This is a genomic window from Rhizobium phaseoli (genome assembly GCF_001664385.1).
GTDB classification, from domain to species: Bacteria; Pseudomonadota; Alphaproteobacteria; order Rhizobiales; family Rhizobiaceae; genus Rhizobium; species Rhizobium phaseoli.
The window spans coordinates 571998-687340 of the sequence record NZ_CP013536.1 but is presented as its reverse complement, the minus strand read 5'-3'; the positions used below and the strand labels follow the sequence as shown (position 1 = coordinate 687340).

Here is a 115343-nt window from a genome sequence, read left to right as displayed (position 1 = left end):
TATTTCGACGCGATCAAACGCCTGATGGCCAACACGGCTGGCGTCCGCCGCCTTGGCTCGGCGGCTTTGTCGATCGCCTATGTCGCCTGCGGCCGGCTGGACGGCTTCTTCGAGGATGGGCTTTCGATCCATGATTTCGGCGCATCGGCGCTGATGGTCGAAGAGGCGGGCGGCATCGTCACCCGTTTTTCCGGCGCCGAAGTCGACGGGAAGGGCGATATCCTCGCCGCCAGCAAGGCATTGCATCCCTGGCTCAAGCAAGGCTTTCAAGGCAAAGCCTGATCGTTTTGACCCGGCAGCGACATAGATCTCAGCGTGATCTTCAATGGGCGGTATAGCCAGACTGCGCTCATGGCGCCCTTATGGAAATTGGCGGCGGGAGACACTATCTTTGGGCAAACAAGGAGACACCCAATGACCGAAGAACGTGCAGTGCTCGCCGGTGGCTGCTTCTGGGGTATGCAGGACCTCATCCGCCGATTGAACGGCGTGATTTCGACCCGCGTCGGCTATACCGGCGGCGATGTGCCGAACGCCACCTACCGCAACCACGGAACCCATGCCGAGGCGATCGAGATCATTTTCGATCCGGCCAAGACCAGCTACCGCGACATCCTCGAATTCTTCTTCCAGATTCATGACCCGACCACGCGCAATCGCCAGGGCAACGACGTCGGCATGAGCTATCGTTCGGCGATCTTCTATACCAGCCCCGAGCAGGAGCGCGTCGCTAGGGATACGATCGACGATGTCGACGCATCCGGCCTCTGGCCCGGCAAGGTCGTCACCGAAGTCGTGCCTGTCAGCGATTTCTGGGAGGCAGAACCCGAGCATCAGGATTATCTCGAACGTATCCCGAACGGCTACACCTGCCATTTCGTCCGGCCCGGCTGGAAGCTGCCGGCCCGCCAGAAGATCGCCTGAGGCAATTCATGCATGCATGCCGGACGCAACGCCGGCATGCATGGCGCGTTCGGCCGTTTAGCCGCCAGGCCCGGACGCAGTGTGATCGGCAATGACGCGCACCATCTCGTCAATATCGCGATCGTGAATTTCGTGGCCTCCACCGGCAATCCGGTGCAGTCGCGCGTTCGGCACGGCCTGAGTGAAGGCCTCTCCGTGCCCGATCGGGAACAGCGGATCGGCTGTGCCATGGATTGCGAGAACCGGCGCCTCGATGTCGGACGCATGCAGCGTGGCGGCCTTGTCCCCGCTCGACAGCGCGAAATGATTGGTCGCACTGATAAAGGAGGTGGCACGGCCGATGTCACGCGCGATCAGGATGCTCGCCGCCTCGGCATCGTGCGGATGCCTGGTGCCGGCCAGCATGGCTGAATCGCGACGCATCAAATCGGCAATGGCTCCGAGGTCCGACCAGTCGATGCGCTCGGCAGCGGCGGAATGTTCCTTGTAAGCCTTGGTCGAAGAGGGCAGGCCGTCTATCCCGATCGGCGAGGTGCTGATCAGGATGAGGGTCAGTACACGCCGAGGGTGGCGCAATGCGGCCTCTTGCGCGACGAAACCGCCCATCGACATGCCCACAAGATGCGCGGCTCCAATCCCATAGCCATCCAGAACGGCGATGGCGTCTTCCGACAGGTCGCCAAACGAATAGCCGGGCTCACCCGGCGGGTAATGGGTGGAGAGACCGGTGTCACGCTGGTCGTAGCGGATGACGTAGCGGCCCTGGGCGGCAAGTTCCTCACAGAACCGTTCCGGCCACCACAGCATCGACGACATCACTCCCATGATCAGCAGGACAGGTGCGCCGGCCGGGTCGCCAAAAGCCTGGGTCTGCAGTTTCGCACCTGTGAGTTCGACGATCTTATCGGTGACGAGTATTGATCCGGTCGTTTCGATGGCCTCAATCCTCCTGGTTGCAGACTGCCACTACTCTCCACCTTGCATAACTGATCCTAATATGCAATCTGTTTCGCATCACATGCCGCGTGTGATGGCCGCTTGGACTGCCAATCGAGCGAAGCAGGGGAAGCGTGATGGCCTTGGATCGTGCCGACTTTTACGATGCGGAATTGGCGAGACACAATCAGCGCCTCAGGATCGCCGCCCGCGTCGGCCGAGGTGATCGCGTGCTCGATATCGGCTGCGGTGCAGGGCAAACGACGCGCGAGGCCGCCCGCGCCGCACCGCAAGGAGAAGCGGTCGGGGTCGACGTTTCGGCTGAGATGCTCGAGGTCGCAAGACAACGGAGTACCGCGGAAGGTTTGCGAAATGTAGTATTCGAGCAGGCGGACGCGCAGTTCCACGCCTTCCTGCCGGCCAGTTTCGACCTCTGCATCAGCCGGTTCGGCGTGATGTTTTTTGCCAATCCGGCGGCGGCTTTTGCCAATATTGGCCGGGCGATGCGTCCGGGCGGGCGCCTCGTGTGGATGGTGTGGCAGAGCCGGGAGCGCAACGCCTGGTCCGGCGCCATCCGACAGGCCCTTGCGCCTGAAACTGCCATTTCCCCGGGTGCTCCCAATCCGTTTTCTTTGGGCGATCCAACCGTCGCAACGGAACTTCTCGGCGCAGCAGGCTTTGTCTCGATCGACTTTGCCGAGGTCCGGGAGCCGGTCTTCTACGGATCGAACGTCGAAGCGGCGTATGACGCGCTCATCAGCCTTTATCTTGTGAAGGACGCGCTCGCACAAACCGATGAACCGCCGGACCAGCCGCTGCAGCGACTGCGCGATCTACTGGAGGCGCATATGACTCCGGAGGGCGTGTTGTTCGACTCGCAGGCGTGGATCATCACCGCTCGCCGAGCGACGGAATAGGCAGAGCCGGGCAGGGCCTCGCCCTTCAACGATGGTCAGCGCCGTCACTTCTCAATAGCGAGGTATGTAGTCCAGGCCGCCGTCGATCCGGTCCGGACGCCCGTCCAGGAAGAGCTCGCCGATGCGCGGCGCCGTGCGGGCGACGACTTTGCCGCGGCGGATCACCGCCAGCCGGTTCGGCTTGAGCCGCAACGCCTCGAGCGTGTCGCTCGCCTGGAGGATGACGAGGTCCGCATTGCATCCAATTTCCAAGCCGTAGCCGGTGAGCCCCATCGTCTTCGCCGAATTGACGGTCAGTGCGTCGAAGATCCTTTTCTTGTCGTCGATGCCGGCCATCTGGGCGACATGGATCGCCATGTGGCCGACCTCCAGCATGTCGCCGGACCCCATCGAATACCACGGATCCATGACGCAATCGTGCCCGAAGGAGACATTCAGCCCGGCATCCATCAGCTCCCGGACCCGGGTCATGCCGCGGCGTTTCGGATAAGTATCATGCCGGCCCTGCAGCATGATGTTGATCAGCGGATTGGGGATCACATTGATCTCCGCCTCTGCCATCAGCGGGATGAGCTTGGAAACATAATAATTGTCCATCGAATGCATCGAGGTCAGATGCGAGCCGGCGACACGTCCCTGCAGGCCGAAGCGGATGGTTTGCGCGGCCAGCGTCTCGATATGGCGCGAAAGCGGATCGTCGGTTTCATCGCAATGCATATCGACCGGCAGGCCACGATCGGCGGCGATGCGGCAGAGCGCCTCGACCGACGCCGTGCCGTCGCCCATCGTCCGTTCGAAGTGAGGAATGCCACCGACGATGTCAACGCCCATATCGAGCGCCCGGTTGAGCGCGTCGATCGCCCCCCGCGAGCGGTAATAACCGTCTTGGGGAAAGGCGACCAGTTGCAGATCGATATAGGGCGCGACCCTTTCACGGACTTCGATCATCGCCTCGACGGTCACCAGTCTGGGATCACTCGTATCGACATGGCTGCGGATGAAAAGCAGGCCTTGCGTGACCGCGAGATCGCAATAGCGCAGCGCGCGGTCGACCAATTCCTCCTTCGTCACGATCGGTCGCAACTCTCCCCAGAGCGCGATACCCTCGAGCAGCGTACCCGACACGTTCATCCGCGGCAGGCCGAGCGATAGCGTGGCGTCCATATGAAAATGCGGATCGACGAAAGGCGGGCTGACCAGCCTGCCGGTTGCGTCGATTTCCTCTGCCGCCTGCGCCTGCAGATTGCGCTCGACGGCAACGATCCTGCCGCCCTCGATACCGATATCGATGCCGGTTCGGCCATCGGGGAGATTTGCGTTTCTGACGATTAGATCGAACATCGGAACCTCTTTGGAAAAGGCGGCTTCACCGCTCGCCGCGACGATAGGGCTGCATCAGCGCCTGCGGGACGCGGGCGCGGCGGGCCATGATGGCAAGAGCGGCAATGGAAAGGATATAGGGCGTCATCAGGAAAAGCTGATAGGGCACGAGGCCGCTCAGCGCCGTTTGCAGCCGAAGCTGAAAGGCATCGAAGAAGGCGAAGAGCAGCGCCCCGAACAGCGCGCGACCCGGCCGCCAGGAGGCGAACACGACAAGCGCGATGCAGATCCAACCGCGCCCCTGCACCATGGTCGGGAAAAAGCTGTTGAACGCCGACAATGTCAGGAAAGCGCCGCCCATTCCCATCAGCGCGCTGCCGATGACGACCGCGCCGTATCGCACCTTCATCGGATTGACGCCCTGGGCTTCGGCTGCATGCGGATTTTCACCGGTCATGCGGATTGCGAGCCCCACGGGCGTTCGGAAGATGATGTAGGCCATCAGCAGGGCGATAAGGATCGCAAGATAGGTCGGCGCCGTCTCCGTAAAGAAGGCCGGGCCGATGAACGGCAGCGTCGAGAGACCGGGGATGGCGATCGGCTGAAACGGCACGATGGTGGGCGGTGTATTGGCAAGCGGCACGATCAGCCGGAAGACATAATAGCTGAAACTGGAAGCAAAGAGCGTGACGCCAAGGCCGGAGACGTGCTGGGACAGGCCGAGCGTCACCGTCAGCGACGCATGCAGCAGGCCGAAGATACCGCCGGCGACCGCGGCGATCAGCAGGCCGGTCCACAGATCGGCGCCGTGGTAGACGGAAAGCCAGCCGATCATCGCCCCGAAGGTCATGATGCCTTCGATGCCGAGATTGAGCACGCCGGCCCGTTCGCAGAGCAAAGCGCCGAGCGTGCCGAAAATCAGCGGCGTGGCGATCCGCAGGACTGCCGCCCAGAGCCCGGCGGAGGCGATGATATCGAACAACTGCGTCATCGCCTTATCCTGTATTGGGTGAAGAACAATGCGATCAGCATCGTCAGTAGCGACAGCGCCACCGTGACGTCGGCAATATAGGTCGGGATGCCGAGGCCCCGGCTCATGCCGTCGGCGCCGACGAACATCGTGGCCGTGAAAATGGCGGCGAAGACGACGCCGAGCGGATTGAGATTGGCAAGCATCGCCACCACGATGCCGGCGTAGCCGAAACCGGGCGACAGGTCGGTCGTGACGTAACCCTTGACGCCCATCACCTCGATCGCTCCCGCAAGCCCTGCAAGCCCACCGGAGAGACAGGCAACCTTCACCAGTGTTCTTCCGAGCGGCACACCAGCAAAAACCGCACCGGCAGAATTGAGGCCGGCGGCGCGCGACTGCATGCCAAATACGGTGCGGGACTGGACGAAGTGAACGGCGACCGCCAGGGCGATCGCGATCGCAAGGCCGATATGCAGGCGCGAGCGGGCGATCAGCTTCGGCAGCATGGCATGATCGCTGACGGATTGCGACTGCGGCCAGCCGAATGCGAGTGGATCCTTGAGGACGCCATCTATGAGCATCGAGACGAAAAGCACGGCGATGAAATTCAGGAGCAGGCTGGTGACGACCTCATCGACGGAAAAGCGCAGCCTGAGCCACAGCGGGATCAAAATCAGCACCATGCCGGCAATCGCGCCGATCAGCAGCAACAGCGGAATGAGAAGGGGTGCCGGGAGATTGCCGAGCAGTTTCGAGCTTGCCGCCGCTACGGCGATGGCGCCGAGATAGAACTGGCCCTCGGCACCGATATTCCAGAGCCGCGCGCGGAAGGCGACGGCGGCGGCAAGTCCGGTCAGCATCAGCGGCGTCGCCCGCGTCAGTGTCTCGGTCGCCGAAAGCCGCGAGCCGAAGGCGCCGGTCAGGATGCGCCAATAGGCATCGAGAACAGGCGCGCCGGCGATCGAGATCAGGATGCCCGCCAGTGCAAGCGCTGCGATCACGGCGATGACGGGTGTGGCGACCAGCAGGTAAAGCGGGCGGTGCTCGCGGCGCTCAAATCGCATGATCTGCCTCGCGGGTCTCTTGCCATTCGCCGGCCATCATCAGCCCCAGTCTGCGGGCATCGGCGCCGTCGGCTTCGACAGGCGGCGACAGGCGGCCGCCGACGATCGCCTGTATGCGGTCTGCAAGCGCGATCACCTCGTCAAGATCCTCCGAGATCAGCAGTACAGCGGTTCCCTGCCGGCGGGCTTCCAGCAGGCGCGCATGCACGGCGGCCACCGCGCCTTCGTCGAGGCCGCGGGCAGGCTGGGCCGCAATCAGGATACGCGGCCGGCGATAGAGGCTGCGCCCGAGAATGAGCTTCTGCATATTGCCGCCGGACAGCAGCCGTGTGCGGATCGCCGGGCCGCCGCCGCGAACGTCGAAGCCGTCGATAATCTCTCGCGCGAAGGTTATGCCGGCCTTGCGGTTGACGAGGCCGTGGCGCGAGAAGGCCGGCGAGGCGATGCGCTCCAGCACGGCGTTTTCCCAGATCGCCATTTCGCCGATCACGCCCTCATGGTTGCGGTCCTCGGGAATGCGGCCGATGCCGGCTTCGACGACATCGGCGACGCCAAGATTGCCGACCACTTCGCCGAACAACCTGAGGTCGCCGCTGCTGCGCGCCAGCGTGCCGGAAAGAAGATGCGCCAATGCGGCCTGGCCGTTGCCGGAAACGCCGATAATGCCGAGGATCTCTCCCTGATGCAGCCGGAAGCTGATCGATTTCAGCCGATCGATGCCGCCGGCTCGCACGGTCACGCCTGAAGCCTCGAGTGCAACGGCGCCGGGTGTCGACGGTTCGCGAACGGGCCGCGTTACGCGGTGCCCGACCATCAGCTCGGCGAGTTCCGCCTTGCTGGTTTCCGACGCCCCGCGCTCGGCGACCATCCTGCCGGCGCGCAGCACGACGATGCGGTCTGCTGCCGCCATCACCTCGTCGAGCTTGTGCGAAATGAAGATCAGCGACAGGCCCTGGCGGGCCATTTCCTTCAGCGTCGTGAACAGCCGCTCGGCTTCGATGTTGGTCAGCACCGCCGTCGGCTCATCGAGGATCAGGATGCGGGCATCGTTGTAGAGCGCCTTGAGGATTTCCACTCTTTGCTGCTCGCCGACCGAAAGGTCGCCAAGACGGGCATCCGGATCGACTTGCAGGCCGAAGCGCTCCGAAATCGCCAGGAGTTTCTTGCGCGCCGCCGATGTTGCCGATCGCCAGGACCACAGGCGTTCGGTGCCAGTCATGACGTTTTCGAGAACGGTCAGATTGGGCGCGAGCGAGAAATGCTGATGCACCATGCCGACGCCGGCGCGGATCGCCGCGCGCGGCTTGCCCTGCGGCAACTCGGCGCCGTCGATCAGAATTCGCCCGGCATCCGGCACATAGTGGCCGAAAAGGATGCTCATCAGCGTGGTCTTGCCCGCGCCGTTCTCGCCGAGTAGGGCGACGACCTCGCCCCTGGCCAGCGTCATGGAAATATCGTCATTGGCGAGATTGGCGCCGAAGCGTTTGCTGACGCCGACAATCTCGAGAACAGGCTCGGTCATGACGGCAACCCCGCCACTGGAAAACGGTGCGGCCATCGCCCCTCCGCCTCCAGGCGTGCGGCAAGCGACAGAAGCCTCGGCTCGTGACCCATCGGCATCATGAGCTGCACCGGCAGCGGCATGGCGTGCTGATCCTGTCCAAAAGGCAGCGTCAAAGCAGGAAAACCCGAGACATTGGCAAGGCAGGCAAGCGGCGCAAACGCGGTCATTCGCTCCAGATGCAGATCGGTGTCGGCATGATCGGACGGAAAGGAGCCGATCGCAAGAGGCGCGGAGGCGAGCATCGGCATCAGGATGCAATCGACCGTATCGAATAGCCCCCAGACCGCATGGCTCACCAGCACCGCATCGTTCAGTGTTTTCCAGAGCGCGGTGGCCGAAAGCGTTCGTCCGCGTCTAGCGAAAGCCCGGGTGAGGGGCTCAGCCCTGCTTTCCTCGAGGGCTGCCGCCTCGACGAGGGCGGCGAGATTGACCGAAACGATATCGGCAAAGGCGCGGCCGCTGGCGGCGGCGCTCCATTCGAAGTCGGCCCAGGCCAATGGAACGATGGCGTGTCCGTCCTTCTCGAGCACACGCGCGGCGTCCGCGACGGCCGCAAGTCGATCGCCCTCGGTCGGGTGGGCGGGTCCGGTATCCGTCAACAGGCCGATCCGCAAACGGCCGGTGTCGACATCGGCGGGAGAGGGATCGGGAACCGGTCCGCGTGCATTGCCGCTCAGCCGGTCGAAAATCAGCGCAGTATCCCGCACCGAGCGGCAGACCGCCAGTTCGCTCGCAATGCCGGCAAGGTGGTTGCCGAAAGACGGCCCGCCGGGGATGGCGCCGCGGGTCGGCTTCATTCCGACAAGGCCGCAGCAGGCGGCGGGCACGCGGATCGAGCCGCCGGCATCGGTGGCATGGGCAATCGCGACGATCCCGGCAGCAACCGCTGCCGCCGCACCGCCGGACGAGCCGCCGGCGGTGCGCGTGGGATCGAGCGGGTTGCGACAGACAGGTCCGATCGCCGGTTCGCTGGCGAGCGAAAGGCCGAATTCCGGGCTCGTCGTCAGGCCGAACAGACAGAAGCCGGCCTCGCGGAACCGCGAAGCGAGTTCGGAGTCGGCTCCGCCGCCGTTTCGCTCGAAGAGGCGGGAACCGGCCGTTACCGGCAGTCCGCGGAAGGGGCCGCCAAGATCCTTCGCCAAGGTCGGCACGCCGGCAAAGGGCCGCGCCGAGAAATGCTCGGGCGCGCTCTGCCGCTCCCGGTCGCAGGCCTGCGCCGCGGCGAGACCAATGGCGCCGTCGAGATAGGCGATCGCGCCGAGCGGCTCATGCCGCGCGGCGGCCTCAAGCGAGATCTGCATCGCTTCTGCAGCGCTCAGACTGCCATGCCTGATCGCTGCCACCAGTTCCGTCGCATCGCCCTGCATGGGGCGAACTACTTCGGCTCTTCCATCATCTTCGGAACTTCGAAGGTGCCTGCCTTGATCTCCGCCCGCTTGGCTTCCATCGCGGCCTCCGCCTCGGCAGGCGCCACGCCCTTGACGAAGACGATATCGCTGCCGCCTTCCTTCATCAGACCGTAGGACGTGTAGTTCCTGCCGACCGGTTTGCCGGCAGCGACATCGGCGATCGCGGCATTGAGGATCGGGCGGAAATACCACATGGCGTTGGCAAACACCGTATCGGGATAACGCGGCGTGTAATCGACTAGCGAGCCGACCGACTTGATGCCGCGTTCCTTGGCGGCATCGGCCGTGCCGATGCGCTCGCCGAACAGAATGTCGGCGCCGGCGTCGATCTGGGCAAGGCCGGCCTCGCGGGCCTTCGGGGGATCGAAGAAGGTGCCGATGAACGAGACCAGGTGCTTTGCGTCGGGATTGACAGCCTTGACGCCCGCGGCAAAGGCGTTGATCAGCATGTTGACCTCGGGGATCGGAATGGCGCCGACCGAACCGACTACATTCGACTTGGTCATCTTGCCCGCGAGCATGCCGGCCAGATAGGCGCCGTCATGATTCCACGTGCCGAAGACACCGAAATTGTCGCCGGCCTGTTCACCGCTGGAGCCCAGGACGAAGGCGGTGTCGGGATAGTCTGCCGCGACCTGCCGGGCCTCCTTCTCCACCGCATAGGCCTCGCCGACGATCAGCTTGTTGCCCTGTTCGGCATATTCGCGCATGGCGCGCGGATAATCGGTGCCGGAGACGCCTTCGGAAAAGACATATTCGATGACGCCTTCCTTGGCAGCGTCCTGAAGGGCCTTGTGAAGACAGGAATTCCAAGCGTTTTCGACTGGCGACGCATGAATGCCGGCAACTTTCAGCGGGGCGGCGGCCCTTGCGAGCGGGGCGAGGCTGCTCACTCCGAGCGCAATGCCCGATGCGATCACTGCCCGGCGTGAAATCAGGATGTCTTTGGTCATCGATTGCTCCCCTTTTTTTACCTTCTGGTTCAAAAATCATAGTAGCGCCTAAAAACGTGTCAAGGAGAGAAGAGGCTTAAAAATCAGGCTGATCGGCCCTGGCGCTGCTTCATTACACGCCATTTTTTCGGCGTTCTTGATGGCGTCACGACTTGGCGCAACGAACGCGGCGTGGCAGGCTGCATTCCCGTTGCCGCCGCGCTTTCCGGTCGAGATTTCTCGCTTCAAGAAGCAAGAGCTTCCCTTCCGGGGGATCTGGCTCCGGACCGGATCTGCAGGCTTGGCGCGGCGGTATCGGCAGGGTATGCAGAAGGCGATGGGGCTGGGGAAACAATAAATGGGTGAAGAAGAGGACGCCTCGCGGCGGCCGATCGCAAGCCGGTCGTCGTCCTGGGCGATCGGCATGAGTGCGTGGCTGGCACGCACCGGTGTGACGCCGAACAGCATTTCGCTCTTCTCGATCCTGTTTGCCGGCTTCGGCGCGGCGCTCATCCTGCTCACGACCCATCCAATCGCCATGATCGGCGCGGCTTTCTCGGTGCAGCTGCGGCTCGTCTGCAACCTGCTCGACGGGATGGTCGCGATCGAAGGCGGCAAGAAAACCAAAAGCGGGGCGATCTACAATGAATTCCCCGATCGGGTCGCCGACAGCCTGCTGCTCGTGGCGGCCGGTTATGCCTGCGGCTTTCCCTGGCTCGGCTGGCTGGCCGCGCTGCTTGCCGCACTCACCGCCTATATCAGGGTGTTCGGAGGATCGGTCGGCCTTGCCCAGGACTTCAGCGGCATCATGGCCAAGCAGCGCCGCATGGCGGTGCTGACGGCCGGCCTCGTTGCGCAGAGTGTGGAGACGCTGGTCTCCGCCAGCCATTGGTCGCTGATCCTGAGCTCAGCCATCATCGCGACCGGCAGCCTCGTCACCTGCATCACCCGTACGATAACGCTTTCCCATTTGCTGGAGAGACTATGACCGCGCTTGTCCGTCGCCTCCTTGTGTTGTTCGTCCGTATCATGGTTGGCGCCCGAAGCGAGTGGCGGGGCTGCACGCCCGACACGCGCCGCCGCATCTATTTCGCCAATCACAACAGCCATGTCGATACGGTGGCCGTCATGGCTGCCCTGCCGTATCAGGTGCGGCGGCTGACCCATCCGGTTGCAGCGCGCGACTATTGGGGTACGAGCGCCTTTCGCCGCTTCATCGCGGAGACGGGCCTTCGCGCCGTTCTGATCGACCGCAAGCCTCTGCCGGACAGCAACCCGCTGGAGCCGCTCGAGCGCCTGCTCGAGGAAGGGCGCTCGATCCTGATTTTTCCCGAGGGAACGAGAAGCTCTACCGATGAGATCGCCCCGCTCCGCAGCGGCATCTATCGCCTTGCCTGCCGCTTCCCGGATGTCGATCTTGTGCCGATCCATCTCGACAATCTGCAGCGCATCCTGCCCAAGGGAAGCTGGCTCATCGTGCCGATCACCTGCACGGCGCGCTTCGGCAAGCCGCTGCGCGTCGAACCGGGCGAAGGCAAGGACGCCTTCCTGGCCCGCGCCCGCGCCGCGATCATCGAGCTGGCAGACGGAGGGCGCACCGCATGACCAGCCTTTTCTCCATCGTCCTTGCCGCGATCCTCGGCCTGCTCGCCGTTGCCTCCGCCATCGGTTTCATCCTGCAGCGGCGCGCGACCGAACCCGGGTCTGTCGCCACCGTCCAGAACCTCAATGCCCGCATCCGCTCCTGGTGGATCATGGTCGCGGTCTTTGGCGGCGCGATCCTGCTCGGCGATACGGCGGTGGTCATCCTGTTCGCATTCCTGTCCTTCATGGCGCTGCGCGAATTCTGGACGCTGACGCCATCACGGCGCGGCGACCACCAGGCGCTGTTCCTGTCCTTCTTCGTCGTCCTGCCGCTGCACTATGTGCTGCTCGGAACGCTATGGTACGGCCTCTTTTCCATCTTCATCCCGGTCTACGCCTTCCTGATCCTGCCGGCGGTGGCGACGCTGACGGGCGACGTTAACGAGTTCCTGGCGCGGACCGCCAGGGTGCAATGGGGACTGATGCTGACGGTCTATTCGATCAGCCATGCGCCCGCACTGCTGATGCTTGAGACCGGAACGCCGTCCGCACTTCTTCTCGTCTATCTCGTCATCGTCGTGCAGCTCAGCGACGTCTTCCAGTATGTGTGGGGCAAGCTTCTCGGAAAACATCGTTTCTCGCCGAATATCAGCCCCTCGAAGACGCTCGAAGGCCTGATCGGCGGCGGCGCCTCGGCCATCCTTGTGGGAACTCTGCTCTATCGCCTGACGCCGTTCTCACCCCTGCAGGCGGCTGCCGTCAGCACAGTCATCGTCGTCGCCGGCTTCTTCGGCGGCTTCGTGCTCTCGGCCATCAAACGCGATCTCAACGCTAAGGACTGGGGTTATGTGATCGAGGGCCACGGCGGCGTGCTCGATCGTCTCGACTCCATCACCTTCGCCGCGCCGCTGTTCTTCCACATCGTCCGCTACTGGTTCACCGCCTGAGGATATCCGCCGCATGCGGCCGGTTGCTCAAAACCGGTCTATGTCCTCAAGGCTTTCGATGAGCCGTTGCTGAACCTCCCGCTCTTGCCGCTCGATTGCCGTCACCAGCTTGCTCATCGTTCCCCGCAAGGTGTGCAGTTGGTCGAGCAGATCCATGACGACATCGACCCCGGCTTCGTTGACGCCCATATTGCCCATGAGATCGAGGATGAGCCGGCCGCGGGCGACGTCGGCCTCGCGAAACTGCCGCCCTTCGCCTGACATCGCCGGGATAAGCCAGCCCCGTTCGACCCAGAAGTCGAGCTGGACGACATCGATTTTCAAGCAAAGACGGAACTCATGATCATCCATGATCAGGCCTCCATGTTCTTCCTCGGATCGTATGGATTTGCCGCCGCCCATTCCTTCACCAGGGAGGTCAGCCGTTCGTCCGGATTATCGGGCAGCACGATCTTCAAGGAGACATAGACATCGCCGTGTCCGCCGCCGCGTTTTGGAACGCCCTTGCCCCTGAGACGCAGGACCTTGCCCGTATTCGAGTGCGGAGGCAGCGTCACGCTGACAGGTCCCGACGGTGTCGGGATGCGGACCTTGCCGCCGAGCACCGCCTCGCCCAGCGAGATCGGCAGTTCCAGGCGGATGTCGTCGCCGTCACGGGTGAAGAAGCGGTGAGGGGCCACACGGATCTCGATCAGGGCGTCGCCCGGCGGGCCGCCGCCAATGCCCGGTTCGCCTTTGCCACGCAGGCGCAAGGTCTGGCCGTCGCGGGTTCCGGGCGGGATCTGCACGTCGAGCTGCGGCCCATCCGGCAGCTTGATCTCGGTCCTGGTGCCGTTGACGGCCTCGAGAAAATCGACCTCCATGGAGAAACGCCGATCCTGGCCTTGGCTGCGCATCCTGCCGCCGCCGGTGCGGCGGGAAAAGAAATTGGCAAAAGTGTTGTCGATATCGGCGAAATCGGCAAAGCCGGAATTGTTGCGGTAGGGATCATTGGCACCGCTCGCCGAGGCATAGTCGCGGTAATAGCTGCGCTGCGCCCGCTCGGCGCCCGTCATATCGATCTCGCCGCGGTCGAAACGTCCCCGCTTCTGTTCGTCGCTCAAAATCTCGTAAGCGGTCGAAATATCCTTGAATCGGTCCTCGGCCTTTTTGTCGCCGGGGTTAAGGTCGGGGTGAAGCTTCTTGGCGAGCTTGCGGAACGCGCTCTGAATCTCCTTCTGCGTCGCATCCCGCTTCACGCCCAGAAGCTCGTAGGGATCCTGGCTCATACATATCTCCGGTCGGGCAGTCCATGCTGCTGGTTGGCTTGTCACTGATATAGGTTGCCGGTCCGCCGCCGGGGAGGGGCAGCCCACGCGGCGCATCAAGCCGGTGGCCCTGTGATCGACGGAAACTTGCCAGGGGTCAAAGCAGGGCAGCGTCTTCGGCCTGCAGCGCGGAGCCCTCATGTAGCTGGGCTAAACGCCGATCGACGAGAACCGAGCATCCCGCATGTCGCACCACCTGCTCGACGATCGAGGAGAAGACATAGTCGGTGATATCGGGCACGTGGGATGACAGCAGAATGAGATCGGCCGCTCTCTCCCTTGCCGCCGACACCAGCAGGGAGGAGGCGGCGCCGATGCGAACCTCGATCATCACAGGGATTCCCAACTCCTTGCAGAGCGACACAAGCTTCTTTTCGGCGTCGACGATGGCGGCCGTTTCCGATTCCTCGGGAATGCCGGTCAGACGGCGCTGCGGGACATTCTCGATGACATGCATAACGAGGATGGTTCCGCCTTCGTCCACAAGCGCCGCGGCCCGGCGCAGCAGACGGTTTGCCGTCTGCCTCGAACCCATGCCGATGCCGCAGATGATCATGCGATACATTGAATCAATATCCTCGGATGCGAGCCATTTCCGTGATCTTATCTCTATCGAGGCCGCCTGCTTTGACCAAAGTCAAGTCGGAATGCCGCTCGTGCATTCTGACGCCCTGTCGCAGTTGACGGCGGTCCGATCGGCGATAGCTCTCATGCCATGTCGTCGTCACCACAGAGGTTTCACATGCCGAATTTCGCAATCATCGGAGCGGGCGCTATGGGAAGCGCTGTCGCCAAACGGCTGATCGACCATGGCGCCACGGTGCTGACTTGCCTCGAAGGCCGGAGCGAGCAGACGATCGCGCGCGCCAAGACAGCCGGCATGGTGCCGGTTGGACGCCAGGCGCTGGCTGAAGCCGAGCTGATCCTGTCGATCGTTCCGCCGGCGGAAGCGATCGGTGTCGCCGAATTCGTCGCGCAGATATCGTCGGGAATGCCGGCGCCGCCGCCCTTTATCGACCTCAACGCGATCGCGCCGAAGACCATGCAGGCCCTGGCGGCGCGGTTCGATGGCAGCCGGATAGACGTTCTCGACGGCGCCATCATCGGCGGGCCGCCGGTTCCCGGCAAATCAGGGCCGGCCATCTATATCAGCGGCGATAGCGCGCAGCGAAGCAGGCTGCTCGAAGATTACGGCTTGCTGGTCCGCAGGCTCGATGGGCCACTCGGCGCGGCTTCGGCGCTGAAGATGTGTTATGCCGGCATCAACAAGGGCTTTATCGGCCTCGGCGCCGCAATGCTGCTGGCCGCATCCCGCTCGGGCGCTGCCGAAAGCCTGAAGGCCGAACTCGCCGAGAGCCTTCCCGACGTTGACCGCAAGCTGTCGAAATCCATTCCCGACATGTATCCGAAAGCCTATCGCTGGGTTGCCGAAATGCAGGAGATCGCCGACTTCCTTGGAGAGGACGATCCGGCGGCAGGAATTTTTCGCGGCATGGCGGAGGTCTTCTCCAGGCTGGCAGACGACGTCAAGGGCAGCCGCGCGCTGGTGAGGCAGTTGGAAGAGATCCTTTACTCCCCGGAAACCGCCGGTGCGATGGTCATGCCATAACGTGGTCTCGAGGCGGCCAGCGGACGTCCGAGACGGCTATTTGTTCGGATTCGCAATGTTCTGACGATTGCGTGAAGCCGGCCTGACACCTCTGACAAAAGCAGATCGCCTCTGCTATGTCAGGAAAAATGTGGCGTCCCAGCCGGCGCTGCAATCGATCCGATCAATGCCAGGAGTTTGAAAGATGAGCGGTTCTTCCGATTATATACCCCCGAAAGTCTGGACCTGGAACAAGGCGAATGGCGGCCAGTTCGCCAACATCAATCGCCCGATCGCAGGACCGACACATGAGAAGGAGCTGCCGATCGGCCGTCATCCGCTGCAGCTTTATTCGCTCGGCACGCCGAACGGCCAGAAGGTCACGATCATGCTCGAGGAACTGCTGGCGCTTGGCCATAGCGGTGCCGAATATGATGCCTGGTTGATCCGGATCGGCGATGGCGACCAGTTCGGAAGCGATTTCGTCAAGATCAATCCGAACTCGAAAATCCCGGCGCTGATGGACCGCAGCGGCGAAACGCCGATCCGCGTCTTCGAATCCGGCGCCATCCTCACCTATCTCGCCGAAAAGTTCGGCGCTTTCCTGCCGACTGAGCCAAGCGAGCGCGCCGAATGCCTGTCGTGGCTTTTCTGGCAGATGGGAAGCGCGCCCTATCTCGGCGGCGGCTTCGGCCACTTCTACGCCTATGCGCCGACGAAAATCGAATATGCGATCGACCGCTTCGCCATGGAGGTGAAGCGCCAGCTCGACGTTCTCGATCGCCGCCTTGCCGAAAGCGAATATGTTGCGGGCAGCCAGTACACCATTGCCGACATTGCCATTTGGCCATGGTATGGCGGCTTGGTGAAGGGCTGGACCTATGGTGCAGCCGAGTTCCTGCAAGTCGAAGACTATAAGAACGTCCAGCGCTGGGCCGACCTCATCCACAGCCGTCCGGCCGTACAGCGCGGCCGGATGGTGAACCGTCTTTCCGGCGAACCTTCGAGCCAGTTGCACGAGCGTCACGAGGCCAGCGACTTCGACACGAGAACGCAGGACAAGCTCGCGGCCGCCGAGTAACCAAGCTGCCCCAGCCACTTGCCGCAGCAACAAATGAAGCTCCGCCGCCTTTACGGCGACGGAGCATTTGCATGCTGCCGGAACTCAATTCTTGACAGTATCCTCCAGGAAGAAGCGGCCGAGCGGGTTCTGGTAGAAGTTCTCGATATTCTTGCGCGAGACGTTGATATAGGGGCTGTAGTAAAGATCGATCCAGTTGACGTCGTCCTTAGCCATCTTCTGCAGATCAACATACATCGCTTCGCGCTTCTTCGGGTCGAGCTCGAGGCGAGCCTTGGCAACCAGCTCCTTCACCGCCTCGTTCTTGTAGTTCGTCAGGTAGTTGTTGTTGGAATCGTGGCCGAGAACGAAGGTGGTCTTCTGGTCCGGATCGAGAATGTCATTCGTCCAATAGTTGACCGAGATGTCGTAGTCGCCGGCAACCGTCATGTCCCATTCCTGGCTCGGATCGACCTTCTGTAGGTTGGCGGTAATGCCGGCTTTCTGCAGCTGCTGCTGAACCAGGACCGCCGTCTGCTCGTCGACTTCGTCGCCGGCGCGCACCAGATAGTTGAGCGTGAGGTCGGATGCGCCGGCGGCCGCCAGCATCTCCTTGGCCTTGGCGGGATCATAAGGCCGCTGCAGATTGTCGGCGTAATAATAGAGCGCACCCTTCGGAATGTAGGAATTGGCGACGGTGCCCTGGCCGAAGGTGACGGTATCGACGATCGCCTTTTTGTCGATCGCAAGATCCAGCGCCTGGCGGACTTCCTTCTTGCCGAGCGCGCCATGCGCATGGTTGATCAGCAAATGATCCTCACGCGTCGAGGCGTCGATAGCGACTTTGAGGTTAGGATCCTTCTTCAGTTCCTCGACCCGGGAGAAGGGCACGAAGATCGCTGCATCCAGCTCGCCGGCCTGGACGTTCAGCATGCGGGTATTGTCGTCGGGCACCGAGATCCATTCGACGCCGTCGAGCTTGACGCGGTCGGCCTGCCAGAAATTCGGGTTCTTCTTCAGGATGACCCGGTCGCCGCGCCGCCATTCCCCGATCACGAAGGCGCCGGATGCGATCGGCTTTTCACCGTAGGCATCCGCCCCCAGCGATTCCATGCCCTTCTTGGAGATGACGGAGGCGTTCGGCAGCGCCAGCGTCGACAGGAACGGCGCGGACGGGTTCTTGAGCTTGATCGTCAGCGTATGCGCGTCGGTGGCCACCGCCGTATCGATCACCTTGTAGGAATCGCTCCAGAGCGAAGCAGGGTCGTCGCGAATCCGCAGCAGGCTGTAAGCGGCGTCTTCCGCCGTCAGCGGCGAACCGTCCGAGAATTTAGTGTCGCGAATCTTGAACGTGTAGGTCAGGCCGTCATCCGAGCCCGTCCAGCTTTCGGCAAGACCGGGCTCCAGCTTCGTGCCTGTCTTGTCGACGCGGATCAGCACGTCGTAGACGTTTGAGAATACCCAGTTGTCGATGTTCTGGGCTGTTTTGATCGGATCGAACGTCGTCGAATCCTCGCGGCGGCCGATGGTGAGCACACCGGCGGCGTCGGCATAGCTTGCGCTGAGCGCCAGGCCGGCGAGCAAGGCTGCGAGCCCGATTGATTTCCACCTGTTTGTCATGAGTTCGTTCCCTTCGTTGTTATGACATGCGTTTGATGGGCTGGATCGGTATCGATTGCAGATCCTCCTTGCCGCCGGCGCCCTGCAGCAGCGGCTTGTCCGGATCGATGTCGGGAATGGCGGCGATCAGCGCCGCCGTATAGGCATGCCTAGGCCGCGCGAACACCTCTTCGCAGCGGCCTTCCTCGACGATCTCGCCGCGATACAGGACGACCACGCGTTCGCAGAGATTGCGGACGATCGCGAGATCATGGGCAATGAAGATCAGCGTCAGGTTCATTTTCGCGGTGAGTTCGCGGAAGAGCTCGATGATCTGCGCCTGAATGGTCACGTCGAGAGCGGCGACGCATTCATCGGCAATGATCATTTTCGGGTCGACGGCGAGCGCCCGGGCGATGCCGGCGCGCTGGCACTGGCCGCCGCTCATGCTGCGCGGTTTGCGGCCGGCGAATTCGCGTTCGAGGCCGACGAGATCGAGCAAAGCGTCGATCCGCGCCGGGATATCCGCCTTGGCCACCTTGCCCTGCACCTTGAGCACCTCGGCAAGCATCTGACCGATCGTCAATCGCGGATTGAGCGCGTTATAGGGGTCCTGGAAAACCATCGCCGTTTCACGCCTGAGTTTTGCCAGGCCCGCGCCCTTCTGCAGCGCCAGATCGACGCCCTCGAACGTGACATGACCGGAGGAAAGGGGCGTAAGGCCAAGCACGGCGCGGGCAAGCGTGCTCTTACCGCTGCCGGATTCACCGACGATGCCGACCGTCTCCCCGGCCATGATCTGCAGGCTGACGCCGGAAACTGCGCTGACCGACTTGGCGCCGCCCTTCAGCAGGCCGCCGCCGGCTCTGAACCGCACATGGAGATCGTCGATTTCAAGCAATGGTCCTGGCGGCCGGCCGGCGTCCGCCACCGCGGGCGACGACGCGGGAGTCTCGCCCGATATCGAAGGGTGGCTGTCGATCAGGCTGATCGTATAGGGATGCTGCGGCCGCGCCAGGATCGCCCGCTTCGGCCCCGCTTCAAGAAGCTTGCCGCCGCGCATCACGGCAATGCGGTCGCAGGTCTGGGCGACGATGCCGAGGTCATGGGTGATGAGAATGATCGACAGTCCGCGCCGGTCGCGAATGTCGATCAACAGCCGCAGGATCTGTGCCTGGATGGTTACATCGAGCGCCGTCGTCGGCTCGTCGGCGATCAGGATCTTCGGATTGCAGGACAAAGCCACGCCGATCATCGCCCGCTGCCGCATGCCGCCGGAAAATTCGTGCGGATAGCTGTCGTACTGACGCTTCGGATCGGGGAAACCGACCTGCGCCAGGATATCAGTCGCAGCAGCGCGGGCCTCGCGGGCGCCGAGCCCCTCGTGATAGCGTATGCCCTCGGCGATCTGCTCGCCGACCCGCATCACCGGGTCGAGATGGCTGGTCGGGTTCTGGAAGATCATGCCGATCTCACCGCCGCGCACCTTCAGCATCTCGCCGTCGTCGACCCGCATGAGGTCGCGCCCTTCGAGCAGCACGGAGCCACTGTCGATCTTCAAGAGCGAAGAGGGCAGCAGCCGCACCAGCGAACGGCAGAACAGGCTCTTGCCCGAGCCGCTCTCGCCGACGAGACCGAGGACCTCGCCCTTGCCGAGGTCGAGCGAGACGGCGTCGAGCAGCGTGCGCGGGCCGGAATCGAGATGGGCGCTGACTGTGAGATCGCGCACGGAAAGCAGGGAGCCGCTCATTCGTGCACCCCCAGCAATTCGCCGAGCGCATCGCCCAGCATGCTGAAACCGAAGGCGAGGCAGACGATGGAGAGGCCGGGGAACAGGGTGATCCACCAGGCGGTGGTGATGAAGCTCTGTCCTTCCGCGACCATCACCCCCCATTCGGCGATCGGCGGCTGGACGCCGAGACCTAGATAGCTGACGGCGGCGCCGCTGAGCAGCACCAGCGTCGCATCCGACATCGAAAAGACGATCGATCCCGCGATCGCATTCGGCAGCAGGTGGCGGAACATGATGCGCGGGCGGCTGAAGCCGAGGCTGACGGCGGCAACGGCATAGTCGCTGCTTTTCAGCACCAGCATCTGCGCCCGGATCAGCCGCGCATAGGACACCCAGCCGACCAGCGCCATCGATATGTAGAAGCTGCCGAGGCCGGGACCAAGGATCGCGATGATCGACAGCATCAGCACGAGAAAGGGGAAGGCGAGGATCATATCGACTAAGCGCATGAACAGTGCATCGACGATACCGCCGAAGAAGCCGGCGACCGTGCCGACTGTCGTGCCTATCAGAAAGGGGAAGATGACGCCGATCAGCGCCATCTGCAGGTCGATGCGCGCGCCCCAGATGACGCGGGACAGGATATCGCGGCCGAAATTGTCGGTGCCGAACGGGTGAAGCAATGACGGCGCCTGCAGCCGCACTTCGGCATTCTGCATGATCGGGTCATAGGGCGCGATGATGGGCGCGCCGACTGCCAGCAGGACGAAAAACAGCAGCAGGCCGGCACCGACGGCAAGCATCAGCTGCCGGCGGAAAAACCGGCGCCAGCCGGGCGATGCAGGCACGATCGCCTCGACGCTCATAACTTCACCCTCGGATCGACGGCGACGGTGACGATGTCGGCGAGGAAATTGATGAGCACCGTGGCGCAGGCAAAGACCATGGCGACGCCCTGAACCACCATGTAGTCGCGCGAAAAGATCGCCCTGACAAGCAGTTGTCCCATGCCGGGCAGCGCAAAGACGCTCTCGACCACCACCGTGCCGCCGATCAGCCAGCCGATATTGACGGCAAGCAGGTTGATCGTCGGCACCAGCGAATTCGGCAGCACATGCCGCCAAAAGACGATGCCTTCCGGCATGCCGCGGGCGCGCGCCGCCGTCGCGACGTCCGACTTCAGCGCTTCGATCATCGCCGCCCGCAGGCTTCGCGTCAAAACGGTCGAGAGCGACAGCGCCACCGTCAGGCTCGGCAGCACAAGATGGGAAAGCTTGTCGCCGATGGTCGCGCCGTAGCCCGAAACCGGCAGCATGCCGAGCTCGACACTGAAGAGGATGATCAGCATCAGTCCCAGCCAGAAGGGGGGAAAACCGATGCCGAAGGTCGAGACGATGCGCACCGCATGGTCCGACGCGCGGCCGGCATTGCGTGCGGCGATTGCCGCCAGCGGCACTGCGATCAGAACCGACAGCACGACGCTGGAGGCGACGAGCGCAAGCGTCGGCTCGATGCGGGTGACGATCAGCTTCAGCACGTCGACTTTATAGAGGATCGACTTGCCCATCTCGCCATTGGCGAGGTTCTTGAGGAAGTAGAGGTATTGCAGCCACATCGGCTGATCGAGACCATATTGGGCGCGGATGCTGGCAAGGGCTGCCGGCGTCGCGCGCGTGCCGAGGATGTTGCGGGCGGGATCACCGGGGATCAGGCGGACCAGAATGAAAGTGATGACGCTGATGCCGAAAATGACGGGCAGGAACTGCAACGGTCGCGTCAGAACGAATTTATAGCGATGCATGACGGCGATCGCCCCTTTGACTTCGTCGGCTCCGGTCCGCTCCCTCTTGCATCAGGCTGCCTCGTGCCGGGCCAGAAAATCGAGAAGCGCCGGATAATAATCCTGCGGGTTTTCATAGAAGGGCATATGGCTGGCATTGGCAAACACCTTGAGCTCGGCATTCGGCAGCGCCAGCTTCATCCTCAGCGCGCAGGCCGGTGTCAGCTCGTCATGCTCTCCCGCGGTGATCAGCACCGGCAGCGTCAGCCGCGGCAGATCGGCAATGCGGTTCCAGTCCTTGAGGTTGCCGATATAGAGAAACTCGTTCGGCCCCTGCATCGTCTCATAGGGCGCCATATTCCAGTCGTCTAGCGAGCGGCGGACCGGCGCCGGCCATTCCGGCAGACGGCAGACATGGCGGTAGTTGAGGATGGTGACGGCGGCGAGATATTCGGGATGATTATAGGTGCCTTGTGCCTCGTGCTTCTGCATCATCGAGGCGGTTTCGGGACCGAGTGCCGCGCGCAGCCGCTCCAGTTCCGAGATCAGATGCGGCATGTCGGCGACGGTATCCTCGAGAATCAGGGTCTTGAGGTTCTGAGCGTAAGTCAGCGCATATTCGATCGCCAGCCACCCGCCCCAGGAATGGCCGAGCATGTGGACTTTGCCGAGCCCCAGCGCCTTGCGCACCGTTTCCGTCTCTTCGACATAACGGCCGATCGTCCAGAGCGAGGGATCGTCCGGCCGGTCGGAAGCGCCGGTGCCGAGCTGGTCGAAAGCGATAACACGATAACCCTTTTCGACGAGACAGGAATGCGCCTCGCGCAGATAATCGCAGGGCAGACCCGGCCCGCCGTTCAGGCAGAAAATCGTCTCGCTGCCGGTCCCGAAACTGTAGGCAACGAGGCGATAGCCATCGACATCGATCTCGAATCGCTCGTCCGACTGTATTTCACGCCACATTGACCGCTCCGGCAGAAGGTTTCACTTGCTCAATATTTGGGCGTGGTTAATTTTTTACCGGAAATCGCGTTCCGTGCCAGCTATAAGAAGTGATAGGGTAGGGCGCCACGTCGAAACCGGAGCAGCGCATGCTTGACGACATCGGAACGATCAGACGGCAGTTCACAGCGCATGAAACGCTGGACGGCCGGATCGACCAGGCCTTCGAGGCGATGAAGCAGATCGGCTTCGAGGCGCTGATCTACGACTATACGCCGGTTCCCTACGATCTCGACGGCGCGATCATGATACCGTCGCTGCTGAAGCTCAGGAACATTTCGGACGACATGCACGATTACTGGTTCGATCGCGGGTACTTCCGCATCGATCCGGTGCAGCAGGTGGCGCTGCGCACCTCCGCACCCTTCTTCTGGAATTACGATCCCGATGCCGACACGCTGATCAAGGGCTTCATGAGCGAGGACACCGCCCCGGTGACGCGCTATCTGAGCGAACGCGACATGTCGACCGGCGTCACCGTCCCGGTTCACATGCCACGCGGCGACTATGCCACCGTCACCGGCATCCGCTTCGGCCGCAACAACGATTTCGAACGGCATGCGCTGCGCTATATTGCCGACTTCAACCTGCTTGCCCATGTCTTCCATGAGACCGCCTATTCGCTTTTCGACCGGAAGGCGAGGAGCGTCGGCACGGTCCGGCTGACAGAGCGGGAACGCGAATGCCTGCGCCATTCGGCAGAAGGTTATTCGGCCAAGGAAATCTCCCGCATCATCGACCGTTCGGTGCCGACCGTGGTCATGCATCTCAATGCGGCGGCAAAGAAACTCGGCGCCCGCAACCGCACGCAGGCCGTCGTGCGCGCCACCCATTACCGCCTGCTCGAAGAACGGCCGACGCAGACCTGGCCACCCTATAACTTGTGATAGCTGCCGTCGCCGCTACCGCCGCGTTATGGTCTTCAACAGACCAGAGATGGAGACGCCGGTGACCGAAATCGCGACGAATGAAGCTTATCTGCCCTTTCGCGACTATCGCACCTGGTATCGCATCACCGGCTCGCTGGAGAGCGGCAAGCTGCCCCTCGTCGTCGCCCATGGCGGACCCGGCTGCACGCATGATTATGTCGATTCCTTCAAGGATATCGCTGCCCTCGACGGCCGCCCGGTCATCCATTACGACCAGCTCGGCAACGGCAATTCCACCCGGCTTCCTGATAAGGGCCCGGATTTCTGGACGGTCGGCCTGTTTCTTGAAGAGCTGGACGCGCTGCTTACCCATATAGGCATCCGGCATCGTTATGCCTTCCTCGGCCAGTCCTGGGGCGGCATGCTCGGCGCCGAGCATGCGGTGCGCCGGCCACCTGGCCTGAAGGCCCTCGTGATCGCCAACTCGCCGGCCAATATGCACACCTGGGTTTCGGAAGCGAACCGGCTGAGGCAGGAACTGCCGAAAGAGGTGCAGGACAGGCTGCTCAAACACGAGCTGGCGGGAAGCCTCACCGATCCCGACTACATCGCCGCCTCACGGATCTTCTATGACCGCCATGTCTGCCGGGTGGTTCCGTGGCCGCCGGAAGTGGCGCGGACCTTTGCGATCATGGACGAGGACAATACCGTCTACCGCAACATGAACGGCCCGACTGAGTTTCACGTCATCGGCACGATGAAGGACTGGACGATCGAAGACCGGCTCGAGCGCATCGAGGCGCCGACGTTGCTGATTTCGGGGAAATATGACGAGGCGACGCCCTTGGTGGTAAAGCCCTACCTCGAACGCGTTCCCGGCTGCGAATGGGTGCTCTTCGAAAATTCCAGCCACATGCCGCATGTCGAGGAAAAGCAGCTTTGCCTGGCGACCGTTTCCGGCTTTCTGTCACGCTACGACTGAAGCAGATGCCGGCTCGTCACGATCGGTGGACCAGCCATTTCTTCGCGACACGGCAGGCCATCGTATAGGCCGGATCGAAGACGTTGCCGACGTCGTAACGCACCACCTGTCCCAAGAGATGGCTTGCCGCCGTTCTATCGAGGCCGTAATCCGAAGCGAGCCAATTCAGCATTTCGCTGGTGGCATGCTGAAGCGCCTGGTCGAGGGGCCTGGCATTACCGATGGTGAAGATGTCTTCGGCGGTTTCTCCGCGTGGCCAGACCAGTCCGACCGTCTTTTCCACCGTCAGCCGAACCGTGACTTCGAAAGTGGTTTCGACGCCGGTGCCGACGATCTCACCATCGCCCTGCACGGCATGGCAATCGCCGAGAAAGAACAGCGCGCCTGGAGTCGATACCGGAAAACGAACGCTCGTGCCGGGGCCGAACAGGCGATAATCCATGTTGCCGCCATATTCGCCGCTGGTCGCCGTCGAGATCGCCTGACCGAGGCTGGGCGCTACGCCGAAACAGCCGATCATCGGGGCAAGCGGCAGAACGAAATTTTCGAGGCCGGCGACCGGATCGGATAGCCGCACGGTCAGCGCTTCGCGGTCGATGGCCCAGATCGCCATATCCCGCGACGGCAGGTCGCGAACCGTTTCCGGATCGATGACATTGGCCGCGACGATGCTCCGGGTAAAGCCGGTGCCCCTGGTCGGAACCATGCTGATGATCTCGACCTTCAGCGCATCTCCGGGCTCGGCGCCATCCACGAAGATCGGGCCGTTCATCGGGTTCGGACCGGATGTCCGCCGGATGCCGTCCTTATCATAGCCGACGGCGTCGAGCGTGTCAGTGACGACGGTATCGCCGTCGGCAATATGCAGCGCCGGCGCAAGTGAGCCGAGAACATTGTGAAAGCGCGTCGGAATGAAGCGGTGAGTGGTCATGAGAATACAGCTCTCGCTCGTTTCGAATGCCAGGGGGCCGCGGCTGGTCTGCGCGGCGGACGGTCCAGACTAGATCAGAGATTACTTGGGAAGCCAACACGCCAGGCATGCGATCTGACTTGCCTTGCATCCACTCTATACTACATGTAGGTATGTACCTACATGGAGGTGCGTTATGAACGTGACAAGTCTTTCCAGCCGCGAACTCAATCACGACGTGAGCAGGGCAAAGAAGGCGGCGCAAAATGGTCCGGTCATCATCACGGATCGTGGCAAGCCATCGCACGTGTTGATGACCTATGACGAATTCGAGCGTCTCACCGGCAAGCGCCGCAGCCTGGTCGATGCTCTCTTCATGCCGGGTTTGTCAGATATCGACTTCGACCCGCCTCGTGTTGAGATCGCCCCGCGCGGGGTCGATCTCTCTTGAAATATTTGCTGGATACCAACGTTGTTTCCGAATTGCGCAAGGTCGGAGACGGCAAGGCCGATGCCAATGTGGTCGCCTGGGCCGGGGCGCAAGACACCGCGGGCTTATGCATCTCCGCCATCACGATCCTGGAGCTGGAGCGTGGAATACTCGGTGTGCAGCGTCGCGATGCGACGCAGGGCGCTCGCCTGTGGGCATGGCTGGAAAACCAAGTGCGGCCGGCATTCGCCGGCCGTATCCTGTCGATCGATGATGCGATCGCCACACGCTGCGCGCATCTGCATATTCCGGATCGGCGCAATGAAGCCGATGCTCTGATTGCCGCAACCGCCCTCGTTCTCGGCCTGACCGTGGTTACGCGCAATATCCGGGATTTCGAAGGCGCGGGCGTTGTCGTGCTGGATCCGTGGCAGGGTTGATGTCTTAGAACAGGATGATTTTAGGCCCGGTCGGCCTAAAATCTGAATCCTGTTCTGAATTGAAGCGTTAGAGCATGATGTCGTCCGAAAACCGCTCACACTTTTCGGCATCATGCTCTAGGAGCTGTGGACACTTATCTGAGCCATAAGATTGTTGCGGCCAGAGCGATCATGGCTTTGTAGTTTCGAACGGTTTTCTCATATCGCGTGGCGATGCGTCGAAACTGCTTGAGCTTCGAGAAGCAACATTCGACGAGATAGCGCTGAGCGTAGAGTTCCTTGTCGAGTGGATACTTCTTGGCACGCGAGGGGTTGTTCGGGATAACCGCTTGCGCGCCCTTGTCGGCAATGAGTTTGCGTAGCCGGTCGCTGTCATAGGCCGTATCGGCCATGACGACCTCGGCTGGCAGGTCTTCGATCAGGAGATCGGCTTGCGGTGCATCGCCTTTCTGGCCGGCGGTCAGGATGAAACGAACAGGACATCCAAGGCCACGCACGGCCATATGGATTTTGGTGCTCAAGCCGCCGCGCGAGCGGCCAAGGGCCTGATCTTCAGCCCCTTTTTTGCGCCGGAGGCGTGCTGGTGGGCGCGAATAATAGTACTGTCGACGATCAGGTATTCGAAGTCGGTATCCTCCGACATTGCTTCGAAGACACGCCACCAGACACCCTTTTGGCTCCAGCGGCTGAAGCGGCGAAACACGCTGTTCCAATCACCGAACACCTCCGGCAGATCGCGCCAGGGCGAACCCGTCCGCACGATCCACAAGACCGCTTCCACAAACATGCGATTGTCACGTCCAGACGAACCGCGCGTGCGATCGTCGCCAATGATATGACGAGACATCCGCTCCCACTGGTCATCTCGAAGAATGAGACGATCTAAAACACCCATGACTGCCTCCAAAAGACAGTCTTGAATCTGATTTGCTCAGCTTTGGGAATCCCAAGAGTCCACGGCTCCTAGCGCCCGGTCATGGCAGCTGGTGTATGGTGACATCAGGAACGACATGCCGCGCGATCTCGCAGAGATGCCAGTGATGCGTGAGGTAGATGACCTGCCCGACCTTTGCCATTGCGCCGAGCAGGCGGAAAACCTCTTCGGAGCGGGGATTGTCGAAGCTCTCCATGATATCGTCGGCGACAAAGGGGACGGGCGGGCGAAGCGCTGCGAATTCCTCATAGCCGGCCAGGCGAAGCGCGAGATAGAGCTGGAACTGCGTGCCGGTCGACATCGCGTCCGCAAGCTTCGAGCCACCGTCGCGTGAGACGCCGATCAGTATTTCCTTGTCCCGGTCGGGCTGGGTCGTCAGGCCGGAATAGTTGCCGCCGGTGATCAGGCGAAAAGCTTGCGATGCGCGGTTCATCATCGAGCTGCGATGTTTTTCGCGATAGATGTGCAGCGCCTGTTCGGCCGCGAGCGTGCCGGCGCGCAGCGTCAGATGCCGCACGGCCAGTTCCTCGATCTCGAGGAAGATGGTTCGGCGTTTGGCCTCGATCCGGGCCACCGCGTCGTCCCCGCCGACGGCTTCGAGCTTCTGCCGCGCCAGCGACACGTCGGAATAGAGAAGCTTCGCCCGCTCGGTGAGATCCTCGATTCGGGCGCCGAGCTCGATCGCATCACGCTCGGCCGCAGCGGCGTCGATATCTGCAAGGCGACGTTCGGCCTCGGAAAAACTTGCCGCGCGCAAAGCATCGATGATCTGGCTGCGTAAGGTAGCGGCGCGTGCCTCCAGCCGGTCTCGCTCTCGCGACTGATTGAGGAATGCTTCGACTGAGGCAAGCGAGTCCGTGCCGAAATAGCCGGTCAGTTCGTTCTTGCGGGCATTGTGAACGGCCAGTTCTTCCTCCAGCGCCCGGCGTTTCTCCAAATGCTTTTCGATATCCGCCTGCCGGTCTGCTCGAAGCTGTGCGGCATGCCGCGCCGCCTCGTGGCGTTCCACCAGCGCATTGGCCGAGGCGAGCGTATCGGATGCCAATCGGCTGAGGCCGCAGTCTGCGAGAAGAGCTGCTATATCCTCGCGGAATTGCTCCTGGTCGCGCTCCATCGCGGCAACGCGGCTTGCGAGGTCATCCCGTTCCTTCAGGATGGCGGGTAGGGTTCCGAGCGCATCCAGCACGGCGCGAACGGCCGCCAACGAGCCGGTCTTGTCGGCAAACCAGGTTCGCGACAGCGCCTCAGCCCATTCCCGGTCCCAGGCCGCGACCGCGGCTTCCGCCTCCTGCTGGTCGCGCTCGCGTTCCCTGACATCGCGGTCGAGATCGCCGATTGCCTTCTCGTGCGCCTGCCGCGCCGCCTGTTCGGCTTTGCCGGCGGCAAGCATATCGCTCGCCGCCTGGATCAGCGCGGCGACCTGCGGATCGTCGGCGTCACCATGGCCGGCATCCGCAAGGCTCGCCGCAAGCGTGGCGGCATGGCTGTCCAGTTCGCCGCGAAGCGCCTCTACCGCCTCTTCGGTCCGCTGCAGATCGTCCCAGGCGGCCAGCGCCGCGGCTCGCTTGGTGGTCCATGCCTCAAGTGTTGCAATGCGCGCCGCAGCTTCGGCGTCATATTCGATTGCTTCGGGCAACAGGCCACGGATGCGCTCGGCAAGCCCATCATGTTCGGTTCGCGCCTCGGCAAGCAATTCCCTTTGCCGTTCGATCGCTGCCGCCGTTGCCGCTTCGGTCTGGCGAAGCTGGCGCAGTTCGGCCAGCTCCTGCGCACGTGACAGGCGGCCGGCGGACACCATGTCGTCCTGGCGCATCCGCTCCTCGAATGTCCGGGCAGTGGCGGCATCCAGGCTGGCAAGATGCGCCTGCCAGGCGGCATCGCGTTCGCCGCGCAGCCTCGCGGCCTCGGCATCGTCGATCGAACCACCGGCGACGAAGGCCGCGATCCGGGCTTTGGTCAGCGCCTGCTCGGTGCCGAGATCGCGCAGCCGTGCCTCGTGATCGGCAATCCGCTTGTCGATCGAAATCGCCTGGCCACGCCAGACCTCGGCCTGCCGAGGCTCCGCCGTGTTCGTCCGCTGCAGGGCGACGGCATCACCTGTCCAGGGCGCAAGCTGTGCGAACTGCTTCTCCTGTGTTCGCTTCGCCTGCGCGAGCGCGCGTTCCTCCACGGTGAGCCGCATTGCGAGATCAGACCCGGTCAGCCGGCTCAGGGCGGCCTCGATGCGGCCGAGATGCGCGGGATCGAGGATCGCGGCGCCATCGTGCGACCCGCCTTCCTTGTTCAGCCTTTCGCGATTCTCGCGCGCCCGCGCCAGTTCGCGGCCCGCGGCAGCCAGGTTCACCTCGACGCCGGAACGTCGCTCGATGAGATCGCGGATGATGCCGATCAGCGAGGCGGGCAGCAGCAGCGCCTCGGGCGCCGCATGGCCCGGCTGCTCGAGATCGACCAGCAGCCGCACCAGCACGCCTTCCTGTTCAGCCAGCGCCAGCCGGCGTTTCGGCAGGTCGCTCTCAGCGGTGATATAGCGCCCGCGCCCCTGATCCAGCATGTGCATATGCGCGGCGACCGCCAGCGCCTTGTCGTCGATCGCGATCGCCTCGATCTCGTCGGCAAGCTGGCGCAGCGTGCGGTCGGCGGTTTCGACAAGCGCCTGCAGCCGCGTCTCGTCGTGGAAAAGCTTCGGCAGCAGTGTGAACCATTCGGACGGCGGCCGCGGCAGATCGCCCATGCCGGCTGCATCGGCGTCCAGCCGCCGGAGTTCCAGCGCCGCGGGCAGGGCGCCGAGAAGGCGCGTCAGCTCCTGGTGCCGGGCCTTGGCCCCGGCCAGTTCCCGCGTCGTCGCGGCATAGGCGGCGTCGGCCTGCTCGTGGGTCGATTTCAGGCCCGAATAGGTGGAGGCAAGCGTGTCGATGGCATTGCGCTCGGCCTTCAGCGCTTCGAGCGCGCGTTTGAGTTCCGCAAGCTTCGTGCTTGACGACCGCTTCCTGTAGATCCCATTGGCTTCGTCGACCGCCGTCACCAGCGAACGGCTCAGGCCCGCAAGGCCCGAGCTTGCCGAGAACAGCAACTCGCCGAGCTCGCCCTTGCTTTGGATGATGGCGTTGCCGCCTTCCTTGAGGGACTGGTCGTCGAGCGAGAACATGGTGCGATAGGCCTCGCGGCCGACGCCGCCGAGCGCGCCGGCAAGCAGCGCCTCGTTCACAGCCTGTCCCCGATCATCGACGAGGCTGCCCGTCCGCAATTTGAGCCGCGCCAGCTCGTGCTCCGCGCCACCGAATTCCAGCCGCGCACCGACCTTCATCGTATTGTAGGGATGCAGGAAATTGTAGGTGCTGCGCTCGCCTATGCCGTAGAGCAGATCGAGATAGGCGGCGAAGGTGGTCGACTTGCCGGCTTCGTTGAGGCCGTAAACGATGTGCAGATCCGGCGAACCCGTGCGGGCCGCACCGAAATCGATCGAGTGGTCGGTGAACTTGCCATAACGGACAAGGTCGAGACGGCGCAGGCGCATCAGCTGTCTCCCCGCTCCGCGGCCTTCATCCGGGCGGCGATATCCTCGGCGCCGTCGGCGAGAAGGCTGTCGATGAAACGTTCGAAACCTGCCTCGTCATGCCCGGCAAATGCCCGGCTCTCGGGCGGCAGGTCAGCGAGCAGGTCGCGGACCATCTCCCTGACATCGTCGCGAAACCCGCTGCGGGCGATGACATCGTCCCGCATCAGCGCGCCGAGCTCGATGACGGGATCGGCAACTGCTTCGTCGGCGAGGGGCACCGGCGCTTCTAAGGCGAGCTCCAGCTTCTCGATCCAGGTCCGGCCGATGCGGTCACCGCGCTGCTCGGCCTCCGCCTGCATGAGGTCGATATCGCGGCGAAGCTGCCAGGAGAGCGGCGTGCGACCGGAAAGCCTGAGGCGCGCGACGAGATGCGGCGAGGCGGTATGGTCGCGCTGCCCCATCAGTGCCGCTTCGATCGCCATGGCCGCATCACGCCAATCGTCGACACCCGTGAGGTCGACATCGACTCGCTCGAACTGCGCGATGCTGGTGCGCCGCTCCTCGACCGTCACCGTCCTGTTGTCCGCCACGGTCACCAGCGACACCGTCTTGATGCCCGCCTCGTTAATGTCGCGGCCTTGCGGCATGCCGGGCATGATGACCGTCGCCGTGCCGGGATACTGGCTGCGCTGATGAAGATGCCCGAGCGCCCAGTAGTCGAATCCCGAGGCGTGAAGGTCGAGCACGTTGCAGGGCGCATAGACATCATGGCCGGCGGATCCGGCAAGGCTCGTATGCATGATGCCGATATTGATGGCACCTGCGACCGGCGGCTTGAACTTCGGCAGAAGCGGGTCCGGTGCCTGCGGCTTGGCAAAGCTCAGACCGTGGATCGCAACCGACAGGCTGCCTTTCGTCGCCTCCACGGTCTCGGCATGGCCGCCGAAGACCTTCACCGTGTCGGGCATCACCAGCTCTCTGGCGATCTTCGACATCGCATCGTGATTGCCGCGGATCTTGAAGACGCAAATCCCCGCCCGGTGCAGCCGTTCCAGCTGGCTTGCCAGGAAGCGCGCCGTCTTCATCGACGTCTGCTCGCCGTCATAGAGATCGCCGGCGATGACCAGCGCATCGACCTGTTCCTCGAGGCAAAGGTCGACGATCGCGATCAGCACCTGCCGACTGGCGTCGCTCACGAGATCGGCCAGCTCGGCGTTGCGAAGCGCCAGCGACCGTAGCGGAGAGTCGAGATGGAGATCGGCAGTGTGGACGAAACGATAAGCCATGAATGCAGAAATCGCGTTGCGACAGAATGATGAGCCGGTGCCCTCGGACCGATGAACGCGCGATCGCTGTCACCTGGCCGTGAGGAAGGGAATATGGAGCACGCGTCCAGGGCGCGCGAGCGAAATGGGCCGGCAAACCGGCCCATCCACAATCAATGTTGCTCAATCGGGGCCGGCACCGCAGCCGGTGCACCCTGCGGTCCCAGCCGATCGGCGACCAGCATCGACAGCATCATTTCCACAAGACCATTGGTGGCGCCCTTTTCGCCGCCGCCGACCTGGATCTGCGGCACGAGCGGCAGCCTGCCGTTTTCGATTGCTTCGGCGAAGCGCATCAGGACCTGTGAGTTGAGCTGATAGTCCGGTCCGCCGAAGGCCGCGACCTTCTTCTCTGTCGCCTCGGCTTCCGCCAGGCCGATGGCGCGCACCTTCTGGGCATCTGCCAGACCGGTCGCCTTGATGCGTTCGGCATCAGCAAGCGCGACGGCCTTGATCCGGTCGGCCTCGCCGAGGCCGGCAAGGCGCACCTTCTCGGCCTCTGCCTTGGCGGTCACCTGAATGGTTTCCGCCTGCTGGCGGGTGCGGGCGAGCTGCGCCTTGCCCTCGTTTTCGCTGATCTCGATGGTGAGCGCCGATGTCGTGATCTTGGCCTGCTGCTCGGCAAGCGCCTCCTTCTCGCGCAACGTGCGCTCCTGGATCGCCGCCGCCTCCTGCAATTTGTAAGTCTCAACCTTTTCAACGGCGATCTGACGCTCGCGCAGCTGGATGAGGATCTGCTCTATGCTGTTCTGACCATTATTGGCCCGCGGCGTACCGATCAGCACTTCCTGCAGCTCGAGGCTGTAGGAGCCAAACTTCTCGCGCATTTCATCACCGGATTTGCGCTGGATTTCGCTGCGTTCCTGCAACAGTTCGATCAGCGTCTTGGTCTGGGCGATATTCTTGAAATAAGCCGAGACCATCGGATCGAGCGTCTGTTCGACCAGCCGTTTGATATCCCCGAAACGCTGCACGACGAGGGGCGCCTTCATATAATCGATATGGACGACCACCGAGAGCGGCAGCACCGGCTCGAACGCATCCTTGGTGATCAGCGACACTTCGGAAAGATTCTCGTCGAGCCTGTGCTCGCCGAACTGTTCCTTCGTCCATTTGAGCACGAAGTTGGTGGTCGGCACGATGATGATATTGCCGGCATAGGTGTTGAACGCATATTTGCCCGGCAGCAACGGCGTCGACCAGACACCGCGTGCGCCCGTTTCGACCAGTTCACCGTGGCGATAGGACTGGCCCGAAATATCCGCGCTTCGCCGGCCGGTATAGGAAACGACGACACCCACCGTGCCGACGTCGATGATCGTCTTCTCGACGAGTTCGACGGTCGCAAAGATACGGTTGAGGAAGTAACTGCCGTCGGCAAGCACCTGCAATTGCCGGCCGCGATAACCGCCGGCATTGAGAAACTTCTCCGGATCCTGGAAATTATTGTGGAAGTTCGGGTCCTTCGGATTGTTGGCAACCGTCGGGGCGATGATCTCGCCATCGGGCAGCGCCGGGCCGTCATGGATGGTGACGATGCCGATCAGGTCCTCGGCGTCATGAATGACAACGGGCTCGAAGCCATTCCGCTCGGTGATCAATGTCGACATGTCGGCGAACAGTTTTTGTTCCGACGCGTTCAGGTTGACGGCATAGGTCGACTGCGCCGTCAGCACTATGAACTGCGCTAGATTGATGGCATAGGTGCCCTCGCGCAGGATCTTGCGCTGCGGACCCTTCTGGCCGCCCTTTGTCAGAAAGCCGCGCACATCTTGAAAGTCATCGGCGTCGATGTTCGAAGCAAGCGTCTGGGTCGGCGGCAACGGCTCGCCGTCGCGGGCGAAGACATAGCCGATCTGGCCCTGCGGAATGGTCACGAGATTGGCGCGATGCATCGCATATTGGAACGGCATGAAGAAATGCAGGCCGCCGCGCACGACGTCCGGCTGGAAGCCGGCCTCGCCGTAGAGCGCAATGAAGCCATTGTCGACGGAGCCGCGAAAACTCCACAGCTTTTCGAGAATGCCGAGCCTGTCGTTGGGTATATAGCGGATCACGCCGCTCAACCGGAACAGGGTTGCCAGCGCGATGAGCGTAATGGCGATTCCGATCGCCTTCCATCCCATCGGGCTTAGATATTGCACGGTTTCCATCTTTTTTCTCGCATGGGCGCACGGGTTCGTCCACCCGATGGCCGCCCGGTTGGTGTTGGTTGATAAGACGGGGAGATTGCGCGCCTATGCGCTCGACGCAGCACGCCGTCGCCCGTCAGACGGGCAAAGGAGGCTGTCGCACGTGCATTGCTGCCTGACTTTCCTCAATCGATTGCGATTATAGGAACCATGCGGCAAGGACGTCGAACGTCTGGGCTGCTCATTATCTGGAAAGATGACCGCGCGTCCCCAGTCCCCACCGGAGGACGGCGTGTCGTGAGTGGTCTCACATTGGAGTTGCCTTGAAAGACATAACGCTGGTGAACTTAGCGACAAGACCGATCGATTTAAAGACGCGTAAAGCGAGAATCGGATAAGTACTTCCAGTGATTTTACTATTTCGACTATTCAATCTTGCTGAAATAACCTCGCGCATCTGCTGTTTTTGTACGCAATCTGGGCCGCAGGTTGCTCAGAGATCGGTTGACACCGCCCCTCTAGCGACAGCTGCAGCTCCCTTGGAACGCGAAAGAGCTTCTTGACACAAGGGCCGCGGCGGTCTTTGATGGCGACCATTCACCAGGGGTGTCCCGGCAAGGGGCTGAGATTCTGCTGAACAATACGGCTTTGCCTGTTGTGGCGCGGTGACCCGTTGAACCTGATCCAGTTCATACTGGCGTAGGGACGGTGCGGACGCTGCGGCTGTTGGGCGGATTTTCGCTTAGTCGCGCATGGCGTCTTTCCATCATTCCAACACTGGAACTGGGTCTCCAAACGTCAAACCTTGGAGCCTCATCCATGAATATTGTTGCACCCCAGCTTACTCCTGTCGTCACCACCGGCTCGCTTCCGGCCTCGACCAAGGTGGTCAAACCCGGAACGCTCTATCCGGATCTGCGCGTGCCGATGCGCGAAATCAGCCTTCACCCGACCTCCGGCGAGCCGCCGGTCACGGTCTATGATTCCTCCGGCCCCTATACCGATCCGGCCCATGTGGTTTCCATCGACGCCGGGCTGCCGCGTTTGCGCGAGTCCTGGGTCAGGGCGCGTGGCGACGTTGAAACCTATGAAGGCCGGCTGGTGAAGCCTGAAGACAATGGTTTTGCCACGGGCGAACGGCTGACGCCGGAATTTCCCATTCGCAACACGCCGCTAAAGGCAAAGGCCGGCCGCGCCGTCACCCAGCTCGCCTATGCGCGTGCCGGCATTATAACCCCGGAAATGGAATTTGTCGCGATCCGCGAAAACCTCGGCCGGCAGGCCGCGAAGGAGGCGCTCGCCCGCGACGGCGAGAGCTTCGGCGCTCATGTTCCGGATTTCGTGACGCCCGAATTCGTGCGCCGGGAAGTCGCCGAGGGCAGGGCGATCATCCCGGCCAATATCAACCACCCCGAATCCGAACCGATGATCATCGGCCGGAATTTCCTGGTGAAGATCAACGCCAATATCGGCAATTCGGCCGTCACCTCGTCGATGGCGGAAGAGGTGGAAAAGATGGTCTGGGCGATCCGCTGGGGCGCCGACACCGTCATGGACCTTTCCACCGGTCGCAACATTCACAACATCCGCGAATGGATCATTCGCAACTCGCCGGTTCCGATTGGAACCGTGCCGCTTTACCAGGCGCTCGAGAAGGTCAACGGCATTGCCGAAGATCTGACCTGGGAAGTCTATCGGGATACGCTGATCGAGCAGGCCGAGCAGGGCGTCGATTATTTCACCATCCATGCCGGCGTGCGGCTGGCCTATATTCCGCTCACTGTCAATCGCGTCACCGGCATCGTCTCACGCGGCGGCTCGATCATGGCCAAGTGGTGTTTGCATCATCACAAGGAGAGTTTCCTCTACGAGCATTTCGAGGAAATCTGCGACATCTGCCGTGCCTATGACGTCTCCTTCTCGCTCGGCGACGGTTTGCGGCCGGGGTCGATCGCGGATGCCAATGACGCAGCGCAATTTGCCGAGCTCGAAACCCTCGGCGAACTGACGAAGATCGCCTGGGCGAAGGACTGCCAGGTGATGATCGAAGGCCCCGGCCATGTGCCGATGCACAAGATCAAAGAGAATATGGATAAGCAGCTCAAGGTCTGCGGCGAAGCCCCCTTCTATACGCTCGGACCGCTGACGACCGACATCGCGCCGGGCTATGATCACATCACCTCCGGCATCGGCGCCGCCATGATCGGCTGGTTCGGCACGGCGATGCTTTGCTACGTCACGCCGAAGGAGCATCTGGGGCTACCCGACCGCAGCGATGTCAAGACCGGCGTGATTACCTACAAGATCGCCGCCCATGCCGCCGATCTTGCCAAGGGACATCCGGCCGCCCGCATTCGCGACGATGCGCTGTCGCGGGCGCGCTTCGAATTCCGTTGGGAGGATCAGTTCAACCTCTCCCTCGACCCGGATACGGCGCGTTCCTTCCACGACGAGACCCTCCCGAAGGAGGCGCACAAGGTGGCGCATTTCTGTTCGATGTGCGGCCCGAAATTCTGCTCCATGCGAATTTCCCACGACATTCGCGCCGAAGCCCAGAAAGAGGGATTGGAAGCCATGGCGGCCAAGTACCGCGATGGCGGCGATCTCTACATGCCGGTCGCAGAGGTCGCGAAAACGCCCGCCGGAGAATGACCATGCGCGTTCTCGTCAAAGGGGCCGGCGTTGCCGGCCTCACCGTGGCCTGGCAGCTCTATCGCCACGGCTTCCGCGTCACACTTGCGGAGCAGGCCGACAAGGTCGGCGCTGGTGCCTCCGGCTTTGCCGGCGGCATGCTGGCGCCGTGGTGCGAACGGGAGAGCGCGGAGGAGCCGGTGCTGACGCTCGGTCGCCTTGCCGCCGATTGGTGGGAGGCGGCATTGCCCGGTCATGTCAAACGCCGGGGAACGCTTGTCGTGGCGGGCGGCCGTGATGCCGGCGAACTGGAGCGCTTTTCCCGTCGAACAAGTGGATGGGAATGGCTGGACGAGCAGGCGATCGCGGCGCTGGAGCCTGACCTTGCCGGCCGTTTCCGCCGCGCGTTGTTCTTCCGGCAGGAGGCGCATCTGGATCCGCGACAAGCACTCTCGGGACTGGCTGCAGCCCTTGAGGAAGCACGCATGCATCTCCTCTTTGGCTCCCCGGGCAAAGCAGACATTGATCATGACCGGGTGATCGACTGCACCGGTGCGGCCCAGATCGGCCGGCTGCCGGGATTGCGCGGTGTTCGAGGCGAGATGCTCTGCATCGAAACAGGCGAGGTCTGTCTCTCCCGCCCCATCCGCCTGCTGCATCCACGCCACCCGATCTACATCGTGCCGCGCGACAAAAACCGCTTCATGCTCGGGGCGACGATGATCGAAAGCGACGATGCCGGCCCGATTACCGCGCGTTCGCTGATGGAGTTGTTGAACGCCGCCTATGCGATGCATCCCGCCTTCGGCGAGGCCCGAGTTACGGAAACCGGCGCAGGCGTGCGCCCTGCTTATCCCGACAATCTGCCGCGTGTGACACAGGAAGGATCCACCCTCCATGTCAACGGCCTCTACCGCCACGGCTTTCTGCTGGCGCCGGCGATGGCCGGAGAGGTGGCGCGGCGTCTTCTCACAGAACAAGGACCACAGGAAAGGAGGGCGTCATGACCTTCATCATCAATGGCGAGGAACAGGAGGTCACGGCCGCGACGCTCGCAGACCTGCTTCTGGCTCTCGATTACGAGGGCGGGTGGCTCGCAACCGCGGTTAACGGCGAACTGGTGCACCGCGAGGACCGCGCCGATTTCAGGCTCGGCCAAGGCGACCGCATCGAAATTCTCTCACCGATGCAAGGAGGCTGAGATGCTGAAACTTTATGATGTTGAAGTCCACTCCCGGCTGCTGCTCGGCACCGCGCGCTATCCGTCTCCCGCCGTCCTTGCGGAAGCGGTGAGACGCTCGAAGACGGAAATTGTCACCGTCTCGCTGCGGCGCGAGGCCGCCGGCGGCAAGGCGGGCGGCGCCTTCTTCGAGCTGATCCGCGAGCTCGGCGTGCGCGTGCTGCCGAATACGGCCGGCTGCCACAGCGTGCAGGAGGCTGTGCTGACAGCGAAGATGGCGCGCGACGTTTTCCGCACCGACTGGATCAAGCTCGAAGTGATCGGCCATCACGATACGCTGCAGCCCGATGTCTTCGGCCTTGTCGAAGCGGCACGCATCCTGACCGGGGAGGGCTTCCAGGTCTTCCCCTATACGACCGACGATCTTGTCGTCGCCGAAAAGCTGCTGGATGCCGGCTGCCGCGTCCTGATGCCCTGGTGCGCGCCGATCGGCTCCGCCATGGGACCGGTGAACCCGATGGCGTTGCGGGCGTTTCGAGCACATTTTCCTGACGTGCCGCTCATCGTCGATGCCGGCATCGGCCGTCCGTCTCATGCCGCCGCGGTGATGGAATACGGTTATGACGCCGTTCTTCTCAACACCGCCGTTGCCGGCGCGGACGATCCCGCCGCCATGGCCGAAGCCTTCGCGCTTGCCGTCGATGCCGGTCGTCTCGCGCATGGCGCCGTACCGCTGGAGCCGCGCGACATGGCCGTTCCTTCCACTCCCGTCATCGGAAAGGCGGTCTTCTCATGAAGCTCGATCCCTTCTATCTCATCGTCGACAGTGCCGAATGGATTGAGCGTCTCGTGCCGCTCGGCGTCAAGCTCGTCCAGCTACGCATCAAAGACCGGCCGGGGCCGGTGCTTCGTGAGGAGATCCGGCGTTCGAAGGCCGCCTGCGCGGCAGCGGCCTGCCAATTGATCATCAACGATTACTGGAAGCTGGCGATCGATGAGGGATGCGATTTCATCCATCTCGGGCAGGAGGATCTGGCCGCCGCCGATCTGAATGCGATCCGCCGTGCCGGCCTGAAGCTCGGCCTTTCCACCCACGATCCATCAGAACTGGAAACCGCGCTGGCCGCCGCGCCGGACTACGTTGCCCTTGGGCCGGTGTGGCCCACGATCCTCAAAGAAATGAAATGGGCGCCGCAAGGCGTCGAACGCCTTGCGGATTGGCGGCGACGTGTCGGGCCGATGCCGCTTGTTGCCATTGGCGGGATCAGCGCCGAACGCGCGCCGCTGGTATTGGAAAACGGCGCCGATAGCGCTGCCGTTGTCACCGATATCACCCGCAACCCGGATCCCGAGGCCCGCACGCGACAGTGGCTGGCCGCGACCGCGCCTTGGCGATCGGTGAAATGATAACCATCCGTGGTTTGAGTGCTGAAACCTGAAAACGTGTGGCAGAGACAATGTTCTGCCGCTCATGGACGCAAGGTATTGGAATCGCTGTGGAAAGTTCTTGTTCCATAATGTTGATTACGCCAGATTCGCGTGTAGCCGGGCACATTCTATTTCTAAGTGCGAAGCCTCAACTGCCAGCGCCGGCCGTTGATAATTCCGCACGAGATCACCCAATCGATGCCCAAGGACGAACAGATCATCGTGCAGGGCCACTGTGGACGGGCGATCTACTTCCGTCGCAAGGATATGGATGCGGCGGCCGACGCAACTGCTTCGTCAAATCCCCTTCATGACGATCAATACGCCGCCACATCTTGCCGTGGCAGGTCAGCGGAACCGGCTGACTTCCGTGGCCGACTTGCGGCGGCCGATGAATTCGCGCAGCAACGGCAGAAAGAAGGCCTTGCTGAAGCGACCGATCGGCGGCTCGGGCTCGAGATAGAATGAATTGCCGACGATGTCGGTGTTGAACTCGTCGAAGATGATCCAAAGCCTGCGATCGGCATCGAGGCCGGCGCGGCGCTTTTCGATTAATGGCACCTCCACAGCAAAGCACGACACGTCCGGCTGCTTGGTGGTGATAGGAAAGAACAGGACCAGATCACCGTCCGGCCGTGGCATTCTCACGCCCACGGCGACCGGCCGCTCCTTGCGTCCTTCCGTCTCTCCACGCTCAGCCTCCCGCGCCCACAGGTAAGGATACCGTGCTTGCGGTCTGGATCAGGTCGTAGCTCACTACCGACCTGCCTCATCCTCGCCGGCATAGGTCTCGACGGCGTTCTCGAATTCAGCGAAGAGTTCATCCGACATGGTCCCGATGGTGCCGACGGATCGGCGGTCGGATTGTTTCATCAGCCGCTCGTAATCTTCAATGTTGAGGAGGACGAGGCGCGGCTTGTTGCGCTGGGTGATGGTGACCGGATGACGAAGCGCCTCGGCGATGATGTCGCCGGATTTCCGGGAGAGATCACTGGTAGAATAGGAACCGCTTGACCTGGGCATAGGCGTCCTCGTTTGCTGTATTTGTTGATATATACAGCATTTCCAATAATGCTGTATATAGTGGAGGCTGCCTTTATTTCCGGCGATTGAACTCTCTGGACCAACCTGATCGGAAGCTGAGCCTGCCCGGTGTGCAGTGGGTTCCGACCTCCGGATGGACTAGTCCCGCCGCGCCATCATCACCTGGCGCGATTGAAGGTATTTCGCGGCTAGCTCAACCTCACATAAAGAACTAGGCTTGGCGAAAAGGCGCGCAGGCCACCACGCCTATAACTACGTTTTTTCTATCCGCGAGGACTTGTAAAGCGTTGTTGGTGGCGCCCTCCTCTGCACGGTCGTAGCAACTCTTGCAGATCACCCTCCGGCTATGCCGTCAATTTGCACAATTGGCTAACATGGACGTGCCCGAGCGGTCCGTGAGGATCACGTTCCCGGAAACATTGCGGCGATCGGTTCCGGTTAGCCAGCGCTCCGGCGAAAAATAGGTCTTGGTCCTCATCTGCGACGCTGAGGTCGCCTTAAGACCAAGAACAAAATCAAAATTGCTTCCGCCGTCGGCTTCGCGCTTGAAACTGAGATAGGCGCCGAACCGTTCGTATTCTACATTTCGAAGCTTTTGGATCGACGTAAGACTATCCTCTAAATCACGCCAGCACGCCTGCTTCACAATGATCTCGAACATGCGCAGGATGGCCGGGGCGAGACGCCCCTCATCGTCGGTCGTCGGCCCGATGATCCTGGCGCGGACCTCAACAATCTCGCCCATTTCATTTCCACGAACTTTGAGGAAGGTGGAACTCAGGGGACGCGTCTCGTCCCGTTCGTAAACGCGCTGAAAATAACATTCATAATTGCGATTGCGCATCGACGCGGCTTTCCACTCGCTCACCGCGATACCGGCCTCTCGAAGAGCAGAGCAAATATTCGACCCCGAGACGCGCCACATCCGCAGAAACTCACCTGCCAGCTCCGGCTTCGGGACCTCGATCAGCTGTGGCGATATCGACATCAGCAGGAGAGGAGAAGCAGCCTCATCATCACGGCGGGCGGCGGTTTCCGATGACGGGGCAGCCTTATCGAGAGATCGATCTTCAACGCGCCCAGGCGGACTTTCGAAGCGGTCGCTTCCGCCGAAAAACACGACGATGCCCGCTACCAGCAACATGCCTATCAAAAGCACTGGCCAAAGCAGCCAGCGGGGAACGTTCCGCCATGGGAAATTTCGGTGGGGACGTGGACCGCCGCCCGAAGGCTGTACGGCTGATAACACCTTATCCACGGCGCGGCCTCACAAACAAAATATGAGCCGGTGCGTTCGAAGTCGTTCGATCTCGATTCTCTTTGCAACCAACCGGCCCGGATCGATCAGCCCCTGCTCCCAGCTCCCGATGAGGTGAGCAACGCATCTAAAAATCGGCACACTCTGTTCGACTCGCCCTCGACACGGCGAGTGTGAGCTTAGTCGCATATAGCGTCAAGCGGCGGCCGATTTCACGACCATGCGGCCTAAACCACAGACGATGAGGCGCGACATCTGCCTCAAGGCGCACACGGAAGTGGTCGTCGGCCAACCGATCCGTCAGCCTATGGTTCACGTATTGCGTTATCGAGCCCGCGCAGCAACGGATACAGGAAATAGGAGATCACCGTGCGGTTGCCGACCTTGATTTCCGTCGACACGGTCATGCCGGGAAGCAGCCGCACCGGCACATCCGCGACATTCAGCCGGGTATCGGCAAGCAGGATCCGCGCCTTGAAGAAGGGGGCGGCCGGCTGGCCGGGGGTGGCTGTCTGCTCTTGTTGGCCGGTTAGAAAGGTGTCCTGGCTGATGGTTCTCACTTCGCCGGAGGCGGTGCCATATTTCTGGAAGGGATAGGCATCGAGCTTGATGCGCGCTTCCTTGCCGACGGCCACCCGGCCGATATCGCGCGTATTGATCGACACTTCGGCTTCGAGCGGCACGTTGATCGGCACCAGCGTGACAACCGGTTCGGCCTCCCGCACCACCGAGCCGACCGAACGTTGCGCCAGATCGAGCACGACGGCATCGGCCGGTGCCGTCAGCGCTACCATGTTGCGGCGCAGCTCCAGTTTCTTCAGCTCTTCACCCGCCATGTCGCGCTGGCTGCGCAGGTCGGCCAGCTGCTCCATCGCGGCGCGGCGGAAATCCTCGATAAAGGCCTGACGGTCGGCGAGCAGCTTGGCATAGGTGTGAGCTGCCTCGTCGGCCTTGCCGCGCACGGCAGTGATATCGGCCTCGACATCAAGGCGGGCGTCGCGGGAGCCGAGCATGGTCAGCAGCGAGCCGCTTTCCGTGTCATAGAGCTTCTTTCGTGTCGCCTCGATCAGCGAGAGGTTATCGCGCCGGTCGTTCAGCACGGCCTCCTGGTTGCGGTTTGCCGCAAGGACGGAGGACTGGCCGGCGATTTGCTGCTCGAAATTCTTCAGCTGCGCGGTGTAGAAGGCGCGCCGTTGGCCGAACAGCTGCACCTGCAACTGCTCGTCCGGCGTATTGCCGGCGACCTTCGAATAGTCCTCGCCGGTCAGCTCGGTCTCAAGCCGCTTCACCTGCGCGTCGAGAGCGGAGAACTTTGTCTTCAACTGACCGACATCGGCCTGGCTGAAGGTGGCATCGAGCGTCGCCAGCGTCTGGCCGGCATGCACCACTTGGCCGGCCTTGACGTCGATCGTGCGGATGATCGAGGTTTCGAGCGGCTGGACGACGATAGTCGGCTGAGTGGTGACGAGCTTGCCGGGCGCAATCACCACCTCATCGATCGACGAGACCGAAGCCCAGATGATCGCCGAAGCAATCAGCGCTGTCACGCAATAGAGAGTCATGCGGGCGACCCGCGGCGGTGCGCGTTCCTCGAGCTCGACGGCATCGGACTGGAATTCAGCAATGACCGGCGGCAGTGGCGGGCGGGCGATGAGCTCCCTCCCCTTGCCTGAGTGGCTCTCGTTCGAGCCGCCACTGTCCAAGGGGGCCGGCAGGTTCTCGTCGGGTTTTCTCGCGTGCGCGCTCATGCAACCTGCCTCATCTGCTGGGACCACAGGTGGCGATAGGTCATGCAGCGCGATACAAGCTGATCGTGCCGGCCGATATCGGCGACCTTGCCACGTTCGACGACGAGAATGGCATCGGCATTGACGAGCGTCGAAAGCCGGTGCGAAACGATGATGACGGTACGGCCGGCCGCGATGCGGCTGAGATTGTCGCGGATGATCGCCTCGCTGTCAGGGTCCAGCGCACTCGTCGCCTCATCGAAAATCAACAGCTTCGGGTCGGTGATCAGCGCGCGGGCGATCGCCAGGCGCTGCTTCTGTCCGCCCGACAGGTTGGCGGCGTTTTCCTCCAGCATGGTGTCGAAGCCGCGCGGCAGCCGTTCGATGAACTCTTCGGCGCCGGCGATGCGGGCAACCTCCATGATCTCCTCGATGCTGGCATCCGGCTTGGCGGCGGCGATATTGTCGCGCACCGAGCCGCGGAACAGAAAATTGTCCTGCAGCACGACGCCGATGCTGGTTCGAAGATGCACGAGGTCGATCTCGCGGCTGTCATATCCGTCCATGCGCACCAGCCCTTCCTGGCTCTGATAGAGACCCTGGATGAGCCGGGTGATCGTCGTCTTGCCCGAGCCGCTCTTGCCGACCACGCCGAACACCGAGCCGGCCGGAATGGCGAAGGAGACATTGTCGAGCGCCGGCGCGCTGTCTGGAGCGTAGCGGAAGGTAACCCGGTCGAACTCGATGCGACCCTGCAGGCGCGGGCGAACACCACGCCCGCGGCCCGCCTGCTCCGGCCGCTGGTTCATGATCTCGCCGAGCATGCGCACCGACAGCGCCACTTCCTGATATTCGTGCACCATGGTGACGATCTGCACCAGAGGTCCGGAGACGCGGCCGGCGAGCATGTTAAAAGCAACGAGCGCGCCGATGGTCATCGCGCCGTTGAAGACATCGAGCGCGCCGAGACCGATGATCGCCACACTCATCAGCTTTTCCAGAAGGCCGGTCATCGATTGGGCGATGGTCGAAATCTTCTCGACCCGGAAACGCACCGAGATCGACTGGGCCGAATAATCGTCCCAAACCTTGCGCTGGCGCGGTTCCAGCGCCAGCGATTTGACCGTGCGCATGCCGTGCACGGTTTCCACCAGCAGGGCCTGGCGGTCGCCTTCCGCCTGATAGAGCGCCTGCAGGCGGCGCTGGAACGGCCCGACCAGCAGCATCACCACCAGGCCGACAAGCGCTGCGAAGCCGAGAACCACGAGCGTCAGCTTGACGCTGTAGAGAAGCAGGATCGGCACGAAGACAAAGAGGGACACGCCGTCGAGAAGCGTCAGGAACAGCCGGCCGGTCAGGAATTCGCGGATACGCCCCGTCTGCTGCATATGCTTGACGAGCACGCCGGCAGAGGCCTGCTCGAAGAGCGCGATCGGCAGGTTGAGCAGATGGCCGAAAGTGCGGGTCGCCACCCGGATGTCGATCCTGTTGGTCGCGTAGAGCAGCAGATAGCGGCGCAGGAAGCTGAAGGTCGCGTCGAAGACGAGCGCCACGGCGATACCGATCGTCAGAACCGTCAGTGTCGCATAGCTCTGATGTACGAGCACCTTGTCGATCACCAGCTGAAAGAACATCGGGGTTGTCAGTCCGAGGCCGTAAAGGACGAAGGCAGCGAGCGCGACATCGCGGAAGAAGCTGCGCTGCCTGATGATTTCAGGCACGAACCAGCGGAAGCCGAAAGGCCGGTCCTCATCGGACATGCGATAGTTGCGTTTCAGCAGAACCACCGATCCAAGCCAGGCCTTGGCGAATTGCTCTTCGCTGAGCATCATCGCTTCGGCGCGTGACGCCAGCGGGTCGAGAACGCGAATTCTCTCCTCCTCGCCGCTCCCGACGGCGTCGGCGATCACCACCCAATTGCCGTTCGTCAGTTCCGCCAGCACCGGAAAGGCCTGGCCGAGCTGAAACAGGGATCGCCAGTCGAGCGTCAGATGCCGGGCTCTGAGGCCGGCATCCTTCGCCATGCGCAGCAGCTGCCGCACGGCAACGGGATCGTTGCCGACGGCATAATCGTGCTGCAGGCGCTCAGGCGCAAGATCGACGCCGTGATGACGCGCGACGAGCGCCAGACAGTGCAGGTTGGTATGCAGAAAACCACTCATGGCCCACCCGAAACCCAATACGAAACCGAGGCGATATTTGTTTTATCAGTTGAAGTTCGGCGAAGCGTTCGAAGCGCCGACCGGCGCCGACTGGATCTCGGCAGCCGCCCCTGACATATCGGCAACGCGACGAACCGCACCGGCTTCGACCAGCCCGCCGAGCGCCTTCTGCATGAGATCGACCGCATTGGCGAAGGCATCGACCGGCATAATGATGCGCTGGCGGAAGACCGGCTTCGGATTGTTGTTGGCGTCACGGTCGGTCGCCGAAAGTGACATCAGGTCGATGCGCACGATCGTTCCGGTAATGGTGATTTCGCCGATGCCGTCTGCGTAAAGTTCATTGCTCATTGTTCTCTCCTCTTGTTGATCAAAGCGTCGCACGTCCAGCGGGACGCACTAACCGCTCGAATGTGCGTGGACAGCCCCGTGCGGCCACGCTGGAAACGGGTCCCGGAGCCCGACGGCCGTCTGCGGATCGAAGCCTGTCTCCTCACCGGTCAGGCAGTCGTCGAGTGCGACCCTGATTGCGCCTTCGTCGAAGCCGGCGCCGATGAAGACGAGCTCCTGGCGGCGGTCGCCCCAGACCTCGTCCCAATGCCGGTCGATGAGTTGGCGAAACTGCGGAAAGCGTGGCCACTGCACCTTCGGCACGGAGGCCCACCAGTAACCCCTGGTATCGATGCGGCACTGGGTGCCGGCGATCGAGAGCAAACCGATCTCGTCCGGCCTCGTCGCAAGCCAGAAATGCCCCTTTGCCCGGATGAGGCCCGGCCATTTCCTGCCGAGGAAACCCTGCAGCTTCGACGGATCAAACGGCCGGCGGCTGCGATAGACGAAGCTTCTGATGCCGTATTCCTCGGTCTCCGGCACATGGTCGCCCCAACCGAAGAGTTCCTTGTGCCAGAGCGGATGGCGGGCGGCCTTCGCCTCGCTGAAGAGGCCGGTATCGAGAATCGCGCCGAGCGGCACCTGGCCGAAGACCGCTTCGATCACTTGGGCATCCGGATTCAGTGCCGCGACGACCCGGCGAACTTCGGCAAGGTCGGCGCAGGACACGTCGCCTGCCTTGTTGATGATGACGACATCGGAAAATTCGATCTGCTCGACGAGCAATTCCACGAGCTTGCGCTCATCGTCCCCGTCACGCCTTTCGCCGCGATCGGCAAGAAACTCGGCGCTCTGGTAATCGGCGAGCAGATTGACCGCATCGACGACGCAAACCATCGTGTCGAGCCTTGCCACATCGCAAAGGGCCGCCCCGCTTTCATCGCGGAAGGAGAAGGTGGCTGCAACAGGCAGCGGCTCGGCAATGCCGGTGCCTTCGATCAGCAGATAGTCGAAACGGCCGGCGGCTGCCAGCCGCCTGACCTCACTCAGGAGATCCTCGCGCAGCGTGCAGCAGATGCATCCGTTGGTGAGCTCCACAAGCGTCTCGTCCGTGCGCGAGAGGTCTGCGCTCCCCTCGCGCACGAGATCCGCATCGATGTTGACCTCGCTCATATCGTTGACGATGACAGCAACCCGACGACCCTCCCGATTGCTCAGGACATGATTGAGGACAGTCGTCTTCCCGGCGCCGAGAAACCCGGCGAGAACCGTAACCGGCAATCTGATATCTGTACGCATCATCGATACTCTCACACTTTACGGCATGCTTGGTCTTGCATCCGCGTGGGCGTTACGCCGCGAGCTGCGGTTTGAATGCCACGTCCACGTAGTAGTTCGTGCTGTTATAGCTGGCGGTCGGGAACAGCCCGCCCGATCCATAGGCATAGACGCCGTTATTGCCGCCTGATGCCTTCAGGTCTCCATTCGTCACGTCGCTGGCAAAATAATTGCCGGTCGCCGAATAATTGCCGTTGGTGGAGTAGGACACGACGTAAGTCGTATCCGCCTGGATGGCGATCTGTTGGCTGAGCTGCGCGGTCTGCCAGCCGCTCGCCGTCTCGTTGTTGAAGGTGACGCTGCCGAGAAGCGTGCCGGAAGCGGTCCACAGATAGCCGTTGTGCGGACCGGTATTGTCGGCGCCCTTGTAGAAGCGGATGGCGGTGATCCAGCCGGCGGCATCGGCCTGGAACTTCATGCCGAGATTGACCTGCTGGTTGTCGTTGACCGAGACGACCGAGGGCGTCGCGTTTGATGCAAAGAGGTTCTGCTCCGGACCCACGGACCCGCTGTTGACGGTGAGCGCCACCTGAGCCGATGCCGTGCCGCCCTTGCCGTCCGAGATCGCGTAGCTGAAGCTCGCCGGTCCCGAATAGCCTGCCGTCGGCGTAAACGTCACCGTCTGGGCCTGAGCATTCCAGGCGACCGCGCCGTTGACCGCCCCACTGACGCCGGTGATCGTCAGCGGATCGCCATCGCCATCGCTGTCGTTTGCCAGAAGCGCCGCGGCCTGGATGGTGATCGGCGTGCCCGTGTTGGTCGAGAAGCCGCTGTCATTGGCGGCGACCGGAACCGTATTTTGCCCGCCGCCCTGCTGATAGAGCACGTCGATCCAATAATTGCTCGCATTGTAGGAGGCGGTCGGAAACAAGCTGCTGGTGCCATAGGCATACAGGCCGTTGCCGCCGCTCGTCGTACTCGACGGCGCCGTCAGCACACCGTTCGAATAGTCTGTCACGAAGTAGTTCGCAGTGGCCGAATAGAAGCCATTCGAATGGTAGCTCGCCACATAGGTGGTGCCGGCTGAAACATTGATCGGCTGGGTAAAGGAAACCGTCTGCCAGCCGCTCGCCGTCTCGTTGATGAAGGTCGCCTGAGCCAGCAGCTGGCCGCTCGTCGTCCACAGCGAGCCAACATGCGTGCCGGTATCCTGGGCGCCCCTGTAATAGGTGAGCCCGGTAATCTGGCCGTTGGCGGAAGCGATGAATTTGACGCCGAGTTCGACCGAGTTGGCGTCATTGGCGGCGGCAATCCCCGACGTATCGGCGCCGGTGAACAGGCTCGACGTCGCCCCCCCGGCCGGCGGCGTGTTGACGGTGAGACTGACCGTGGCCGACGCCGTGCCGCCAAACCCGTCTGAAACCGTATAGGAGAAGCTCGCCGCGCCGGTATAACCCGCCGTCGGCGTGAAAATGACGGTCTTGGTCTGGCTGTTGAAGCTCACCGTTCCGTGGACCGCACCATTGACGCCGGTGATGCTGAGCAGGTCGCCATCGCCATCGGTGTCGTTTGTAAGCAGGCTGGCTGCGGCAATCGACAGCGCCGTGCTGGAATAGGTCGTGTAGCCATTGTCATTGGCGGCGACCGGCAGCACGTTGCTCGTCTGGTTATAGACGACATCCACCCAGTAGTTCGACGACTGGTAACTGGAGGTCGGGAAACCGGAGCCATCGGCAAAGACGCCGTTACTGCCGGCAAGCGCCGTCAGCGAGCCATTGCTGTGGGCGGTCGTGAAATAGTTTGCCGTTGCCACATAGGAGCCGGTCGTGTGGTAGGAGGCGACATAGGTCGTGCCGGCCAGGATATGCACCGGGTTCGAGAATGTCGCGGTCTGCCAGCCGCTCAGCGATCCGCTGTCGGCGAAGGTGACGGTCGCGACCAGCCTGCCATCGGATGTCCACAGCGAGCCGGTATGCGGGCCGGTATCGCCTGATGCCTTGTAGAAGCGGACGCCGGTCACCATGCCGCTCGACGAAGCGGAGAACCGCATGCCGAGTTCCAGCGACTGGCCCTCGTTGTAGCTTGCGCCCGACGGTCCTTCGCTCGACTTGAACAGCGTCTCCCCCGAAGGGCCCGGGTCCACGGTGAGGCTGACATTGCCCTGGTCCGTGCCGCCGCGCCCGTCCGACAGCGTATAGGTGAAGCTTGCCGGCCCCGAATAATTATTGGTTGGCGTGAAGGTGATGGTGCCGTTCTGCTTGTTGAGCGTCACCGTGCCGTTGACGGCATTGCCGACAGCCGAAATCGTCATCGCATCGCCATTCGGATCCGTATCGTTTCCGATGAGCGAGGCGATCGAGAGGACGACGCTGTCGTTGCGGGTGAGCGTCAGCCCCGTATCGTCGGTGGCGACCGGCGCGCTGTTGGGGCCGGCGTCGAAGACCACGTCAACCCAGTAGTTCGTGCCGGTGCCGAGGTTCTGGCCGGGAAAGATGCCGGCATTGTCGCCATAGGCGTAGACGCCGCCGCCATCGACGACCTTCAGCGCGCCGCTGGCATAGGTGCCGCCGAAATAATTGTCGGTGGCGGAGTAGTAGCCGTTGGTGTGATAGGAGGCCACATAGGTCGTGCCGGCCGTAATCTGGATCGGACTGGAGAACATCACCGTCTGCCAGCCGGAGAGCGATTCACCGACGGAGACACCCGTTGCCAGCAGCGTTCCGTCGGCGCTCCAGAGGCTGACGGCATGGTCGCCGATATTGTAGAAACCCTTGTAGAAGCGGATGCCCTCGACATAGCCTGCCGTCGTCGCCTGGAAGCGCAGGCCGAGCTCGACGGAATCGCGATCGATCGCCATTTCGACGGCGGGCTTGTCCGCCAGCGTCCACAGGCCCTGGGTGCCCGGCAAGGTGACGGTGACCTGCTTGCCGGCCGAGGGGGCCTCCATGTTGACGCTGTCGTCGACAGCGCGCGACATGATCGTATAGGTGCCGCTCGCCTGCACGACCCAGTTATAGCTCCAGCTCTCCCGGCCCGTCGCCTTGAACCAGTGCTGGCCGCCATCGGTGGAAATTTCGACGCCGGCGATGATACCGCCGCCGAAATCCTGCGCCGTGCCCGTGATCGTCACATGCTGGCCTTCGAGGAAGCTTGCGCCGACGAGCGGCGAGCTGATCGTCGAGGTGGGTTTCAGCGTGTCGGTCGATTGTGTCGCCAGGATCAGGCTCGCATCCAGCGTCGTCGGCTGGATGCCCATGTCGGCGAACATGTTGACCATCGCCTGCTGCACGTTGCGATCGGTCGACGTCGTCGGGCCCTGGTGGTTGTCGCTCAGGCCCCAGGACCAGAAGACGGTGCCGGCGCCGAAGACCAGCGCGCCGCTGGCTGCTCGGTACATGGTCAGGCTGTGGGTCGCCACCGCATCGCCGACCGTGGTGCCGTAGTCGCGCAGATAGGTGCTCACCGAAACCGTCGACAGCGAAAGGTTGATCAGTCCATCCGGACGGAATCCGTTCTCGACATCGGAATCCCATTCATAGCCAAGCAGATTCTGCACCAGATTGTAGGTATCGCCCTCGTGCAGCTCCGAAACATCGGTGTTGCGCCAGAAGCGTAGGTTCGAATAGTCGTAAGGGATGGAGATCGTATCCTGGCGGTAGCTGTCCACCTGGAACATCGTTCCTGTCAGCGAATTCTCCGGCTCCTGCCCCGGATCGGCATAACGCGGGTCGCGCCAGGTGCCGGTGCCGACATTGCTCGGATCCGTGCTCGTGCCCCAGGTCTCCTTGTAGCAGACCATGGTGCGATAGGCCTGGCCGCTGCCGTCGATGCTGCTTTCCCAGCGCACCTTCCAGTAGCACTCATTGCCGCTCCAAAAGGCGAGATTGACGCCGGCATCGCGGGCGGCCTCGACATTGGCGCGCTGTTCGGCCGACCAGTATTCGTCGTGTCCGACGGAGAGATAGGCATCGTGGTTGAGCAGCAGGCTGCCGCTGCGGGCCGCATCGACGCCTGAAATATAGGATACGTCGTAGCCGTTCTGCTCCAGCCAGGAGATGGCGGAGGATTCGGCGCCGAAGATGTAATCATGCGAGCCGCCGATCGGGCTCGTATTGGTGATGATCGGCCTGTTGTAGCTGACCGCCGAGGCGCGGCCGATGGCCTGCAGGCCGCAACTGCAGTTCGGCGGCAGGTAGCCGATCATGTTTGCGGGATCGACGGGCACTTCGCCGTAATAGAGGCTGGCGCCACCCCAGGCATTATAGGCCTGCCAGGTGGTGTCCGACGTCTGGAAAACGATATTGCTGGTCGAGGCGTCGTCGCGCACGACGAAGGGGATGATGCTGGCATCCTCGGTGCCATCCTCGCGCACCAGCTTGGCGAAATAAACGCCGGAGACCGCGTCCGTTGGAATCTGCCAGCTCGCTGAGACCGACCAGTTGCCGCAGTCGATAAGGCCGAGCGACATGTCGACGATCGGGTGCGGCTGGATCTGCGCCGTGGTCAGCTGCTGCTCGATCGAGTCGACCTTGCGCGCGCCGAGCCCGCCATAATAACCCATACGGTAAATATCGATGCGGTAATGGGTGGAGTCTGTGGCGATCTTGAAATCGACCGTCTGGCCGATATTGGTGCTGATTTCGGTGGCAAAGCCCTGGATGGTGCCGTTGCCGTCGCCCTCCAGCCCCCATTCGCTGATCGGGTTGCCCTGCTTCAGGTTTTCGAGTGCGATCTTGTTGGGCGTCGCCACAGGCGTAGCCGTCGCTGGAGCCGCCAGTGCTGTCGGGGCCGCTGTCGTCTCAGCAGACGAGCCCGAGCTCGGCGCGACCGAGAGGGATGCAACCGAGGTCTGAAGGCGCAGCGAAGCCGCGGCGACACTGCTGGAAGAAGGAACGGCTGCTGCCGTTTCGCCGCTGCCGCTGTCGGTACCGCTCGTAACACCCGTCAGCGCGGGAGCGGCAGGCAGCGTCGCAGCCTCCTCGTACGGATCCGGGCCAAGCACGGTGCGCTCAGATGTCGAGGAGGAGGTGTCGAAGACCGCTGCGGCCGACGCCGTTTTCGTGGATGTGTCCCGCGCGCCGCCATCCGCCGCAGGCGTCGGCATCGCTGTCGACGATCGAGGGGACGACTGGGCGTCGCCTAATGATATCAGGGAAGACGTGAGCGTGCCGGTGAAGGAGGATTGTACGGTTGCGCTACCCTGACTGGCAAGACCCGGGGACCCGTCAGTACCCGTCGAAGACACGACTGTCGTCGATCCAAGGGTTGCACTCCAGGAAGGGGGCGCACGACAGATACTCAACGCTCCACCAAATATACTCAAATACTCACGATTACTGACATGAATTCTCCGCATCAGCGGCGTCCCCATTCCGTCGATCGACCCTGAAGACTTCATCCTGCCAGCTTTCGCCATGGAACGGACGACAGCAATCAGGGGTATGTGGGTGGTACACCCATACGTCGATGTGATGATCCTCACCGCATCCCGGCTGGTCGAGCCGGTTAATACGCACGCGCTATCCTGCGCCGCCCGTGCTACCAGGCCGGAAACGGATCTTCGAGCGTGGCCCAGTCGCGCGGATCGGCGCTCGCGAGGCATCCGTCCAGTGCAGTCCGCACACCGGTCTCGTCCATGTCTACGCCGATAAAAACCAATTCCTGCCGGCGATCGCCCCAAGCATTGTCCCATCGGCTCTGAAGGTGCCGATGAAATTCCTGATGGTCCGGCCAGTCCTGCCGGGGCACGGCTGCCCACCACAGCCCCATGGGTTCGCAGCGCCGCTGGATCCCGGCAGCCGACATCAGGCCCACGTGGCGTGGGCGCGTGGCGAGCCAGAAATGGCCCTTGGCACGCAACACGCCCGGCCAGGGCGCATCGAGAAATGCCCGAAACCGCATCGGGTCGAAAGGACGCCTCGTGCGATAGACGAAACTCGATACCCCGTATTCCTCCGTCTCAGGAACATGCTCCCCCGGGCTGTACAATTCCTTGTGCCACAAAGGATGCGCGGCGGCTTTTGCTTCATCGAAGAGACCCGTATTGAGAACGGATTCGAGAGAAATCCTGCCGAAATCCGTCTCCACCTGGTGGGCATCCGGATTGAGGGCAGCCACCGTTTTGCGGACTTCGGCGCGGGTCTCTTCGTTCGCGTCCGAGATCTTGTTGATCACTACGACATCGGCAAACTCGATCTGGTCGACCAGCAAGTCGATAAGGGTGCGCCGGTCCTCGCCGTCCCTCTGCAGGCCGCGGTCGGCAAGCAGATCGGCGCTGCTGTAATCGGCCAGGAGGTTTGCAGCGTCGACAACACTCACCATCGTGTCGAGGCGAGCAAAATCGGAGAGCGAGACGCCGGTCTCGTCGCGGAAGGAAAAGGTTGCCGCGATAGGGCGCGGCTCGGCAATGCCCGTTCCTTCGATCAGCAGATAGTCGTATCGCCCCTCTTCGGCCAGTCGTCGCACTTCCGTCAGAAGGTCGTTGCGCAGGGTACAGCAGATGCAGCCATTGCTGAGCTCGATCAATGTCTCCGTCGTGTGCGACAGGTTGCAGCCGCCGTCGCGAATGAGACTGGCGTCTATGTTCACTTCGCTCATATCGTTGACGATGACCGCGACCCGCAGGCCTTGGCGGTTATTCAGGACATGGCTGAGCAGCGTCGTCTTGCCGGCGCCGAGGAAGCCGGCCAGTACGGTTACCGGGAGCCGCTCCTTATTCATCGGAGTCCCTTGAACGACAGCGGAGGCAGTTCCCCTCGCTGCGACCCGCATTTGCACCGTATTAACCTCATGCGAAACCGCTCCCTGACCTTATCCTTTCCGTCATGCGGCGAGCTGCGGCCGGAACACGACGTCGGCATAGTAATTGGCTGAATTGAAGGTGCTGGTCGGGAAGAGACCTGTGGTGGCAGAGCCGCCATAAGCATAGACGCCGTTTCCGCTCGCGGGCGCCGTCAGCGGGCCGCTGGTGACGGGGGTCGTAAAGAAATTGCCGGTCGCCACGTAGGCCCCTGTGGTGTGGTATGAGGCGACATAGGTCGTGTTGGCGGCAATGGTGAAAGGCGTTGCGAAGTTCACCGTCTGCCAGCCGCTCGCCGTGGTGTTGGTGAAGGTGGCGGTGGCGAGTTTGGTGCCTGTAGCACTCCAAAGGTCGACGACGTTCTGGCCGTTGTCGTTGGCGTTGCGATAGAATTTGATGCCGGTGATATCCCCGGCAACGTTCGACGTGAATTTGACGCCGAGTTCGAGCTGCTGACCGTCGTTGAGGTTGGTCTGGGACGGCGTGCTGGAGGCGGAGAACAGGCTATAGCTGGTCGATGATGTCGTCGACACGGCGATGTTGAAGGTCTCGTTGGCGGCGAGGCCGCCAAGGTCGGTCGCCGTCACCTTGACGCCATAAGTGCCTGTCGTCGTCGGCGTGCCGGAGAAGGTCCGCGTCGAGGTGTTGAAGCTCAGCCAGGAAGGCAGTGCCGTGCCGTCGGCGGCCGTTGCCGAATAGGTCAGTGTCTCACCGCTGTCGACATCGCTGAATGTCGTCGTCGGCAAGGTAAAGGAGAAGGCGGAGCCGACGGTGGCATTCTGCGTCGTCGTCTGGACGGCGAGCACCGGCGCATCATTGGCGCCATGGATTGTGACGGTCAAGTTTGCCGTGGCGGTGGCACCGGCGCTGTCACGCATCGTGTAGCTGAAGACATCGTTCAGCGTGTTGGTCGACTGCCGCAGTCCCTGAACGGCGGCATTGGTCTCGTTGATCGTATATGTATAAGCACCCGATGCATTGAGCACGAGACTGCCATAGGTGCCGGCGAGTGCCGAGCCGAGCGTGCCCGACGTCGCCCCGAAGATGACGGCCGTCACCGTCTTGGTGTCACCGGCGTCAGGATCGGTGTCGTTGGTCAGCACGTTGCCGCTGGCAACCGCGCCGCCCGAACCATTGGCCACCCCGCCCTTCTCGGTCGCGTCTCCTGTATCGGCAACTGCCGTCGGCGTCGTATTGCCGGGCGTGCCCGATCCCGGACGGAAGACCACATCGGCCCAATAGTTGGAAGCACCGAAAGTGGCATTTGGGAAAATGCCAGCGGTGGCGGAACCGCCATAGCGGTAGACGCCGTTGCCGCTGGCTGTCGCCGTCAGCGGACCGCTGGTGACGGCGGTCGTGAAGAAATTGGCGGTCGCCACATAGGCCCCTGTGGTGTGGTAGGACGCGACATAGGTCGTGTTGGCGGCAATGGTGAAGGGCGTTGCGAAGTTCGCCGTCTGCCAGCCGCTCGCCGTGGTGTTGGTGAAAGTGGCGGTGGCAAGCTTGGTGCCGGTGGAACTCCACAGGTCGACGACGTTCTGGCCGTTGTCGTTGGCGCTGCGATAGAACCTGATGCCTGTGACATCCCCGGCAACGTTCGAGGTGAACTTGACGCCGAGTTCGAGCTGCTGACCATCGTTGAGGTTGGTCTGGGCCGGCGTGCTGGAGGCGGAGAACAGGCTGTAAGTCGTCGCCGCCGTCGATGCGGCGATGTTGAAGGTCTCGTTGGCGGCAAGGCCGCCAAGGTCGGTCGCCGTCACTTTGACGCCATAGGTGCCCGAGGTCGTCGGCGTGCCGGAGAAGGTCCGCGTCGAGGCGTTGAAGCTCAGCCATGACGGCAGCGCCGTGCCATCGGCGGCCGTTGCCGAATAGGTCAGTGTCTCACCGCTGTCGACATCGCTGAATGTCGTCGTCGGCAAGGTAAAGGAGAAGGCGGAGCCGACGGTGGCATTCTGGGTCGTCGTCTGAACGGCCAGCACCGGCGCATCATTGGCGCCATGGATTGTGACGGTCAAGTTTGCCGTGGCGGTGGCACCGGCGCTGTCACGCATCGTGTAGCTGAAGACATCGCTCAGCGTGTTGGTCGACTGCCGCAGTCCCTGAACGGCGGCATTGGTCTCGTTGATCGTATAGGTATAAGCACCCGATGCATTGAGCACGAGACTGCCATAAGTGCCGGCGAGTGCCGAGCCGAGCGTGCCCGACGTCGCCCCGAAGATGACGGCCGTCACCGTCTTGGTGTCACCGGCGTCAGGATCGGTATCGTTGGTCAGCACGTTGCCGCTGGCAGCCGCGCCGCCCGAACCATTGGCCACCCCGCCCTTCTCGGTCGCGTCTCCCGTATCGGCAACCGCCGTCGGCGTCGTATTGCCGGGCACCGACACGGCGATGTTGAAGGTCTCGTTGGCGGCAAGACCGCCAAGGTCGGTCGCCGTCACCTTGACGCCATAAGTGCCGCCTGTCGTCGGCGTGCCGGAGAAGGTCCGCGTCGAGGCGTTGAAGCTCAGCCATGACGGCAGCGCCGTGCCATCGGCGGCCGTTGCCGAATAGGCCAGGGTCTCACCGCTGTCGACATCGCTGAAAGTCGTCGTCGGCAGGGTGAAGGAGAAGGCGGAGCCGACGGTGGCGTTCTGGGTCGTCGTCTGAACGGCCAGCACCGGCGCATCATTGGCGCCATGGATGGTGATGGTCAGGTTTGCCGTGGCGGTGGCGCCGGCCGTGTCACGCATCGTATAGCTGAAGACATCGCTCAGCGTGTTGGTCGACTGCCGCAGTCCCTGGACGGCGGTATTGGTCTCGTTGATCGTATAGCTGTAAGTCCCCGATGCATTCAGAACGAGGCTGCCATAGGTGCCGGCGAGTGCCGAGCCGAGCGTGCCCGACGTCGCGCCGAATTTGACCGCGGTCACCGTCTTGGTGTCACCGGAATCCGGATCGGTGTCATTGGTCAGCACGTTGCCGCTGGCAACCACGCCGCCCGAACCATTGGCCACTCCACCCTTCTCGGTCGCATCCCCCGTATCGGCAACTGCCGTCGGCGTCGTGTTCGAGGCCGACGTCGTAAACATCACATCGACCCAGTAATTCGTCGACTGGAAGGTGCTCGTGGGTAACTGGCTGTTGCTGCCGTAGCGGTAAACGCCGTTGCCGCTGGCCGGTGCCGTCAGCGGACCGCTGGTCACATTTGAGGTGAAGTAGTTGGTGGTCGTCGAATAGTGACCGCTGTTCGTGTGGTAAGACGCCGTGTAGGTTTGGCCAACCGTCAGTGTCACCGGACTCGTGAAATAGGCAGTCTGCCAGCCGCTGGCCGTCTCGTTGGTGAAGGTGAGGGTCGCAAGTCGCGTACCGGTACTCGACCACAACGAGCCGGTATGCGTGCCCGTATCCAGGTCGCCCTTGTAGAAACGAATGCCGGTGACGGTGCCTGCCGCCGAGGTCTGGAATTTCACGCCGAGTTCAACGGCTGAAGTATCGTTGGTGTTGACGACCGCCGGCGTCGCCGCACCGAAGAGAGAGGTGTAATTCGGCCCGCTGACCGTGACCGTTCGTCCCGCCGAGGGTGTTTCAAGGTTGACGTTATCGTCGACTGCGCGAGACCGGATGGTATAGGTGCCTGCGGTCTGCGGTGACCAGGTATAAGTCCAGTTCTCATCGCCCGTCGCCGGATGCCAGCTCGCCCCGTTGTCTGTTGAAACCTCGACCGCGGCGATGACCCCGCCGCCGGTGTCGGCTGCGGTGCCGGTAATCGTCACGCTGGATCCAACGGTCGCCGTGGCGGGAACCGTGATGACCGAGGTCGGTGCAGTATGATCCGAAGAGGCGGTTGCGGCGACGAGCCCGGATTGCAGTGTTCCCGGCTGAATGCCCATATCGGCGAGCAGGTTGACCATCGCCTGCTGCACGCGGGGGTCGGTCGGTGTCGCCTCGTTGTCGTGATTGTCGCTCAGGCCCCATGTCCAGTAGACCGTGCCGGCGCCGAACACCAGTGCACCGCTCGGCGCCCGATAAAGAGTCAGATTGTGGGTGGCGGTCGCATTACCGGTCGTGTTTCCGTAGTCCAGCAAATAGGTGCTGACCGGAAGCGTCGTCGATGAAAGCTTGACAAGACCTGCCGGATCGAAGCCGTTATCCGGCGCTTCGTCCCACTCGTAGCCGAGATAGTTCTTGGTGAGCGTTGCCGTCTGGCCAGGCTGAAGATTGGCAACGCTCGTATTGCGCCAAAAGCGCAGGTTGGCGTCGTCATAACCGACGGTGATCGCGGCGAGATTGTTGCCGACATCGTCGACCTTGAACAACTGCCCGGTCAGTGAGTTTTCCGGGTTTCCGCCGCCGATGGCGGGTGGGCTGAAGCGTGGGTCGCGGAAGGTGCCCGTCCATTCGTTGGAAGGATCGATGCCGGAGTTGGCCCATGTCTCCTTGTAGGTGATCAAGGTGCGATAAGGCGTGCCGTCGGCACTGTAGGCATTGCCCCAGCGGGTGCGCCAATAGACCTCGTTGCCGCTCCAGAACATAAGGTTGACGCCGGCATCACGCGCGGCTTCGACATTGGTACGCTGTTGACCGGACCAATATTCGTCGTGCCCGGCATCGATATATGTCTTGTGATTGAGCAACAGGCTGCCGTAGCGGTCGACGTCGACACCCGACATGTAGGAAACATCATAGCCGTTCTGTTCCAGCCAGTAGATGCCGGCATATTCGGCGCCGAACAGATAGTCCTGCGGGCCGGCATAAGTGCCGACCCCGCCGCGGGTCGCAATCGGTCTGTTGTAACTGACCGCATAGGCGCGACCAGCACCCTGCCCCGTCGCCGGCCCGTTGCCGCCATAGAGGTTTGCGCCACCCCAGCCGTTGTAAGCCTGCCAGGTCTCGTCGGCGGTCTGGAAGACGATGTCGCTTTGGCTGCCGTCGTCGCGCACGATGAACGGGATCTGATTTTCGCCAAAGGTGCCGTCCTGTCTGACGAGCTTGGCGATATAGACCCCTGAAACGGCATCGTCGGGAACGGTCCACGACGCCGAGACAGCCCAGTTGCCGGCATCGACCGTGCCAGTCGTGGAATTGCGCAACGGACTTGGCTGGGTCTGCAAGCCGGTGTGCTGCATGGTCGCGACCTTGCGCGCGCCCATGCCGCCATAATAGCCGAGCCGGTAGATATCGATCCGGTAGTTGGTGGAATTGGTGTTGATTTTGAAGCTGATCGTCTTGCCGTTGTCGACGCTGATATCGGTCGCAAACCCTTCGATGTTCGTACTGCCGGCACCGTCGATGCCCCACTCGCTTTCTGGGTTACCCTGCTTCTGGTTTTCCAGCACGATCGCGTTGCTGGCCGCCGCCGCCGTGACTGCCAGGCTTTGTGTAGTCAGCGACCGCTGCGTAGAAGGTGCGGGTGGCGTCGTCACCGAGCCGGAAAGGATGCCGGAGCCCTTCGTGGTGGTGCCCTTTCCGGTCTCTCCGCCGCCTGGCAACGATCCGTTCAAGGCCGTTGTTTCCGTCCAGCTTGCTGTTCCGTTCCAGCCCGAGAGGGGAGACAGGCTACGATCGAGAAGCGGATCGCTGATTGAGGCGGCGATGGCCCGCTTGGCCGTCGATACAAAGTCCGGCCCCTCGGTCAGCTTGGTCCCCGGCAATTGACCGTCCTGTTGGAGCAGGGCGCCGCCATGAGCCCAATCGAGAATGCGCGTCGGGGACGTATAGTAGCCGCACCCGCACACACCAAAGGGCATGCCAAAGGCCAGGGAATTCGCTCCGGCATGCTGTGCACTCGCCTGCGCTGACGGGCTCGATTCGAGAATGACGACTTTGCCCGAGTGCGCACGCTCACCGGCCACCGCAGAATTCTGCTCCGAACCTGTCGGCGCCGGGCTCTGCGGCAGATACGGGGCCAGTGGATCGTCGCCAATGAGGCTCATCCCGCCGGAGCTGCGATAAAGCGGCGATTGAGGTCCGAATGCAACTCCGTTCGCGTGCACGTTGAATCCCGCAAAGCCCGGCCCATAGGTAAAAAACCGAGACGCAACGCTGTTACCTTCCCGGGCTCCGGTCTCGCGATCTGCTGCGAAAGGGTCGGACAAGGGCGGCAGTGGGTGAGTGATACTGTCCTGAACGTCAGGGTCGGCCACCACCCCCGTCCGATGTTCCGCCTCGCGCTCGGCGAACGCCGGGTTATTGTTGGAATCGTCGACAGGCTTGCCATCAACCTTGGCTCCACCCGCATTTTTCGCGGATGCCGCAAGTTGAGCACTGTCCGCGTGCCTTTCGGCAGGCTTGCGCGGCCCCACCGTCTCGCCGGCTGCAAACCACCGAGGAAATAGTGAATCCACCAGGAGTGAGCGCGAAGTCCACCGACGAGCGTTGCGATTCATGGCAGGCACCTCTCGCGAAAATTAGCAGGGTCAATCTATCAAGATCGTTTTGGTACGCGGCCTTGAATTGTAGTCGAAAACGCCCAGAGTATATCCTACGCCTTTCGCTCTAAAGGCGGCATCCTTTGGGCAAACGGCCGCGCTGCGCCGCCGACGCGCTGGACGAGATGCACGAGGGCGGCGATTCGCCGCGTCCTGTGCAGGATCGAAGCCGCAGCGGTGGCGAAACCGCCGGTTCGTCCCGACAAAATCGATGATCCGAGCAGAAAGGTGCTACCGGCAGGGTTGCGCCTCTTCCAAGCGAGCGCGCCTATTCCTGCGTGCAGAACCTATTGATTTTCCCCGGTCTATGCCTTCGCGTCGCGCCGGAGATATATGTTTCTACCCAATTTGGGCTGAAGCACCTCCCCACCTCATCAATATTGATGTGGCAAAGCAAACAACCTCCACCTTCCTCAAGGCTTCGCCAGACTGCACACTGGCCATGCAGCTTCGGACTTGGCGTCCGGCGTTCAAGCAGCGTTCAAACCTATTGTATCAGCGTCCGTGTTAGAATGTTTTGCAGGCGAGACATGTATATGAATCTATCGCACCGCGCCCCTCGCGTGTTCTTTCGCGCGACGTCCGTTATCAGTGCACTCGTCTTTCTTGCCGGAGCTGTACCGCCAGCTCTTGCCGACAGCTCCCCCTTGGCTCCGCAAACGAAAATCCGCCTGACGGTCGTGCAATGGATACCGTCCAAGGGCCAGTTTGAACGGTGGGATGGGATTGGCGGCGAATATACGGTTTCGGATGCAGGTATAGTGTCCCTGCCCTTTCTGGGGTCGCTGGCGGTTGGAAATATGGACAATGAGGGCCTCACCAACGAGATCGGCAAGCGCCTTCAGGTGAAGATGGGTCTGGCCCAGGCCCCTGCCGTGACCATTGATATCCTCGACTATCCCTCCATTTACGTCGTCGGAGACGTGATGGCGCCGGGAGAATACAAGTTTCGCTCCGGCTTGAGAGTCCTCCAGTCGCTCGCCATGAGCGGCGGCCCGTTGCGGGCCGCGGCGCAGCAGCAATCGGAGACGATCAAGCTTGCCGGTGAATTGCGGGAAATCGACCATGCGCTGCTGCGCAGCGCGGCAAAGCTCGCGCGGCTGCAAACGGAGATGACCGGCGCGAAGGAGATTGTGTTCGATCAGCCACCTGCTGCCGACCGGCAATACGCCGAGAGTATCTTCGCGGAAGAGCGGGTCATATTTCAGGCCCGTGCAAGCGCGCTGGACAAGCAGTCGGTGGCCCTCGTCGAATTGCGCAATCTCCTAACCGCGGAAATCGAGACGCTGGAAGAAAAGCTGAAAGGCTCGGATGACAATATCCAGTCGGTCGAGGAGCAGCTGACGAGCGTGAGGACCCTGGTCCAGAAGGGCCTGACGATCACCTCGCGCCAAATGGATCTGGAGCGATTGCTGACCACCTATCGCTCCGACCGGCTCGACCTCGTCACCGCCATCATGCGGGGTCGCCAGGCGATCAACGAGACGAAGCGCAATCTCGAGGGACTTTCCGACAATCGCCGCAGCGAGAACGCTTCCGAGGTGCAGGCGGAGAAGGCCAATCTCGATCAGCTCAAACTGAAGCGCGACACCACGCAACAACTGCTTCTCGAAGAAGTATCGAACGGTGCGAGGGCGATGGACCGCAGCGATGACCTGCCGCTGACGTTCATCGTCAGCCGGCGGGACAAGGGTGGGGTCAATCAGTTCCCGGCCTCCGAAACGACGGAACTGGCGCCAGGCGACGTAGTCAGGGTCACCCGGGCCCGCGTCGCCGATATGCCATCAGAAGACGACGCTGCGCTGTCTATTGACACAGAGGCGCATGTCAGTCAGGCAAGCCGGTGAACAGCAAAACGCATGTGCTGCAATCGAGCCTGCGGCGGGCGATTGAACGCAAGCCCGGGGTAACCCGCTGGGGCTTTCCATGACGTTGAGGATGATCCCACCCAGCAGCCCGACCTACACCCAGATCCTCAAATCGACGATGCTGATGGGTGGCTCTTCGCTCGTCAACGTGGCGCTCGGCATCATCAGAAACAAAGCCATGGCTGTCCTGCTTGGGCCGGAAGGCGTGGGACTCATGGGCCTTTACGGGTCGATTCTCGATATCGCCCAGGCAATTGCCGGGCTCGGCGTGGGCAGCAGCGGCGTACGCCAGATCGCCGAAGCTGCCGGGACCAATGACACTGAAATGGTCGCCCGATCGGCGACAGTGCTGAGACGCATATCGATGGTGCTCGGCTTGCTGGGTGCGCTCCTTCTCGCCGCGCTGGCATTCCCCGTCTCGAATTTTACCTTCGGCGACTACCAGCATGCCGGCGGCATCGCATTGCTGTCGCTGGCAATCTTCTTTCGGCTGGTCTCGGCAGGGCAGACTGCATTGATCCAGGGCCTGCGGGGGATTGCAGATCTTGCCCGTATAAACGTGCTTGCCGGGCTTCTCGGAACAGCCGTCAGCATCCCGCTGATCTATCTGTTCGGCCTGCAGGCGATCGCACCGTCCCTCGTGGTGATTGCGGCGGCTTCAATCCTTCCGACCTGGTGGTACAGCCGGCGGATCTGCCCGCATCCCGCGCCGATGCGCACGCGCGAGTTCGGCCGGGAAGTGTCGGCCCTGCTCAGGCTCGGCTTCGTCTTCATGGCAAGCGGGCTTCTGACCTTCGGCGCGGCTTATGCCGTCCGCCTTATCGTGTTGAAGGAGGGCGGCGTCATAGGGGCTGGATTGTACCAGGCGGCCTGGGGCCTTGGCGGTCTCTATGCCGGCTTCATCCTGCAGGCGATGGGAACGGATTTTTATCCGCGCCTGACCGCGGCCGCCGACAACGATGCCGAATGCAATCGGCTGGTCAATGAACAGGCAGAAATCAGCATGCTGCTGGCTGGTCCCGGCCTGATCGGCACGCTGACGCTCGCGCCGCTGATGATGAGCCTGTTCTATTCGTCGGAATTTCATGGTGCCGTCGATCTTCTGCGCTGGATCTGCCTTGGCATGATGCTGCGGATTATTTCCTGGCCGATGGGTTTCATCGTCGTGGCGAAACGCACCCAGGCGATTTTCTTCTGGACGGAGGTTGCGGCGGCGGTCGTGCATGTGGGGCTGGCCTGGCTCCTTGTATCGCTGCTTGGCACGCAAGGGGCCGGCATGGCGTTTTTTGGTCTCTATGTTTGGCACAGCATCCTCATCTATGTGATTGTGCGGAAGCTGACCGGTTTTCGCTGGTCCGCCGCCAATCGCAGACACGCGCTGCTTTTCTTGCCCGCATCGGCACTGGTATTCCTGATGTTCTCGATTTTGCCGCTGTGGCCGGCGACCCTGACCGGCTTCATCGCCGTCCTTGTCTGCGGGCTCTATTCGCTGCGCATGCTGATCGACCTGCTTCCACCGGAGTCCGTTCCAGCGATCATCCGCGGATGGATCACGAAATCAGCATAACGAACAATGCGCGCATCCGGCGATGCGCGCATTGTTCGTTATGCTGATTAAATTGCGGGATCAGGCGACAGCGACGTCCATGGTACGTTGCGCGCTTATGGCTCCGACAGACGCCTGCGCAATGGCGGCGCGAAGGGCCTCAACAACCCGGTCCACGTCAGACACGGTCATCTGGGCATAAAGCGGCAGGATGATCGTTTGCTGCTGCGCAGATATGCTTCGCATCAGGCTCGTGGCAACGCGGTGGGAGCGCTCACCGGAATAGGCTCCCTCCAGGTGAATGTTCATCACACCGCGCCGGGTCGAGATGCCCTGGTCGAGCAGGCTCTGCATGATGGCCCGCTGGTCGACCGTATCGGGCAATCTCACGCAGAAGCTCTGCCAGTTGCTTCGAGCCCAGCGTGGCTCGGCCGGCGAAGAAAGCCCTGTAATTGTCGACAGACGTTCGCAATATTGCTCGGCAATCAGCCGGCGCTGGGCGACCAATTCCGGCAGCCGCCGCAATTGCTCGCGTCCGACGGCGGCCTGAAGGTCGGTCATCCGGTAATTGTAGCCCAGCTCGTCATAATCCTCGAAAATCACCTGCTTCGAGCCGTGGCGGACCGCATCGGTGACACTCATGCCATGCTGGCGCCACAGCCGGAATTTCCGGTCATATTCGGCATTGGCCGTGGTCAACATGCCGCCATCGCCTGTGGTGACCACCTTTCTCGGGTGGAAAGAGAAGCAGGCAATGTCGGCGTGCGGCTTGCCGATTTTTTCCCAGCGGCCATCCCACAGGATTTCGCTTCCCGTCGCGCAGGCCGCATCTTCGATAACAGGGACCCCGTGGCGCTTGCCGATCTCGACGATCGGTCCGAGGTCACACGGCATTCCCAGCTGATGCACACACAGGATTGCCTTTGTGCGGGAGGTAATGGCTGCTTCGATCAGGCTGGGATCGATATTGTAGCCGTCGGCCTCGATGTCGACAAAGACGGGCACCGCATGGCAATAGCGGATGGCGTTCGCGGTTGCGATAAACGAGTGGCTGACCGTGATGACCTCGTCGCCGGCACCGATGCCGACCGCCATGAGGGCCAAATGCAACGCGGTCGTGCAGTTGGAGACGGCGCAGGCGTGGGCCGCGCCGACATAGGCGGCGAATTCACGCTCGAAAGCGGCGACTTCGGGCCCCTGGGTTACCCATCCAGATAGAATAACGCGGCGGGCGGCCTCTGCCTCTTCCTCTCCGAGGACGGGTTTGGCGACAGGGATTGTCGATAATGACGTGCTCATGCGGCTTGACCTCCGGCTGCAGCAGTCTTTGACTGCCACCACTCGACAAGGTCACGAAGCCCCTGCTCCATCGAGATTTCGGCCTTGAAACCCAGAAGTTTTTCAGCCTTGCTGATATCAGCCAGACGACGGGTCACGCCATTGACCGTGCGGGCCTCTTTGTGTTGCGGCTCGAGCGAGGATCCCATGATGTCGCTCAGCATCTGCGCGAGTTCCAGCAGGCTTATTTCCCTGCCGCTCGCGACGTTGAACACCTCGTCGGTAACGTCACTCTTTGCCGCGAGCAGGTTTGCCCGGGCGATGTCGCGTGCATCGACGAAGTCCATCGTTTGGCTGCCGTCTCCATAGATGAGCGGCGGCATTCCGGCTGCAAGGCGTTCCATCCAGCGGATCAGCACTTCGGTGTAGGCGCCGTAAACGTCCATTCGTGGCCCGTAGACGTTGAAATAGCGCAGCGCGACATAGCGTAGGCCATACATGTCCGCGAAGCTGCGCAGCAATCCCTCGTTGAAGGTCTTTGCTGCGCCGTAGATCGTCCGGTTATTGTAGGGATGATGCTGTTCGGTCGTCGGAAAGCTTTCGGCAAGGCCCAGCACGGAGGCGGAAGAGGCCGCGACGACCTTCGAAACACCCGCCTTGACGGCCGCTTCGAGGACATTGAATGTGCCTTCGGCCAGCACTTCGAAAGCCAGTCGTGGCTCTTCCGCGCATTGGGTTATGCGGATGGCCGCCTGATGAAAGACGATATCGACGCCGTCGAAGGCTTTCGCCAGCAGCGACCTGTCGCGGATATCGCCGTCGATGATGTTAAGCGGCGCGCTGCCGATTGCCGAGCTCAGATTGTCCCGGCGCCCGCGCACGAAATTGTCGAGGATGATGATCTCGCGAGGTTTTTCCAATGCAACGAGATCGGCAATATGCGAACCGATCAGACCGGCACCGCCGGTAATGAGTACCCGCTTGTTTCTCATGATCTTTCCTCACGCGACATGTTCGTCATCGGATCATTCTCCGAACGCCAACGAATTAATTTCGCAGGAACTCCTGCGACAACCGAGAAGGGCTCGACGTCCGAGACGACGACGGCTCCCGCTCCAACGATCGCCCCCTTCCCGATGGTCACGCCGGGAAGAATGGTTGCATTCGTTCCGATATCGGCCTCCGCACCGATGCGCACCGGCTTGATTTCCAGATCCGTGCGAATGATCGGTACATCCAGCGGCAGTGCCGTATGGGTCGAGCCAAGCACCTTGGCGCCAGGTCCCCATCCAACGGAATCCTCGATCACCAGATCGCGAGCGTCGAAATACGCCATCGGTCCGATCCAGACATTGTCGCCGATCTTGCATCGGCCGTCGAAACGTCCCTGGATATAGGCCTGAGCGCCGATGAACACCCCATTGCCGATCTCGAACGTCTCCGGGTGTTTGAAGCCGGCGCCGCCGGCAACCTGCAATCCGGTGCCGCAGCTGCGCGTGACCGCCTGCCAGATGGCTTTGCGCATCATGGTGTCGACGACACCGTCCCCGGTCGCAAAGCGACCGTAGAGCTCGATCAGGCCGGCGCGCCCATAGGATTGCCTGAGCTCTTCAACGAGCCCCGCCTGGTAGGGCGGATCCGTCGGCCTTTGTTGACGACCATGGACCGCATGCACGATCCGGGCCTCGCCCGAACGATCAGCTGACATAGGCGTCTTCCAACGCAGCTGCCACCTGATCGACGTGCCACGCGGGCATCTCAGGATAAATCGGCAGCGAGAGAACCTCTTTTGCGGCGGCCTCCGAGACGGGGAAATCGCCGGTCTTGTAACCGAGGTCGGCATGGGCCTTCTGTAGATGAACAGGGATCGGATAGTGCAGCCCGGATTGAATGCCCTCGGCGCTCAGCACGCGCTGAAGCTCATCGCGATCGCGGCTTCTGATGGCATAGACGTGGTAAACGTGGCGCCGGCCGTCTTTCTCGACAGGCGTCGTCAAATGCGCCGATCGCCCGAGCAGCGACGAGTAGCGGCCTGCATGAGTGCGGCGCGCTTCGGTCCAGGCCTCAAGGTGCCTGAGCTTGATGCGCAGGATCGCGCCCTGAATGGCGTCCATCCGGTAGTTGAAGCCCTTTAGCAGATGGTGATAGCGCTGCTCCTGGCCCCAATCGCGCAGCATGCGCATTGTTTTGGCCTGATCGTCGCGGTTGGTCACGACGATACCCCCCTCGCCGCAGGCGCCGAGATTTTTACCGGGATAGAAGCTGAAGCAGCCGGATGCGCCGAGGCTGCCGGCGCGCGCGCCTTTGTATTGCGCGCCGTGCGCCTGGCATGCGTCCTCGATAACAGGTATTCGGTAGTGGTCGGCAATCGCCTGGATCGCGTCCATGTCAGCCATCTGCCCGTAGAGATGGACGGGAATAATGGCCTTGGTGCGGGGTGTAATCTTAGCCTCGAGCTGAGCCGGATCCATCGTCAGCGTCACCGGCTCGACATCGACGAAAACAGGCCGTGCGCCTGTATAGCAGATCGCCGATACGGTCGCGACGAAGGTAAACGGCACGGTAATGACTTCATCGCCGGGGCCGACGCCGGCCGCGAGAAGCGACAGATGCAGGGCGCTGGTCCCGGTGTTGACTGCGATAGCATGTTTGACGTTGCAATAGTCCGCGAATTCCTGCTCGAGACGGGCGACCTCCTCGCCCAATATGTATTGCCCTGAAGCCAGGACGCCGAGCACTGCGGCGTCGATTTCGCTCTTGATGGAATTATACTGTGCCTTGAGGTCCAGGAACGGGATCATGCAATGCGCCTCGCCTCTTCGAGCTCGATGATGCGACCGCGCTGAGCGAGCGACCGGCTTGCGGCTTCAAGGATGCGGACGACACGCAGGCCTGCTTGGCCATCGGTAATCGGCCGCGCATTCTGCTCGACGCAATCGACGAACTGATCCAGTTCGCGTTTCAACGCCTCTGTCATATCGAGCTTCGGCGCCCACATGTCGCCGCTGCGGTATCCCACCAGCATCTGATGGACCTTCTCGCCATATGCATCAGAGTTGGGACACATGGTGATGCCCTTGTCGTAGACCTTGATCTTTTCGCTGGGCTCCAGATCGTCATAGACGATCATCTTGTTGCTGCCGCCGATCAGCGTGCGGCGCACCTTGACCGGCGCCAGCCAATTGACGTGGATGTGGGCGATGAGCTTGCTCTCGAAAAAGAGCGTCAGATAGGCGATATTCTCGGGTTCGCCGAGCACATGGCTCATCCCCGTCGCGGAAACCGCCACCGGCCTTTCCTGCAGGACATGGTCCAGGATCGACAGGTCATGCACCGCAAGATCCCAGATGACGCTGACATCGTGCTGGAACAGCCCCAGATTGACCCGGACCGAGTCATAGTAATACATGTCGCCAAGGCCGCTTTCGACCAGTTCGCGCATCTTGCGGACGGCGCCGGTGTGGACGAAAGTGTGATCGACGGCGAGCACGAGGCGTCGCCGCGCTGCCTCTTCGACCATCCGGGATGCTTCCTCCGTCGTCGATGCCATCGGCTTTTCGACGAAGACATGCTTTCCGGCCATCATAGCCTGCATTGCGAGCTTGTAGTGGGTCGAGACCGGCGTCGCGATCGCGATTGCATCCACTCTCGGATCACGCAGGACTTCCTCGAAATTATCGGTGATCGTCACTGCCGGATAGCGGCTTTTGACCGCTGCCAACCGATCGACATTGAGATCGCAGACTGAAATGAGCTGTGCGCCGCCCGCCTCCGAAATATTGCGGACCAGGTTCGGACCCCAATATCCATATCCAACAACAGCAATGCCGATCATCGCATTCCTCCAAACGCTTGCATGTTTACTGACCGGTCATGAACGTGACCGGTGATCCTGGCCGGGACACCGGCAACAATGGCGCCGTCAGGCACATCCTTGGTCACGACAGCGCCGGCGCCGACCTGGGCGGCCTCTCCGATTGTCACGCCGGGCAGAATGGTGGCGTTGCTGCCGATCGATGCATGGCGCTTGACCAGTGTGGGAATGACGACCCAGTCGGCCTCCGTCTGCAGACTGCCGTCCGCGTTGACGGCGCGCGGGTAAGTGTCATTGGTGAACATCACCCCGTGGCCGATAAAAACGCCGTCTTCGAGCGTCACGCCTTCGCAGACGAAGGAGTGGCTGGAGATTTTGCAGTCTTTGCCGACGATGACGTTTTTCTGGATTTCAACGAAGGTGCCGATGCGCGTTCCCGCGCCAATCGTGCAGCCGTACAGATTCACAAGATCTCGATGGTGAATAACGCAGCTGTCGTCCAGCTTGACGTTCGAGGCAATCATCCCGTCTCGTCCCCTACTCAAACAGGCCCTGATCTGGCTGAAACCGGTCACAATCGGGTGAATGCGCAAGATTTCATTTCAACAGAGCAAATATTTCTCTGCCTCCAAAGAGAATTGTTTTCGTCCTCTTAGTAAAGAAACAATACGTTGAAGCTTATTCACCAAAAGGCGTATAGGCTTACAAAAATCGGATGACGAGGCTCGCGAACGTCTATGGCCATCGCTCGACCGCAGCGGCCGTCGGACGGCGCTCGATTCCGCCTCTCCATCAAGACGGCCCGATGATTGCATATGGTTGGCGAGCTTCACTGAATATATATAGTAATGTCATATATCTTTATAAAACTTGCTTAGAAATATATTGATCAGTTTCAAATGTTGATCTATTGATATCCAGTCTTGGAACAAAGGTGCAGGCCTAACCACTATTAATTAGTGTAGGGACCCCAGAATTGTGGTAATAAATTAGCACTTTTGTTAACCAAACTCTCCTTTTTGCGAGGAGAGCTCATGTTCGACTTTTGCGTACCGCGTGGAAAAAGACTAGGAGGATGAGGCGTTGGATACAATAAACATAAACCATAAGCAGGAAAATATATCACTTCCCCTAGAAATAGAAAATGGTCCGGCGGCACTTGCCCGGCCGGCAAGTCCGAAGCAGTCGCTTGTCATTCTCGACAGGAGGGAGCTTGATCGGCATTGCCTTGCGCAATGCATGACGGCCCACACGGCAGATTTCCAGATTCTGGCGTTTGGATCGATTGAGGAGTGGAAGCAGAAGCGCGAAGAATATCCTCCGCTTTCGGCAATTCTCCTGAACGTCGGTGGCAAGATGGTCGACGAGCCTGCCGTTTCGGAGCAGATCAAGAACCTTTCGTCCGAATTCGTCTCGACGCCGGTGATCATCTTGTCCGACAGCGACGATTTCGCGCAAATCGTCAGGGCGATCGACTGCGGAGCCAAAGGTTACATACCGGCCTCTGTCAGTATTAGCGTTTGCATGGAGTTGATCGCACTATCGGTAGCAGGTGGACTTTTTGTGCCTGCAAGCGCTCTGTTTGCCATGCGTCACTTGCTGCAGTCGAGCAGCTCGACTGCCCAGCCGCTGGCAGGGATATTCACAGACCGTCAGGCCGAAGTCGTAGCGGCACTGCGGCGCGGCAAGGCGAACAAGATCATCGCCTACGAACTCAATTTGCGAGAAAGCACGGTCAAGGTGCACGTCCGCAACATCATGAAAAAGGTCAAGGCAACCAATAGGACGGAAGTTGTGTTCAAGCTCAACGACTTGTTCCAGGACAGTATTTCGGGGATGAGTGCAAAGTCGTTATGCTGAGACCAGCAGCAGCGAATATCTTGGTAGCTTGCTAGCCGTTCCTGCCCAACTCACCCGGTGATGCGCATGCGTCACCGGGTTTTGTGTTGCTGGCACCCGTTGATCGTTTCCTGCACTCTCGGCCCAAACGGCGATCGATCCCTCAATTCCTATTGTTTCCGGAGGAACTTGCCCGCCGCCCCGCCTGTTCATCCGGCAACCCGTCGCCCGATAGAATTCAAGGCGCACCAATACTTCGGCCCGATTGCCTGCTTGCAGACCAACTTGACCCAGGGCACCGAATTTCTGACTTCGGGGCAAACCTCGAGGGCAAAGCGTTGAATAGCCGCGGCTGTGGCAACATCGAAATTGTTGAATGCCATGCCAGCCAGCCGAAGCGCCTGTGTTCCGAGAGCTCTGGCAAGAAAACGTCTGAGTTGCTCATCCTGCCTGAGGCTATCGGCACCTTGGCGAAACAGTATATCAAAAGCCTGTTGTCTTTGCCGAAGGTCGGGAAGGATCGTTTGGCCATAATATTGTAGCGACATGTTTGACGCATGCCTGCGGTATACTGCCTGATTTTCGTTGATGTAACCCACCCCGGCATGGGATGCGAGCCGCAGCCACATCTCCATGTCACCGGCATGCGGCAGGTCCTTATTATAACCGCCGACCTGTTTTTGCAGCGTCGTTCTCACGACGGCGGTCGGCGTCGGAACCAGGTTGTTCGCTCCACTCAACCGTATGAATTCAGAGCCGGAAAAGACCTGTGTCGCGGGCACGCCTTTGGAGCCGAGAGGATCGGCGCGCTTGGTGATGGCGCCACTCGGCTCGGCAATAAGGGCGTTCCCGAAGGTAAATCCCACCTCCGGATGATCGCGCATCAGTTCCGAAGCGCGCCCGAGCGCACCCGCCAACAAATAGTCGTCCGCGGAGAGAAGCAGGAATAGATCGCCGCCTGCCCACTCGATTCCCTCATTGTAAGTGGCGATGTGGCCCTTGTTTGCCGGGTGCCGCCGATAGATAACCCGGCTGTCCCTGGATGCCAGAGCCATTCCGACTTCCGGCGTATTGTCTGGCGAGCAGTCATCCAGAATAAGTACCCGCACATCGACGCCTGCTTGTGCAAGAACACTTTCAACACATTCCTCAAGGAAATGAGCGTAGTTGTAGCAGGGAATGACGACATCAACGCGTTGCACGCTTGTTCCTCCGCAGGCAATCATTCGTCCGGAGCAATTCATGAGCCCGAACGCAATTTTATTTTACTATCAGGTTTTTTTGCGCATCGTTCCGGATGCTGAGGCGCGCGCCCGTACAGCCGATTTCGTGTAGGACCAAGCAGCTCTCAACAAGGCGGATCGGGCAAGCAGCCGGGATCCTGCACGCCTCAAACCGCTCCGAACGCGTCCCCAAGGTGTAAGCGCAAAGCGGGTCCGGGACCGAAACGCATCGTAGAAGGCGACGTTCGGGCTCAGACTTCCTGATTTCCAGGGCTTCACATTGGTCACGAAATGAACGATCGCAGCCTTCTGCTCGAGCGCGATGCCGGCGATCGCCTGCCTTGGCTCGAACTGGAAGTTCCAGGCGCGGTCCAGGATCTTCCACTTTCCGTCGCAGGCAACGTTTAGAGCGTCCTGATCCGAATATTCCGTCGTTGGGAAGCGGTCGAGATAGTCCAGCGATCGTTCCGAAATTCGCTCGTTTCGCCATTTTGCAAGGTCGATAAGCAGAATGCCGGCGTTGAAATACCGTTTGACCAGAGCGCCACCTCTTGCACCTGGTCCGTTGCCCGCAGGATTGTCCAGCCAGTAATCCGGTACCGCGCCGATCACCGCCTCGCCGAGGTCGGTATTCCATAACTGTTCAAGCGAAGTCAGCACGAGGATGTCGCCATCCAGATACAGAGCCCGATCGCAGGTCTGCGGAAGGAACTGCGGCAGCAGAATCCTTGCGAAAGTCATCTTGGAAACGCCAGGACGGGTGGAAAATCCGCTTGCGAAGGACAATGTGGCGATGGGGTGCCACTGAATAATTGCGGAATTTGCGGGTAGCGATTCAAGGATCAGTCGCTTTGTTTCTTCTCCTATACCCTCATGAATGACATGAATATCCAGGGGCCATACGCTCTGATTATTCTCGGCGACCGATCTGAGGGCAGTCGCCAAGGGGACGGCGTAGGCCGCATCGACCGCAAAGACGATGGGGCCTAACCGCTGTTTTGTGCCCGCCGGGGCGGCTGCTGTTGGTATGTTATGCACATTCATGTTTCCGGCACATCCCATCGAAAGAAACCGAGCTCCGGCTTGCAATGATCGAGGTGGCTGTTCATGGCCGGATCGCTGTGGCTTCCTGAACAGGAAGGCCGACGGCCGGAGTAGGCAGATGGGCGTAACCCGTTCGTGCGGCCCGGGCGCCGGCCATGCTCCTGCCTCCGCCGGAAAGCTTCCACTCGAAATACGCGATGGTCTTCTCGAGGCCTTCACGCAGGTTCACCGTCGGCTGCCAGCCGAGGTCCTGCGTCGCGCGGGAAATGTCGGGCTTGCGCTGCGTCGGGTCGTCGATCGGCAAGGGATTGTAAACGATGCTTGATTTCGAACCGGTCATCTCGATGACCATTTCAGCCAGTTCCCGGACCTGGAATTCTCCCGGGTTACCGAGATTGATCGGGCCGGTAACTCCGGCCGGCGCACCCATCAGGCGGATGAAGCCCTCGATCAGATCGTCCACATAGCAGAATGAGCGCGTCTGCGTGCCGTTGCCGAAGATGGTGATCGGCTCGTTTTGAAGTGCCTGAACGATGAAATTGGAAACGACGCGGCCGTCATTGGTCTGCATGCGCGGGCCGTAGGTGTTGAAGATTCGCGCCACCCTGATTTCGACGCCGTATTGACGATGATAATCGAAGAACAGCGTCTCGGCGCACCGCTTGCCTTCGTCATAACATGCCCGCGGGCCGATGGGATTGACGCTGCCTCGATACTCCTCCGGCTGGGGGTGGACGGCCGGATCGCCATAAACTTCGCTCGTCGATGCCTGGAAGATCTTCGCCTTGGTGCGTTTGGCCAGGCCGAGCATATTGATGGCCCCGTGCACATTGGTCTTCACCGTCTGCACGGGGTCATGCTGATAGTGGACCGGAGACGCCGGACAAGCGAGGTTGTAGATCTCGTCAACCTCCACATAAAGCGGGAAGGTAATGTCGTGACGGAGCACCTCAAAGCGAGGATCGTCAAGAAGATGCAGCACATTGTCGCGCGAACCGGTGTAGTAATTGTCCACGCAGAGGACGTCATTACCTTCTCGCAAAAGCCTTTCGCACAGGAATGATCCCAGAAATCCGGTGCCGCCGGTAACCAAAACTCGCTTATGTCCGTGCATTGATGTGCTCCATTGTTGTGATGATTGCGCGCAGGACGAGAAACAGCTCAGCAAGCTCCCTTGCCCTTCAAGACCGCAGGAATTGTGCTGAGAAGGATGTGCCAGTCGAACCACAAGGACCGGTTGTCGATGTAGAAGCCGTCGAGTTGCTGCTGCAGCTCGATATCTGCATCGCTTCGCTCGGATATCTGCCAGAGGCCTGTCAGCCCCGGTACCACCGAACGCCGCTTGTCACGAAACTCGCCATCCATCGCCGAGAGGTGATACTCCGGAAACGGACGGGGTCCCACCAAGGCCATTTCCCCTGCAATGATATTCACCAGCTGCGGGAGCTCATCGATGCTCGATGCGCGAAGGAGATGTCCGATCACGGGCAAGACGCGCGGATCCTCCCGAAGCTTGAAGTGAGCGGACCATTCGGCTTGTGCGGCTGGATTGTCTCGGAACAACGCTTCGAGGCGTTGTTCCGCATCTCTGTACATCGTCCTGAGCTTCAGGACGTGAACCGGCTTGCCAAACAATCCTTCCCTGGCGTGCCTGAAGAAAACCGGCCCCGGATCGATGGCATAGATCGCCGCCGCAGCAATGAGAATGACGGGCATCAGCACCAGCACCGCGGGGATGGCGATCGCCAGATCGAGGGCGCGCCGCACCAGGTTCGAGTTTGCCGCCCCACTGCTGCTCGCCAGGCGAACACCGATCTCTCCGCCGATATCCGCCGGTCGCAATCCGGCTACTTTGACGTTTGGCGTGTCGGAGAGGAGGATGACTTCGGCGAACGTCTTACGCAACGTCGCCAACTCGGCGATATGTGAGCCCGTATCATCGGCGATCAAGGCAATCGATGGGCGCTCATCAGGTGACAGTTCAGAGACGTCGGCGGCGTAGGATTCCGGCCTAATGCCATACTGCCAATGGTCCGTGAAATGCGCCATGAGCGCGGGGATACGATTGCGGCCGCCGATGATCACCGCCCGCTCTCCCCAGACGCCAAGTCTCCGCGACAGACCACGGGCAACCCCGTGCATGGCAGGCTGAACAATCAACCCGAGGCCAAGAAACCCGAAGATGGGAAGCAGCAGCCGTGTCCCTTCCGGCAGAAGGATCGCCCCAAGCGCTGCAATGACAGCGATCTTGCCCGACGCTGTCGTGCGGCGGCGCAGATGCTCGTGGTCATGAAGCCGATAACCGGGATAGAGCGCGCTCGACGCATAGAGAATGATCGCCGCCAGGGCTGCGAGGGCAAAAGCACGCTCCAGCACCATGTTCTCCGACCCGTCGGGAAGAAACGGCAGAAGAAGAAAATAGGCTATCAGATAACCCGCAACGTCGCCGGCAACCAACAATGACGACGTCGCAAGCCGAGGTATCCTGCGCTTGAGTGGAGCTGGTATGTTCAGCCTTAGCCCCCTGCTGAACGCAGCGCCCGAGGTGGCGTTTGCCATCGGCGGGCCAGAATTTGCCGGGCCCGTTCGCGCGGCCACATCATTTGGGGTGATTGCCTTCGGCAGGTCGGATATCGACGCTAATAGGGACATGATGGCTCTACACCTTTACGGCTACTGCTTTTGGCGCGCTCGATCCAAAAACCTCGTCTTCGATTGGAAATTTCCGAAGCCCCAGCCTCTGGAATGCTGTCAGCGAGATGAAGGTCGGGACGACCAGCGCATAGCGCCGCCACAGCCGTCGCGGCTCGCATAGAAGGCGAAACACCCATTCGAAGCCGCTTCTTTGAATGATCCTGGGAGCCTGTCGTTTGAGGCCGGCGTGGAAGTCGAAAGCTGCTCCGACACCGATGAGCATCGATGCATCAAGACGATCGCGCATGCGAGCCATCCAGAGCTCCTGCTTGGGGCTGCTAAGACCAACCCAGATAATATCCGCGCCTGACCGATTGATCCGGTCCGCAACATCCGTCTCTTCCTGCTGCGACAATTGATGAAAAGGCGGTGCGTACGAGCCGACGATCTGCGCTTCCGGGAATCTTGCGAGAAGGCGCGCCTGCAACTGCTCCAGCGTCCCGGTTGTCGCGCCATAGAGGAAGTGGCGCACGCCTTTGGATCTGCCAGCGTCGAAAACAGACAGCATCAGGTCAGGTCCGTAGACTCTATCGCTCTCTAGATGGCCGGCACGTTTCAAGGCCCATACCAGCGGCATGCCATCAGGGGTTACGAGGAATGCCCGGTTATGGATCGACCGAAGTTCAGCGTCGTCCTGGCATCGGACGATGCCGTGTGCGTCGCGAACGCACACATATCCCTTCCTGCCGTCTTCGATCGCGTTTTGAATAAGCCCGGTCGCGCTTTCGAGGTTGACCGCCGAAACGCGAACACCAAGGACATTCGTCCATTCTAGCGCGCCCCCTGGATGAAGAACTGAAGTTTGGCTGCCTGCTGGTTGTTTTCTCATGACCCACGCTTTCGCGACCGAAACCGTCATCAGAATATCCTGCCAGGCCGATTGCCTCCATACTTGCTGCTCCAGCTATTGGACGTAGAATAGACTTCGTGTTTACGTCTTATGCCGAGATGACGTACAATATTCGAAGTAAGTCTGCGTACCCCATGGCTTACCACGTCGCTCCTTATGTGATGACCGCGGCCCCGAAACAGCGGTTTGATCCTGGCAGAGCTGCAGAAGATATCGGTTCGTGCGAGCAAAGATGGTTAGGCTTAAGCACTAAAGCGCGTCGCATCAAATTTGGTTGACGCGCTGCGCATTAGCCCTTTGTTTTTATGCATGTCGTTCTCCCGGAACCGCTGCACGGTTCCGGCGGCATGCATTAACAAAGCCGGGAAGGTGAACCGACAGGGGAGATGTTAGCTCCAGCGGGGGCCCTCGGTTCGATCGCCACGCTCAACTCGTCGATGCTCTTGCCTGCGGCAGTTGCCGGCATAACGAAACTATACTTGTTCGGCAGTACAAGTTGCCGTGGCGCCTGATTTAACCGCCTGAGAACACTGCCGTGGTGGCGTTCTTTTTACTCGGGTACGATTACGCTTCCCGTGTCCGCGCCGGCCTTCTGAAGATCCTGTAGACTGCCAAATTCTCCGGACCGCATGATCCCAGGATCTACTCGGAAGCTCTGGCTATTCAAATTGCCGATGTAGCGGTTACGTGCGAATTGCACATATTGAGGCCCGTGGTCGGGAGCATAGACGTAGGCAGCAAGCCCGTTGCTATTGTTGATCGTCACGACATTGTTCTCGATGCGATTTGGGCCTGCCCATGGCGGGTGCCAGCCCCTGCCGGTACCGTCGTCAACGCGAAAAGCGGTGCCGGATCCGCCTGTGATAACGTTTCCCGTCACCAAATTGCTCCAACCGCCGTTGATGCCAATCGCCGATATGTTGCCCGAGAGCGAGTTTCCTTCGATGCGCAGCCCGCTCGCTTTCCCATCCGTGTAGATCGCCCAGCTGATGGGAGTGGGCCATTCGTTAATGTTTTCATATCCGGGAGGCCAGAACGTTCCGTCGGGCCTGTTCATGAGGTGGCCGGTCCCAGTCACGACGTTGAAGCGGATGGTGCTGTTCAAGGAGTCGGCCTGCTCGCCCATCATTTTGATGGCGCCGCCATCGGCAGTCTGCTGGTTGGCGTTACGGACCACATTGTGCTCGATGACGGCGTTATAGAGCGCGTCATTGGAACCCCACAGCGAACCGCCGGCGATCCCGAACTGCGCCGTGTTTTCGATCAGGTTGTCGGCGATCCTGACGTTGTCGGCCGCCTGGAACCATATTCCGGCAGTCTCGATGTACACCTGCCCAATGTCATGGATATGGTTCGAAAGGATTCTGGCCCCGTCCGACTTGCCGAAGGTGCCGTAATTCGTGCCGACGTAGATGCCGTTGCCGGCCACATCCGCAATCACGTTGCCGGCGATCAACGCGTCCTTGCTTTCCGTCACATGGATCCCGACGCCAACATTCTCGATATTGTTGCCGAGGATTTTGACACCATCGGCGTGTTCGACCCGGATGGCGCCAAATCCTCTGGTATCCGTATAAAATTTGCCGCTGCCGTCAGGCGCTCCGTCTCTGATCTCGATCCCCGATACAACCATCCCATTGGCCCCATCCAGCTTCAAGAATGTCGGCAAAACACCAGCAACGACGACAGAATCGGGGAACGACTGATCGATCGGGATATAATGAAGCTGGCCCGCGGCAGGGTCGTGCGACCACTCTCCAGGCGCGTCGAGCAAATTTTTGGCGCCGGTAAGGAAGTAGCGGCTGCCTTCTGCGGTAAAGAAATAACTTGTGCCTTTGGTAAGGACGGTCCGGCCGGCGCCATCGATGGATACAACCGGAAGCGTGTCATTGCCCCACTGGCTTCCGGGTTGAAACCCTCCAACGATATTGACGACCAGCCCGCTCGCATCCTCCACATTCGGAAGATCGCCGGCACGGAAACAAAAGCGCGTATTTCCTTCCCACATATCGATTGCAGGTTCGCACTTTGCGGCGAATAACCACCCCTTGCGGGGGTCGCCATCAGCCGGAGCATTGGGAAATCGAGCCCGATTTTGCCGTATCCGATTGACGAAAAGGTCACCGACGCCTTGCTCCGGCGGCAATGTCAGCGGCGCCGTCCAACTGCCATCGGACTGCCGCGCCCAGCCGCCCACGCGTGGCCCTCCATGGAGAACCGGCACTTCATTGCATCTTGCCGTGAGGATCAAACCGGTATCGCGAGCGTCGAAGACGATCGGCTGGGTAAGGTAGTAATCGCCTTTACCGAGTGCAATTAGATTGGGACCGCCTTTCTCGCGGGCAGCATCACGGGCTCGTTCGATGCTGGCGAAAGGTCCATCATTCCCCTGCTGATTGGCGGTCGGAAGCAGGCCGCCCCAACTGTCTTTTCCATCGGGAGAAACGTAGAATATCGTCCGCGCCGCCGTGCTGCTGCTCAATGCGTCGCGTAAAGAAGTCCCATTCAATTTGGCTGACAACGTCGCGGAAGCTTCCGCGCAGGTCGCTTCCCGGATGAGTATCTGCAGGCGCTCGGGCGCATCCCCCTCTATCCCGGCTGGAGCCGAATTGCCGGACTGCGGAAGGAGCATGACGGGCAAGATGCTCAGGATCAGTCCAAGACGCCGCCTCATGATGTCTGCGACCCGCTCATAAGGCCACACGAGACGCCTGCCACGATGGCGCATGGCTGATCGAAACGACGGGCGCGTACAGCGAAAACATGATGATGGCTGCGGTGAACAGGATGAAGATGGCATCATTCTGAACGAAAAAAATACTCTCGGTCAGATTCATCACCAGGATCATGATCGTCAGGACATTGAGCCAGAGCCACCCGTACTGCGCGTCATGACAATGAAGCATCGCGCCCTGGCGGATTGCATGGGGAAGCATCACAGCAAACGGGATCATTCCCACTATCCCGAAACTCAACAAGATATCGCGATATCCGTTATGCGCGTGGGGCGCGGCCCATCCGATCTTGAACCACATGTGTATCGCTTCGGGGTTCGCGGTTGTCCAGAAAGCCTGGTAGCCGTATCCAAGCATCCAACGGTCGGATATTTCGCGATCGACCAGCTCCCACAATGGCACCCGGCCCGTCAAAGTCGCGTCCTTGCCGAGCGCTTCAAGGGCCGGAACCAGGAATTCGTGAAGCGAAATCAGAATGCCGACAGACAGCTGAATGAAAAACAGGACGATGACGACGCGGCCAGTGCTGCTGCTTCTTTGCAGGAGGGAATAGAAGCCGATCAGGCAAAACGCGACTGACGTTGCGATGATTGCGGTCATCGATCCGGAACGCGCGAGACAGATGATACCTGCGGCCAACAGGATAAACGCGGTTCGCCGCAGGCCGAACGTCCCGTCGATCAGCACGGCGGTCGCCACCAAGATCATCAGCGCCGCGTACCAGCCCAGCACGTTCTTGTGAATGAAGACGCCCCGCATTGCACCATCACCATCCGGCATGGTGGCGAGGGCTGGTGACACCACGGAGATAACCACACTGAGGACGGTACAGGCTCCCAGGGTTAAAAATAGGAGGAACAGCAGCTGCCTCGGCGTAAAACGTATCGCCAGGACGTAGGAAAGAAGCACGCAAAACAAAAGGCCGATTGCGCGCCTCAAGGTCGTCGGCGGCGCTATTGACCACAGGGTCGACAAAAACGGCAAGGCAAGGATCAGGGGAACAAGCAGATTTCGCCTGAGCGCCGTTAGAAACTGCGGAAAATTGCGTATCAGGATCACGGCTGTAAATACATATATAGGAATGCAAGGCAGACGCAGTATAGATCTGGCAGATTCGCTGAGCGCTCCGTCCGCATCTGCCAGGATCAGCGGTAGAAGGGCGCCTGCCTGAAAAAAAAGGGATATGCCGGCGCCCCAGCATTCGATGACCCGCCAACTGATGCTTGGCCCGCTGGCAGTTCTAAGGCTATCTACTCTCATTATCCGTCCCGACTGATTTGAACAGACAAGCGGCTGTTGATCGCGGCAGATCGAAAACAGGTGTCGCCTTCGTGGCGCGCGCTGCTCTCAAGCAAACATTCAGCCCTATCCGCGGTCAACCTGTCCTAGTGAACGGTGGGCTACGCCTAATGCACCCTCGCTCCACCAAAAGACGATGTTGGGCTTAATCTTCCGGCCGGTATTTACCCAAAAGGCGGGCCTTCATGTCCGCCAATTGCCCTTAAGAGCAGATGTTGCGCTTGTCCGTTCATCGGTACCGTGGCGATGAATGTCTTATGAAGCGTGGTGGGGTAAGCCGCGGTTCCACTGCAATGAGGCAACAATTCTGACAGAGACTTTCTCTGCAGTCGAAGCCTGGAAGGTTAGGATTGCCATGTTCCTGCGTCATGATCCTAGTTCTCTATGCAACACGACGGGCGCTCTACTCGTCGTGGCGTTATCAGCGGCGATCTCATCGGCTCTGCGCGGGATACGGTTCGGCCGACACGCTATTTCAAATATCACCATTACCGATGCTCCAAACCGCAATGGCTGCGGAAAGGTCGGCCTCTTAAGCAACTTTGCGCTGTACAGCGGTGCATTGTGGCAACCCGCCTGAGAGCGCGTCATGGAGCGGCCGGCCCTCAGTGTCCTCATCAATAATTACAACTACGCTCGCTTTGTCGGGCGGGCGATAGACAGCGTGTTGTGCCAAGACGCACGCAACGTCGAGATCATCGTCGTCGATGACGGCTCGACCGACCAGTCGCGGTCTGTTCTGCAAGCATATGACAGCCGCGTAAAGGTGATCTTTCAGGAGAACGCAGGACAGGCGGCTGCGATCAATACCGCTGTCGGATCAAGCATGGGCGAGATCCTGTGCTTTCTGGATGCCGACGACTGGTGGGCGCCGGGCAAGCTGTCGGCGACGGCTGCAGCGTTCCGCGCCAATCCCCAAGCATCACTCGTCTATCATCGACTGCAGCCAACGCTTGTCGATGGCACGCCGACGTCCAAGCCGATCCCGCGAACCCTGTGTTCGGGCGCTTTGTCGTCGCTACTCGCCAGATCGGCTGGTTGGTGGCCTTTTCCGATGACGTCGGCCATCGCTGTACGGCGGAGCAGTTGGAATGCCGCGGGCAGCATTCCAGCACAGTTCCGCATATCGGCCGACGCTTGGCTCGTGGGCATCTATCCGTTTCTGGGGGACGTGATTGCCATGCCGGATCCGCTGGGATTCTATCGCATCCACAATAACAATTGGTATCGCGCTGCCGAGGATGCGGCCACGCTTAGGAGACGGATGACGCACTGGCAGCAGACCGTCGAAGCAACGAACCTGTTTCTTTCAGCCCATGAACTACCGGCACGACTAAATCTGAGGGATCACTATCCCTATCGTATCGCGTCGGCGAAGCTGCAGGGAGCCGATGCTCTCAGCCGGCTCAAGCTTGCCGTCGAAGGCCTCTTCTTTGCCGGCGAACCGAACCTGCTCAGGCGGACGCGCGACAGCTTGCGCTCGGCGCGCGGCTTGTCTCGCCTCGGTCTGGACGTCGGCCTGCCGGAGGTAGCGAAATGAAGGCGCTGCTGCTCGTTTCCGAACTGGAAGACTATACCATCTCCTTTGCCAGCGGCGTTGCCCAGCACCTCGACGTGGTGCTTGCCGTGCCGCGCCGGCGCTATGCGCATCTTGCCGCTTCCTTCGATCCTGCTGTCGATCTGCACCTTCTGGACTGGCCGAGACATCGTTCTCTCTCCAATCCGTGGTTTCTGTACCAGCTTACGCGTCTGATACGGCACGAACGGCCGAACCTTATTCATCTCCTCAGCAATTCTACGCTTTGGCTGAACTTCGCCGTACCGTTCTGGCGCCCGATCCCGCTTGTGACGACGATCCATGACGTCGAAATCCACCCGGGCGACTCCGATACGCGTACACTGCCCGGCTGGGCCCCCGAACTGATGGTGAAGCAATCCGGGCACCTTATCGTGCATGGCGAGGGACTGAAGCGGATGGTCCTCGACCGATATGCAAAAACGCCGGACTGCGTCCATGTTCTGTCCCATCCCTCCATCCTTCGCTATGCCGAGCTCGCCCGGCGACAGAAGATGATACCGCGCGAAGCGGACGGAACGATACGCGTCCTGCTGTTCGGACGGATATTTGCCTATAAGGGCCTGGAACACCTGGTCCGGGCCGAAGCGATGCTCAAGGACGTGCTTCCCAACCTGCGCGTCACGGTCGCGGGCCGTGGCGACAATCCGGCGATCTTCCTGCCGCTCATGGGGGATGCCGACCGCTACGATATTCGCAATCGTTTTATCGAGGATGCCGAGGTCGCCCAGCTTTTCCTGGACACCGACATCGTCGTGCTTCCCTATACGGAAGCCTCCCAAAGCGGCGTGCTCAATCTAGCCGCCGCATTTGGCAAACCCGTCATCGTTACTGACGTCGGCGAGTTGCGGGAGACCGTTGAGCCCAACGGGCTGGGGATGGTGGTCCCTCCCGGAGATGCAAAAGAGCTCGCGACGGCGATCAGGACGTTGGCGGACAACGGCGAACTCAGAAACAGGTTCAGTGCCAATGCGCTCGATTGGGCCAAGGGACCAAATTCGCCGGAACGGGTCGGCGGCCAGGCCGCGGCAGTTTATCGGGAGGTGGTCGGGTCATGCTGATGGAAGCCCTCACAGACAGCGGCCGGCCGGCGGCACGCAGCGCGGCTAGCGTCCGCCATTATCTTCCGGGCGGCTGCGAGAACGGCGGCGGCATCGGCAGGCTCGTCGGCTATATAACAGAGACGGCGAAAGAGACCGGCGCGAAGCATTTCGTCACCGATACCAGAGGGGCTCAATGGTCTAAGTTGACGTCGCCGGCGCGACTGGCTGGTGCCATCCTGACGATGGCAAAGGACCGGATCTTTGCGCCTGACCGCATTCACCATATCCATATCGCCGGCCGCGGCAGCACGTCTCGGAAACTGATCCTCACCGCGGCTGCCCGCCTGCTCGGGTGCTGCCACATATTGCACCTTCACGACTACGATTACGCCGGCGATTTCGCGCAACGCTCGCCGGGTCAACAACGGCTCATCCGTCGGATGTTTCAGAATGCCGACCGCGTCGTGGCGCTGGGCCAGCGCGATCGCGCGACGCTGACGACCCTTCTGGGTGTTGACGAGCTCCGCGCGGTCGTCGCCCATAATTGCGTCCCCGATCCCGGGACGCACAATTTTCGCGACGGTGGGACACCGTTGATCGTATTTCTCGGCCGGTTGAGCGAACGCAAGGGCGTCACGGAGCTTCTGTCCGCCCTGAGCCATCCGCTTATGAAAGAACTCCGGTGGCGGGCCGTACTGGCCGGCGATGGTCCTGTCGAGCATTATCGCCGTCTGGCTGACGGCATGGCGCTTTCCGATCGGGTCGAGATGCCTGGCTGGCTTGACGCCGGTGAGGCGCGAGCCTTGTGCGCGCTTGCAGATATTCTGGTCTTGCCGTCGCACGCCGAAGGGCTGGCAATGGCCGTGCTCGAAGGATTGTCCCACGGGCTCGCCGTCGTCACCACGCGTGTCGGGGCGCATGACGAAGTCATTACCGATGGCGAGACCGGGATCTTCGTGCCGGTGGGAGACCAGAATGCCTTGGCCGCAGCTTTGGCAAAGCTGGTGTCCGACCAGGAATTGCGCACCCGCCTCTCCGTCCAGGGGCGTGCACATTATCTCAACCATTTCAGTATGATGGCGTATATGCGGTCGCTCGAAAAACTTTACGGTACCGTTTCCGCGAAACCTCAAGCATGGGTTGACGCACGATGACGATTTCTACTGTCCCGCCGGACCGCAACCTTCCGATCTCGTCGATGCGCTATGATCCTCGCGCTCAGGTCGAGACTAAGGCCGACAGCCTGGATCTCGCAGCCGCCTTTCGTATGCTGCGGCGAAGAATGGTCATGATCATTGCGATAACAGTGATTCTGATGGCGCCCGCGGCGATGATGATCTCTGGGATGAAGCCCGTCTACCAGGCCTGGGCGCGGTTGATTATCCACCAGCCTCTCGCGAAATCACTGGGTGTGGAGGATAAAAGCAGCAGCAGTGATCTGCTTGACGCGAAATCGGAGACGGAGCGACTTCTATCCCGAAGTATTGCAGAACGGGTCGTGCGCGAACTGCGGCTTAACCTTCGGCCGGAATTCAATCCAGCGCTGCGGGAGGTCACATTCTTTGAGAGCATACGGACGAAATTGCGCGGCCTGTTCGATCCGAGAAAACCCGCCGAGCCGGTACGCGACGGCATCGACGCGGTCATCCCGGAATTTTATAGGGCACTCGGCGTCTGGCACGAAGACAAGAGTGACGTTGTCCAGGTCAGCTTTACGACGAACGACCCTCAACTCGCCGCCGCGGTTCCGAACCGTGTCATCAGCATCTACCTCGATGAGCGGAAGGGCAGTGTCCGCAGCCGTCTCGATGCAGCGGAAAAATGGATCGTGCAGCGCATCTCCGAACAGAAGGCTCGCGCGGATACTGCTCGCGAGGCTGCCCGAAGCTATCAAGAATCAATGGACGTCATCTCGAAAGAGGACGCACAGGATGAAAGGCTGAAATCACTTATAGAACTCACCGGCCGCGAAGGAAAAATTGAGGAAACCCGGGTTGAGGTAAAGGCCGTGATATCGACGCTTGAGGCAGCCGATAGCGCTTCGGTCGCCGTGCAGAACATCGCCCTCCCGGACGATATTACCTCAAAGCAACGAGATCTTCACGCGCAGGAGGACGATCTTGCCCGTCTGCTTGAATTATACGACGGCAATGCCGAGGCCGTGGTAGACTTGCGCGGGAAGATCGAAAAATCCCGCGCCGACCTCAGCTTTGCGACCAAGCAATATCTTCAAACAATGCGCGCCAAGCTCGCCGCACTTGATCATGAGGCTGCCGCAGTCCAATCGATCTTGGATGTCGCTCATGAGAAACGCGCACGCGACGCCCTGGTGCAGACGGAATTGACGCGACTGCAGCGGATCTCCGACAAGGAACAAACGGCCCTCGAGAAGCTTGAGGACCAGCGCCGTGACCTCGCCGACAAGGCCAAGCTTCCCGGGGCGGAATTGGAAGTCTTATCACCGGCTTCAGTGCCCCTCGCAGCGCAGGGACGCGGGCGGCTTTTCTATCTGGTGAGTGCCCTTCTGGCTGCAATATCGGCAGCGGTAACGGCTGCCTTCGTGATGGAAATGTGGGACCGGTCCATCCGGAGCTTCGACCAAATAGCAGGAATGGCCCGCACGATACCGGCTGGGCTCATCCCACGGCTGGCGCGGAGAGAAAATCCGAAGACGATTTTCGGACAGGTGCGGGTCCCGATGTTCGACGAAGCAATCCGCACCGTGATCCTGACACTCAAACAGTCCAATGGCGGCAAATTGCCGAACAGCATCGTCGTTACGTCGGCTCATAGCGGAGAAGGCAAGTCGCTTATCGCGAGATCGCTGGCGATCGAACTCGCCGCCGCAGCAATTCCGGTGCTGCTGGTCGACGGCGACCTTCGACGGGGAGAACTCGAGTCGTATTTCAAGTCGGGGCTACGGCAGGGATTGAACGAATTCCTGAATGGCCACGCCGATATCCGCGACGTCGTCGACCACCATCCAAGCGGTATCGACTTCATACCATCCGGCAAGTTCAGTCTTCAGCGGCGCGTCCGTTCGAATGGCCTGGCAGAAATCATCGAAATGGCGGGCGCGGCCGGCCGGATTGTCATCTTCGACAGCGCACCTGTGCTCGCCTCCACAGACACCGTGCTTTTGACTGCGCTCGCGGAGAAAACACTGGCGGTTGTCAGATGGGGAAAGACCAGCCGTCGCGCAGTCGAGTTTGGCCTGCAACAAATGAAAAGCCCAAGAAATTCGGAAATTATTGTCGCGATCAACAGGGTAAATCCCGAAAAGCACGCACTGTATAATTTCAGTGACTCTGAACTATTCTCTAGATCGCTTATGAAATACTACAATTTCAAAGAATGACGCATCGCGCAAGATATCCAAGCGGCCAATTTTCTCTGAAATCACAAAAACGATAGAGCAACATCTGCTTCTGCCTATGTATTCGAGTTGGAGAGTAACCATGGATGCCGGAATGAAAAAGAACCGAAAAGTTGCGCTGATTACAGGCATAACAGGGCAGGACGGTGCATATTTGGCCGAACTGCTCCTGGACAAGGGCTATATCGTTCACGGCCTCAAACGACGCTCGTCGTCCTTCAACACCAGTCGCATCGAGCATCTGTACGAGGACCCCCATGTCGAGAATCCTCGCTTCATTTTGCACTTCGGGGATATGACCGATTCGACCAATCTCATCCGCGTCATACAGGAAACGCAGCCGGACGAGATTTATAATCTCGCCGCGCAGAGCCACGTTCAAGTTTCCTTCGAGACACCGGAATATACTGCCAACGCCGATGGAACCGGCACCCTGCGGCTGCTTGAAGCAATTCGCCTGCTGGGGCTGACCAAGAAGACGCGCTTCTACCAGGCGTCCACCTCGGAACTCTACGGCAAAGTTCAGGAAGTTCCGCAGAGCGAAACGACACCTTTCTACCCTCGCTCGCCCTACGCGGCGGCCAAGCTCTATGCCTATTGGATTGTGGTCAATTATCGCGAGGCCTACGGCATGCATGCCTCCAACGGGATTTTGTTCAATCATGAAAGCCCGATCCGCGGCGAAACATTCGTCACGCGTAAAATCACCCGGGCGGCGGCTGCGATCCATCTTGGATTGCAGGAGAAGCTCTATCTCGGCAATTTGGACGCCAAGCGCGACTGGGGACATGCACGAGAATATGTCCGCGGCATGTGGCTGATGCTGCAGCAGGACGAACCAGGGGACTATGTCCTGGCGACCGGCGAAACGCATTCGGTTCGTTCCTTTGTGGACAAGGCCTTCGCCAAGGTGGGCATGCCGATCGACTGGCGTGGGAACGGGGTCGAGGAAAAGGGATACGACAAGACATCCGGTCAGTGTGTGGTGGAAATCGATCCAACCTACTTCCGTCCGACAGAAGTTGATCTTCTGATTGGCGATCCGACGAAAGCGCACACGAAGCTTGGGTGGAAACACGAGACCAGCCTTGATCAGCTGGTTTCGGAGATGGTTCGCGAGGATCTGAAAGTCATGGCAAGAAATGTTCCGTCGGTCGGTGTGACGAAAGGCTTTGCCTACGCCTGAAAAGACCCACGGCCTCGCCGATCAAGAGGGAACGTGTCGCCGACGTGCCGTACGTGCGGCAACGTCAACCGCCGTCGTGCCAGCCTGCGCCTCCCGCATGTGAGGGTAGTCCGCTTCCGGCGCTTCGCAATCAACTGCTTTCTGGCGCGCGTGCTTCGACGGTTGGACGATGACCCGCTCCAACGGCAATCGAAGGGAACGAAATTCAAGCGGTCTGGTTTGGTCCCTGGAAAAGCGCCTGTCGAGCCATGGCGACGAGGCGATCCGAGGAGCAGGTTGTTGTGAATGTTATACGTTTCCCCCGCAGGAGACAGCACTGCGACGATCCGGATTGCGCTTTCTTAAGCAGCGACGCGGACGCGCGACGTCTCTACAAATTCGCCCTTCAGTACGAGATGGATGGCAAGAGCTGGGCCACCGAAATCTGGGCCTATTCCTCCAAAGACGCCGAGGACCGGGTCGCTGCCATGCGGCGATCGCTGACGATGTGCGGCCAGCTCTATGCTGAGGTCGAGGCCGAGGCGCCGACACCACTCTGAGCGCCTGCGCCATGATTGAGCCGTCAGGGATCGTTCATTCGCCTCTCAGTCCCGGCAATCGTCAGGCGCCTCCGCTGGCACGCCTGGAACAGTTTGTTCCCCGGAGAGTTCGGACCGCGAATAACTTGCCGGGGATTTCCGCTTCGGCACTGTGGGGAGCTAGACATGTCAACGAAGTCGAAACATCACCCAACAATCGGAGAAAACACAGGGACGGCGGGCGGCTGGGGAGCGGCGAGAGCTGTCGGAGAAATCCTTCTGCGCGAGCACGTCCCGCGATCCGGATCGTCGCTGCTTGCCCACCACAACAAACCGGACGGCTATATGTGCGTGAGCTGTGCCTGGGCCAAGCCTGCAAAGCCGCATGCGATGGAATTCTGCGAGGAGGGTGCAAAGGCAACTGCCTGGGAGATCACCACGCGCCGGGCGAACCGCGCTTTTTTTGCCGCCCATGCATTGCAGGAACTGGAGCAATGGAGCGATCACGATCTCGAGGAGCAGGGTCGGCTTACCCACCCGATGCGATGGAACAGCGCGACGGACAAATACGAACCAGTGAGCTGGGACGAGGCCTTTGACGAAATCGGCAGAGAGCTGCGGTCCATTCCTCCGCAGCAGGTGGATTTCTACACCTCGGGTCGCGCCTCCCTGGAAACCTCCTACATGTATCAGCTTTTCGCGCGCATCTTCGGCAGCAATAATTTGCCCGACTCCTCGAATATGTGCCACGAAAGCACGTCGGTCGGGCTCCCGGAAAGCATCGGCGCGACCGTCGGCACGGCGATCCTTTCGGACTTCCAGAACTGCGACTGCATCTTCTACCTGGCGCAGAATGTCGCCACCTCTTCGCCCAGAATGCTGCACGATCTGCAGGATGCGGCCGATAGAGGCGTCAGGATCGTCACCTTCAATCCGTTGCGCGAAGCCGGCCTTGAGCGTTTCATCAACCCGCAAATGCCGAGCCAGATGCTGACGGGCCGATCGACGCCGATTTCCTCGGAATATTTCCAGGTGAAGAACGGCGGTGATATCGCAGCCCTGTTCGGGGTCTGCAAAGCCTTGATCGAAGCCGACGATGCCTTGAAGGCGATAGGCGCGAGCAAGGTTTCAGGCTCCGACGCCGTTCCTGACAAACCGGACAACGCTGCGGCAGTCGCCTTTGCCGCTTCCATCGCGGCAGCCGACAAGAAGCACGTGCTCGACCACGATTTCATCAACACGCATACGTCGGGCTTCGAAGAGTTCGCCGACACCGCCCGTCGGCACGATTGGGCCGAACTGGAGCGTGTTTCCGGCCTGACCCGCGAACAGATGATCCAGGCGGCGCGCATCTATGCGCATTCAGAAGCCGTGCTGATGATCTACGGTATGGGCCTGACCCAGCATGTGATGGGCGTCCAGAACGTCCACATGGTCGCCAATCTCGCGCTGTTGCGCGGCAATGTCGGTAAGCCGGGCGCAAACATCTGCGCCGTGCGAGGACATTCGAACGTTCAGGGACAGCGCACGGTCGGAATAACCGAAAAGCCTGCCCTCGTCCCGCTCGACAAGCTGTCGGTACTTTATCACTTCGAGCCTCCGAGATGGGAGGGGCGCTCGACGGTCGATACCTGCAAAGCCATCATGCAAGGGGAGGCAAAGGCATTTGTCGGGCTCGGCGGTAATTTCTTGCGTGCGGTTCCGGAAACGGAGGCGATGGAAGAAGCTTGGCGGAAACTGCGCCTCAGTGTCCAGATTGCAACCAAGCTCAATCGCAGCCATGTGATCCATGGCGAGATTGCCTACCTCCTGCCCTGCCTCGGCCGGATCGAGATCGATGATCAGGCAAGCGGCCCGCAAGCCGTCTCCATCGAAAGCTCGGTGGCGCATTTCCACGGCTCGCGCGGAAGGGCAAAACCGGCAAGCGACGAGCTGCTGTCGGAACCTGCAATCATCGCCGGCATGGCCAAAGCAACGCTGACGAAAGGTCGGGTGCCCTGGGATGAATGGGTCGGCGACTATTCGAAGATCCGCGACGCGATCGAAGCGACCTATCCCGAGACGTTCAGGGATTTCAACAAACGCATGTTCCAGCCAGGCGGCATTCCGAGACCCGTACCGGCGCGGGAGCGAAAATGGACGACTGCGAACCAGAAAGCCAACTTCATCACCCCACCGCGGCTCTTTCCCGAACTCGATATCGGTTCCGGCGCCGGGGAGGTTCTCAACCTTACCACCCTGCGCGCGAACGATCAGTTCAATACGACGATCTATGCCTATGGCGATCGCTACCGCGGCGTGAAGGGGACGAGAAAGGTGGTCTTCATGAACGAGGAGGACATTCTCAGGCTGGGCTTCAAAGAGGGTGACTTCGTCGATCTGACGACGGCCATCGAGGTCGCAAAGATGCGCCGCGTCACAGATTTCAAAGTCGTGCGGCACGATATTCCGGCCGGCTGCTGCGCGGCCTATTATCCGGAGGCGAACCCGCTCTTTCCGCTGGCCCATCACGATGCGAAGGCCAAGACGCCGTCTTATAAGCTGCTGCCGGTGCGTCTCAGCCTCTCCGCCCAATCCTCGCGGTCTTGAACCGGATCTCGGCGATGGGCCAAAGCAAGAACGGAAGCTGGTTTATGGCAGCGACGCTTTTCTGCGTGGCCGCCGCAGCGGCAGCTATCGGCTGGGCACTTCGTCCACGGCAGGATCGAGCCTACCCCGCCGTGTTGGGAGCCGTGGTGCAGCTACCGCCGCCTCCCGACCGAGCAACCGAAAAAAAGCCCGGAATTTGGTTCGCCTCGACAGCAATTCTCTGCGTGTTTGCTATCGGCGCGGTGATCGGCTGGGCAAGGCATCCCAGGCAATATCGCGCCAATCCCCCTGTTACCTCAGCGCTCGACCAGTTCCGGCTGATGCCCGACAAGATCGGCGGGACACCTCCCGACGTCTATTTCGCCCTCGACAAGCCCTATGAAAGCACCGCCTATGATCTGAGCCAAGGCAAGCGTCTTTATTCCTGGTTCGGCTGCCCTATCTGCCATGGAGATGGGCGAGGCGGAACCGGCCCTTCATTTCTCGATGGCTGGTGGCTGTACGGTTCGGAAATGGTCTCGGTCGTGGCATCCATCCGCGACGGACGGCCTCATGGCATGCCGTCCTTCGCCAACAAGATGACGAGCGACCAGATCTGGCAGCTCGCAGGCTACGTCAGGACGATCGGCGCCTATTCGGCACCCTATACTGCGCCAAGCCGGAACGACGACAAACATACCAGACCAGCCGAGAACCGCGCACCGGCGGCAAGCCATTTCGAGGAGGGACCGGCCGGCGTCCGTTCCGATCGAGGTGTTCGGCCTTGAAGATCCCGCGCGCCTCTTCTCTACTCCCCCATCTCCTGTTTCTCTCCAGCTGCACTGGCGATCCGCAATCGGCGCTGAATGCCGATGGACCTTCAGCCATGGAGCTTAGAGAGTTGCTATTGCTGTTCGTCGCGGTCTGCGGCGTCGTCTTCGTGCTGGTCATGGCCGTGATGGCCTGGGCCCTGCTTCGCAGTAACAACCCGGCGCCCGGCAGGCCTCAGACCGAGCGTTCCATGGGCAGGGTCGTAAGCGCGGCAATTGTGGGGACCGTTCTCGTCATAACCTTTCTGACCGTCTCGAGCTTTTACGCCACGCGCAGCATCGACTGGCGCGAGGCTGATCCTGCGACGATCGTCGTTCGAGGCCAGCAATGGTGGTGGCAGTTCACTTATCTTGATGCGGACCCGGCCAAAACCTTTCAGACGGCCAACGAACTGCATATTCCGGTGGGAACCGACGTCCGGCTGCGCCTGGAGGCAACGGACGTCATTCACTCATTCTGGGTACCGAACCTGACGGGAAAGCAGGATCTGGTTCCCGGCCGCGAGAACGGGCTGACGCTTCATGCAGACAAACCTGGCATCTATCGCGGTCAATGCGCCGAATTCTGCGGCCTGCAGCACAGCCACATGGCTCTGCTGGTGGTTGCCGAGGAGCCTGACGAGTATGCCCGCTGGCTGGACGCGCAGCGAAGAGCGGCGGTCGAGCCGGCCGATGGCGATGCCGCGGCGGGCAAGCTGGTCTTTATCAGCAAGCCATGCGCCGCCTGCCACACGATCCGCGGCACCGCGGCGGGCGGCATCTCAGGACCGGATCTTACCCATGTCGGCAGCCGCAGCATGATCGGGGCGGGGCTGCTGGAGAATAGCCGGGGCTCGATCGCCGCGTGGATTGCCGATCCGCAGACGTTGAAGCCGGGAAACAACATGCCCTTGGTTCCCCTCACCAGCGAAGAGCTGCGGCAATTGACCGCCTATCTGAGTGAACTCCGATGACCGGCCAGGCCAATATCCCATCCCCCGCTGATCTGGTAGCCGGCGATGAAGGCGCCGAAGCCCTTCTCAGGCGAACTTGGTCGACGCCGTCAGGGCTGCTGGCGGCATTGTCCACGGTCGATCACAAGATCATCGGGCGGCGTTATATCGCGACAGCCTTCATCTTCCTGCTCCTCGGCGGCGTGCTTGCGCTGTCGATGCGCCTGCAGCTTGCTTTCCCGGAGGCACGCTTCATCAGCGCCGACCGTTACAACCAGATTTTCACCGTACACGGGAGCAACATGATGTTCCTTTTCGCCGTGCCGGTGATGGAGGCAATGGCGGTCTATCTTGTTCCGCTGATGGTCGGAACGCGCAACATCGCCTTTCCAAGGCTGAATGCCTTCTCCTATTGGATATTTCTGGCCGGGGGGCTGCTTCTCTGGATCTCTCTGGCTCTCGATACCGCCCCCGATGTTGGCTGGTTCTCTTACGTGCCGTTGGCCGGTCCGCAATATGGCGCGGGAAAGCGGGTGGACCTCTGGGCACAGATGATCACCTTCACCGAAGTATCCGCCCTTGCCGTCGCCGTCGAAATCGTCGTGACCGTCTTCAAGCTGAGGGCGCCTGGCATGTCGCTCAATCGCATTCCGCTCTTCGTCTGGTCGATGCTGGTGACGGCCTTTCTCGTCATCCTGGCCATGCCGGCGATCATGTTCAGCTCCTCTTCGCTCATTCTCGACCGGCTGGTCGGTACGCAATTCTACAATCCCTCGGAAGGCGGCGACGTCCTTCTCTGGCAGCACCTGTTCTGGTTCTTCGGCCACCCGGAGGTTTACATCATCTTCCTGCCCGCCGTCGGCATGGTGTCCGCCATGATCTCGACGTTCACCCGGCGCCCGGTCTTCGGCTATCTGCCGCTTGTCCTGGCGATGATCGCGACCGGTGTTCTGGCTTTCGGGCTTTGGGTCCATCACATGTTCGTTGCCGGTCTGCCTCGTCTCGGAAGCAGCTTCTTCACCGCCTCCAGCATGGCGATCGCCATTCCTGCCGGGACCCAGATCTTCTGCTGGTTGGCGACGTTGTGGGACGGACGTCCCGTCTTCAAGACGCCGCTGCTTTTCATCATCGGCTTCCTGATTACCTTCGTCATCGGCGGAATGACCGGCGTGATGGTGGCCTCCGTGCCGCTCGACACGCAGGTTCACGATACTTATTTCGTCGTCGCACATTTTCATTACGTGCTGATCGGCGGTTCCGTCTTCCCGCTCATCGGCGCGATCTACTACTGGTTCCCGAAGATGACCGGCCGCATGATGAGCGAACGGCTCGGCCGATGGGCCTTCGGGCTCATCTTCACCGGCTTTCACCTGACCTTCTTCCCGATGCACATCCTCGGCCTGCAAGGCATGCCGCGACGCGTCTATACCTATCCGCCGGAATTGCCCTGGGCAGGCTTGAACCTTTTCGTCAGTCTCAGCGCCGTCATCCTGGCTGCCGGCTTCCTCATCTTCTTCATCGACGCGGTGCGCAGCTTCAAATTCGGCCCGCTCGCAGGGCCGAACCCCTGGAACGCCTCGACGCTGGAATGGGCCACATCCTCGCCCCCTCCCCCCTACAATTTCCGCCACATCCCGGTTGTTCGATCCGCCGCACCACTCTGGGCGGACAGAGAGACCTTGCCGGTGGCCACAGGCCTCAGGCTCGACCGACGCGAAGTAATCGTCAGCAGCGTTACGGCCGCCGAGCCGGAAGCGCGGGAAGCCATGCCAGCCAATTCGATCTGGCCGTTCCTGGCGGCGATCGCCACCACCATCATGCTGATCGGCTCGATCTTCACCCCCTGGGCGGTGATCTGGGGAGCGATTCCGATAGCCATCACCCTCACGGGATGGTTCTGGCCGAAGCAAACTCCGGAGGACGAGTCATGAAAGAACGCATCGCGCTCGACCTGTCGAAGCTTCCCCTGCATGGAACGGGCAGCGCGAGCCTGACCTTCTGGGGCACCGGCGCTTTCATGTTGATCGAAGGCATGGGATTTGCACTGACAATCGCGGTCTATTTCTATCTGATGAGCCTGGCGCCGCGTTGGCCGATCGAAGCCCCTCCTCCGGACCTTCTTCCGGGCACAATCCTGACGCTGCTGCTTCTCGTCAGCATCGTGCCGAATATGCTGGTCTCGCGGTGGGCGCAACGCAAGGACCTGCGCAAGGTGCGCCTGGGACTGATCGCCATGACCTTCATGGGCGCGATACCGCTCATCCCCCGCTTCATCGAATTTCCTGCCCTTCATATAAGCTGGGACGACGACGCCTACGGATCGATCACCTGGACGATCCTTGGTCTTCACACCACCCACATCGTCACCGATCTCATCGACACCATCGTTCTCGCCTGCCTGATGTTTTCCAAGCATGCAGACAACACCCGCCGCTACGGCGACGTCGAAGACAACGCGCTTTACTGGAACTTTGTCGTCCTCGCCTGGCTTCCTCTCTACGGATGCATCTATTGGGTGCCGCGGCTATGAGAACAGCAACCACGATCTCCTTTCTGGTGACTATGGCGGCACCTGCGTCGGCCCATGACGGCCATGTCCATTCCGTCTCCTTGCCATGGACCATGGACCTCTGGATCGTTATGCCGCTGGGCCTCAGCGCGGCCTTATTTGCATGCGGCAGCCTTCGCTTCCGGTCTCGATCGGCCGAAAGCCGTCGTGCCTTCGTGCAGCGGGTCGCGACCTTCTGGACCGGCTGGCTCGTTCTGGCCGGCGCGCTCGTCTCTCCCCTGCACTGGCTGGGTGAGCAGCTGTTCACCTTCCACATGATCGAACATGAATTGGTTATGGCAGTTTCGGCGCCGCTCATCGTGTTGGCGCGGCCCTCGGCGATGCTGCTCTGGGGGCTACCGAGGATCGTCAGGCGCCAGACGGCACGGGCGCTTGCTTCCCACGCCGTGCGCAGCACGTGGAACTGTCTCAGCAACGGCACCGTTGCGACTTTGATGCATGGCGCGGCGATCTGGGCCTGGCACGCGCCGGTTCTGTTCGACGCCACGATTGACAGCACGCCCCTCCACCGGCTGCAGCATCTTTCTTTTTTCGCGAGCGCCATCCTGTTCTGGTGGTCCGTCATCTGGAAGAAGAACCGGGGGCTGGCCGCCTGGCATGTCTTTTTGACCATGCTGCATATGAGCATTCTCGGCGCGCTGATCGCACTTGCGCCGAGGGTGCTCTATGGGGTGCAGACGCGAGCCGCCGAGACCTGGGGGCTGTCGCCGCTCGAGGATCAGCAGGTGGCGGGCCTGGTGATGTGGGTGCCTGCAGGAACCATCTACGCCATCGCAGCGCTGACGCTGACCGCGTTGTGGATCAGAGATTCGGCAAAAGGAGGCGCAGGTGGAACGCACATCGTTGCCCCGTAACTCGCTTCGGCCTGCTTTCGTGGCGGCTGCCTGCATGGCTAGCTTGGCGGCAGCGGTGTTCTTGACCGACATTTATCGCCAGCGCTCCGAACGCCAAGCCGCTGCGATCGCGATGACGAAAGGCAATCCCGCACGCGCACCGGCGATCTTCCGCCGCTATGGCTGCGCCGGATGCCACACGATTCCGGGCATAGAGGGCGCCGACGGCAAGGTCGGCGGCGACCTGTCCGGTCTGCGCGAACGAGTCTATATTGCCGGCGTGCTCAACAATTCCGCCGATAATCTGGTCGGCTGGATCGTTACGCCGCAGGCCTATTCGCCGAAGACCGCGATGCCGGCCACCGGCATTTCCGAAGCGGAGGCCCGTGACCTCGCCGCCTATCTCTATGGCCGTTGAGGCATTGAGCGACGGCAAAACCGTTCACCAGATTTACGGATGCGGCGTCGGTCGCGGCGGCAACGACTTCAGATATCGAGCCATGGCGATGCGGTCCGGCTCGGGAAGCTCGGATGTGTTCTCCACGACATCGGCCATGGACCAGCCGACATAACCGTGATCGGGCGTCTTGCCGCTCCGAAGCATTTCGGCGATATCCTGCTCGGACCACGAGCCGATGCCCTCCGGCGTGATGTTCGGATTAAAGCCGACGCCTTCGGAACTCACCCCTCCGGCAAACCGGGTTTTGGGCTTGATTGCGCCGAAGATGTTGCGGGAGGAATGGCACTCGGCGCAATGGCCGAGCGCTTCGACCAGATAGGCTCCGCGATCATGCATCGGATCGCCGAGCGGATTCCCCCCCGGCCGGCCTTGATGAAAGAAGAGCAGCTTCCAGAAGCCGACGAAGCGTCGAATGCGAAAAATCGGATCGATATCGTGCGGCTGCGGACGCTCCGCGACCGGCCGAAGCGTGTGCAGATAGGCATAGAGGTCCTTGACATCGTCAAGCGTCATGCCGGTGTAGCTGGCATAGGGAAACACGGGATAGTAATGCCGTCCCGACGGAGACACGCCGGCAATCAGCGCATTGGCCAGATCGGCGACCGACCATGAGCCGATGCCGGCCTGCGGATCGGGCGAAATATTTGGGACCCGAAACGTTCCATAAGGAGAGGCCAGAGCGAGGTCGCCGCCCAGTTTCAGGCGATCGGGTTGACCCGGTGAAGCATGGCAGGAGGCGCAGCCGCCCGCGGCAAATACCAATCGGCCCCGCTCCGCATCCCCGGGCGTTAATCGAGGATCTCCGGCAGCAAAAAGCGGATGCGGTTTGGTCACGAACCAGACCAAGGTCGCGATGACGAGGATCGCAACAATGGCAAACGAAAACGGTCCCGTACCTTTCAACATTGTGGACCTGCATTGTCCTGTCGAGCGATCGCCTCAAGCGGGCGGCGGCTCGACCATGTAGGGCCGCCGGCCTCGGCGACAAAGATAAACCTCGCGCTCGGGATTTGCCTCCAACACAAATCCGGAGCTTCGCAACATGGCTTCGACCGCTGCCTTGTTCGGGATGAACCAGTTGGTAGGATCGGCCGCATAGCGCTCTTCGACGAAGAACAGCGTCGGGTAGTCCCGCCGGTCGAAAACGTTCCATTCCGAAAATTCATAGTCATCTTGAAGCGGGGCAATCCGCTCCTCGCCCCGCTGCAGACATTGGAACAGCATGAGATCGCCAACCACGTGTTCGTAGAGCAGATCAAGTGCCAGCAACGGATGGCGCAGGTGGTAAAGGACACCCATGAAGAGCACGAGATCGAAGGTTTCGCCGAGTTGTGCAACCTCATAAACCGACATCTGCCTGAACTCGATGTCGAGGGCAAAATGATCGGCGGCGAAACGGGCCTGTTCGAGATAGCGTGGATCACTATCGATGCCGAGAACCCGGCCCGCGTTGCGGCGTTTCATCTCGAGGGTATAAAATCCGGCATTACAGCCGATATCAAGAACGCTGCGGCCTGCAAGATCGTCAGGCACCACATGTTTGAAACCGTCCCATTTGAATGCCGGGTAGTCGCCGAGAAAATGGTCCGGCGCGGTCTCGATCTCCCCCAGCCGCATATTATGGAACCAGGGGCCCAATTCTTTGATACGCCGTTTCAAAGACGGGTTCATCATCGTGCATCCGCCTTTCGATCAGCTCTCCAGGGAGGCGGCCTGCGAGGCCGCCATTCTGCGACGAGAGCGAGGCGCTCCTGTTCGCTTGCGTGGGCTATCGTCCAGATTGGCGGCAAACCAGTCGATTGTATATCGCAGCCCTTCGGCAAGCGGTACCGTCGGCTGCCAATCGAGAAGCTCCATCGCGCGGGAAATATCAGGCCGGCGACGCTGGGGATCGTCCTTCGGCAGCGCCTTGTAGGCGAGCACGGTCCGAACCGCCATCATTGAACGAACCATCTCGGCAAGCTCATTGATGGTGAACTCCCCAGGATTGCCGAGGTTGACAGGCATGCCGGGGTTTGGCCGCACGTTCATCAGGGCTATGAGACCACCGACAAGATCGCTGACATAGCAGAAGGATCGCGTCTGTGTGCCGCTTCCATAGATGGTCAGAGGCTTCCCGGACAGGGCCTGCACGATCAGGTTGGAGACGATCCGGCCGTCATTGGCCTGCATGCGCGGTCCATAGGTGTTGAAGATGCGGGCGACCCGTGCGTCGACGCGCCTGACCCGCAGCATGTCGAAGCAGAGAGCTTCGGCGGCGCGCTTTCCCTCGTCGTAGCAGGCGCGTGGCCCCGTGCAGCTGACGTTGCCGCGATAATCCTCTCGCTGCGGATGCTCGGCCGGGTCGCCATAGACCTCGCTTGTCGAGGCCTGGAGGAAGGATGCCCCGTGCTGTTCGGCCAACGCGAGAAGGTTGCCCGTGCCGGCGACACAGGTCATCATCGTATGAACCGGATCCGCCTGATATTGCGGCGGCGATGCAGCGCAGGCCAGATTGTAGATCTGGTCAAGAGGCTCGTCGATCTTCAGGACTGCACAAATATCCTCTTCGATAAGCCGGAAACCCGGATGGTTCATCAGCGGCCTCACATTGTCCCGCGACCCGGTAATGTAGCTGTCGACGCAGATGACCGTATCGCCGCGGCCGAGAAGCGCATCACAGAGATGCGAGCCGACAAAGCCGGCGCCCCCTGCAACCAGAGCAGTCTTTCCTTTCCGGCGATGATTGACGTGAAGCATCGATACTCTCCTTACGCTGAGATACGGTCCAAAGCTGGATTAGCGGGCAGTTGCGAAAGAGCGCGGGCGAATTCGCGAGCACGCGCAGCCCCCGTATGACTGTTCATCACCACTTTCCTGGCGGCAGCCGCGACCGACAAGCGGTCGCTGTCGGGAAGTTCCCTCAGCAGCGCCACAACCTCTTCCGGCGCGCGCGCTATGAACAGGGCCTCGCCGTCCGGCAATAGCTCGCCGAGGCCGCGCCAGAAGTCGCTGATGATCGGCGTTCCGCAGGCGGCGGCCTCGAAGAGTCGCACACTGGGAGACCAGCCGGCGGCAATCATGTCGCGGCGAGTAACGTTCAGTGTGAATCGCTGCCGGCTGTAAAAACTTGCATGTTCGGCTGGCGCCAGATGCTTGATGCGTTCGACATTGGCCGGCCACTCGATCTCATCAGGAAATTGCGATCCGGCGATGACGAAGCGCATCTCCGGCAGACGGCGCGCCGGCTCCAGGAGGAGATGCTCCAGCGTCGGCTGCCGGTCCGGGCTGTAGGTTCCGAGATAGCCAAGATCCCATGCGGCAGCCTCTCCCGTATTTGCGTAGCGCTCCTGATCGACGGAGCAGTAGAGGGCAACGGCGCTCCGTGCACCGTAGTCCTGCACCAATCGCGCCAGCACCTCTCCTCCTGAGAAGGAGAAGTAGGCGTCGAACAGCGGTATCTGCCGCAGCGCCAGATATTCCTCATCGCCGCGGTCGAGCTTGGACAAGGTCACCGGCGTGTCGATGTCGTAGAAGCAGAGACTTTTCAACTCCAACGCAGCGAGCCTGTCGATCAGCGCCACGCCATCCGGTACATAGGATCCCGCGATAACGGCGTCGGCCTTGCGCAGCCTTTCACCGTAAAGCTCGATCATGGCATTCAGATCGGAATAGTAACCGAGCTCGCAGAAGTCAGGCGAAGCGAGGTCCCTGTGATTGGCGTACCAGGGAACATCTCGCTCCAGGAACAGAACGCGGTGAGCATCCTGCCGCAAGCCTTTGATGAGCGCGCGATAGGTCGTCGCGTGGCCGTTTCCCCAGGACGAGGAAAGCGAAAGGCCGAGGAAGACGATGTCGAGCGGCCTTGTCATTCCGCTGCCTCCACGCGCGCGCCGAGGCGGGCGCGAAAGATCGCATCTACCGTTTCGGCGCGATTGGCGTATGTGTGCTCGGCCAGCACGCGCCGGCGCGCCCGCTCTCCGATTTCCTGGGCGCCGCGGCGCGACAGACCAGCCATCAGGGCAGCCACATCCTCGCCATCGCGCGCAACGAGAATCTCCTCATCGGGCTTAAGGAACAGGTCGATGCCCTGCCAATAATCGGTAATGAGGCAGGCGCCGGCGCCGGCCGCCTCGAAGACCCGCGTCGCGGGCGAAAATCCGGTCTCCGCCATGCTGGCACGCGATATGTTGAGAACCGCCATGGGAGTAACGTTGAAGGCGTTGTGGTCGCGCGTCGGCACGTGGCCGATGTAGTTGACATTCGGCGACATCGGCTTGTCCTGCCAGCCGGAGCCACCGAGCAGGAATTTCCGGTCCCGCAGACGAGAGGCAGGCTCCAGGAAGAAGCGCTCGACCCGGGCCTCCCGGTCCGGCAGGCGATTGCCGAGGAAACCGAGATCGGCGCCAAAGCGGCCGTCCTCCGGTACCGGATGATGAGTTTGCGGGTCGAGCGCATTGTAGACAGGAATGCATTCGGCTGCCCCGATGGAGCGGTATGCACTCACGACAGGATCGCCGCCGCCATAGGTCAGCACAAGATCGATCTTCGGGAGCGCTCGGCCCAACGGGTGATCGGGATCGGCCCTGAGTTCGGCAAGCGTTGCCGGGGCATCGACGTCCCAGAAGATTTTCAGGGCTCGCGGTCGCGCGTTGCGAAGGACTTCCTCCAGCAGCAGATCGTCTTCGAAACCGACGCCGCTCGCCTTGACGACAATATCGGCCCTGGCAGCTTCGCCGGCAACGGTCTTCAATGCGTCGATCGTTCCCTCGTAGACGACGACCCTGCACCAGTCCGGTGGATCGATGTCGCGGTTTTTCTGCCGATCGTAGACGTCGGGCTCGTAGAAGGTGATCTCATAGCCTTTCCCCGCGAGCGCCCGCAGCAAGCCGCGATAGTAAGTGGCGGCACCATTCCAATAGGCAGAGACGAGGCTAGAACCATAAAATGCGATTTTCATTCCGCCGCCTCCCATGGCTGAAGCTTCGCAGTGACCTTGCTCGTGCCGCAGTTCGCCAGAATTTCCAGCAGTTCATCAACGCGGTGCCGGCAGGTGTGACGCGCCTTGATGGTCGCAAGACCGGCTGCAGCGAGGCTCGCGGCGAGATCTGTATCGAAGAGGACGGCACGCAGGCTCTTCTTCATCTCCTCGCCATTGCCGACGGGCAGATAGTCCCGGGCTGGGGTGAAGAGATGCTCGACATCAGCCCAAGGTGCCGAGATCAGGGGTATGCCGCAGGCTAGTGCCTCGAAGACCCTGATCGTCGGAATACCGGGCAGGTGCTCGACATAAGGTCGCCGCGGGATGTGTACCGTCACTTTGTGGCGAGCAAAGGCGGTCGGAACATCGGCGTTGGCGATCCAGCCGCCATAAGCGATGCCGGCGTTGCGAAGTTCATCCAGCGCATGGTCAGGGTAGCGAACGCCGCGAACCATCGTCTTCAGCGCCAGATCTCTGGCGGGCCGGATCAGGAACTCGGCAATCTCAGCCGATCGCTCGTCATCGCCCCAATTGCCGATCCAGATGAGGTCGCCTGACTTCTCGACATCCGGCAACGGCCGAAACAGCGCGTCGTCCGCTGCCTCGTGCCAGGTGAAGACGGACTTTCCCCAGCCTGCACGAAGATAGCGCTCACGCAAGGTCTGCCCGAAGGCCAGCACCCCGTCGTAGTCGTCAAGCATGAGCGACGCGATGTCCCCTTCGGCCGAGACGGCCCGGTGATGCGTATCGTGAAAGAGCAGGGTGAAGGCCGCGCCTTTGCGCCGGATGCGCCCGAGGCTCTCGACCAGTCGCGGTGCCGTCCACTCGTGCACGATGACGACATCGGCATCGCCAAGTGCCGCCTCGTGGTCGAAAGCCTCGTCGTAGAAATCCGAGCGATGCTGCGGAAAGACCTGATGAAAACGCTCGACGGCGGCCGGCCCTTGATCGCTGACGAGATTGGTGCGGCTCCAGGCGTCTTCCGGCTCCAATGCCAGCGTTTCGTGACCGCGCCGCTGGAGATCCCGCATGACGCCGCGAAGGAAATGTGCGTTGCCATGGTTCCAGTCGGAAATCAGCGAATGGGTATAAAAGACGAACTTCATGATCATTCCGCTGCTGTTGAAAAGGGGCGGCCAAACATGCCGGAGTAAATTCCGCACATTGCCTTCGCTTGAGCGTCGAGACTGAAGCGCTCAGATCGCACGCGCGCTTTCAATCCAAGCGTAGCGCGCCGTTGCGGATCATCGGCAAGAGTGTTGAACGCATCGGCAAAAGCCTCAGGATCACGCGGATCGGCAAACAGGGCGGCGTCCTCCCAGATCTCCCGATAGGTCGGTATATCCGCGAGTACCAATGCCGCGCCCGCCCTCGCCCCCTCGAGAGCTGCAAGGCCGAACGGCTCGTAGATCGAAGGCGAAGCCACGATGGCGGCCTGCCGCATCGCGGCTGCCATCTGGGGATGCGGAAGCTCGCCGCGATGGTCGGCATGGCGAAACTGCATCGATTGTCCGTTAGGACCGTTGTTTGCGCCGGCCGCCACCACGGGCCAGCGCGTCATGCCTGCCGCAGCATCCAGAACCGCGGCATTTTTCCCGTCATCCCACCACCGCCCGGCAGCGAGAACGAAACTCCGCTTCGGTTCCTCGGACGTTTGAAGAGCGCTCGCATTGTGAACGACCTGGAGGTCCGCGATTGGCCCGTAGACGGCTTGCATCGCTGCGGCATGGCTGCGACTCGGCGCTATCACGGCATCCGCGCGCGCAAAACCGGCCTGGTTGAGCCGATATTGCCACTGCCAGTCCTGCGGCACCTGGCTTCCGCGAACGGCGGCGAACCAGGTGACGACGCAGGAATGGCACGCCGCCATAACCGGCAGATCCGTTTGCATGTAAGCCGCATGCGACGGCAGATTGAGATGCAGAAGGTCGGCCTCTTCGCGGCGAGCAAGATCAGCAATCAGGCGTGGGACGTGCGCAACTGCCTTTTCGTTCTCCACCATCCAGTCGAGAGGCGCGTCCAGCCAGACGAGTTTGCCGATCTGGTTTGCCTCGGCCACCTTTTCCTTGCCGGGGCTGGGACCAAGCCCTGCGAAGACCATCTCAACCTGCTTCGGCCTCAGCGCCGCGGCGAGATCCATGGCATAGCGCCAGACGCCGCCCACGGCATCGACCGTCATCACCACGCGGCGATGCCCCTTGTGTCGCTCCCGTCGGATCATGCCGATACCTTCCGCTTTTCCCTGGGGATCTGCCGACCGCCGAAACGATTGACAATCAGCCATTCGGCGAGATGCCGCAGGCCGTCTCGCCATCCAATGCGGGCCTCCCAGCCGGTTTCGCGTTCCAGCTTTTGCGTGTTTGCCACGAAATAGAACTGGTCGCCGGCGCGCCACGGGCCGAAGCTCGTTGCGACGGGACGTTCCGTCAGCTCTTCGATCGCGCGCAGCACCCCCAGCACGCTGACGGCGTTACGCGGCCCCCCGCCCAGATTGAAGGCATTGCCGCTGACGCGATCAATATTCGCAAGCAACGACCGATAGGCGGCGACGGCATCGTTCACGTGGAGGATGTCGCGCACCTGCTTACCGTCGCCGTAGATGGAAATGGGTTCTCCGCCAAGAGCCCGGATCAGGAAATGCGCGACCCAGCCCTGGTCCTCGGTGCCGAATTGGCGAGGCCCATAGATGCAGCTCATGCGCAGCACCGCGGCCGGTATTCCGAAGGACTTGGCGTAGTCTAGAATATATTGGTCGGCAACGCCTTTCGAGCAGCCGTAGGGAGTGCAGAAATCGAGGGGGCGGTCCTCGCCGATACCTTGCTCCCTGACGATTTCGCTCTCGGGAAGGTAACGATCGTCGAGGTCGATCATGCCAAGATCATCAAGAGCACCATAGACCTTGTTGGTGCTGGCGAAAATGACCGGCGCGCGCCTGCCCGCCTTACGCACCGCTTCCAGGACATTCAGGGTGCCGCGAGCATTCGTTTCAAAATCCTCCAGCGGATCGACGAGGCTCGTGGTCACAGCCGTCTGGGCAGCATAATGAAAGACAGCCTTGGCATCACAAAAGGCAGCTTCGATCCCCATCAGATCACGAACGTCCGCAAGAACCGGATGCACCCGCTCCCCGTGCCGTTCTATCAGCCAGGAAAGGTTCTGATCGACTCCCGATCGTGCCAGGCTATCCAGAATGACGACGTCCTCCCCGTCGTTCAGCAAGTTGTCCGCCAAATTGCAGCCGACAAACCCGCTCCCGCCGGTGACAACGATCGGCGCGGCACCGGAGGCGATTCGAGGGGTGGCAAGCGCTGCGACCGCCTCCAGCCTGTTAACACCTCCCTCCATCAGGAGACGGGCAAGCAGCTTCGGCTTGTTGTCGTGGGTGACCGCGCCGAGATGATAATGCCGCGGGTCGAACCACAGGCCTTCCTGAACCGGAACATCCGGCGGTACGTCGCGCCAGGAATACCAATACATGCGGTCGGCTGGGACAGTGAGCGCCTTCATGAAGCGTCGCGCCTGCTCGATCTCGTCATTGCGCCATGTGGAATAGCCGGCCTCGGTAATCCAGATCTCGGCATGGGCATTATAGCGATCGATAATCCCGCGCATCTCGCCCAGATGCATGTCCCAACCGCCCCAGGTCGCCTCTTCGCTATCCCAAGTCCCGGGAAAGCCGTGGAAGCCGACGGCATCGACGACACCGAGCACGCCGCGTATGCCCATCAGGTTGAGCCAATATGGATCGAAGGGGCACGGGCCGCCAAGCACCGGTTTGTAGCCTCGCTGCTTGGCCCAATAGGCGGCGCCGCCTATCATCTCGCAGAAGAGCAGAAAATCGCTGTCCTGGCGCCAATCCCAGTCGAGCAGATTGTTCGGCTCGTTCCAGAGTTCGATATGACGAAAATAGCCGCCGTAACGGGTCAGGATATGATCGACGAAGTCGGCATAGGATTTGAGATCGACCGGCGCGCCGGAGGACTTGCCCGTCCGCGACAGGGATGGCGGCGTGTAGTGGATGCAGGGCAGAAGATCGATTTCGCTGCCGACGCGCGGGATCAGCCAATCGAACCATTCCTGGCCGCCCGGCGCGAGATATTCCGCCCAGGATAGATGTGTCCTGAGATAACTGGCGCCGCTCGCCAGAATATCCGGCAGCAGTGTCTCGGCCCGCTCATGTTCTCCCGGTCTGAACCATTCGACGAAGCCGAAGCGCCGAGTCTCCCGCTGGCTGGATCCTCGAGAACCGGTCCTGTTCATGAAACCAGCCCCCGTTCTTCCAGTTGCCGCTTCATCTCGGCGCCGCGGTCGATCGCCCCCGTCTGCCGGACCCAGTCGACGAAAGGACCGAGCGAATTTTCGAGATGGTATCTGGGCTCGAAGCCGAGCAGTTCACGTGCCTTGGAGATATCGGCAAAGCAATTGCGAATGTCGCCGGAACGCGCCTTGTTCATAATATCGGGGGCGATCTCCGGAACGCCCATCGCGTCGGCAAGAAGCGTTGCGACGTCGGCGATCGAATAGGCCTGGCCGCTGCCGATATTGATCACTTGGCCCGATGCCGCGGGCTTCTCCAGGGCAAGCCGGAAAGCCCTCGCCACATCGCGCACATGGACGAAATCGCGCCGCTGCTTGCCGTCCTCGAAGATCATCGGCGGCTGCCCGTTGGCCAGCCGCGAGCCGAAATTTGCGAGCACGCCGGTATAGGGGTTGGAAAGGGCTTGGCCGGCGCCAAAAACATTGAAAAGACGCAGGGCAACGGCATCCAGACGATAGGCTTCGCCGAAGATCAGGACCTGTTTCTCCTGAGCATATTTCGTCAAGGCGTAGATCGAAGCCAGATCGACCGGCTTCTCCTCGTCGGTGGCGACGGGGGTCAACGGCTCATCATCGGGTCCGAGCGGATCCCATTCGCCACGCTTGGTATGATGGCTTCGCCGCCTGACATATCCGAGCCGTCTGCCGCCTGCGGTCAGATAAAGCCCTTCTCCATAAACGCTCATGGAGGAAGCGACGACGATCTTTCCGACAGGCATGCCGATCATGGTTTCGAGCAGCACTGCCGTTCCGAGGTCGTTGCAGCCGACATAACGGGCAATTTCATACATTGATTGCCCAACGCCGACTTCGGCGGCAAGATGGATGACGCCGTCGACATTTGCGAGCGCCGCGCGCACTGCGTCCTTGTCCCTGACGTCACCGCGAACGACCTCGGCACCCTCCGGCACGACAATCTCGGCGTCGGCATGCACCTGGTCGATCAAGGCATCGAGGATGCGCACATCATAGCCGCTTTGCAGAAGTTCTTCAGCAACATGGCGGCCAATAAAGCCGCACCCACCTGTTATCAAGATCGTCATTATTGGATCCGTCCGGTTGAAGAAATTGCTTCGGAGATAGCGGCCGAACCGAGCGTAGGTGGAAAAGTTCCTTCTTCAATGACATCTTTATTGACTTCATCATCTATGACTTCTTTGACTTCCAGCGGGAACTCTTCGCAAGACCGACGGTTCGAGGGACGCCTTACCTGGAGGATATCCCATGGACATTTTGGCGAGCCAAAAGGCCGACCTCATGCGGGCTGCGATCGTCACCGGCCCCGGACAAATCTCGCTGGAGACCCGCCCTTTACCGGAACCCGGTCCGGGCCAGGTCAGAGTAAAACTCGAAGGCTGCGGCGTCTGCGCCTCGAACCTCACGCCCTGGGCAGGACCAGAATGGATGACGTTTCCGACCGAGGCCGGCGGGTTGGGCCATGAGGGCTGGGGAGTCATTGATGCCGTTGGTGGCGGCGTCACAGCCCTTCGAGAGGGCGATCGGGTCGCCGCACTGTCCTACCATGCCTACGCCACGCACGACCTTGCGGATGCCGCGATGGTTGCCGTGCTGCCCAAAGAATTGGAAGGTCAGCCGTTTCCGGGCGAGCCGCTTGGATGCGCCATGAACATCTTCGGTCGCAGCGGTATCGAAAGCGGCCAGACCGTCGCCATTATCGGCATTGGTTTTATTGGTGCCCTCCTGACCCGGCTCGCCGCCTCGGCGGGGGCAAGGGTGATCGCCATCTCTCGGCGGCCCTATTCGCTCGATGTCGCAAGGAGGATGGGCGCTACCGAGGTCATCCCGATGGACGATCACTGGCGCATCATCGAGGACGTCAGGACGCTGACGGATGGAACTTTCTGCGACTGCGTCATCGAAGCGGTAGGCAAACAATGGCCGCTCGACCTGGCGGGCGAGCTTGCCAAGGAGAGGGGCCGACTTGTTATCGCCGGCTATCACCAGGACGGCCCTCGCCAGGTGAACATGCAGCTCTGGAACTGGCGCGGGCTCGATGTCATCAACGCTCACGAGCGTGATCCCGTCATTTACATGAAGGGCATTCGCCAGGCGATCGATGCCGTGCGCCAGGGCCGAATTGATCCCCAACCGCTCTATACGCACACCTATCCCCTGGATCGACTGGACGAAGCGCTGAATACCACACGCGATCGCCCCGACGGTTTTCTCAAAGCCTTGGTGCAATATTGATGAATGAGCGGGTTGCGGCAGAGGCGGCGACCGCCCTCAGCCAGGTGAAGCTCGGTTTTCTCGGCGTCGGCTGGATCGGTCGGCACCGGATGAAAGCGGTGCTCGACAGCGGCCTGGCCGAGGCCATCGCCATTGCCGACCCCTCGGTGGAGATGGTGCGGCAGGCTCAAGCGCTCGCGCCCGATGCCGTGATCGCCGCCGATCTGGAGGAACTGCTCGATCAGCAGCTCGACGGCGTCGTCATTGCCACGCCGAGCGCCAGTCATGCCGAGCAGGCCATCCGCGCGCTCGAGGCCGGTATTGCCGTCTTCTGCCAGAAGCCGCTCGGCCGAACGGCGTCGGAAGTGAAAGCCGTCGTCGGTGCCTCCAAGGCAGCGAACAGATTGCTTGGGGTCGACTTTTCCTATCGCCATACGGAGGGCATGCGGCAAATCCGTGAGCTCATCCGCTCCGGTGCTCTCGGGAAGGTGTTCGCGGCCGACCTGACGTTTCATAACGCCTATGGCCCCGACAAGCCCTGGTTCTACGACAAGACGCTGTCCGGCGGCGGTTGCCTTATCGATCTCGGGGTTCATCTCATTGACCTCGCCTTATGGTGCCTCGATTTTCCATCCGTCACCACCGTCACGAGCGAGCTGCGCGCCGGTGGAAAAAGGCTTGAGGAAAGCGGCTCCGTCGAGGACTTTGCCGCGGCGACGCTCACTCTCTCCGGCGGCCAAGTGCTCCGTCTGACATCGTCGTGGCGGCTACAGGCCGGTTGCGATGCCGTGATCGGCGCCGACTTCTTCGGAACCGACGGAGGCGCCTCATTCAGGAATGTCGACGGATCGTTCTATGACTTCACCGCCGCAAGGCTATCAGGCACATCGCGCGAAATCCTGGTCGAACCGCCGGAGGAATGGGGCGGCCGAGCCGCCGTGGATTGGACGAGCAGACTCGCTCGAGGACAGCGCTACGACCCTGCCGCTGAAGAGTTCGTCGCGGTTGCTTCGGTGATCGATGACATCTACCAAGCAGGCGGATGCGTTCTCATGACCCCATGAGAAGGCCGTAGAAAACAATCGTGGCATAGAGGATGAACGCCACGACACCGACCGTTCCGACCAGGATGAGCGCAACTCTGCCGGCATTGAGCCTGGTGCGTTTGCCTGCCGAAGAGGATGACGGTCGCTGAACAGGATCTTTATCCCCGTCGCTCATCGTGCCTGCTCCGTCGCCGGCGTGGCTGATTTATCATCGGATTCGCCCGGATATGTGGTCAGCACGAAAGCCAGAGCGGCCAGACAAGCGAGGAGAAAAATGGTGATGACGAATATCATCATTCGCCACGGCGGCTTTACATCATCGTACCCCGAGCCTGAGGCGGAAGGGCCGACTTTTCTGACCTCGGTCACGGCGCGCCCCTTTGCGGAAGGTCGATCTGCTCGTCGAGCTCGTCCTTGAGATCGCCGAGCCCGTCGCGCAGCAGCGAAGCTTTCGTGCGTTTGATTTCCTCATCCGTCAGCTCGACCACACGGCCGCTGTCGTCGGGAATACCCGGGCCGCTTCCGGCAATGGTTTCGTTTCTCGGCCTGTCGTTCGCGCCTGTCGATATCTTCGCTCGTCTGTCCATGACATCCTCCAATCATCACCCGGGGGCTGGAGAGACGCGACATGCGTCTCATCGTCCAAACGACACGGAGATAGCGAAGTTCCGGAGCAATCGGGCGGGCTTGACGAACAGCTCTCACGGCGACTGCCTTCAGCGCAGGGCCGGAACATTGAACCGCTCCAGGTGTTGCTTTGCGTATCAAACGCAGGAATCGACGATGACCGTGCGAACAGCCGGACGAGGCAGAGACAATGATGCGCTGATGAAGGCAAAGGCGTTTCCGCAGCTTATCGATCCGGCGGCCGAGCCGTTCGTTACCGAAGCCGTCCAGGAGCTCGTCAAATCACGGATTCCTTTTCTCGTCGCCGGCACCTACGCCGTCTGTGCCTACACCGGCATCTCGCGCCAGACGAAGGATTTCGACATATTTTGCAAGGCGGGTGACTATGCCCGCATCTTGGGTCACTTCAAATCGAAAGGCTACGCGGTCGAAGTCGAAGACGAGCGCTGGCTCGGGAAAGTGCTGAAGGGCAATCATTTCTTCGATGTCATCTTCGCTTCCTCCAACGGAACGATGCCGGTCGGCGATGACTGGTTCGAAGATGCGCGAAAGGTCGAAATGTGCGGCCACACGGTCAGGATCGTCAGCCCGACCGAGCTGGTCTGGTCGAAGTGCTTTGTCCAGCTGCGACATCGCTACGATGGCGCCGATGTCGCGCATGTCATCTTGAAGGCACATGATGCGATCGATTGGCGCAAGCTGCTCGCCTATCTCGAAGTCCATTGGGAAGTGCTTCTCATCCAAATTCTCAACTTCCGATGGATCTATCCCACAGAGCGGGACAAGATTCCCCGCTGGCTGCTGGAGGAGCTTCTGGACCGGCTGAGGGCGCAACAGGAGCTGCCGCTGCCGCAAATGAAAATATGCCGCGGACGGATGTACTCCCGCGTCGATTTCGAGATCGACGTGAAGGAATGGGGTTTTGCCGATGTCGGCGGCGAAGGCGAACTCAGAGGCAATTAGGAGAAATGCGATGGATGATCAGCGAAAGAGCGTGAAGGTTGCGGCTGTAGCCGACCTGCATATGACTGAGGACGGCGCAAAATCCTACAAGGATCTGTTTGGCGAAATCTCTCTGGTTGCCGATGTCCTGGTGATTGCCGGCGATCTGACAGATCTCGGGAAGCCTAAGGAGGCGGAATTGCTTGCCAGTGATCTGCGCCATTGCACGGTGCCGACCGTCGCCGTCCTCGGCAATCACGATCATGAAAGCGGCCAGGTCGATGACATCTGCAAAATCCTGACCGACGCCGGCGTGAAATTGCTGAACGGCCATGCAGCCGAAATCGCCGGTGTCGGTTTCGTTGGCGTCAAGGGTTTTGCCGGCGGCTTCGGCCGCCATATGCTCGGTTCCTTCGGCGAAACCGCTATCAAGGCGATGGTCGCCGAGAGCGTCGAGGAATCGATGCGGCTGGAAAACGCGATGCGGCAGGTACGGTCCGACCGCTCCCTCGTCGTCCTGCATTACGCCCCTATCGCCGAAACCGTGGCAGGTGAGCCGTTGGAAATCTATCCCTTTCTGGGCTCCTCGCGGCTTGCGGAAACCATCGACCGGTTTAGAGTAAACGCGGTTGTCCACGGCCATGCCCATCGTGGATCCTACGAGGGTCGCACACCGGGCGGCGCCCCGGTCTACAATGTCGCCGCCCATGTCGAGAAGCCGACCGGCAAACCATACGCTTTGCTCGAGTTATGATCCTTTCTGTCGAGGGTGGCCGCTATTTGTTGATCCGCCCGCGGCGACGCGGATCCACGCCGCCCTGGGGCGTATCGTTGGCGGTATCGCCTTCAACAGTGTTTTCGGCCTGCAGCGCCTCGTCGTCCGGCGGAGATACGATGCCGCGTGAGCGGCCGATACCTGGGTCGTCCGACAGGTCGAGATCGCTTGGTTTGGTGGTCTTTGCGTGTTTGGACGAAGTCATGATTTGCTCCTTCGCGATGGGAAGCTTGCGGTTCAAGCCGGACGCAGCGGCGGATTTGCCGTTGCTTGCGCCCTCAGGACGAACTCGCACCCAACCCTCTGTTCCGAACGCCGCGGCACCGCGATCACAGCCCCCGCTCGACGGGAACATTTCGCAGCAGCTGAGGTTGGAGCGCCATCGACGAGCGCTGAGGAGAAACGACGTGAGAGCTCTGACCTGGCACGGCAAGCATGATATCCGCTGCGAGAGCGTGCCCGATCCCAAGATTGAAAACGGCCGGGACGCCATCATCAAGGTCACTGCCTGCGCGATCTGCGGGTCCGATCTCCATCTTTATGACGGCGTCATGCCGGACATGCACAGCGGCGACGTCATGGGCCACGAGACCATGGGCGAGGTCGTGGAGGTCGGCAGAGACAACACCAAACTCAAGGTCGGCGACCGTGTCGTTGTCCCCTTCACAATTTCCTGCGGCGAATGCTTTTTCTGCAAGCGTGGTTTTTATTCGGGCTGCGAGCGGTCCAATCCGGATCGCGCGAAAGTCACGAAGATGTGGGGCAATTCGCCGGCCGGGCTTTTCGGCTACTCACATCTGCTCGGCGGCTATGCCGGTGGGCAGGCGGAATATCTGCGCGTGCCCTATGCCGACGTCGGTCCGATCAAGGTGCCGGACGGGCTCTCCGACGAGCAGGTTCTTTTTCTTTCGGATATTTTTCCGACCGGCTACATGGCTGCGGACTTCTGCAATATTCAGCCGGGCGATACGATCGCGATCTGGGGCTGCGGCCCTGTCGGCCAAATGGCAATCCGCTCCGCCTTCCTGCTCGGCGCTGAAAGGGTGATCGCCATCGATGCGGTGCCCGAGCGGCTTGCCCTTGCACAAGCTGCCGGAGCCATCCCCCTCGATTTCATGGATAAGGATGTCTACGACCAAATCATGGAGCTGACCCATGGGCGCGGTGCAGATGCCTGCATCGACGCGGTTGGAACCGAAGCCGAGGCAGCCGCCAGCTGGGACTCGCGCCTCGACCGCATCAAGGTCGCAATGTTCATGGGAACCGACCGGCCGCATGTGCTGCGTCAGGCGATCCATTGCTGTCGCAATTTCGGGACGGTTTCGATTGTCGGCGTCTATGGCGGCTTTCTCGACAAGATCCCGATGGGGTCTGCCATCAATCGCGGCCTGACCTTCAGGATGGCCCAGACACCGGTCCAGCATTATTTGCCGAGATTGATGGAACGTATCGAAGAAGGAGACATTGATCCGTCCTTCGTCATCACTCATCGCGGCACGCTGGAAGACGGGCCGTCCCTCTACAAGACGTTCCGCGACAAGCAGGACGGATGCATCAAGGTCGTCCTCAAACCCTGAAGGAGCAGCAAGATGGCTGATAATGAAGCAGGCAAAGGCCTCGCCGTCGTCACCGGCGCCTCCATTGGCATCGGCTACGAGCTGGCGAAATGCGCAGCCCAGGATGGTTATGATCTCATCATCGCCGCCGACGAGGAGCGCATCAATCAAGCGGCAGCCCACCTCAAGGAGTTCGGCACGGCGGTCGAGGCCGTTGAGGCCGACCTGTCGACATCCCAAGGCGTAGATCGGCTCGTGGAACGGATCACCGGCAGCGGCCGGTCGGTGGACCTGCTGATGGCGAATGCAGGATGCGGGCTCGGCAAGGCCTTTCTCGACCAGGATTTTGCAGAGGCCCGCAAGGTCGTCGATACCAACATCACCGGGACGATCGACCTGATCCACGCTGTCGGCAACCAGATGCGCAGCCGCGGTGAGGGACGCATTCTGCTCACAGGTTCGATCGCAGGCTTCATGCCGGGCTCGTATCAGGCCGTCTATAACGCCACCAAGGCCTTCATCAACAGCTTCTCTTTCGCCCTGCGCGAGGAATTGAAGGATTCCGGTGTGACCGTCAGCTGCCTCATGCCCGGAGCTACGGAAACCGAGTTCTTCAAACGGGCAGGTCTTTTGGATACCGCGATCGGCCAGTCGAAGAAGGATGATGCAGGTGAAGTCGCGCGCATCGGCTATGACGCGATGATGGATGGCGAAGGCGATGTCGTCAGCGGCTGGAAGAACAAGCTCCAAGCCGCCGTTGCCAACGTCACCCCGGCAAGCGTGCTCGCGCACCAGCATTCGAAAATGGCGGAGCCGGGCTCTGGCCGCAAATGACATCGGCCCTCGGCACAAACGCGGCGATGGGAAGCGCCGCGTGAAGGGCATTCAGTTACGCTCGACGAATTTGTTGAAGCGGCTTGTCTTCCCGTCCTTGGTCTTGTCCTGGTAGAGAAAGGCAAGCTTGTTTTCGTCGAAGATCTTGAAGAATTCGTCCCAGTCGATTTCGTCGAATTCCTCTTCCTTCTCTCCAAAATCGATGCGCAGTACACCTCCCTTGCCGCGGGTCCGGATCGCGGCCGGCCTGCCTTCCCTGTCTTCTGCCCATTTGCGGATCTTCTTGTGGTCCGTCGTCGTTTCAGAGCTGCTCATCTCTACCTCCGTCTATTCTTTGCATTTGCGCTAATTCGCCACAGTCACAGCAGCGGCTGCCTTTGCCTCCAGTCGCGATACGGCGCGAGCAGTCGGCCAGGGTAGCGCCGCTCGATTTCGCTTTCAGTCAGAGCGATGCGGGACAGAGCCTCCTCCGTCGCGTCGTGCTCGGCTCGGTCGCTCACTTTTTCCAGCTCATTCATGGTTTCGAACAACTCGTCATCCGTCATCGCCTCCAGGCGGGAAGCGAGATCTTCGACCGGTTCGCTCATCAAGGGATTGATGGACATTGGCGCCTCTTGCTGATGCCTGCCCAACTTCGCTCTTCCGACTAAGTTCCAAGGCTGCATCGAGCAAAAGGCGCTCACGCCGTCTGCTCCTCCCGATAAAGCCGCCACGGGACGGTAGCCACCGTCAGCCGTGGTCCTCCGAGCCTGACGAGTTTCGTCCGCAACCGCCCCGCCCTGTTCATGTGCAGAAGCTTCTGCCACCATCTATCCTTGACGGTTTCGGGAATGAGAACCGCAACCCGCCTCTCGGGACTGTCGGCATCCAGCTTTTCGATCAGCCGCAGCAGCGGTTCGTGCAATTGCCGATAAGGAGCGGGAATGAGCATCAGCCTTGGCGGCTTCAATCCGCGTGCCGCGATCGGCTCTTCCACGTCAACACGCCATTCCTCGCGAAGCCCGTTTTCGCCCTCCTCGCGGTCCGGCCCGCCGAGACGAATGAAATGGACGGCGACGACGTCGGGCGAGATTGTCAGCGCAAATTTAATGGCGCGCTCGCTCAATCTGTTCCACGTCTCGGTGACGACCAGAACCGTCGGCGGTTCGATATCTTCGATGGTGATCGGACCAGGCTTCCGCAGCTCGCGTTGAAGAGAGGCATAGTAGCTCTTGACCGATTTCAGGACGAGGATCGCCATCGGGACGGCCATCAGCGTGATCCACGCGCCTTCGGCAAACTTCGCCACCAAAATGATGATGAGCGCCGCCGCTGTCGAGACCGCGCCGAGGCCGTTCATGACCAGCTTTGCTCTGTGGTGCGTGGACCGGCGGCGCCAATGCACGGTCATGCCTGCCTGAGAAATCGTGAAAGTCAAAAAGGCGCCGATTGCAAAGAGCGGGATCAAATTGTCGGTAATCCCTCCGAAGACGAGCAGAAGCAGCCCGGCGACGCCGGAGAGGAATAGGATGCCGGCGGTAAACACGAGCCGGCGGCCGGGTTGAGCAAAGGCTTTGGGCAGATAACTATCGGCAGCCACCATCTGGCAGAGACGCGGAAAACCGACAAAACTGGT

Annotated in this window: 97 protein-coding genes, 2 pseudogenes and 1 riboswitch (2 of these 100 cut by a window edge); of the genes and pseudogenes, 40 read left to right on the top strand and 59 right to left on the bottom strand. The window is 61.1% G+C overall.

What is annotated here, in order from left to right; all coding sequences use genetic code 11:
- Both AMC88_RS30320 and msrA read left to right on the top strand, forming a co-directional pair.
- A protein-coding gene (locus AMC88_RS30320; protein WP_011427575.1) for an inositol monophosphatase family protein crosses the window boundary here: on the top strand, nt 1-282 show its 3' portion. Its footprint begins 552 nt before the window's first position; only the last 282 of its 834 coding nucleotides appear in the window; the start codon falls outside the window, past its left edge; the stop codon is at nt 280-282.
- A gap of 132 nt (nt 283-414) precedes the next feature.
- The gene (gene msrA, locus AMC88_RS30315) at nt 415-924 is read left to right on the top strand and encodes a peptide-methionine (S)-S-oxide reductase MsrA (protein WP_064830280.1); all 510 of its coding nucleotides are present in this window, start codon (nt 415-417) and stop codon (nt 922-924) included.
- Between the two features lie 57 nt (nt 925-981).
- Here msrA and AMC88_RS30310 read toward each other — a convergent pair whose 3' ends face one another.
- On the bottom strand, nt 982-1860 hold the full coding sequence (locus AMC88_RS30310) for an alpha/beta fold hydrolase (RefSeq protein WP_064830279.1): 879 nt from the start codon (nt 1858-1860) through the stop codon (nt 982-984).
- A gap of 137 nt (nt 1861-1997) precedes the next feature.
- Here AMC88_RS30310 and AMC88_RS30305 point away from each other — a divergent pair, with 137 nt between their 5' ends.
- Entirely contained in the window at nt 1998-2777 is a 780-nt protein-coding gene (locus AMC88_RS30305) for a class I SAM-dependent methyltransferase (RefSeq protein WP_064830278.1), read from the top strand.
- A gap of 51 nt (nt 2778-2828) precedes the next feature.
- On the opposite strand, the gene AMC88_RS30300 is transcribed toward AMC88_RS30305, so the two are convergent.
- From AMC88_RS30300 to AMC88_RS30275, 6 genes are read right to left on the bottom strand one after another with little or no spacing between them, the layout of a single operon-like run.
- Nucleotides 2829-4118 (bottom strand): amidohydrolase family protein, encoded by a 1290-nt coding sequence (locus tag AMC88_RS30300; RefSeq protein WP_064830277.1) that lies wholly within the window; start codon nt 4116-4118, stop codon nt 2829-2831.
- 25 nt (nt 4119-4143) lie between these two features.
- Nucleotides 4144-5088: an ABC transporter permease gene (locus AMC88_RS30295; protein ID WP_064826393.1), complete on the bottom strand. Its 945-nt coding sequence runs from the start codon at nt 5086-5088 to the stop codon at nt 4144-4146.
- Nucleotides 5085-6134, bottom strand: a complete 1050-nt coding sequence (locus AMC88_RS30290; RefSeq protein WP_064830276.1) for an ABC transporter permease — start codon at nt 6132-6134, stop codon at nt 5085-5087. Before AMC88_RS30290 ends, AMC88_RS30295 begins: the two co-directional genes overlap by 4 nt.
- A complete protein-coding gene (locus tag AMC88_RS30285; RefSeq protein ID WP_064826480.1) occupies nt 6124-7656 on the bottom strand; it encodes an ABC transporter ATP-binding protein in 1533 nt (510 codons plus the stop codon). The genes AMC88_RS30290 and AMC88_RS30285 overlap by 11 nt, the downstream gene beginning before the upstream one ends.
- Nucleotides 7653-9065, bottom strand: coding sequence for an amidase (locus AMC88_RS30280; RefSeq protein ID WP_064830275.1), 1413 nt, complete (start codon nt 9063-9065; stop codon nt 7653-7655). Before AMC88_RS30280 ends, AMC88_RS30285 begins: the two co-directional genes overlap by 4 nt.
- An 8-nt stretch (nt 9066-9073) precedes the next feature.
- A complete protein-coding gene (locus tag AMC88_RS30275) occupies nt 9074-10060 on the bottom strand; it encodes a BMP family protein (protein WP_064826396.1) in 987 nt (328 codons plus the stop codon).
- 337 nt (nt 10061-10397) lie between these two features.
- On the opposite strand from AMC88_RS30275, the gene AMC88_RS30265 reads away from it, so the two are divergent.
- The 3 genes from AMC88_RS30265 to AMC88_RS30255 are packed head-to-tail and all read left to right on the top strand — an operon-like array spanning nt 10398 to nt 12570.
- Nucleotides 10398-11027, top strand: coding sequence for a CDP-alcohol phosphatidyltransferase family protein (locus tag AMC88_RS30265; protein WP_064830274.1), 630 nt, complete (start codon nt 10398-10400; stop codon nt 11025-11027).
- Nucleotides 11024-11644, top strand: coding sequence for a lysophospholipid acyltransferase family protein (locus tag AMC88_RS30260; protein WP_064830273.1), 621 nt, complete (start codon nt 11024-11026; stop codon nt 11642-11644). The genes AMC88_RS30265 and AMC88_RS30260 overlap by 4 nt, the downstream gene beginning before the upstream one ends.
- On the top strand, nt 11641-12570 hold the full coding sequence (locus tag AMC88_RS30255) for a phosphatidate cytidylyltransferase (protein WP_064826400.1): 930 nt from the start codon (nt 11641-11643) through the stop codon (nt 12568-12570). The genes AMC88_RS30260 and AMC88_RS30255 overlap by 4 nt, the downstream gene beginning before the upstream one ends.
- Nucleotides 12571-12597: 27 nt before the next feature.
- On the opposite strand, the gene AMC88_RS30250 is transcribed toward AMC88_RS30255, so the two are convergent.
- The 3 genes from AMC88_RS30250 to AMC88_RS30240 form a co-directional block, all read right to left on the bottom strand.
- On the bottom strand, nt 12598-12921 hold the full coding sequence (locus tag AMC88_RS30250) for a chaperone modulator CbpM (RefSeq protein WP_037146079.1): 324 nt from the start codon (nt 12919-12921) through the stop codon (nt 12598-12600).
- Nucleotides 12922-12923: 2 nt separating this feature from the next.
- Nucleotides 12924-13838, bottom strand: coding sequence for a DnaJ C-terminal domain-containing protein (locus AMC88_RS30245; RefSeq protein ID WP_064830272.1), 915 nt, complete (start codon nt 13836-13838; stop codon nt 12924-12926).
- 136 nt (nt 13839-13974) lie between these two features.
- On the bottom strand, nt 13975-14442 hold the full coding sequence (locus tag AMC88_RS30240) for a universal stress protein (protein ID WP_064823908.1): 468 nt from the start codon (nt 14440-14442) through the stop codon (nt 13975-13977).
- Between the two features lie 177 nt (nt 14443-14619).
- Here AMC88_RS30240 and AMC88_RS30235 point away from each other — a divergent pair, with 177 nt between their 5' ends.
- Both AMC88_RS30235 and yghU read left to right on the top strand, forming a co-directional pair.
- Nucleotides 14620-15486, top strand: a complete 867-nt coding sequence (locus AMC88_RS30235; RefSeq protein ID WP_064826402.1) for an NAD(P)-dependent oxidoreductase — start codon at nt 14620-14622, stop codon at nt 15484-15486.
- 184 nt (nt 15487-15670) lie between these two features.
- The gene (gene yghU / locus AMC88_RS30230; protein WP_037146074.1) at nt 15671-16546 is read left to right on the top strand and encodes a glutathione-dependent disulfide-bond oxidoreductase; all 876 of its coding nucleotides are present in this window, start codon (nt 15671-15673) and stop codon (nt 16544-16546) included.
- Nucleotides 16547-16630: 84 nt separating this feature from the next.
- Here the strand turns inward: yghU and AMC88_RS30225 are convergent, their stop codons facing one another.
- The 5 genes from AMC88_RS30225 to AMC88_RS30205 are packed head-to-tail and all read right to left on the bottom strand — an operon-like array spanning nt 16631 to nt 22599.
- Nucleotides 16631-18145, bottom strand: a complete 1515-nt coding sequence (locus AMC88_RS30225; RefSeq protein WP_064830271.1) for an ABC transporter substrate-binding protein — start codon at nt 18143-18145, stop codon at nt 16631-16633.
- Between the two features lie 19 nt (nt 18146-18164).
- Complete coding sequence (locus tag AMC88_RS30220) at nt 18165-19874, bottom strand: dipeptide ABC transporter ATP-binding protein (protein ID WP_064830270.1); 1710 nt, start codon at nt 19872-19874, stop codon at nt 18165-18167.
- The gene (locus AMC88_RS30215) at nt 19871-20722 is read right to left on the bottom strand and encodes an ABC transporter permease (RefSeq protein WP_012489791.1); all 852 of its coding nucleotides are present in this window, start codon (nt 20720-20722) and stop codon (nt 19871-19873) included. Before AMC88_RS30215 ends, AMC88_RS30220 begins: the two co-directional genes overlap by 4 nt.
- Nucleotides 20719-21657 (bottom strand): ABC transporter permease, encoded by a 939-nt coding sequence (locus AMC88_RS30210; RefSeq protein ID WP_064830269.1) that lies wholly within the window; start codon nt 21655-21657, stop codon nt 20719-20721. Before AMC88_RS30210 ends, AMC88_RS30215 begins: the two co-directional genes overlap by 4 nt.
- Before the next feature lie 51 nt (nt 21658-21708).
- Nucleotides 21709-22599 carry a proline iminopeptidase-family hydrolase gene (locus AMC88_RS30205; RefSeq protein ID WP_064830268.1) on the bottom strand — a complete coding sequence of 297 codons (891 nt, stop codon included), beginning with the start codon at nt 22597-22599 and terminating at the stop codon, nt 21709-21711.
- Nucleotides 22600-22727: 128 nt separating this feature from the next.
- Here AMC88_RS30205 and AMC88_RS30200 point away from each other — a divergent pair, with 128 nt between their 5' ends.
- Nucleotides 22728-23525, top strand: a complete 798-nt coding sequence (locus AMC88_RS30200) for a helix-turn-helix transcriptional regulator (protein WP_037146061.1) — start codon at nt 22728-22730, stop codon at nt 23523-23525.
- A 61-nt stretch (nt 23526-23586) separates the two neighbouring features.
- Complete coding sequence (locus AMC88_RS30195) at nt 23587-24489, top strand: proline iminopeptidase-family hydrolase (RefSeq protein WP_064830326.1); 903 nt, start codon at nt 23587-23589, stop codon at nt 24487-24489.
- Between the two features lie 16 nt (nt 24490-24505).
- Here AMC88_RS30195 and AMC88_RS30190 read toward each other — a convergent pair whose 3' ends face one another.
- Nucleotides 24506-25420, bottom strand: a complete 915-nt coding sequence (locus tag AMC88_RS30190) for an acetamidase/formamidase family protein (RefSeq protein ID WP_064830267.1) — start codon at nt 25418-25420, stop codon at nt 24506-24508.
- 175 nt (nt 25421-25595) lie between these two features.
- On the opposite strand from AMC88_RS30190, the gene AMC88_RS30185 reads away from it, so the two are divergent.
- A complete protein-coding gene (locus AMC88_RS30185) occupies nt 25596-25850 on the top strand; it encodes a type II toxin-antitoxin system Phd/YefM family antitoxin (RefSeq protein ID WP_004677292.1) in 255 nt (84 codons plus the stop codon).
- Complete coding sequence (locus AMC88_RS30180) at nt 25847-26269, top strand: type II toxin-antitoxin system VapC family toxin (protein ID WP_064830266.1); 423 nt, start codon at nt 25847-25849, stop codon at nt 26267-26269. The genes AMC88_RS30185 and AMC88_RS30180 overlap by 4 nt, the downstream gene beginning before the upstream one ends.
- 134 nt (nt 26270-26403) lie before the next feature.
- Here AMC88_RS30180 and AMC88_RS32840 read toward each other — a convergent pair.
- From AMC88_RS32840 to AMC88_RS30155, 4 genes are all read right to left on the bottom strand, one after another.
- Nucleotides 26404-27164 (bottom strand): IS5 family transposase gene (locus tag AMC88_RS32840; protein ID WP_097541909.1). Its coding sequence is split into 2 segments (ribosomal slippage): nt 26404-26837 and nt 26837-27164, totalling 762 coding nucleotides; the frame shifts between segments, so codons are not numbered across the junction.
- A 79-nt stretch (nt 27165-27243) separates the two neighbouring features.
- Complete coding sequence (locus tag AMC88_RS30165; RefSeq protein ID WP_064830265.1) at nt 27244-30717, bottom strand: ATP-binding protein; 3474 nt, start codon at nt 30715-30717, stop codon at nt 27244-27246.
- Nucleotides 30717-31985, bottom strand: coding sequence for a metallophosphoesterase family protein (locus AMC88_RS30160; protein ID WP_064830264.1), 1269 nt, complete (start codon nt 31983-31985; stop codon nt 30717-30719). Before AMC88_RS30160 ends, AMC88_RS30165 begins: the two co-directional genes overlap by 1 nt.
- Before the next feature lie 152 nt (nt 31986-32137).
- Nucleotides 32138-34177 carry an SPFH domain-containing protein gene (locus AMC88_RS30155; RefSeq protein WP_064830263.1) on the bottom strand — a complete coding sequence of 680 codons (2040 nt, stop codon included), beginning with the start codon at nt 34175-34177 and terminating at the stop codon, nt 32138-32140.
- Between the two features lie 571 nt (nt 34178-34748).
- Nucleotides 34749-34880, top strand: a riboswitch (TPP riboswitch).
- A gap of 95 nt (nt 34881-34975) precedes the next feature.
- On the opposite strand from AMC88_RS30155, the gene thiC reads away from it, so the two are divergent.
- The 6 genes and pseudogenes from thiC to AMC88_RS34390 form a co-directional block, all read left to right on the top strand.
- Nucleotides 34976-36808 (top strand): phosphomethylpyrimidine synthase ThiC, encoded by a 1833-nt coding sequence (thiC, locus tag AMC88_RS30150; protein ID WP_064830262.1) that lies wholly within the window; start codon nt 34976-34978, stop codon nt 36806-36808.
- Nucleotides 36809-36810: 2 nt separating this feature from the next.
- Nucleotides 36811-37794: a glycine oxidase ThiO gene (gene thiO / locus AMC88_RS30145; protein ID WP_064830261.1), complete on the top strand. Its 984-nt coding sequence runs from the start codon at nt 36811-36813 to the stop codon at nt 37792-37794.
- A complete protein-coding gene (gene thiS, locus AMC88_RS30140; protein WP_004677275.1) occupies nt 37791-37988 on the top strand; it encodes a sulfur carrier protein ThiS in 198 nt (65 codons plus the stop codon). Before thiO ends, thiS begins: the two co-directional genes overlap by 4 nt.
- Nucleotide 37989: 1 nt before the next feature.
- On the top strand, nt 37990-38763 hold the full coding sequence (locus AMC88_RS30135; RefSeq protein WP_064830260.1) for a thiazole synthase: 774 nt from the start codon (nt 37990-37992) through the stop codon (nt 38761-38763).
- Complete coding sequence (locus AMC88_RS30130) at nt 38760-39374, top strand: thiamine phosphate synthase (RefSeq protein WP_012489802.1); 615 nt, start codon at nt 38760-38762, stop codon at nt 39372-39374. The genes AMC88_RS30135 and AMC88_RS30130 overlap by 4 nt, the downstream gene beginning before the upstream one ends.
- 165 nt (nt 39375-39539) lie before the next feature.
- A pseudogene (locus AMC88_RS34390) lies at nt 39540-39683 on the top strand (type IV secretory system conjugative DNA transfer family protein); the annotation flags it as partial.
- A gap of 60 nt (nt 39684-39743) precedes the next feature.
- On the opposite strand, the pseudogene AMC88_RS30125 reads toward AMC88_RS34390, so the two are convergent.
- The 10 genes and pseudogenes from AMC88_RS30125 to AMC88_RS30080 form a co-directional block, all read right to left on the bottom strand.
- Nucleotides 39744-40152, bottom strand: a pseudogene (locus AMC88_RS30125) (hypothetical protein).
- Nucleotides 40152-40418 (bottom strand): type II toxin-antitoxin system prevent-host-death family antitoxin, encoded by a 267-nt coding sequence (locus AMC88_RS30120; protein ID WP_004677266.1) that lies wholly within the window; start codon nt 40416-40418, stop codon nt 40152-40154. Before AMC88_RS30120 ends, AMC88_RS30125 begins: the two are co-directional and overlap by 1 nt.
- A gap of 373 nt (nt 40419-40791) precedes the next feature.
- Nucleotides 40792-41583, bottom strand: coding sequence for a DUF6030 family protein (locus AMC88_RS30115; RefSeq protein ID WP_210256129.1), 792 nt, complete (start codon nt 41581-41583; stop codon nt 40792-40794).
- Between the two features lie 419 nt (nt 41584-42002).
- Entirely contained in the window at nt 42003-43445 is a 1443-nt protein-coding gene (locus AMC88_RS30110) for an HlyD family type I secretion periplasmic adaptor subunit (RefSeq protein ID WP_004677263.1), read from the bottom strand.
- Nucleotides 43442-45586, bottom strand: a complete 2145-nt coding sequence (locus AMC88_RS30105) for a peptidase domain-containing ABC transporter (RefSeq protein WP_004677261.1) — start codon at nt 45584-45586, stop codon at nt 43442-43444. Before AMC88_RS30105 ends, AMC88_RS30110 begins: the two co-directional genes overlap by 4 nt.
- Nucleotides 45587-45631: 45 nt before the next feature.
- Nucleotides 45632-45937, bottom strand: a complete 306-nt coding sequence (locus tag AMC88_RS30100) for a hypothetical protein (protein ID WP_004677259.1) — start codon at nt 45935-45937, stop codon at nt 45632-45634.
- A 48-nt stretch (nt 45938-45985) separates the two neighbouring features.
- Complete coding sequence (locus AMC88_RS30095; RefSeq protein WP_037117154.1) at nt 45986-47218, bottom strand: GTP-binding protein; 1233 nt, start codon at nt 47216-47218, stop codon at nt 45986-45988.
- A 49-nt stretch (nt 47219-47267) separates the two neighbouring features.
- The gene (locus AMC88_RS30090) at nt 47268-52565 is read right to left on the bottom strand and encodes a DUF4082 domain-containing protein (RefSeq protein ID WP_037117152.1); all 5298 of its coding nucleotides are present in this window, start codon (nt 52563-52565) and stop codon (nt 47268-47270) included.
- A 167-nt stretch (nt 52566-52732) separates the two neighbouring features.
- Nucleotides 52733-53914 carry a GTP-binding protein gene (locus AMC88_RS30085; protein ID WP_010021733.1) on the bottom strand — a complete coding sequence of 394 codons (1182 nt, stop codon included), beginning with the start codon at nt 53912-53914 and terminating at the stop codon, nt 52733-52735.
- A 102-nt stretch (nt 53915-54016) separates the two neighbouring features.
- Nucleotides 54017-60358: a DUF4082 domain-containing protein gene (locus AMC88_RS30080; RefSeq protein WP_064830259.1), complete on the bottom strand. Its 6342-nt coding sequence runs from the start codon at nt 60356-60358 to the stop codon at nt 54017-54019.
- A gap of 578 nt (nt 60359-60936) precedes the next feature.
- On the opposite strand from AMC88_RS30080, the gene AMC88_RS30075 reads away from it, so the two are divergent.
- Complete coding sequence (locus AMC88_RS30075) at nt 60937-62247, top strand: polysaccharide biosynthesis/export family protein (RefSeq protein WP_170960033.1); 1311 nt, start codon at nt 60937-60939, stop codon at nt 62245-62247.
- A 79-nt stretch (nt 62248-62326) separates the two neighbouring features.
- Nucleotides 62327-63835 carry an O-antigen translocase gene (locus AMC88_RS30070; protein ID WP_012489812.1) on the top strand — a complete coding sequence of 503 codons (1509 nt, stop codon included), beginning with the start codon at nt 62327-62329 and terminating at the stop codon, nt 63833-63835.
- A gap of 60 nt (nt 63836-63895) precedes the next feature.
- Here the strand turns inward: AMC88_RS30070 and AMC88_RS30065 are convergent, their stop codons facing one another.
- The 6 genes from AMC88_RS30065 to AMC88_RS30040 are packed head-to-tail and all read right to left on the bottom strand — an operon-like array spanning nt 63896 to nt 69430.
- A complete protein-coding gene (locus AMC88_RS30065) occupies nt 63896-65113 on the bottom strand; it encodes a DegT/DnrJ/EryC1/StrS family aminotransferase (protein WP_012489813.1) in 1218 nt (405 codons plus the stop codon).
- Entirely contained in the window at nt 65110-66084 is a 975-nt protein-coding gene (locus AMC88_RS30060; RefSeq protein WP_004673254.1) for an NAD-dependent epimerase/dehydratase family protein, read from the bottom strand. The genes AMC88_RS30065 and AMC88_RS30060 overlap by 4 nt, the downstream gene beginning before the upstream one ends.
- Nucleotides 66081-66800, bottom strand: coding sequence for an acyltransferase (locus AMC88_RS30055; protein ID WP_064830257.1), 720 nt, complete (start codon nt 66798-66800; stop codon nt 66081-66083). The genes AMC88_RS30060 and AMC88_RS30055 overlap by 4 nt, the downstream gene beginning before the upstream one ends.
- The gene (locus AMC88_RS30050; RefSeq protein WP_064830256.1) at nt 66790-67893 is read right to left on the bottom strand and encodes a DegT/DnrJ/EryC1/StrS family aminotransferase; all 1104 of its coding nucleotides are present in this window, start codon (nt 67891-67893) and stop codon (nt 66790-66792) included. The genes AMC88_RS30055 and AMC88_RS30050 overlap by 11 nt, the downstream gene beginning before the upstream one ends.
- Complete coding sequence (locus AMC88_RS30045) at nt 67890-68927, bottom strand: Gfo/Idh/MocA family protein (protein ID WP_004673248.1); 1038 nt, start codon at nt 68925-68927, stop codon at nt 67890-67892. The genes AMC88_RS30050 and AMC88_RS30045 overlap by 4 nt, the downstream gene beginning before the upstream one ends.
- Nucleotides 68924-69430: an acyltransferase gene (locus AMC88_RS30040; protein ID WP_064830255.1), complete on the bottom strand. Its 507-nt coding sequence runs from the start codon at nt 69428-69430 to the stop codon at nt 68924-68926. The genes AMC88_RS30045 and AMC88_RS30040 overlap by 4 nt, the downstream gene beginning before the upstream one ends.
- A gap of 559 nt (nt 69431-69989) precedes the next feature.
- On the opposite strand from AMC88_RS30040, the gene AMC88_RS30035 reads away from it, so the two are divergent.
- Nucleotides 69990-70766, top strand: coding sequence for a response regulator transcription factor (locus AMC88_RS30035; RefSeq protein ID WP_012489817.1), 777 nt, complete (start codon nt 69990-69992; stop codon nt 70764-70766).
- 188 nt (nt 70767-70954) lie between these two features.
- Here the strand turns inward: AMC88_RS30035 and AMC88_RS30030 are convergent, their stop codons facing one another.
- From AMC88_RS30030 to AMC88_RS30000, 7 genes are all read right to left on the bottom strand, one after another.
- On the bottom strand, nt 70955-71947 hold the full coding sequence (locus tag AMC88_RS30030) for a glycosyltransferase family 2 protein (protein ID WP_012489818.1): 993 nt from the start codon (nt 71945-71947) through the stop codon (nt 70955-70957).
- 69 nt (nt 71948-72016) lie between these two features.
- Nucleotides 72017-73012, bottom strand: coding sequence for a glycosyltransferase family 8 protein (locus AMC88_RS30025; protein ID WP_037114928.1), 996 nt, complete (start codon nt 73010-73012; stop codon nt 72017-72019).
- 61 nt (nt 73013-73073) lie between these two features.
- Nucleotides 73074-74126 carry a UDP-glucuronic acid decarboxylase family protein gene (locus AMC88_RS30020; RefSeq protein ID WP_012489820.1) on the bottom strand — a complete coding sequence of 351 codons (1053 nt, stop codon included), beginning with the start codon at nt 74124-74126 and terminating at the stop codon, nt 73074-73076.
- Between the two features lie 47 nt (nt 74127-74173).
- Entirely contained in the window at nt 74174-75664 is a 1491-nt protein-coding gene (locus AMC88_RS30015) for a sugar transferase (RefSeq protein WP_004673235.1), read from the bottom strand.
- A 7-nt stretch (nt 75665-75671) separates the two neighbouring features.
- A complete protein-coding gene (locus AMC88_RS30010; RefSeq protein WP_037114943.1) occupies nt 75672-76535 on the bottom strand; it encodes a WecB/TagA/CpsF family glycosyltransferase in 864 nt (287 codons plus the stop codon).
- 571 nt (nt 76536-77106) lie between these two features.
- Nucleotides 77107-79230: a right-handed parallel beta-helix repeat-containing protein gene (locus tag AMC88_RS30005; protein ID WP_037114927.1), complete on the bottom strand. Its 2124-nt coding sequence runs from the start codon at nt 79228-79230 to the stop codon at nt 77107-77109.
- Nucleotides 79231-79246: 16 nt separating this feature from the next.
- On the bottom strand, nt 79247-80551 hold the full coding sequence (locus tag AMC88_RS30000) for an O-antigen ligase family protein (protein WP_004673222.1): 1305 nt from the start codon (nt 80549-80551) through the stop codon (nt 79247-79249).
- Between the two features lie 628 nt (nt 80552-81179).
- Here AMC88_RS30000 and AMC88_RS29995 point away from each other — a divergent pair.
- The 13 genes from AMC88_RS29995 (at nt 81180) to AMC88_RS29935 (ending at nt 96439) form a co-directional block, all read left to right on the top strand.
- Nucleotides 81180-82130 carry a glycosyltransferase family 2 protein gene (locus AMC88_RS29995; protein WP_004673212.1) on the top strand — a complete coding sequence of 317 codons (951 nt, stop codon included), beginning with the start codon at nt 81180-81182 and terminating at the stop codon, nt 82128-82130.
- Nucleotides 82127-83227, top strand: coding sequence for a glycosyltransferase family 4 protein (locus AMC88_RS29990; RefSeq protein WP_064830254.1), 1101 nt, complete (start codon nt 82127-82129; stop codon nt 83225-83227). Before AMC88_RS29995 ends, AMC88_RS29990 begins: the two co-directional genes overlap by 4 nt.
- On the top strand, nt 83221-84363 hold the full coding sequence (locus AMC88_RS29985) for a glycosyltransferase family 4 protein (protein ID WP_037114923.1): 1143 nt from the start codon (nt 83221-83223) through the stop codon (nt 84361-84363). The genes AMC88_RS29990 and AMC88_RS29985 overlap by 7 nt, the downstream gene beginning before the upstream one ends.
- Entirely contained in the window at nt 84360-86567 is a 2208-nt protein-coding gene (locus tag AMC88_RS29980) for a GumC family protein (protein ID WP_004673208.1), read from the top strand. The genes AMC88_RS29985 and AMC88_RS29980 overlap by 4 nt, the downstream gene beginning before the upstream one ends.
- Nucleotides 86568-86667: 100 nt before the next feature.
- Nucleotides 86668-87771, top strand: a complete 1104-nt coding sequence (gene gmd, locus AMC88_RS29975) for a GDP-mannose 4,6-dehydratase (RefSeq protein ID WP_037114922.1) — start codon at nt 86668-86670, stop codon at nt 87769-87771.
- A 281-nt stretch (nt 87772-88052) separates the two neighbouring features.
- A complete protein-coding gene (locus AMC88_RS29970) occupies nt 88053-88310 on the top strand; it encodes a hypothetical protein (protein WP_418314121.1) in 258 nt (85 codons plus the stop codon).
- Between the two features lie 165 nt (nt 88311-88475).
- Entirely contained in the window at nt 88476-90878 is a 2403-nt protein-coding gene (locus AMC88_RS29965) for an FdhF/YdeP family oxidoreductase (RefSeq protein ID WP_064830252.1), read from the top strand.
- A gap of 44 nt (nt 90879-90922) precedes the next feature.
- Nucleotides 90923-91645: a c-type cytochrome gene (locus AMC88_RS29960; protein WP_225884111.1), complete on the top strand. Its 723-nt coding sequence runs from the start codon at nt 90923-90925 to the stop codon at nt 91643-91645.
- The gene (gene coxB / locus AMC88_RS29955) at nt 91642-92640 is read left to right on the top strand and encodes a cytochrome c oxidase subunit II (RefSeq protein WP_016735647.1); all 999 of its coding nucleotides are present in this window, start codon (nt 91642-91644) and stop codon (nt 92638-92640) included. Before AMC88_RS29960 ends, coxB begins: the two co-directional genes overlap by 4 nt.
- Entirely contained in the window at nt 92637-94550 is a 1914-nt protein-coding gene (ctaD, locus tag AMC88_RS29950; RefSeq protein ID WP_064830251.1) for a cytochrome c oxidase subunit I, read from the top strand. Before coxB ends, ctaD begins: the two co-directional genes overlap by 4 nt.
- The gene (locus tag AMC88_RS29945) at nt 94547-95149 is read left to right on the top strand and encodes a cytochrome c oxidase subunit 3 (protein ID WP_064830250.1); all 603 of its coding nucleotides are present in this window, start codon (nt 94547-94549) and stop codon (nt 95147-95149) included. Before ctaD ends, AMC88_RS29945 begins: the two co-directional genes overlap by 4 nt.
- The gene (locus AMC88_RS29940) at nt 95146-96042 is read left to right on the top strand and encodes a cytochrome c oxidase assembly protein (protein WP_064830249.1); all 897 of its coding nucleotides are present in this window, start codon (nt 95146-95148) and stop codon (nt 96040-96042) included. Before AMC88_RS29945 ends, AMC88_RS29940 begins: the two co-directional genes overlap by 4 nt.
- A 34-nt stretch (nt 96043-96076) precedes the next feature.
- Nucleotides 96077-96439, top strand: a complete 363-nt coding sequence (locus tag AMC88_RS29935) for a c-type cytochrome (protein ID WP_185185218.1) — start codon at nt 96077-96079, stop codon at nt 96437-96439.
- Between the two features lie 33 nt (nt 96440-96472).
- Here AMC88_RS29935 and AMC88_RS29930 read toward each other — a convergent pair whose 3' ends face one another.
- The 9 genes from AMC88_RS29930 to AMC88_RS29890 are packed head-to-tail and all read right to left on the bottom strand — an operon-like array spanning nt 96473 to nt 106801.
- Nucleotides 96473-97387: a cytochrome c gene (locus AMC88_RS29930; RefSeq protein WP_064830247.1), complete on the bottom strand. Its 915-nt coding sequence runs from the start codon at nt 97385-97387 to the stop codon at nt 96473-96475.
- Nucleotides 97388-97420: 33 nt separating this feature from the next.
- A complete protein-coding gene (locus AMC88_RS29925; protein ID WP_064830246.1) occupies nt 97421-98155 on the bottom strand; it encodes a TIGR04290 family methyltransferase in 735 nt (244 codons plus the stop codon).
- An 18-nt stretch (nt 98156-98173) separates the two neighbouring features.
- Entirely contained in the window at nt 98174-99220 is a 1047-nt protein-coding gene (locus tag AMC88_RS29920; protein ID WP_037145988.1) for a UDP-glucuronic acid decarboxylase family protein, read from the bottom strand.
- A gap of 11 nt (nt 99221-99231) precedes the next feature.
- Nucleotides 99232-100332: a CgeB family protein gene (locus AMC88_RS29915; RefSeq protein ID WP_064830245.1), complete on the bottom strand. Its 1101-nt coding sequence runs from the start codon at nt 100330-100332 to the stop codon at nt 99232-99234.
- Nucleotides 100329-101420 (bottom strand): CgeB family protein, encoded by a 1092-nt coding sequence (locus AMC88_RS29910; RefSeq protein WP_064830244.1) that lies wholly within the window; start codon nt 101418-101420, stop codon nt 100329-100331. The genes AMC88_RS29915 and AMC88_RS29910 overlap by 4 nt, the downstream gene beginning before the upstream one ends.
- The gene (locus tag AMC88_RS29905; protein WP_064830243.1) at nt 101417-102547 is read right to left on the bottom strand and encodes a CgeB family protein; all 1131 of its coding nucleotides are present in this window, start codon (nt 102545-102547) and stop codon (nt 101417-101419) included. The genes AMC88_RS29910 and AMC88_RS29905 overlap by 4 nt, the downstream gene beginning before the upstream one ends.
- A gap of 2 nt (nt 102548-102549) precedes the next feature.
- Nucleotides 102550-103662 carry a glycosyltransferase family 4 protein gene (locus AMC88_RS29900; protein ID WP_225884110.1) on the bottom strand — a complete coding sequence of 371 codons (1113 nt, stop codon included), beginning with the start codon at nt 103660-103662 and terminating at the stop codon, nt 102550-102552.
- Complete coding sequence (locus tag AMC88_RS29895; RefSeq protein ID WP_064830242.1) at nt 103659-105701, bottom strand: NAD-dependent epimerase/dehydratase family protein; 2043 nt, start codon at nt 105699-105701, stop codon at nt 103659-103661. Before AMC88_RS29895 ends, AMC88_RS29900 begins: the two co-directional genes overlap by 4 nt.
- Complete coding sequence (locus AMC88_RS29890) at nt 105698-106801, bottom strand: NAD-dependent epimerase/dehydratase family protein (protein WP_064830241.1); 1104 nt, start codon at nt 106799-106801, stop codon at nt 105698-105700. Before AMC88_RS29890 ends, AMC88_RS29895 begins: the two co-directional genes overlap by 4 nt.
- A 181-nt stretch (nt 106802-106982) precedes the next feature.
- Between AMC88_RS29890 and AMC88_RS29885 the strand changes: the two genes are divergently transcribed.
- Nucleotides 106983-107969 (top strand): MDR/zinc-dependent alcohol dehydrogenase-like family protein, encoded by a 987-nt coding sequence (locus AMC88_RS29885; protein ID WP_064830240.1) that lies wholly within the window; start codon nt 106983-106985, stop codon nt 107967-107969.
- On the top strand, nt 107969-109012 hold the full coding sequence (locus tag AMC88_RS29880) for a Gfo/Idh/MocA family protein (protein WP_064830239.1): 1044 nt from the start codon (nt 107969-107971) through the stop codon (nt 109010-109012). The genes AMC88_RS29885 and AMC88_RS29880 overlap by 1 nt, the downstream gene beginning before the upstream one ends.
- Here AMC88_RS29880 and AMC88_RS33835 read toward each other — a convergent pair.
- Genes AMC88_RS33835 through AMC88_RS29875 form a run of 3 tightly spaced genes read right to left on the bottom strand, consistent with a single transcriptional unit; the run spans nt 108999 to nt 109581 of the window.
- On the bottom strand, nt 108999-109169 hold the full coding sequence (locus AMC88_RS33835; protein WP_016735663.1) for a hypothetical protein: 171 nt from the start codon (nt 109167-109169) through the stop codon (nt 108999-109001). The two genes, AMC88_RS29880 and AMC88_RS33835, sit on opposite strands and share 14 nt — an antisense overlap.
- Nucleotides 109166-109363 carry a hypothetical protein gene (locus AMC88_RS33465; protein ID WP_141397919.1) on the bottom strand — a complete coding sequence of 66 codons (198 nt, stop codon included), beginning with the start codon at nt 109361-109363 and terminating at the stop codon, nt 109166-109168. Before AMC88_RS33465 ends, AMC88_RS33835 begins: the two co-directional genes overlap by 4 nt.
- Entirely contained in the window at nt 109360-109581 is a 222-nt protein-coding gene (locus AMC88_RS29875) for a hypothetical protein (protein ID WP_064830238.1), read from the bottom strand. The genes AMC88_RS33465 and AMC88_RS29875 overlap by 4 nt, the downstream gene beginning before the upstream one ends.
- Nucleotides 109582-109777: 196 nt before the next feature.
- On the opposite strand from AMC88_RS29875, the gene AMC88_RS29870 reads away from it, so the two are divergent.
- Both AMC88_RS29870 and AMC88_RS29865 read left to right on the top strand, forming a co-directional pair.
- A complete protein-coding gene (locus AMC88_RS29870) occupies nt 109778-110584 on the top strand; it encodes a nucleotidyltransferase family protein (protein WP_064830237.1) in 807 nt (268 codons plus the stop codon).
- A 10-nt stretch (nt 110585-110594) separates the two neighbouring features.
- Nucleotides 110595-111317 (top strand): metallophosphoesterase family protein, encoded by a 723-nt coding sequence (locus AMC88_RS29865; protein ID WP_012489849.1) that lies wholly within the window; start codon nt 110595-110597, stop codon nt 111315-111317.
- Between the two features lie 22 nt (nt 111318-111339).
- On the opposite strand, the gene AMC88_RS29860 is transcribed toward AMC88_RS29865, so the two are convergent.
- Complete coding sequence (locus AMC88_RS29860) at nt 111340-111543, bottom strand: hypothetical protein (RefSeq protein WP_064830323.1); 204 nt, start codon at nt 111541-111543, stop codon at nt 111340-111342.
- Nucleotides 111544-111745: 202 nt separating this feature from the next.
- On the opposite strand from AMC88_RS29860, the gene AMC88_RS29855 reads away from it, so the two are divergent.
- A complete protein-coding gene (locus tag AMC88_RS29855) occupies nt 111746-112915 on the top strand; it encodes a zinc-dependent alcohol dehydrogenase (RefSeq protein ID WP_037114895.1) in 1170 nt (389 codons plus the stop codon).
- Between the two features lie 12 nt (nt 112916-112927).
- Nucleotides 112928-113728 carry an SDR family NAD(P)-dependent oxidoreductase gene (locus AMC88_RS29850; protein ID WP_064830236.1) on the top strand — a complete coding sequence of 267 codons (801 nt, stop codon included), beginning with the start codon at nt 112928-112930 and terminating at the stop codon, nt 113726-113728.
- A 51-nt stretch (nt 113729-113779) separates the two neighbouring features.
- Here the strand turns inward: AMC88_RS29850 and AMC88_RS29845 are convergent, their stop codons facing one another.
- From AMC88_RS29845 to AMC88_RS29835, 3 genes are all read right to left on the bottom strand, one after another.
- Nucleotides 113780-114043: a hypothetical protein gene (locus AMC88_RS29845; protein ID WP_004673154.1), complete on the bottom strand. Its 264-nt coding sequence runs from the start codon at nt 114041-114043 to the stop codon at nt 113780-113782.
- A gap of 44 nt (nt 114044-114087) precedes the next feature.
- Nucleotides 114088-114333, bottom strand: a complete 246-nt coding sequence (locus AMC88_RS29840) for a hypothetical protein (protein WP_012489853.1) — start codon at nt 114331-114333, stop codon at nt 114088-114090.
- A gap of 74 nt (nt 114334-114407) precedes the next feature.
- Nucleotides 114408-115343, bottom strand: partial view of an APC family permease gene (locus AMC88_RS29835; RefSeq protein ID WP_064830235.1) — the 3' portion only. 960 nt of this gene lie beyond the right edge of the window; only the last 936 of its 1896 coding nucleotides appear in the window; the start codon falls outside the window, past its right edge; it ends in the stop codon at nt 114408-114410.

Excerpts from the sequence above, each read along its gene's own strand:
- AMC88_RS30155 (WP_064830263.1), bottom strand. The coding sequence starts at position 34,177 with ATGGAAACCGTGCAATATCTAAGCCCGATGGGATGGAAGGCGATCGGA.
- AMC88_RS29965 (WP_064830252.1), top strand. The coding sequence starts at position 88,476 with ATGTCAACGAAGTCGAAACATCACCCAACAATCGGAGAAAACACAGGG.
- AMC88_RS30045 (WP_004673248.1), bottom strand. The coding sequence starts at position 68,927 with ATGATCGGCATTGCTGTTGTTGGATATGGATATTGGGGTCCGAACCTG.
- AMC88_RS30005 (WP_037114927.1), bottom strand. The coding sequence starts at position 79,230 with ATGAGGCGGCGTCTTGGACTGATCCTGAGCATCTTGCCCGTCATGCTC.
- AMC88_RS30050 (WP_064830256.1), bottom strand. The coding sequence starts at position 67,893 with ATGATCCCGTTCCTGGACCTCAAGGCACAGTATAATTCCATCAAGAGC.
- AMC88_RS30065 (WP_012489813.1), bottom strand. The coding sequence starts at position 65,113 with ATGAGCACGTCATTATCGACAATCCCTGTCGCCAAACCCGTCCTCGGA.
- AMC88_RS30130 (WP_012489802.1), top strand. The coding sequence starts at position 38,760 with ATGAAGCTCGATCCCTTCTATCTCATCGTCGACAGTGCCGAATGGATT.
- AMC88_RS29845 (WP_004673154.1), bottom strand. The coding sequence starts at position 114,043 with ATGAGCAGCTCTGAAACGACGACGGACCACAAGAAGATCCGCAAATGG.
- AMC88_RS30095 (WP_037117154.1), bottom strand. The coding sequence starts at position 47,218 with ATGATGCGTACAGATATCAGATTGCCGGTTACGGTTCTCGCCGGGTTT.
- AMC88_RS30280 (WP_064830275.1), bottom strand. The coding sequence starts at position 9,065 with ATGCAGGGCGATGCGACGGAACTGGTGGCAGCGATCAGGCATGGCAGT.
- AMC88_RS30265 (WP_064830274.1), top strand. The coding sequence starts at position 10,398 with ATGGGTGAAGAAGAGGACGCCTCGCGGCGGCCGATCGCAAGCCGGTCG.
- gmd (WP_037114922.1), top strand. The coding sequence starts at position 86,668 with ATGGATGCCGGAATGAAAAAGAACCGAAAAGTTGCGCTGATTACAGGC.
- AMC88_RS30240 (WP_064823908.1), bottom strand. The coding sequence starts at position 14,442 with ATGTATCGCATGATCATCTGCGGCATCGGCATGGGTTCGAGGCAGACG.
- AMC88_RS29860 (WP_064830323.1), bottom strand. The coding sequence starts at position 111,543 with ATGACTTCGTCCAAACACGCAAAGACCACCAAACCAAGCGATCTCGAC.
- AMC88_RS30085 (WP_010021733.1), bottom strand. The coding sequence starts at position 53,914 with ATGAATAAGGAGCGGCTCCCGGTAACCGTACTGGCCGGCTTCCTCGGC.
- AMC88_RS30025 (WP_037114928.1), bottom strand. The coding sequence starts at position 73,012 with ATGAATGTGCATAACATACCAACAGCAGCCGCCCCGGCGGGCACAAAA.
- AMC88_RS29915 (WP_064830245.1), bottom strand. The coding sequence starts at position 100,332 with ATGACAAGGCCGCTCGACATCGTCTTCCTCGGCCTTTCGCTTTCCTCG.
- AMC88_RS29940 (WP_064830249.1), top strand. The coding sequence starts at position 95,146 with ATGAGAACAGCAACCACGATCTCCTTTCTGGTGACTATGGCGGCACCT.
- AMC88_RS30190 (WP_064830267.1), bottom strand. The coding sequence starts at position 25,420 with ATGACCACTCACCGCTTCATTCCGACGCGCTTTCACAATGTTCTCGGC.
- AMC88_RS29900 (WP_225884110.1), bottom strand. The coding sequence starts at position 103,662 with ATGATCCGACGGGAGCGACACAAGGGGCATCGCCGCGTGGTGATGACG.
- ctaD (WP_064830251.1), top strand. The coding sequence starts at position 92,637 with ATGACCGGCCAGGCCAATATCCCATCCCCCGCTGATCTGGTAGCCGGC.
- AMC88_RS30250 (WP_037146079.1), bottom strand. The coding sequence starts at position 12,921 with ATGGATGATCATGAGTTCCGTCTTTGCTTGAAAATCGATGTCGTCCAG.
- AMC88_RS33835 (WP_016735663.1), bottom strand. The coding sequence starts at position 109,169 with ATGAGCGACGGGGATAAAGATCCTGTTCAGCGACCGTCATCCTCTTCG.
- AMC88_RS30105 (WP_004677261.1), bottom strand. The coding sequence starts at position 45,586 with ATGAGTGGTTTTCTGCATACCAACCTGCACTGTCTGGCGCTCGTCGCG.
- AMC88_RS30275 (WP_064826396.1), bottom strand. The coding sequence starts at position 10,060 with ATGACCAAAGACATCCTGATTTCACGCCGGGCAGTGATCGCATCGGGC.
- AMC88_RS30200 (WP_037146061.1), top strand. The coding sequence starts at position 22,728 with ATGCTTGACGACATCGGAACGATCAGACGGCAGTTCACAGCGCATGAA.
- AMC88_RS30285 (WP_064826480.1), bottom strand. The coding sequence starts at position 7,656 with ATGACCGAGCCTGTTCTCGAGATTGTCGGCGTCAGCAAACGCTTCGGC.
- AMC88_RS30165 (WP_064830265.1), bottom strand. The coding sequence starts at position 30,717 with ATGCGCCTGCGCCGTCTCGACCTTGTCCGTTATGGCAAGTTCACCGAC.
- AMC88_RS29980 (WP_004673208.1), top strand. The coding sequence starts at position 84,360 with ATGACGATTTCTACTGTCCCGCCGGACCGCAACCTTCCGATCTCGTCG.
- AMC88_RS30100 (WP_004677259.1), bottom strand. The coding sequence starts at position 45,937 with ATGAGCAATGAACTTTACGCAGACGGCATCGGCGAAATCACCATTACC.
- AMC88_RS30290 (WP_064830276.1), bottom strand. The coding sequence starts at position 6,134 with ATGCGATTTGAGCGCCGCGAGCACCGCCCGCTTTACCTGCTGGTCGCC.
- AMC88_RS30305 (WP_064830278.1), top strand. The coding sequence starts at position 1,998 with ATGGCCTTGGATCGTGCCGACTTTTACGATGCGGAATTGGCGAGACAC.
- AMC88_RS30220 (WP_064830270.1), bottom strand. The coding sequence starts at position 19,874 with ATGAGCGGCTCCCTGCTTTCCGTGCGCGATCTCACAGTCAGCGCCCAT.
- AMC88_RS29865 (WP_012489849.1), top strand. The coding sequence starts at position 110,595 with ATGGATGATCAGCGAAAGAGCGTGAAGGTTGCGGCTGTAGCCGACCTG.
- thiC (WP_064830262.1), top strand. The coding sequence starts at position 34,976 with ATGAATATTGTTGCACCCCAGCTTACTCCTGTCGTCACCACCGGCTCG.
- AMC88_RS30260 (WP_064830273.1), top strand. The coding sequence starts at position 11,024 with ATGACCGCGCTTGTCCGTCGCCTCCTTGTGTTGTTCGTCCGTATCATG.
- AMC88_RS30010 (WP_037114943.1), bottom strand. The coding sequence starts at position 76,535 with ATGAGAAAACAACCAGCAGGCAGCCAAACTTCAGTTCTTCATCCAGGG.
- AMC88_RS30210 (WP_064830269.1), bottom strand. The coding sequence starts at position 21,657 with ATGCATCGCTATAAATTCGTTCTGACGCGACCGTTGCAGTTCCTGCCC.
- AMC88_RS30255 (WP_064826400.1), top strand. The coding sequence starts at position 11,641 with ATGACCAGCCTTTTCTCCATCGTCCTTGCCGCGATCCTCGGCCTGCTC.
- AMC88_RS30080 (WP_064830259.1), bottom strand. The coding sequence starts at position 60,358 with ATGAATCGCAACGCTCGTCGGTGGACTTCGCGCTCACTCCTGGTGGAT.
- msrA (WP_064830280.1), top strand. The coding sequence starts at position 415 with ATGACCGAAGAACGTGCAGTGCTCGCCGGTGGCTGCTTCTGGGGTATG.
- AMC88_RS30020 (WP_012489820.1), bottom strand. The coding sequence starts at position 74,126 with ATGCACGGACATAAGCGAGTTTTGGTTACCGGCGGCACCGGATTTCTG.
- AMC88_RS30225 (WP_064830271.1), bottom strand. The coding sequence starts at position 18,145 with ATGACAAACAGGTGGAAATCAATCGGGCTCGCAGCCTTGCTCGCCGGC.
- AMC88_RS29890 (WP_064830241.1), bottom strand. The coding sequence starts at position 106,801 with ATGACGATCTTGATAACAGGTGGGTGCGGCTTTATTGGCCGCCATGTT.
- AMC88_RS30075 (WP_170960033.1), top strand. The coding sequence starts at position 60,937 with ATGAATCTATCGCACCGCGCCCCTCGCGTGTTCTTTCGCGCGACGTCC.
- AMC88_RS30120 (WP_004677266.1), bottom strand. The coding sequence starts at position 40,418 with ATGCCCAGGTCAAGCGGTTCCTATTCTACCAGTGATCTCTCCCGGAAA.
- AMC88_RS29905 (WP_064830243.1), bottom strand. The coding sequence starts at position 102,547 with ATGAAGTTCGTCTTTTATACCCATTCGCTGATTTCCGACTGGAACCAT.
- AMC88_RS29935 (WP_185185218.1), top strand. The coding sequence starts at position 96,077 with ATGGCTAGCTTGGCGGCAGCGGTGTTCTTGACCGACATTTATCGCCAG.
- AMC88_RS29945 (WP_064830250.1), top strand. The coding sequence starts at position 94,547 with ATGAAAGAACGCATCGCGCTCGACCTGTCGAAGCTTCCCCTGCATGGA.
- AMC88_RS29910 (WP_064830244.1), bottom strand. The coding sequence starts at position 101,420 with ATGAAAATCGCATTTTATGGTTCTAGCCTCGTCTCTGCCTATTGGAAT.
- AMC88_RS30205 (WP_064830268.1), bottom strand. The coding sequence starts at position 22,599 with ATGTGGCGTGAAATACAGTCGGACGAGCGATTCGAGATCGATGTCGAT.
- AMC88_RS29925 (WP_064830246.1), bottom strand. The coding sequence starts at position 98,155 with ATGATGAACCCGTCTTTGAAACGGCGTATCAAAGAATTGGGCCCCTGG.
- AMC88_RS29850 (WP_064830236.1), top strand. The coding sequence starts at position 112,928 with ATGGCTGATAATGAAGCAGGCAAAGGCCTCGCCGTCGTCACCGGCGCC.
- AMC88_RS30110 (WP_004677263.1), bottom strand. The coding sequence starts at position 43,445 with ATGAGCGCGCACGCGAGAAAACCCGACGAGAACCTGCCGGCCCCCTTG.
- AMC88_RS30070 (WP_012489812.1), top strand. The coding sequence starts at position 62,327 with ATGACGTTGAGGATGATCCCACCCAGCAGCCCGACCTACACCCAGATC.
- AMC88_RS29930 (WP_064830247.1), bottom strand. The coding sequence starts at position 97,387 with ATGTTGAAAGGTACGGGACCGTTTTCGTTTGCCATTGTTGCGATCCTC.
- AMC88_RS29990 (WP_064830254.1), top strand. The coding sequence starts at position 82,127 with ATGAAGGCGCTGCTGCTCGTTTCCGAACTGGAAGACTATACCATCTCC.
- AMC88_RS30055 (WP_064830257.1), bottom strand. The coding sequence starts at position 66,800 with ATGTCAGCTGATCGTTCGGGCGAGGCCCGGATCGTGCATGCGGTCCAT.
- AMC88_RS30185 (WP_004677292.1), top strand. The coding sequence starts at position 25,596 with ATGAACGTGACAAGTCTTTCCAGCCGCGAACTCAATCACGACGTGAGC.
- AMC88_RS29875 (WP_064830238.1), bottom strand. The coding sequence starts at position 109,581 with ATGGACAGACGAGCGAAGATATCGACAGGCGCGAACGACAGGCCGAGA.
- AMC88_RS29995 (WP_004673212.1), top strand. The coding sequence starts at position 81,180 with ATGGAGCGGCCGGCCCTCAGTGTCCTCATCAATAATTACAACTACGCT.
- AMC88_RS30115 (WP_210256129.1), bottom strand. The coding sequence starts at position 41,583 with ATGTTGCTGGTAGCGGGCATCGTCGTGTTTTTCGGCGGAAGCGACCGC.
- AMC88_RS29885 (WP_064830240.1), top strand. The coding sequence starts at position 106,983 with ATGGACATTTTGGCGAGCCAAAAGGCCGACCTCATGCGGGCTGCGATC.
- AMC88_RS29870 (WP_064830237.1), top strand. The coding sequence starts at position 109,778 with ATGACCGTGCGAACAGCCGGACGAGGCAGAGACAATGATGCGCTGATG.
- AMC88_RS30135 (WP_064830260.1), top strand. The coding sequence starts at position 37,990 with ATGCTGAAACTTTATGATGTTGAAGTCCACTCCCGGCTGCTGCTCGGC.
- AMC88_RS29960 (WP_225884111.1), top strand. The coding sequence starts at position 90,923 with ATGGCAGCGACGCTTTTCTGCGTGGCCGCCGCAGCGGCAGCTATCGGC.
- AMC88_RS29895 (WP_064830242.1), bottom strand. The coding sequence starts at position 105,701 with ATGAACAGGACCGGTTCTCGAGGATCCAGCCAGCGGGAGACTCGGCGC.
- AMC88_RS29985 (WP_037114923.1), top strand. The coding sequence starts at position 83,221 with ATGCTGATGGAAGCCCTCACAGACAGCGGCCGGCCGGCGGCACGCAGC.
- AMC88_RS29880 (WP_064830239.1), top strand. The coding sequence starts at position 107,969 with ATGAATGAGCGGGTTGCGGCAGAGGCGGCGACCGCCCTCAGCCAGGTG.
- AMC88_RS30040 (WP_064830255.1), bottom strand. The coding sequence starts at position 69,430 with ATGATTGCCTCGAACGTCAAGCTGGACGACAGCTGCGTTATTCACCAT.
- yghU (WP_037146074.1), top strand. The coding sequence starts at position 15,671 with ATGAGCGGTTCTTCCGATTATATACCCCCGAAAGTCTGGACCTGGAAC.
- AMC88_RS29920 (WP_037145988.1), bottom strand. The coding sequence starts at position 99,220 with ATGCTTCACGTCAATCATCGCCGGAAAGGAAAGACTGCTCTGGTTGCA.
- AMC88_RS29840 (WP_012489853.1), bottom strand. The coding sequence starts at position 114,333 with ATGTCCATCAATCCCTTGATGAGCGAACCGGTCGAAGATCTCGCTTCC.
- thiO (WP_064830261.1), top strand. The coding sequence starts at position 36,811 with ATGCGCGTTCTCGTCAAAGGGGCCGGCGTTGCCGGCCTCACCGTGGCC.
- AMC88_RS30060 (WP_004673254.1), bottom strand. The coding sequence starts at position 66,084 with ATGAGAAACAAGCGGGTACTCATTACCGGCGGTGCCGGTCTGATCGGT.
- AMC88_RS30300 (WP_064830277.1), bottom strand. The coding sequence starts at position 4,118 with ATGTTCGATCTAATCGTCAGAAACGCAAATCTCCCCGATGGCCGAACC.
- thiS (WP_004677275.1), top strand. The coding sequence starts at position 37,791 with ATGACCTTCATCATCAATGGCGAGGAACAGGAGGTCACGGCCGCGACG.
- AMC88_RS30000 (WP_004673222.1), bottom strand. The coding sequence starts at position 80,551 with ATGAGAGTAGATAGCCTTAGAACTGCCAGCGGGCCAAGCATCAGTTGG.
- AMC88_RS30235 (WP_064826402.1), top strand. The coding sequence starts at position 14,620 with ATGCCGAATTTCGCAATCATCGGAGCGGGCGCTATGGGAAGCGCTGTC.
- AMC88_RS30215 (WP_012489791.1), bottom strand. The coding sequence starts at position 20,722 with ATGAGCGTCGAGGCGATCGTGCCTGCATCGCCCGGCTGGCGCCGGTTT.
- AMC88_RS30090 (WP_037117152.1), bottom strand. The coding sequence starts at position 52,565 with ATGGGGACGCCGCTGATGCGGAGAATTCATGTCAGTAATCGTGAGTAT.
- AMC88_RS30160 (WP_064830264.1), bottom strand. The coding sequence starts at position 31,985 with ATGGCTTATCGTTTCGTCCACACTGCCGATCTCCATCTCGACTCTCCG.
- AMC88_RS30015 (WP_004673235.1), bottom strand. The coding sequence starts at position 75,664 with ATGTCCCTATTAGCGTCGATATCCGACCTGCCGAAGGCAATCACCCCA.
- AMC88_RS30245 (WP_064830272.1), bottom strand. The coding sequence starts at position 13,838 with ATGAGCCAGGATCCCTACGAGCTTCTGGGCGTGAAGCGGGATGCGACG.
- AMC88_RS30295 (WP_064826393.1), bottom strand. The coding sequence starts at position 5,088 with ATGACGCAGTTGTTCGATATCATCGCCTCCGCCGGGCTCTGGGCGGCA.